Raw genomic sequence first — 110,578 nt, 5'->3', positions numbered from 1 at the left:
AGCGCTCAGGATACAGGGTATCGGCGGCAGCCTGGAGGAACATCGCCCGGGCCTCGCCGAAACGGCCCTGAGCATATAGGAAACTGCCGTAGTTGTTGCGGATTCGTGTGTCATCCGGGCGGATGGCCAAGGCCTTGGCGAAGTGCTCGCCGGCCAGTGCGGGCTCATCCTCGGCCTGGAACACCAGGGCCAGTGCCGCATGAGCCTCGCCGTCACGAGCGTCCAGGGCCAGGGCCTTGCCCAGCGGCGCCTTGGCGCGCTCAGTCAAACCTTGTTGCAAATACCCCAGCCCCAACTGCACGTAGGCTTGCCCCGCCGCCTCACGCCCCTGGCGGCTGGCCAGGGGGTCACCCGCGCCGCCGGACACGCAGCCGGCCAGCAGCGAAAGCGTCAGGATCGACAGCGCGGCGCGCAGGCTCATGGGGCAGGTGCTCGTCAGGGGCGCGCGGCGCTGTCTTGCGGCTCGTCGGCAGCCAGCTGGCGTACGGCGATGTAGCGCTCGCTGCGGCGGGTACGGTCGTTGACCTGACCCACCAGCTGACCGCAGGCGGCATCGATGTCGTCACCGCGGGTGGTGCGCGTGGTCACGTTGAAGCCGCCGTGGTGCAGCAGATCCTGGAAGCGACGGATGGCATTGTTGCTCGGTCGCTCGTAGCCCGAGTGCGGGAACGGGTTGAACGGGATCAGGTTGATCTTGCACGGCACATCACGCAGCAGCTCGATCATCTGCGCGGCGTGCTCGGGCTGGTCGTTGACGTCCTTGAGCAGGGTGTACTCGATGGTGAGCACGCGCTTGCCGCCGAGGGTGGACATGTAGCCCATGCACGACTCCAGCAGCATCTTCAGCGGGTACTTCTTGTTGATCGGCACCAGCTTGTTGCGCAGTTCGTCGTTCGGCGCGTGCAGCGACAGGGCCAGCGACACGTCGATATGCTTGGCCAGCTCGTCGATCATCGGCACCACGCCCGAGGTGGACAGGGTGACGCGACGCTTGGAAATGCCATAGCCCAGATCTTCCATCATGATCTTCATCGCGGCGATGACATTGTCGAAATTCAGCAGGGGTTCGCCCATGCCCATCATGACCACGTTGGTGATGGCGCGGTCGATCTTGGCCGGAACGGTCCCGAAGGATTTGTTGGCAAGCCACACCTGGCCGATCACTTCGGCGGCGGTGAGGTTGCTGTTGAAGCCTTGCTTGCCGGTGGAGCAGAAGCTGCAGTCCAGGGCGCAGCCGGCTTGCGACGACACGCACAGGGTGCCGCGATCGTCGGTAGGGATGTAGACGGTCTCGACGCAGCTGCCAGAGGCAACGCGGACCACCCACTTGCGGGTGCCGTCGGCGGAAATGTCTTCACTGACCACTTCCGGGCCCCGAATCTCGGCAACGGCCTCGAGCTTTTCGCGCAAGACCTTGCCGACATTGGTCATGGCGGCGAAATCATCGACGCCAAAATGGTGAATCCATTTCATCACCTGACCGGCACGGAAGCGCTTCTCCCCGATTGAGTCGAAGAACTGTTCCATTTCCGCCAGGGTCAGCCCCAGCAGGTTGATCTTGTCAGTCGATGTCGTCATGGATTCACCCTCACCCGTAAGCCTTCGCTTAGCGAGTGGTTACCTCGGTAGCAGCGAAGAAGTAAGCGATTTCGCGAGCAGCGGCGGCTTCGGAGTCCGAACCGTGAACGGCGTTGGCGTCGATCGACTCGGCGAAGTCGGCGCGGATGGTGCCGGCAGCAGCTTCTTTAGGGTTGGTGGCGCCCATCAGCTCACGGTTGGCCAGAATGGCGTTTTCGCCTTCCAGAACCTGTACAACGACTGGGCCGGAAGTCATGAAGGCAACCAGGTCACCAAAGAAGCCACGCTCTTTGTGCTCGGCGTAGAAGCCTTCGGCTTCGGCTTTGGACAGCTGCTTCATTTTCGAAGCGACGACGCGCAGGCCGGCTTTCTCGAAGCGAGTGGTGATCTCGCCGATGACGTTCTTGGCAACGGCGTCAGGCTTGATGATGGAGAAAGTACGTTGAACAGCCATGGAAAACTCCAGAATATTGAGTGTTGCGAAAAATTAAACCCGCGAATTATACGCGGGTTCCAGGGGATTGCCTAACCTGCAGCGTGCGCTCAGTCGGCTTCTTCGATCCAGGCCGCCTGGATGGCCTCGAGAACCTTCTCGCCGCAACGCGACGGATCGTCATCGAAGTCCGGCAGCGCCATGACCCAGGCGCGCAGATCGACGAAATTCACGTAATGAGGATCGACCTCGGGCTTGCTTTCCGCAAGCTGGATGGCGATCTCAAGTACATCAACCCATTTCAGACTCATGTACAGGCCCTCAGTGCGGCGCTTCGGCGGCGTGGTTGAGCGAATACTTGGGGATCTCGATGGTGAGGTCCTCATCGCCGACAACCACCTGGCAACCCAGGCGCGACTGCGCCTCCAGGCCCCAGGCCTTGTCCAGCATGTCCTCTTCGAGCTCGTCGGCTTCTTCAAGCGAGTCGAAGCCCTTGCGGATGATGCAGTGGCAAGTGGTGCAGGCCTTGACGCCGCCGCAGGCGCTTTCCATCTCGATGTGATGGTCGTGGGCCAGCTCCAGGATATTGGTCCCGGTCGGCACTTCCACGGTCAAGCCCTCGGGGCAGAACTTCTCGTGCGGCAGGAATGTCACCAGCGGCATCGGTTACTCCTCGATCTCATTCAGGTTGCGCCCGGCCAGTGCGGCTTTGACCGTCGAATCAAGGCGACGGGCGGCAAATGCATCGGTCACCTGCGACAGACGCTTGGTCTGTTGCTCGATGGCGGCGCCATCGGTGCCGGTCAGCAAATCACGTAGTTCCTGCATCTGGAATTCGATCGCGTCGCGCTCGTCACTGCTGAGCAGGCGCTCGCCATCGGCGTCCAGGGCGCCCTGCACCGCCTCGAGCAGGCGCTCGGCGTCGACCTGGTGCTCGCGCAGCTGGCGTGCATGCTTGTCGGAGCCGGCGTGCTCGAAGGAGTCCTTGAGCATGCGGGCGATCTCGCCGTCGGTCAGGCCGTAGGACGGCTTGACCTGGATACTCGATTCCACGCCCGAACCCAGTTCGCGGGCCGCGACGCTGAGCAGGCCGTCGGCGTCGACCTGGAAGGTCACGCGGATCTTCGCCGCGCCCGCGACCATGGCCGGGATGCCACGCAGCTCGAAGCGCGCCAGGGAACGGCAGTCGCTGATCAGCTCGCGCTCACCCTGCAGCACGTGGATCATCATGGCCGACTGGCCATCTTTGTACGTGGTGAATTCCTGGGCGCGAGCCACCGGAATGGTGGTGTTGCGCGGGATCACCTTCTCCATCAGCCCGCCCATGGTCTCAAGCCCCAGGGACAGCGGGATGACGTCGAGCAGCAGCAGCTCGCCGCCTTCGCGGCGGTTGCCGGCGAGGGTATCGGCCTGGATCGCGGCACCGATGGCCACCACCTGGTCCGGGTCGATCGAGGTCAGGGGGGTACGACCGAACAGCGCGCCGACCGCCTCGCGCACACGCGGCACACGGGTCGAACCGCCGACCATGACCACCGCGCCGACCTCTTCCAGCTCGATGCCGCTGTCGCGCACGGCGCGGCGGCAGGCCTTGAGACTGCGGGCGATCATCGGTTCGATCATGGCTTCGAACGCGGCACGGGTCAGCTCGCCCTGCCAGGCGCCATGCTGGACGCTGACCGCATCGCTGTCGGTCAAGGCTTCCTTGGCCGCGCAAGCGGTCTGCAGCAGCAGGCGCTGGGTGGCCGGATCGAGGTCGGCGGACAAGCCAGCCTGCTCTATGATCCAGCCGGCGATCGCATGGTCGAAGTCATCGCCACCCAGGGCGGTGTCGCCACCGGTGGCCAGCACTTCGAAGACACCGGCAGTCAGGCGCAGGATGGAGATATCGAAGGTACCGCCGCCCAGGTCGAAAATCGCCACGACGCCTTCGGCATCCTGGTCCAGGCCATAGGCCACGGCAGCCGCGGTCGGTTCGTTGAGCAAGCGCAGGACATTGAGGCCGGCCAGCTTGGCGGCGTCCTTGGTGGCCTGGCGCTGGGCGTCGTCGAAATAGGCCGGGACGGTGATCACCGCGCCGACCAGCTCGCCACCGAGGGTTTCCTCGGCACGCTGGCGCAGCACCTTGAGAATATCGGCCGACACTTCCACCGGGCTTTTCGGCCCCTGGACGGTGTCGATGAACGGCATGTGCGATTCACCGCCGACAAAACGGTACGGCAGTTGCTCGCCCAGCTGCTTGACGTCCGCCAGGCCACGCCCCATCAGGCGTTTCACCGACAGGATGCTGTTGAGCGGGTCGCTGGGGGCAGCCTCGCGCGCGGCCAGGCCGACTTCGACGGCGTTGTCGAGATAACGCACGGCGGATGGCAGGATGACACTGCCCTGGGCATCGGGCAGCGGTTCGCTGCGCCCGCTGCGCACGGCGGCGACGAGAGAATTGGTGGTGCCCAGGTCGATGCCCACCGCCAGGCGGCGCTGGTGCGGCTGGGGGCTCTGACCGGGTTCGGCGATCTGCAGTAGGGCCATGCTTATCTGAGTACCTTAGGCGTCATCACGGGCAACGCCGGGGTTAATCGTCGAGGCGCTCTTCGAGTTGGCGCACTTCTTGGGCGAGCTTGTCGAGGAACTGCATGCGGCGCATCAGGCGCTCGGCCTGCTCACGCTCTGCAGCAATATCCCAGCAGGCGGCGAAATCCTCGTTCAGCGTGTCCTGGGCGACCTTGAGGCGCTTCTTGAACACGGCGACACCGTCGAGATCGGCTTCGTCCTGCAGGTCTTCGAGTTCTTCGCGCCACTGCATCTGCTGCAGCAGGAAGTCCGGGTCGTGCACCGTGACTTCCTGAGGCACCTCATGGCCGCCGATGGCCAGCAGGTAGCGGGCCCGGCGCGGCGCGCTGCGCAAGGTCTGGTAGGCGTCGTTGAGGGCCGCCGACTTTTCCAGCGCTACGCGCTGCTCGCGCTCGGAAGCGTCGGCGAAACGGTCCGGATGGACCTCGCGGGCCAGCTCGCGGTAGCGAACGGCCAATTTGTCGAGGTCCAGACGAAAACCAGGCTGCAGGTCAAACAGGGCGAAATGACAAGGAGTACCCACGGCCAGCCTCAAACGTTGAAGCTTTCGCCGCAGCCACACTCACCGCGCACGTTGGGGTTGTTGAACTTGAAGCCTTCGTTCAACCCTTCCTTGACGAAGTCCAGCTCGGTGCCGTCGAGATAGACCAGGCTTTTCGGGTCGATGATGACCTTCACGCCATGGTTCTCGAACACCTGGTCTTCGGCGGCGAGCTCGTCGACGAACTCCAGCACGTAGGCCAGGCCCGAGCAGCCGGTGGTGCGCACGCCCAGGCGAATGCCCTCACCCTTGCCGCGCCCGTCGAGGGAGCGGCGAATGTGGTTGGCGGCGGCTTCTGTCATGCTGATAGCCATCGGAACTCCTTACCTCGCGACAGTCGACTTAGATCAAGCCTTTCTTCTGCTTGTAATCGCGAACAGCTGCCTTGATGGCATCTTCGGCGAGCACGGAGCAGTGGATCTTGACCGGCGGCAGTGCCAGCTCTTCAGCCAGCTGGGTGTTCTTGATGGTTTCGGCCTCGTCCAGGGTCTTGCCCTTCATCCACTCGGTGGCGAGGGAGCTGGAGGCGATGGCCGAACCGCAACCGTAGGTCTTGAACTTGGCGTCTTCGATGACGCCCTGCTCGTTGACCTTGATCTGCAGGCGCATCACGTCGCCGCAGGCCGGGGCGCCAACCATGCCGGTGCCGACATCCGGATCGTCGGCGTTCATCTTGCCGACGTTGCGCGGGTTTTCGTAGTGGTCGATGACCTTTTCACTGTATGCCATGGTGCAATTCCTTCCTCATCAGGGAGCCGCTCTTGCCGGCGACTGCTTAGTGGGCGGCCCACTCGATCTTGGAGATGTCGACGCCGTCTTTGTACATGTCCCACAGCGGCGACAATTCACGCAGCTTGTTCACGGCTTCGCAGACTTTCTGCGCGGCGTAGTCGACTTCTTCCTCGGTGGTGAAGCGACCGAAGGAGAAGCGGATCGAGCTGTGCGCCAGTTCGTCATTGCGGCCCAGGGCGCGCAGGACGTAGGACGGCTCGAGCGAAGCGGAGGTGCAGGCCGAACCGGACGAAACGGCGATGTCCTTCAGCGACATCAGCAGCGACTCGCCCTCGACGTAGTTGAAGCTCAGGTTCAGGTTGTGCGGCACGCGCTGGGTCTGGCTGCCGTTGACGTACAGCTCTTCGAGGTCCGAGACCTGCTTGAAGAAGCGGTCGCTCAGGGCCTTGATGCGCACGTTTTCAGCGGCCATTTCCTGCTTGGCGATGGCGAAGGCTTCGCCCATGCCGACGATCTGGTGGGTCGGCAGGGTGCCCGAACGCATGCCGCGCTCATGGCCACCGCCGTGGATGATGGCTTCCAGGCGCACACGCGGCTTGCGGCTGACGTACAGCGCGCCGATACCTTTCGGGCCATACACCTTGTGCGCGGAGAACGACATCAGGTCGACCTTGAGCTTCTGCAGGTCGATCTCGACACGGCCGGCCGATTGGGCGGCATCGACGTGGAACAAGACGCCGCGCGAGCGGGTCAGTTCACCGATGGCGGCGATGTCGTTGATCGAGCCGACTTCGTTGTTCACGTGCATCAGCGAGACCAGGATGGTGTCGTCGCGCAGCACGGCCTCGACCATGGCCGGGGTGACGATGCCGTCTTCGCCAGGCTCGAGGTAGGTGACTTCGAAACCTTCACGCTCGAGCTGGCGAGCGGTGTCCAGGACCGCCTTGTGCTCGATCTTGGAGGTGATGATGTGCTTGCCCTTGGTCTGATAGAAGTGCGCCACGCCTTTCAGGGCGAGGTTGTCGGACTCGGTGGCACCGCTGGTCCAGACGATCTCGCGCGGGTCGGCGTTGATCAGTTCGGCGACCTGGCGGCGGCCGTTCTCGACTGCTTCCTCGGCCTTCCAGCCGAACACGTGGGAGCGCGAGGCCGGGTTGCCGAAGTTCCCGTCAACCAGCAGGCACTCGGCCATCTTCTGGGCGACACGGGGATCGACCGGCGTGGTCGCGGAGTAATCGAGGTAGATCGGCAACTTCATTGAGTATCTCCTATCAGGCGGTGGCGTCGCTCGTCGCTGTGGTTTCAGTCGACGGCGGACGTCTCAATCTTGTCCAACTGGGCAACTCGGCCTGCGACACGGCGCAGGTCCTGGCGCTGGGCGACTTCCTGCACCTCGCGGCGCATGACGAGGTCGGCCAGGCTGATGCCACTGAGGAATTCATGGATCTGCTGGCTCAGGTCGCACCACAGGTGGTGAGTCAGGCAGGTATCACCGGCGTGGCAGTCCCCCAGCCCCTGGCAACGGGTGGCATCGACCGATTCGTTGACCGCGTCGATGACCTGGGCCACCTGGATGGTTTCCATGCCCCGCGACAGCTGGTAGCCGCCGCCCGGACCGCGAACGCTGGATACCAGGCTGCTGCGGCGCAGCTTGGCGAACAGCTGTTCCAGATAAGAGAGGGAAATGCCCTGGCGCTCGGAAATGTCGGCCAAAGACACCGGCCCCTGCTGCGCGTGCAACGCCAGGTCGAGCATGGCGGTCACGGCGTATCGGCCTTTGGTAGTCAGTCGCATGGCGTATGGGTACCACGGGAGTTACAGGATGTGTGCGAGTATGCGATTCCCGAGCATTTAAGTCAACTATTAGACCTAGTGCTTTAGTCGGGTATGCATGCGGGAGGCGGGCGCGAGTGTAGCAGACAAGGGGCGCAAGCACACGCCCCTTGTGTCGGTCCGGCGCAATCAATGCGACTGAGTGTCGCCCTGCTTGAGTTCGGCGCAGGCCGCGGCGAAGTCGTCGTCGGGCAGCGCCGGCAGCTCCTTGGCACAGTAGTCACTGCCCATCCGGGTCAGCGCGCCGCACATGCCCTCCAGGCGCTCGTCTACGGCCTGCAGGTGGTCGAGCATCTGGCCGATGGCGCGGGCCACCGGGTCCGGCATGTCGCCGCTGACACCGTAGGCATCGAAGCCGATCTTCTCGGCCATGGCCTTGCGCTTGGCCTCGACGGCGTCATCCTCGGTCTTGACGATGATCCGCCCCGGAATGCCCACCGCCGTGGCGCCCGCCGGCACTGCCTTGGTGACCACGGCGTTGGAGCCGATCTTGGCCCCGGCGCCGACGGTGAACGGGCCCAGCACCTTGGCCCCGGCACCGACCACCACGCCGTTTTCCAGGGTCGGGTGACGCTTGCCCTTGTTCCAGCTGGTGCCGCCGAGGGTGACACCCTGGTACAGGGTCACGTCGTCGCCGATCTCGGCGGTCTCGCCGATGACGATGCCCATGCCGTGGTCGATGAAGAAGCGCCGGCCAATGGTCGCACCTGGGTGGATCTCGATGCCGGTCATCCAGCGACCGAAGTTCGACACCAGCCGCGCCAGCCACTTGAAGTCGCGCCGCCACAGGGCATTGCCCAGCCGATGCAGCCAGATGGCGTGCATCCCCGGGTAGCAGGTCAGGACCTCGAAGGCGTTGCGCGCCGCCGGGTCACGATGGAAAACGCTCTGGATATCTTCACGCAGACGTTCGAACATCTGTCAGTCCTTCCGTTTATGCGGCTCGCCCCGTGCGACCTTCTGGGTCTCGGTAAGGATGCCGCGCAAAATGCTCATTTCCGGACGCTCGACCGAGCTTCGCCCATACAGCCGGCGCAGGCGCGCCATCAGGTGCTTGGGTTTCTCGGGATCGAGGAAGCCGATGTCCACCAGGGTCTTTTCCAGGTGGTCGTAGAACAGCTCCATTTCGTCCATGGTCGCCAGCTCGCTGGCGTCGACCTTCTCGACCTTCGCCGCACTGCCCTGCCCTGCCAGCCAGGCCATGCGCACCTCATAGGAGAGCACCTGGACGGCGGCGGCCAGATTCAGCGAGCTGAAGTCGGGGTTCGAGGGAATGTGCACGTGGAAGTGACATCGCTGCAGTTCTTCGTTGGTCAGGCCGGCGTGCTCGCGCCCGAACACCAGGGCGATCTCTTCGCCGCCCATGGCCTGGGCCACGGCCTTGGCCCCGCACTCGCGCGGGTCGATCAGCGGCCAGGGGATGCTGCGCTCACGGGCGCTGGTACCCATGACCAGGCTGCAGCCGACCAGCGCCTGCTCGAGGCTGTCGACCACCTGGGCGTTGTCCAGCACGTCGTCGGCGCCCGAGGCGCGGGCACTGGCGTCCGCGGCCGGAAACTCTTTTGGCTGCACCAGCACCAGACGCGACAAGCCCATGTTTTTCATGGCTCGCGCAGCGCCGCCGATGTTGCCGGGGTGGCTGGTATTGACCAGAACAACACGAATATTTTGCAGCAAGGTGTCGTGCTCTCGGATGCGGAAACAGGAGGGTTCGATCTTACAGAACCGACCAGCGTAACGCCATGAAAGCAAATGTGACACTTCTGTCGTGAAAGATTTCTGCTAGAATGATCGGCTTTCCTCTTTAACATCTCCAGGTGACCTTCCCATGCAGCCTATGCTGAATATCGCCCTGCGCGCCGCTCGCAGCGCCAGTGAACTGATTTTCCGCTCCATCGAACGCCTGGATAGCATCAAAGTCGACGAAAAGCAGGCCAAGGACTACGTATCCGAGGTTGACCGCGCCGCCGAGAAGGTCATCGTCGAGGCCCTGCGCAAGGCCTACCCGAACCACTCGATCCAGGGCGAAGAGACTGGCCTGCACGCCGGCACCGGCGAAGAAGGCAAGGATTACCTGTGGATCATCGATCCGCTGGACGGCACCACCAACTTCCTGCGTGGCGTTCCGCACTTCGCCGTCAGCATCGCCTGCAAATACCGCGGCCGCCTCGAGCACGCCGTGATCGTCGACCCGGTTCGCCAGGAAGAATTCACCGCCAGCCGTGGCCGTGGCGCCCAGCTCAATGGCCGCCGCCTGCGCGTCAGCTCGCGCACCAGCCTGGAAGGCGCACTGCTGGGCACCGGCTTCCCGTTCCGTGACAACCAGATGGCCGACCTGGACAACTACCTGGGCATGTTCCGCGCCCTGACCGGCCAGACCGCCGGCATTCGCCGCGCCGGCTCCGCCAGCCTGGACCTGGCCTACGTCGCCGCCGGCCGCTTCGACGCCTTCTGGGAGTCGGGCCTGTCCGAGTGGGACATGGCCGCGGGCGTGCTGCTGATCCAGGAAGCCGGTGGCCTGGTGAGCGACTTCAACGGTGGCCACGACTTCCTCGAGAAGGGCCACATCGTCGCGGGCAACATCAAGTGCTTCAAGGCCGTGCTGACCGCCATCCAGCCGCACCTGCCAGAGCACATGAAGCGCTAAGCGCTGATTGCGAGCACAAAAAAGCACCCCTCGGGGTGCTTTTTTTGTATCTGCGATCGACGCCTTCTGTGGGAGCGGCCTGCGAAAGGTTTACTGACCTGGCTGGTTCTGGCTCAAGACCAGCTTGCCATTCTTGTCCAGCGGGATGGTCGAGCCCGGCTCGTGGTCCATCTTCACCTTGCCCACCTGGTCGCCGATGGAATAGGTCACGTTGTAGCCAACCACCTTCTCGCTGATGTCGTTGACCGTGTTGCAACGGGTTTGCGTGGTGGTGTAGGTATCACGCTCCTGCATGCCTTCCTGCACCTTGTTGCCGGCATAGCCGCCACCGACCGCACCGGCCACGGTGGCAATCTTCTTGCCGGTACCGCCACCGATCTGGTTGCCCAGCAGGCCACCGGCGATGGCACCGACCACCGTACCGGCAATCTGGTGCTGATCCTTGACCGGCGCCTGGCGCGTCACGGTGACATCCTTGCAGACCTCACGCGGCGTTTTCACTTGCTGCTTGATCGGCTGCACGTCGGTGACCTGGGCGTACTCAGGCCCCTTGTTCACCAAGCTGTAGGTCGCCACAGCACCTCCGGCAGTCACACCGACAGCACCCAGAACCGCACCCACCAGCATTGACTTGTTCACGTGAACCTCCTGATCGTACCCGCGGACTCCGGCCCGCCTTCTCCCTGCCTTGGAGCAAAAAAAAAGGCGCGAGTTCAACACTCGCGCCTCTCTTTGCGCCGAATGGCGCGGAACAAGCGTTACGGACGGTCGTCCACACCCTCGGTCTTGACCGGCGGGATCAGGTCTTCGCTGCTCAGGTTCAGCCAGATCAGCACCACGTTGGCGATGTAGATCGACGAGTAGGTACCCGCCATGACACCGATGAACAGCGCCAGGGAGAAGCCGAACAGGTTGTCGCCGCCGAAGAACAGCAGCGCGGCGATGGCCAGCAAGGTCGACACCGAGGTGGCGATGGTGCGCAGCAGGGTCTGGGTAGTAGAAACGTTGATGTTCTCGATCAGCGAGGCCTTGCGCATCACCCGGAAGTTCTCGCGCACCCGGTCGAACACGACGATGGTGTCGTTGAGCGAGTAGCCGATGATCGCCAGTACCGCCGCCAGCACCGTCAGGTCGAAGGTGATCTGGAAGAACGACAGGATGCCCAGGGTGACCACCACGTCGTGCACCAGCGAAACGATGGCGCCCACGGCGAATTTCCACTGGAAGCGGAAGGCCAGGTAGATGAGGATACCGCCCAGTGCCAGGAGCATGCCCATGCCACCCTGGTCACGCAGCTCCTCGCCTACCTGCGGACCGACGAACTCGACGCGCTTGATCGTGGCCGGGTTGTCGCCGCCGGCCTTCTGCAGGGCCGCCGCGACCTTGTTGCCCAGCTGTGGGTCATCGCCCGGCATACGCACCAGCAGGTCGGTGGTGGCGCCAAAGCTTTGCACCACAGCCTCGTGGAAGCCGGAGTCGACCAGCTCGGCACGCACTGCCTTGAGGTCGGCCGGGCGCTCGTAGGTAAGCTCGATCAGCGTACCGCCGGTAAAGTCCAGGCCGAAGTTCAGGCCCTTCTGCCACCAGCTGAACAGCGCCAGCACGGTGAGGAGCACGGTAATGGCGAACGCGACATTGCGCACGCCCATGAAGTTGATGGTTTTCATCGCAGCTCCCTCAAACCCACAGCTTCTTGATGTCACGCCCGCCGCAGGTCAGGTTGACCATGGCACGGGTCACCATGACGGCGGTGAACATCGAGGTGAATATCCCGAGGGACATGGTGACCGCGAAGCCCTTGACCGGGCCGGTACCCATGGCGAACAGGATACCGCCGACCAGCAGGCTGGTCAGGTTGGCGTCGATGATCGCGGTGTAGGCGCGGTTGAAGCCTTCGTGAATGGCGCGCTGCACCGACATGCCGGCTTTGAGCTCTTCACGGATACGCGAGAAGATCAGCACGTTGGCGTCCACCGCCATACCCATGGTCAGCACGATACCGGCGATACCCGGCAGAGTCAGCGTGGCGCCCAGCAGCGACATCAGCGCCAGCAGCAGGACCATGTTGCCCGCCAGGGCGACGGTGGCGATCACGCCGAAGCCGCGGTAGATGGCGATAATGAACAGCGAGACGAACAGCATGCCCCACAGGGACGCATCGATACCCTTGGTGATGTTGTCGGCGCCCAGGCTCGGACCAATGGTGCGCTCTTCGGCGAAGTACATCGGCGCGGCCAGGCCACCCGCACGCAGCAGCAGGGCCAGCTCGGAGGACTCGCCCTGGCCGTTCAGGCCGGTGATGCGGAACTGGCTGCCCAGCGGCGACTGGATGGTCGCCAGGCTGATGATCTTCTTCTCTTCCTGGAAGGTCTGCACCGCGACTTCTTTCTCGACGCCGTCGACCACCTGCTTCTGGTAGCGGGTGACCGGCTTCTGCTCGATGAAGATCACCGCCATGCTGCGCCCGACGTTGGTGCGGGTGGCGCGGCTCATCAGCTCGCCACCGTGGCCGTCTAGGCGAATGTTCACCTGCGGGCGACCGTGCTCGTCGAAGCTGGCCTGGGCGTCGGTGACCTGGTCACCGGTGATGATCAGGCCGCGCTCTACAGGGGCGGAGCGGCCGCCTTCGCGGAACTCGAACACCTCGGTGGTGGCCTTGGACGCGCCCGGCTCGGCACCGAAGCGGAACTCCAGGTTGGCGGTCTTGCCGAGGATACGCTTGGCTTCGGCGGTGTCCTGCACACCCGGCAGCTCGACCACGATGCGGTTGGCGCCCTGGCGCTGGACCAGCGGCTCGGCCACGCCCAGCTCGTTGACCCGATTGCGCACGGTGGTCAGGTTCTGCTTGATCGAGTATTCGCGGATCTCGGCGACTTTCGCCTGGGTCAGCGCCAGACGCAGCACGGCGAGCTCGTTGCGCTCGGTGGTGGTCAGGTCGAAATCATTGAAATTCTTGCGGATCAGGCTGCGGGCCTGTTCGCGGGTAGCATCGTCGGCGAAGCCCAGCATGATGCCGCCGTCCTGCTGGGGCAGGCTGCGGTAGCGGACGCGCTCTTTACGCAGCAAGGTCTTGACCTCGCCTTCGTAGACTTTCATGCGAGCGGTCATGGCCTTGTCCATGTCCACTTCCAGCAGGAAGTGCACACCACCGGACAGGTCCAGGCCCAGCTTCATCGGGCTGGCACCCAGGTTGCGCAGCCACTGCGGGGTGGTCTGGGCCAGGTTCAGGGCCACGACGTAGTCGTCGCCGAGGGCCTTGCGCGCCACATCCTTGGCCGGCAGCTGGTCTTCCTGATTGGTCAGGCGTACCAGGGCACTGCCCTTCTCGCCCAGGCTGCCGCCTTTGACGGTGATGCCGGCATCGGTCAGCGCCTTGGTCACGCGATCGAGATCGGCCTGGCTGACATGCAGGGCGGAGCTGGCGCCGCTGATCTGCACCGCCGGATCATCCGGATAGAGGTTGGGTGCGGAATAAATGAAGCCGATCGCCAGTACCACCACGATCAGCAGGTATTTCCACAGAGGGTATTTGTTCAGCATCACGCCGCCCGTTCAAGACGCGGGGCGCTTTGCGCGCCCCGACTGGAAAAGAAAACCGGTAACTCAGATAGCCTTGAGCGTACCTTTCGGCAGGGTCGCCGCCACGGCACCCTTCTGGAACTTCAGCTCGACGTTGTCGGACACTTCCAGGACCACGAAGTCGTCGGCAACCTTGACGATCTTGCCGGCGATGCCACCGGTGGTGACTACTTCGTCACCTTTTTGCAGGTTGCTCAGCAGGTTTTTCTGTTCTTTGGCACGCTTGGCCTGCGGGCGCCAGATCATCAGGTAGAAGATGACCAGGAAACCAACCAGGAAGATCCACTCGAAGCCGGTACCGGCTGGGCCGGCGGCTGGTGCTGCAGCGTCCGCGTAGGCGGCGGGAATCAAGAAGCTCATTGGGCACTCCTAATGAATATTTTCTAATAATGGATGCGAACAGTCAGTCCAAGGGCGGCACAGGCAGCCCGCGCTTGGCGTAGAAGGCGTCGACAAAGGCGGCCAATTTACCCTGTTGAATAGCCTCGCGTAAACCGGCCATCAAGCGCTGGTAATGGCGCAAGTTGTGGATGGTATTCAGCATGCTGCTCAACATTTCGCCGCACTTGTCCAAGTGGTGCAGATAGGCGCGGGAGAAGTTGGTGCAGGTATAGCAATCGCAGGTCGGATCCAGCGGCGATTCATCATGGCGATGGAACGCGTTGCGGATCTTGATCACCCCGGTATCGACGAACAGATGGCCGTTGCGCGCATTGCGCGTGGGCATCACGCAGTCGAACATGTCGACGCCGCGGCGCACACCCTCTACAAGATCTTCCGGCTTGCCTACCCCCATAAGGTAACGAGGTTTGTCAGCCGGCATCTGCGCGGGCAGGTAGTCCAGCACCTTGATCATCTCGTGCTTGGGCTCGCCCACCGACAGGCCGCCGATGGCCAGGCCATCGAAGTCGATGTTGACCAGTGCTTCCAGCGAGCGCATGCGCAGGTCCTGGTACATGCCACCCTGGACGATGCCGAACAGCGCCGCGGTGTTGTCGCCGTGGGCGTTCTTCGAGCGCTGGGCCCAGCGCAGCGACAGCTCCATGGAGGTGCGCGCCACGTCGTGCTCGGCCGGGTACGGCGTGCACTCGTCGAAGATCATCACGATGTCCGAACCCAGGTCGCGCTGGACCTGCATGGACTCCTCGGGACCCATGAACACCTTGGAACCGTCCACTGGCGACGCGAAGGTCACGCCTTCCTCCTTGATCTTGCGCATCGCGCCCAGGCTGAACACCTGGAAACCACCGGAATCAGTGAGGATAGGGCCTTTCCATTGCATGAAATCGTGCAGGCCGTTGTGTTTCTTGATGACCTCGGTGCCCGGGCGCAGCCACAGGTGGAAGGTATTGCCGAGGATGATCTCGGCGCCGATGGCCTCGATGTCACGCGGCAGCATGCCCTTGACCGTGCCGTAGGTGCCCACCGGCATGAAGGCCGGGGTCTCGACGGTGCCACGGGGGAAGGTCAGCCGGCCACGACGGGCCTTGCCGTCGGTGGCCAGCAGTTCGAACGACATTCGACAGGTGCGACTCATGCTTGATCCTCTGGGCCGCGTGGCGCCGGATTGCGGGTGATGAACATGGCATCACCGTAACTGAAGAAGCGGTACCCGTTCTCGACCGCCGCCGCGTAGGCGGCCATGGTCTCGGGGTAACCGGCGAAGGCCGAGACCAGCATCAGCAGCGTGGACTCCGGCAGGTGGAAGTTGGTGACCAGGCAATCGACCACATGGAACGGCCGGCCCGGGAAGATGAAGATGTCGGTGTCGCCACTGAAGGCCTTGAGCTCGCCATCGCGCGCCGCGCTCTCCAGCGAACGCACGCTGGTGGTGCCCACGGCGATCACCCGGCCGCCCCGGGCGCGGCACGCGGCGACGGCGTCGACCACGTCCTGGCTCACTTCGAGCCACTCTTTATGCATGGTGTGGTCTTCGATCTTGTCGACCCGCACCGGCTGGAAGGTGCCGGCACCCACATGCAGGGTGACGAAGGCGCGCTCGACGCCCTTGGCGGCGATCTTCGCCAGCAGCTCTTCGTCGAAATGCAGGCCGGCGGTGGGCGCGGCCACGGCGCCGGCGCGCTCGGCGTAGACGGTCTGGTAGCGCTCGCGGTCGGCGCCCTCGTCGGGACGGTCGATGTACGGCGGCAGCGGCATGTGACCGACGCGCTCGAGCAGCGCCAGCACCTCTTCGCTGAAGCGCAGTTCGAACAGCGTGTCGTGGCGCGCGACCATCTCGGCCTCGCCACCGCCGTCGATGAGGATCTGCGTGCCTTCTTTCGGCGCCTTGCTGGCGCGCACGTGGGCCAGCACGCGGTGGCTGTCGAGCACGCGCTCGACCAGCACTTCCAGCTTGCCGCCGGAGGCTTTCTGGCCGAACAGGCGCGCCGGGATCACCCGGGTGTTGTTGAACACCATCAGGTCGCCGGGGCGCAGGTAGTCGAGCAGGTCGGTGAACTGCTTGTGGGCCAGTTCGCCGCTGGGGCCATCGAGCACCAGCAGGCGGCTGCCATGACGCTCGGCCAGTGGATGGCGGGCGATCAAGGAATCGGGGAGTTCGAAAGAAAAATCGGCGACGCGCATGATGATGTTCGGGTTCGACAGGGCCGGGAAGTTTAGCCCAATGCGTGAAAATTGACCATGAAAGCCGATTGACCGCCTTTGGCGACCTCTCTATACTGCGGCGCCACAAGCCCTGATGGCGGAATTGGTAGACGCGGCGGATTCAAAATCCGTTTTCGAAAGGAGTGGGAGTTCGAGTCTCCCTCGGGGCACCAAGATCCAGAAAAAACCGACCTTATGGTCGGTTTTTTTGTGCCTGTCGATTAGTCCATGCATCGATCCCTGTAGGAGCGGCCTTGTGCCGCGAATGGGCTGCGCAGCAGCCCCGGCGATTCCAGCGACATGATCAGGATCCTGGGGCCGCGCTGCGGCCCTTTCGCGACACAAGGCCGCTCCTACGAAAAACGTGCAAGCCTGGCGACTTCGAGCTCGTTTCAAGCCCAGTACTTTAAGGCTTTTCCCACTCCCAGCAGTCCATTTCCCAGACCTAGCCAAGCCTTTGGCGACACTCCTGACTGCACAGAAAATCACACTTATTGCAATTTACTGTAGAGCCACAGCATTGACTTCATGTCACCGGCCGCACAGGGTAAGTAGCTTCTAGCCTCATCGGAACATTCCCCGTGCCACTAAGCCATCGCCCTGTCCAACCTGCCGACATCGCCACGCTCTGTAGCTTCCCTCAAAGCGCGGACGAACTCTTCTATATGTTCCCCAAAGCCACTTACCCGCTCACATCCGCGCAACTGAGCGAAGCCATCGCCCAGCGCAGCGGTTCGACGGTGATCGAGGCTGATGGGGCGATCGTTGGCTTCGCCAATTTCTATAAGGCTGAATATGACGGCGTCTGTGCGCTGGGTAATGTGGTGGTGGCCTCGACCGCGCGAGGCCAGGGTGTGGCGCGCTACCTTGTGCAATGCATGATCGCTCTGGCTCGCGAAGATTTCGCGGCACGGGAGGTCTGGGTGTCGTGTTTCAATCACAACACCGCAGGGTTGCTGCTTTATCCACAGCTCGGTTTTGTGCCGTTCGGGATCGAGGAGCGGCGGGCGCCGGATGGGTCCCGGGTAGCGCTGGTACAGATGAAGCAGGTGTTGGGCTGAGGCTGAGGCGGTTTACGGGTGTGCGGTGTGGCCTGGATTAGGGCTGCGTTGCAGCCCATCGCGGGGCAAGCCCGCTCCCACGCTGGCGATGCTTGCAACTCTGCTCATCGTGCGACAGCCCAGCACAAAGCGCTGGGTGACAGGGTTCTGGCTGGACTAGCCTTCTGTATTACGCAAGCGCGCTGCCTGGACATGGGACTGTGCTCGAATGATTTCATCAGCGTCACCTTCGGCCGCTACCTGTGCCAGGTATTCCTGAATCGCTGCCTCGGAATCCAGTAAATCCGCAATCTTGAATGGCGTCAGTTCACTGGCCATGCTCGACTACCTCGCAATGTGAATGTCTGACGAGCCTAAACCATAGCCCTGAGGGAAGCTTTACCGCTTGCTGTAGACCTCTTCTTTACTACCGACCAGAAAAACCACGTAACACCCTGCGTCAAATCCCACCGAACCTTGCCCCTCCCGCGACGTCGGAACCTGCATCCCCCGCATCGAGGTTCTCCCCACGTGAACGCCCTCCTCGCCCGCAAATACCGCCTGGTGGTCAAGACCTTCGGCTACATCGGCTGGTCGCTGTTCTGGCTGTTGATCTGGGACGTGCTGGTCACCATCGACTTCATGCTGTTCTTCAACAGCAAGTTCAGCCTGCCGCTGATCCCGCTCACCCTGCTGGGCTCGGCGCTGGTGGTGCTGGTGAGCTTTCGCAACAGCAGCGCCTACAACCGCTGGTGGGAGGCGCGCACGCTATGGGGGGCGCTGGTGAACAGCTCGCGCAGCTTCGCCCGGCAGGTGCTGACGCTGGTCGATGATCCGGTCGATGGGCCGAACCCGGTCAAGGCGACCTTGCTGCGCCGGCATATCGCCTACGTGAACTGCCTGGCGGCGCACCTCAAGGGCGAAAAATGCCCGGATGAGCTGATGGCCTTCATACCGCCCGGCGAGTTCGAGCGGCGCAATCGTTCGAACAATTTCGCCAATGATATCCTCGGCGGCTCGGCGGCCTTGCTGGCCCAGGAGTACCAGGCCGGTCGGCTGGACAGCATTCGCCTGGCGCGGCTGGAATCGACCCTGGTGGACATGTCCAACGCCCAGGGCGGGATGGAGCGGATCGCCAATACGCCGCTGCCCTACCCTTATGTGTACTTCCCGCGGCTGTTCATCACTCTGTTCTGCCTGATCGTGCCGGTGGGGCTGGTGGAGTCGCTAGGCTGGTTCACGCCGCTGGCCTCGACGGTGGTCGGCTTCATGCTGCTGGCCATCGAGCGGATCGGTACGGACCTGCAGAGCCCGTTCCGCTTCAGCGAGCACCAGATCCCGATGGACACGATCTGCGAGACGATCGAACGGAACCTGGAGTCGATGCAACGGGAGGCGCAATGCGGCGCCTTGGCGCACTGATCCGCCCGCTCTCCTTTATTCCCGCCGGGCGTATTCCCGGCAATCCTCCCAGCCGATTCCGCTCTGGGCCGTGTGCTGCAGCAACCACTCCAGCGCCGGCTGCGCCTTGGGCTGGTTGTCGCGGAACTGGATCACGCCCTTGCGCCACAGCAGCATCAGCGTCAGCACCCGCTGTGCCGAGGCCTCGGCGGTCAGCGGCCCGTCATCCTGGGCATCGATGTCCCACAACGATACCCGCAACTGCTGGCTGTCCATGAACGCCTCGCCATCGGCGCGGCGCTGGCCGTAGGGCGGGCGGAACAAGGGCACGTACTGCTCCGCCAGGTCGGCCTGGACCCGTGCCTGGCTGCGTCGTAGCGAATCCTGCCAGTCCTGCCACTGGGCGTGGGAGCGGTACTCCCAACCCTGGATACCCACGCACTGGCCAGCATACAGTTCATCCACCGGGCCGACGTCGCGACGTTGCTGCAGACGATTGCCGAGCACGAAGAAAATCCCGTCGAGCTTCTGCCGCCGCAGGTAGTCGGCCACCGCATCGGTGCTGCCGCCCTGCGGCCCCGGGCCGCCGACGAAGGTCAGGAGGAACATTCGGTCGTTGAGTGCCTCGCCATTGCGCTCGCGGCTGGATAGCTTGGCCACCTCGCTGGTGGTCTGCGGGAACAGCGCGGCCTTGCGCAACTGCTCATCCAGGTACCGCGTGTGGAACTGGTGACTAGGTTCGACCCATCCGGCATAGAACGTGCCGACATCCTCAGCGAAAATGGCGGACTGCGTGCGCAGGTCGGCCATGGACTCGACCGGGTAGCAGAACGAGGCATCCTGCTCGCAACTCTTCTGCGCCTGTTGATAATTTGTCCACAGGCGCTGCCACAGACGTGCCCTTACGGCCCGCACGACGGTCAGGTTGACCTGGCGCAGGCCGAGCCGGGTCGTCAACGCCTGCTCGTCGAGCATCTCGCTTTCGTGCAGCACCCGGGCGAACGACAGGATCTCCGCCCGCGATGCCACGTCGAACAACGTCGGGCTGTCCAACTGCTCGGGCCACAGCGCTCGATCGAAACTGACGAAATCCGCCGGGGCCGCCTGCGCACCCAGGCTGAGCAGCCCGGCGAACAGGGCAAACGCGATACGCACGATGAGCAATCTCCTTGAAGGCATGGCGCGCACTATAGCGCGACCGCCCGCCGTTTAATGTGGCGATGTTCGGTAACTATCGTCGCCATAGTTTGGCGTTGTGCCAGCGGCCCCGTAGAATTCGCCCGACGATTCCAGGAGCCGATCCGATGCTGACGGTGATATCCCCCGCCAAGACCCTCGACTACGACACCCCGCCGGTAACCCAGCGCCACACCCTGCCCCAGTACCTGGACGATTCCCAGGAACTGATCGGGCAACTGCGCGAACTGGCGCCGGCGCAGATCGCCGAGCTGATGCACCTCTCCGACAAGCTCGCCGGCCTCAACGCCGCCCGCTTCGGCAGTTGGACCCCGGACTTCACCCCGGCCAACGCCAAGCAGGCACTGCTGGCGTTCAAGGGCGACGTGTACACCGGGCTCGACGCCGAAAGCCTTAGCGAGGATGACTTCAGCTACGCCCAGGACCACCTGCGCATGCTCTCGGGCCTGTACGGCCTGCTGCGCCCGCTGGACCTGATGCAGCCCTACCGCCTGGAAATGGGTACCAAGCTGGCCAATGCCCGTGGCAAGGACCTGTACGCCTTCTGGGGCACGCGCATCAGCGAGTGGCTGAACCAGGCCCTGGCCGACCAGGGTGACGACGTGCTGCTGAACCTGGCCAGCAACGAGTACTTCAGCGCGGTGAAGAAGAGCGCGCTCAAGGCGCGGGTGATCGATGTCGACTTCAAGGACCTGAAGAACGGCCAGTACAAGATCATCAGCTTCTACGCCAAGAAAGCCCGCGGAATGATGAGCCGCTTCGTGATCCAGGAGCGGATCAACGATCCGGAGCAGCTCAAGCGCTTTGATGTGCAGGGGTACTACTACAGCGCCGAGCAGTCGAAGCCGGATCATCTGGTGTTCCTGCGCGATCACGCTGAGGGTTGATGGCCCCGGGGGCTGCTTCGCAGCCCCACCACCCTTGCCCTGCAACGGGGCACGCGTTCACCCATGAATTCGCCAAATAACAGACGCCAAAAAACCACCAGCCCTATCCTTATCGCAAAACGCCATAAGACCGTTCGTAGTTTTTTGACGAAAATTGAAAAAATTTTTCGCATGCTGGCCTAAAACCATCCCCCTGCGATTTCGCCCTTTATATACGGGGACGAAACTGCCGCGTGCTATCAGATTGAAAGTATTTCCCTCTGAAAAAATATTTAGAAATCTTTCATCGTGACGAAACCGCCCCCGGAACTTCTGCCAAGGGAGATGGCTCATAGCACCCGTAACGAGTTTCAAGCGCCCGGCGTGAGAGATGACTTACAGATGACAAACGGCCGCCATTCTCAACCGGCCCGAAAACTTCAACGGCGGTACAGGAAGTGCCAAAAGCCATGATCCATGCAGGAGACAAGCGCCCCTAAAATTCGTCCTAGTGGTTGATTTCAAAGGATTTATCCACTTGAAAAAACAAGCACAGCACTTCGCCAACGGTGAATTGCAATAACGACGGCTGCATTTCAGGGCACGCCATTTTTAATACTGGCCTTTGACTGCCAACTTTGAGTGCATAACTTTCTGCGCTCCGGATTTATTCATGCCTGCGTTCGGTGAAGTGTCAATTCGCCATGGATCCGTGCGCCCGAAAACTGCTGGTCAATCAACCCAGTCGGCTCTTCGCTGAAGGGCTGACGTGATAAACACATGAGGTGAATGCGATGCGTATCAGCATCTTTGGTTTGGGTTATGTGGGTGCAGTCTGTGCAGGTTGCCTGTCGGCACGAGGCCATGACGTGATTGGTGTGGACGTTTCCAGCACCAAGATCGACCTGATCAACCAGGGCAAGTCGCCCATCGTCGAACCGGGCCTCGAAGAACTGCTGCAACAGGGCATCGCCAACGGCCGCCTGCGCGGCACCACCGACTTCGCCGAAGCCATCCGCGCCAGCGACGTGTCGATGATCTGCGTGGGCACGCCGAGCAAGAAGAACGGCGACCTGGGCCTGGAATACATCGAGTCGGTATGCCGCGAGATCGGCTACGTGCTGCGCGACAAGGCCAGCCGTCACACCGTGGTGGTGCGCAGCACCGTGCTGCCGGGCACCGTGAAGAACGTGGTCATCCCGATTCTGGAAGACTGCTCGGGCAAGAAGGCCGGCGTCGACTTCGGCGTCGCGGTCAACCCAGAGTTCCTGCGCGAAAGTACCGCGATCAAGGACTACGACCAGCCGCCGATGACCGTCATCGGCGAACTGGACAGCGCCAGCGGCGACGTGCTGCAGGCCCTGTACGAAGAGCTCGACGCGCCGATCATCCGCAAGCCGGTCGAAGTGGCCGAGATGATCAAGTACACCTGCAACGTCTGGCACGCGACCAAGGTCACCTTCGCCAACGAGATCGGCAACATCGCCAAGGCCGTCGGCGTCGATGGCCGCGAGGTGATGGACGTGGTCTGCCAGGACAAGGCGCTGAACCTGTCGCAGTACTACATGCGCCCAGGCTTCGCCTTCGGCGGCTCGTGCCTGCCCAAGGACGTGCGCGCCCTCACCTACCGCGCCGCCAGCCTCGACGTGCGCGCCCCGCTGCTCGACTCGCTGATGCGCAGCAACGAATCCCAGGTGCAGAACGCCTTTGACATCATCGAGAGCCACGACAAGCGCAAGGTCGCCCTGCTCGGCCTTTCGTTCAAGGCCGGCACCGACGACCTGCGCGAAAGCCCGCTGGTGGAGCTGGCCGAACGCCTGATCGGCAAGGGCTACCAGCTCGACATCTACGACCAGAACGTCGAGTACGCCCGTGTCCACGGCGCCAACAAGGACTACATCGAGTCGAAGATCCCCCACGTTTCCTCCTTGCTCAACGCCAACTTCGAGCAGGTGGTGGACAACGCCGAGATCATCATCCTGGGCAACCGTGACGAGCAGTTCCGCGCCCTGGCCCAGCAGGCACCGGAAGGCAAGCAGGTGATCGACCTGGTCGGTTTCATGAGCAAGCCGACCTGCGCCACCAGCCGCACCGAAGGTATCTGCTGGTAAACCCGGCCGGGCGGCGCGTCCCTCCCCAGCGCGCCGCCCGCCCTCCCCCGAATTCTCGACGGATGCCGAACATGCAAAGGTTCCAGACCATGCTGCTGCAATGCGCCGGCTGGCTGCTCTACATGAGCCTGCTCATGCTGATCGCCCTGGCCCTGCCCAGCGATATCTTCGACTCGCAGTCGAAGCACTTCATCTTCCTGGTCGGTGCCGTCGGCATCTGGCGTTACTCCATGGGCGCCACCCATTTCATCCGCGGCATGATCTTCCTGTACATCGTGTACCCCTACCTGCGCCGCAAGGTGCGCAAGCTGGGCCAGGCGGCCGACCCGTCGCACGTGTACCTGATGGTCACCAGCTTTCGTATCGAGGCCCTGACCACCGCCCAGGTGTACAGCTCGGTGATCCGCGAGGCCATCGACTGCGGCTTCCCCACCACCGTGGTCTGCTCGCTGGTGGAGAAGTCCGACGAGCTGCTGGTGAAAAGCCTGTGGGCCAAGTACAACCCGCCGTCCCACGTGACCCTGGACATCGTGCGCATCGCCGGCACCGGCAAGCGTGACGGCCTGGCCTATGGTTTCCGCGCCATCTCGCGGATGCTGCCGGACGAAAACGCCGTGGTGGCGGTGATCGACGGCGACACCGTGCTGGCCGAGGGCGTGGTGCGCAAGACCGTGCCATGGTTCGGCCTGTACCCCAACGTCGGTGGCCTGACCACCAACGAGTTCTGCGAAGTGCGCGGCGGCTACATCATGAGCGAGTGGCACAAGCTGCGCTTCGCCCAGCGCCACATCAACATGTGCTCCATGGCACTGAGCAAGCGCGTGCTGACCATGACCGGGCGCATGTCGATGTTCCGCGCAAGCGTGGTGACCAACCCCGAGTTCATCGCCGACGTCGAGAGCGACTCGCTGATGCACTGGCGCCTGGGCCGCTTCAAGTTCCTCACCGGCGACGACAAGTCCAGCTGGTTCAGCCTGATGCGCCTGGGCTACGACACCTTCTACGTGCCCGATGCCGCGATCAACACGGTCGAGCACCCGCCGGAAAAAAGCTTCATCAAGGCCAGCCGCAAGCTGATGTACCGCTGGTACGGCAACAACCTGCGGCAGAACTCCCGCGCCCTGGGCCTGGGCGTCAAGCGCCTGGGGCTGTTCACCAGCATCGTGCTGCTCGACCAGCGCGTGTCGATGTGGACCAGCCTGCTGGGCCTGACCGTGGCGGTGATCGCCAGCTTCAAGTTCGGCCTGCAGTTCCTGCTGGTGTACCTGCTGTGGATCGGCATCACCCGGCTGATCCTCACCGTCATGCTGCTGTGCTCGGGCCACAACGTCGGCCCGGCCTACCCGCTGATCCTCTATTACAACCAGATCGTCGGCGCGGTGATGAAGATCTACGTGTTCTTCCGCCTCGACAAGCAGTCCTGGACCCGCCAGCCCACTGCCCTCAAGCGCGACCTCGCAAGTTTTCAACAATGGTTCAACACCTGGTCCTCGCGGACCATGACCTTCTCGGCCGCGAGCATCTTCGTCGCCGTGCTGTTCATGGTCGTGTGAGCCCCCGGATCGGACAACAGGAACGAATATCGCCATGAATACCGCCGTGAACGTCAATGTCGTGCATGAATCCGAAGCGCAGCGCCAGCACGCCCGGGTGCGCATCCCCGCCAAGCTGCGCTACCTGGATGGCAACCGCGAAGCGCAGGAGGTGAAGGTTGACGACCTGTCCGCCGGAGGCCTGTCCTTCCACGCGAAGAAACCACTGCCGGAAGGCGAAGTGCTGCGCGGTCGCCTGCAGTTCGTGGTCGACAACCTCGGCCTGTCGATGGACGTCGAACTGCTGGTGCGTACCAGCAGCCGCGAGACCGGCCGCACCGGTACCGAGTTCCAGAACCTCGAGCCGCGCGACATCGCCACCCTGCGCCACATCATCACCAGCCACCTGTCCGGCGAGCTGATCAGCGTCGGCGATGTGCTCAGTACCCTGCAGCGCGACAACTTCACCAAGGCGCGCAAGCAGAAGGACGGTGGCTCCGGTCTTTCCGCCTTCGGCCGCCTGCGCGCGGTCACCGTGACCGCCGGGGTGTTCGTGGTCGGCCTGGTGGCCTTCGGCTTCGTCGCCAAGTCGCTGTACGGCCTGTACTTCGTCAGCCATGCCGAGGCCGGCGTGGTCGCGGTGCCCACCACCAACGTCACCATGCCCCGCGACGGCAGTCTGCAAAGCCTGGTGGAGAACGGCGCGACCGTGGCCAAGGGCGCGCCGCTGGCGACCTTCAACACCAGCATGCTCGACCTGCTCAAGGGCCACCTGGACGACGCTCAGCTGGAGCCGGCCAAGGTCGAGGAACTGTTCGGCAAGCAGCTCTCCGGCACCCTCACCAGCCCATGCGACTGCGTGGTCTCGCGCCAGCTGGTGGATGACGGCCAGTACGCCAGCAAGGGCCAGCCGGTGTTCGCGCTGATCCCGCGCACCAGCGTCCCGACCATCGAGGCGCGCTTCAGCTATCGCCAGTTCGACGAAGTGAAGCCGGGTACCCAGGTCAACTTCCAGATCGCCGGCGAGGACGAAGTGCGCACCGGGCGGATCACCGGTAGCTCCAGCCTGGACACCGACAACCTGGCCTCCGACATCCGCGTGCAGATCAAGCCCGACGGCGGCCTGCCGGCCGAGCTCGCCGGGCGCCCGGCCGCGGTCAACAGCGACCGTGGCCCGTCGCTGAACTGGCTGATCGACAAGGCCGTGGCCCGTGGGCTGTAAGAGGATCATGCCGATGACCAGCAGACACCCCGGCTCCCACAGTGAGGCCTTCAGCCTCGGGTTATGCACCCTGGCCCTGGCCATCACCCTGGCCGGCTGCGCCGGCCTGCCCGACCAGCGCCTGGCCAATGAAGCGCTCAAACGCGGCGACACCGCCACCGCCGAGCGCAACTACAAGGCTCTGGCCGAGCTCGGCTACAGCGATGCCCAAGTAGGCCTGGCCGATATCCAGGTCGCCACCCGCGACCCGGCGAAACTCAAGGAGGCCGAAGCCACCTACCGCGCCGCCGCCGCCACCTCGCCCCGTGCCCAGGCGCGTCTCGGCCGCCTGCTGGTGGCCAAGCCCGACAGCACCCAGGCCGAGCGTGAAGAAGCCGAGTCGCTGCTCAAACTCGCCGCGCAACAGGGCGAAGGCAACACCCTGATCCCCCTGGCGATGCTCTACCTGCAGTACCCGCAGAGCTTCCCCAAGGTCAACGCCCAGCAGCAGATCGACCAGTGGCGCGCCGCCGGCAACCCCGAGGCGGGCCTGGCCCAAGTCCTGCTGTACCGCACCCAGGGCACCTACGACCAGCACCTGGACGATGTGGAGAAGATCTGCAAGGCGGCACTGGCCAGCACCGACATCTGCTATGTCGAACTGGCCACCGTCTACCAGAAACGCGCCCAGCCCGACCAGCAGGCTGCTCTGCTCGAACAACTCAAAGCCGCTCATGCCCGTGGCGCCGTGCCGGCCACCCGGGTCGACAGCGTCGCCCGGGTACTGGCCGACCGCAGCCTCGGCCAGACCGACGAGAAGACTGCCAAGGACCTGCTCGAGCAGGTCGCACCGGCCAACCCGGCATCCTGGGTGAGCCTGGCGCAACTGCTCTACGACTTCCCCGAGTTGGGCGACACCGACCAGCTGATGGCCTACATCGACAAGGGCCGCGAGGCCGAGCAGCCCCGCGCCGAACTGCTGCTGGGCCGGCTCTACTACGAAGGCAAGACCGTGCCCGCCGACGCGCAGAAGGCCCAGGAGCACCTGCAGGCCGCCGCCGATGCCGGCGAGGTGAGCGCCGACTACTACCTTGGCCAGCTCTACCGCCGTGGCTACCTGGGCCAGGTCGAACCACAGAAAGCCGTGGACCACCTGCTCGCCGCCGCCCGCGGTGGCCAGAACAGCGCCGACTACGCCTTGGCCCAGCTGTTCAGCGAAGGCCACGGCATCCGCCCGGCGCCGACCAATGCCTGGGTATTCGCCCAGCTCTCACAGGTCAACCCGACCCCGCAGTCGACCGAACTGCTGCAACAGCTCGACCAGCAGCTCACGCCCGACCAGCGCAACCAGGCGCAGAACCTGCTGGCGCAGGAGAAGCGGGCGCGCGGCAGCATGGCCCAGGGCGCCAACAGCACCCTGGCCATCGAAGCGCTGCAGGACGAGAAAGACGACGTAGACGCCGAGGATTCGCTATGACGCTCAACCCCTTCGTGAAAGCCGGCATCGGCCTGGGCTTCGCCCTGCTGTGGTCGATGCCGACCCTGGCGGCCGAAACCGCGCAGAAGAACTTCGGCCTCGACGTGAAGATCACCGGCCAGTCCGAGGACGACCGCGACCTGGGCACCCGCTCCGGCGGCGACGTCAACGGCCTGGGCCTGGACCTGCGGCCCTGGGTGTACGGCGAGCGCGGCCACTGGAGCGCCTTCGCCATGGGCCAGGCGGTGGCCGCCACCGACATCATCGAGACCGACACCCTGCGCCAGAACGACGACGGCACCACCATCGACAACGGCGACGACAGCCGCAAGCCGGACAAGAGCTACCTGGCCATGCGCGAGTTCTGGATCGGCTACAGCGGCCTGACCCCCTACCCCGGCGAGCAGCTGCGCTTCGGTCGCCAGCGCCTGCGCAGCGACGACGGCATGTGGCGCGACACCAACATCGAGGCGCTGAACTGGACCTTCGACACCACCCTGCTCAAGGCCGACCTGGGCGTGGCCCAGCGCTTCAGCGAATACCGCACCGACCTCACCGAGCTGGCCCCGGAGGACAAGGACCGCACCCACGTCTACGGCAACGTCGCCACGCAGTGGACACCCGGCCACTGGGTCGGCCTGCGCGCCCACCACACTCATGACGGCGGCAGCCTGAAAAGCCCCGGCGAAACCGTCGACGCCCTCGACAAGACCCGCACGGGCGACCTGACCTGGCTGGGCCTGGAAGCCAACAGCGACGCCTACAACTGGCGCAACGACCACACCGTCAACTACTGGGGCAGCGTCACCTGGCTGACCGGCGATCGCGACACCCTCAGCAGCCAGGCAGTGGGCAACGACCAGGTCGCCACCGGCAAGCAGAGCGGCGACGTCAACGCCTGGGCCACCGACCTCGGCATCCGCCTGCGCCTGGACCCGCAATGGCAGGTCGGCGCGGCCTACGCCCGGGGCAGCGGTGGTGGCGGCAGCGACGGTTCGAACAACTTCGAGCAGACCGGCCTTGAGAGCAACCGCTCCAACTTCACCGGCACCCGCTCGCGCGTGCACCGCTTCGGCGAAGCGTTCCGCGGCGAGCTGGGCAACCTGCAGGCGGCCACCCTGTTCGCCTCCTGGCAACTGCGCGACGACTACGACGCCAGCTTCATCTACCACAAGTTCTGGCGCGTCGACGGCAAGCAGAACATCGGCTCCAGCGGCATCAACGCGGTGGTCGACGACGGCGGCATCAGCCGCCCGCTGGTGCAGGGCGAGAAAGACCTGGGCCAGGAGATGGACGTGGTCGTCACCAAGTACTTCAAGCAAGGCCTGCTGCCGGCCTCGATCAGCCAGTCGATCGACGAACCGTCGGCCCTGGTACGCCTGCGCGCCGGTGTGTTCAAGCCAGGCGACGCCTATGGCAAAGAGGCCGACTCGTACATGCACCGCGCCTTCGTCGACGTGATCTGGCGCTACTGAGGCCGGGAGAGGAAATCCATGAACCTGCACCCGAACCTTCGCCACAGCCTGCTCGCCAGCGCCCTGCTGCTGGCCGGCGGCCTTGCCCAGGCCGCCGAGCCCGAGATGGCCAAGGGGCTGCAACAGGCCAAGACCTACACCGTGTCCAGCGCGCCAATCGAGCCGCTGAAGATGGCCCCGCCCAAGCTGCCTGACCTGTCCGGCTATACCGCCGAGGCCGTGCAGAAGAAGATCGACCGCCGCCACAAGGGCAAGGTCAGCGTGCGCCGCATGCTCCAGGAGGACACCCTCAAGGAGTTCATCGGCGGCGACAACAAGGGCGCCGAGTGGGTGCGTCGCCAGCACGGCATTCCCCAGGCGATCTTCGTCGACGACGGGCATGTCGACCTGGTGGAGCTGAGCAAAAAGGTGCCCGGCCAGTACCTGCGCGAGACCGCGCCAGGTGTCTACCTCGCCCGCCTGCCGATCGTGGTCGGGCGCAAGGGCGTGCTGGAGATCGACGGCAAGGTCAAGGAGCTGCGCCTGTCCGAAGAAGGTGGGTCGTTCATCGTCAACGACGGCAAGCTGTTTGTCAGCGATACCCAGGTGACCGGCTGGCGCGAGCAGGCCAATGGCCCGGCGACCTTCCGCAAGCCCGATGAATTCCGCCCGTTCCTGCTCAGCTGGGGCGGCACCGAGACCTATATCGTCAACAGCAAGATGGCCAGCTTCGGCTACGCCAAGTCCAAGTCGTACGGGGTGAGCATCTCGCAGTACACGCCGAACATGGCCAAGCAGATGGGCCGCCCGGAACCCACCGGCTGGATCATCGGCTCCGAGTTCAGCGACATGTGGTACGGCTTCTACTGCTACGAGACCCAGGACTTCGTGATCAAGGACTCGACCTACCGCGACAACATCGTCTACGGCATCGACCCCCACGACCGTTCGCACCGCCTGATCATCGCCGGCAACACCGTGTACGGCACCAAGAAGAAGCACGGGATCATCGTTTCGCGCGAGGTCAACGACAGCTGGATCATCAACAACAAGAGCTACGACAACAAGCTCTCGGGGGTGGTGATCGACCGCAACAGCGTCAACAACCTGATCGCCTACAACGAGATCTACCGCAACCACACCGACGGCATCACCCTGTACGAGAGCGGCGACAACCTGATCTGGGGCAACAAGCTGATCAACAACCGTCGCCACGGCATCCGCGTGCGCAACAGCGTGAACATCCGCCTGTACGAGAACGTCGCCATGGCCAACGGCCTGGTGGGCGTGTACGGGCACATCAAGGACCTCTCCGACACCGACCGCGACATCGCCCTCGACCCGTTCGACACCAAGGTGTCGCTGATCGTGGTCGGCGGCGAGCTGGCGGCCAACGGCTCTGGCCCGCTGTCGATCGACTCGCCCCTGTCGGTGGAGCTGTACAAGGTGTCGATGCTGATGCCGCGCAAGGCCAACGGCATCAGCTTCAACGGCGTGCTCGGCGAGCGCCAGGACGAAATCCTCGACCTGCTGGTGCGCCAGCAGAAGGCCGTGCTGATCGACCCGGTCGAACGCCAGACCGAAATGATCGACTAAGGAAGCCCAGACCATGACTCCACACCTGATGAAACTGCTGGGCCTGTCCGCCGCCCTCCTGGCCATCAGCCAGGGCGTGCGCGCCGATGAGGTCAAGGCGCCGACCTTCAGCGCCGAGCCCTGCTGCCAGCTGTGCCCCGAGGCCCACGACGCCAGCCGCTACACCACGCGCTACCAGCAGAACTTCACCACCCTGGTGCAGGCCCAGGGCGACTGGCTGTTCCGTACCCGCGAAGACCTGCGCACCGAGTTCGACACCACCCCGGGCGGCTACAAGCGCCTGCAGCAGGTGCACGACGCCTTCAAGAAGCGCGGCGTCGAGCTGGTGGTGGTGTACCAGCCGACCCGGGGCCTGGTGAACCGCAACATGCTCAACCCCGAGGAGAAGGCCGCCTTCGATTACCAGAAGGCTCTGCGCAACTACCAGGCCATGCTCCAGCGCTTCGCCAAGATGGGCTACAACGTGCCCGACCTGTCGCCGCTGACCAACGAGCAGCTGGCCGCGGCCGACCAGGGCAAGGACTTCTACTTCCGCGGCGACCAGCACTGGACGCCCTACGGCGCCGAGCGCGCGGCGAAGATCGTCGCCGATACCGTGCACCGGATGCCGGCCTTCGAAGGCATCCCGCGCAAGGAATTCGAGACCAAAAAATCCGGACGCATGGGCAAGACCGGCACCCTGCACAACGTCGCCGGCCAGCTGTGCGGCACCAGCTATGCGGTGCAGTACATGGACCAGTTCGCCACCGAGCCCAAGGGCGGCGCCAGCGGCGGCGACGACCTGTTCGGCGATTCGGGCAACGCGCAGATCACCCTGGTCGGCACCAGCCACAGCGGCAAGAACTACAACTTCTCGGGCTTCCTCGAGCAGTACATCGGTGCCGATGTGCTCAACGTCGCCTTCCCCGGCGGCGGCCTGGAAGGTTCGATGATCCAGTACCTGGGCAGCGAGGAGTTCCAGAACAACCCGCCGAAGATCCTGATCTGGGAGTTCTCCCCGCTCTACCGCCTGGACCAGGAAACCATCTGGCGGCAGATCCTCGGCCTGCTCGACGACGGCTGCGACGACCGTCCGGCCCAGATGAGCGCCAGCGCCACCCTCAAGCCCGGCAAGAACGAGCTGATGGTCAACGGCAAGAACGGCGTGATCAAGGACCTGGTCAACCGCAACCACCAGCTCGACATCAAGTTCGAGGACACCTCGGTGAAAGTGCTGCAGGCCACCCTGTGGTACCTCAACGGCCGCCACGAGGACATCAAGATCGAGAAGCCCGAGACCTCCGACACCGATGGGCGCTTCGTCTTCCAGATGCGCGAGGACGAAGACTGGGCAGGCCAGAACCTGCTAGCCCTGGAGGTCCAGGGGCCGGAAAGCGGCACGCAGAAAGTCGAAGCCAAACTCTGCAAACGCAACAACTTCGCCAGCCCCGCGCAGCACACCGCGCAAGCTGGCCAGTGAGGCGACCATGACCACCATCAGCAGCAAGACCGCTCCCGCCCTGCTCGCCCTCGCCCTGTTCGGCGGCGCGGCGCAGGCCGCGCTGGTACCGCCCCAGGGTTACTACGAGGGCATCGAAAAGCTCAAGACAGGCGACGGCAATTTCCGCTGCGAAGCCGCGCCCAAGCCCTATACCGGCGCGCTGCAGTTTCGCAGCAAGTACGAAGGTTCGGACAAGGCCCGGGCGACGCTCAATGTCGCCTCGGAAAAAGCCTTCCGCAAATCCACCGAGGACATCACCACCCTCGAGAAAGGCGTCAGCAAGATGGTAGGCCAGTACATGCGCGACGGCCGCCCGGCACAACTGGACTGCGCCTTGACCTGGCTCGACACCTGGGCACGCGCCGATGCGCTGATGTCCACCGATTACAACCATACCGGCAAGTCCATGCGCAAATGGGCCCTGGGCAGCATGAGCGGCTCGTGGCTGCGCCTGAAGTTCTCCAACTCGCAGCCACTGGCGGCGCACCGCGCCGAAGCCGAGCAGATCGAGAAATGGTTCGTGCGCCTGGCGCGCCAGACCGTGCGCGACTGGAGCGACCTGCCGCTGGACAAGATCAACAACCACAGTTACTGGGCGGCCTGGTCGGTGATGGCCACCGCCGTCGCCACCGACCAGCAGGATCTGTTCGACTGGGCGGTGAAGGAATACAAGGTCGGTGTCAACCAGATCGACGAGCAGGGCTTCTTGCCCAACGAGGTCAAGCGCAAGCAACGCGCCCTGGCCTACCACAACTACGCCCTGCCGCCGCTGGCGATGATCGCCAGCTTCGCCCAGGCCAACGGCGTGGACCTGCGCAAGGAAAACAATTTCGCCCTGCAACGGCTTGGCGAAGGCGTGCTGGCCGGTGCCCGCGACCCTGTTCATTTCAACACCCGCGCCGGCGTGAAGCAGGACCTCAAGGACCTGAAGATCGACAGCAAGTACGCCTGGCTCGAGCCGTGGTGCGCGCTGTACCAGTGCGTCGGCGACACCCTCGAGCGCAAGCATGACATGCAGCCGTTCAACAGTTTCAGGCTGGGGGGCGATGTGACGCGGGTCTATGACCCGGGCGCAGAAAAGAAGTAAGGCCAGGGGCCGCTTTGCGGCCCATCAATGGTTTAGGCAACAAAGGTTTCCCCTGCATTTTCGCGGGGGGTTTGGGGGGCGCCGTGCCCCAGGTGCTGTGCATAACTAGGAGAACCGGGATGGTCTTCTCGTCCAACGTGTTCCTGTTCCTGTTCCTGCCGGTTTTCCTCGGCTTGTACTACGTGAGCGGGAACCGCTATCGCAACCTGCTGCTGCTGGTTGCCAGCTACATTTTCTACGCCTGGTGGCGGGTGGACTTCCTCGCCCTGTTCGCCGGGGTCACCCTGTGGAACTACTGGATCGGCCTGAAGGTCGGCGCCGCCGGCGTGCGCACCAAGCCCGCGCAGCGCTGGCTGCTGCTGGGCGTGGGCGTCGACCTGTGCATCCTCGGCTACTTCAAGTACGCCAACTTCGGCGTCGACAGCCTCAACGCGATCATGACCTCGATGGGGCTGGAGCCGTTCATCCTCACCCACGTGCTGCTGCCGATCGGCATCTCGTTCTACATCTTCGAGTCGATCAGCTACATCATCGACGTGTACCGCGGCGACACCCCGGCCACCCGCAACCTGATCGACTTCGCCGCCTTCGTGGCGATCTTCCCGCACCTGATCGCCGGCCCCGTGCTGCGCTTCAAGGACCTGGTCGACCAGTTCAACAACCGCACCCATACCCTGGACAAGTTCTCCGAAGGCTGCACCCGCTTCATGCAGGGCTTCATCAAGAAAGTGTTCATCGCCGACACCCTGGCGGTGGTCGCCGACCACTGCTTCGCCCTCGAGAACCCCACCACCGGTGACGCCTGGCTCGGCGCGCTGGCCTACACCGCGCAGCTGTACTTCGACTTCTCCGGCTACAGCGACATGGCCATCGGCCTGGGCCTGATGATGGGCTTTCGCTTCATGGAGAACTTCAAGCAGCCCTACATCAGCCAGTCGATCACCGAGTTCTGGCGGCGCTGGCACATCAGCCTGTCGACCTGGCTGCGCGACTACCTGTACATCACCCTGGGCGGCAACCGCAAAGGCACCTTCAACACCTACCGCAACCTGTTCCTGACCATGCTGCTGGGCGGGCTGTGGCACGGCGCCAACTTCACCTACATCATCTGGGGCGCCTGGCACGGCCTGTGGCTGGCCATCGAGCGCGCACTGGGGCTGGACACCAACCCGCAGCGCTTCAACCCGGTGAAATGGGCCTTCACCTTCCTCCTGGTGGTGGTCGGCTGGGTGATCTTCCGCGCCGAGAACCTGCACGTGGCGGCGCGCATGTACGGCGCCATGTTCAGCTTCGGCGACTGGCAGCTGTCGGAACTCAACCGCGCCAACCTCACCGGCCTGCAGGTGGCCACGCTGATCGTCGCCTACCTGAGCCTGGCGTTTTTCGGCCTGCGCGACTTCTACCGCAATGCAACGCCCGCGCCCAAGGCCACCCCGGTGCAGATCAACGCCGACGGCTCGGTGGGCCTGGACTGGACGCGGATCATGACCCGCGCCCTGGTCCTGCTGCTGTTCGCCGCCTCGGTGCTCAAGCTCTCGGCGCAGAGCTACTCACCGTTCCTGTACTTCCAGTTCTGAGGCCTGAATCATGAACCGGACACTTCGCATCACCTATTCGCTGACGTTCATGGGCCTGCTGGTCGGGCTGGGCGCATGGTCGGTCGGCGGGCTGGAAAGTTTCAACCGCACAGGGCAGATGACCCTGCTCGACGGCAAGCTCGCCAAGGCTGCCGAAACCCACTACGACGAGCAGTTCCCGATCAAGCGCGTCGGCACCAACCTGTGGGCCGCGCTGGACTTCAAACTGTTCAACGAAGGCCGCCCCGGCGTGGTGCTGGGCCGCGACCAGTGGCTGTTCACCGACGAGGAGTTCAAGCCCACCGCCGGCGCGCAGCAACAGATACAGGACAACCTGGCACTGGTGCGTGGAGTGCGTGACGCACTGCAACGCCAGGGCGTGCAACTGGTGCTGGCGATCGTCCCGGCCAAGGCCCGCCTCTATTCCGAATACATCGGCAAGGAGGCGCCGGCCAGCCTGCACGACGAGCTGTTCAACCAGTTCCACGCCCAGGCGCGCCAGGCCAATGTGTTCGCCCCCGACCTGCTGGCGCCGCTGGAGCAGGCCAAGGCCCGCGGCCAGGTGTTCCTGCGTACCGACACCCACTGGACGCCGATGGGCGCCGAAGTGGTCGCGCAATCGCTGGCCGAAGCCGTCGATCGCCAGCAGCTGCTCACCGGCGAGCCCCAGGCGTACATAACCGAGGCCGGCGCCAGCGCGCCGTACAAGGGCGACCTGACCAACTTCCTGCCGCTGGATCCACTGTTCAGCAACCTGCTGCCCACCCCCGACACCCTGCAACAACGCAAGACCCACCCGGTGCAGGCCGAAGGCGACGATGCGCTGTTCGCCGACAGCCGGATCCCGGTGGCGCTGGTGGGCACCAGCTACAGCGCCAACCCGCACTGGAACTTCCTCGGCGCCCTGCAGCAGGCGTTGCACAGCGACGTCGCCAATTACGCCGAGGACGGCCACGGCCCGCTGCTGCCGATGCTCAAGTACCTGCAGAGCGATGCATTCAAGAACGCCCCGCCACAGGTCGTGGTGTGGGAATTCCCCGAACGGTATCTGCCAATGAAGAACGACCTCAGCGCCTTCGATCCGCAGTGGATCGCGCAGCTGAAGAACTCCCGTCAATCCGAAGAAAACCTGGCCCTGTCGTCCAACCGGACGGACCACTGAAGATAGAGAGGAATACGCACATGACCACCAAGACTTCCATTGCCAAAGCCCTCACCCTCGCCGCCGGCCTGTCCCTGGCCTCGCTGCAGGCCTTCGCCGGCGCCGATGCCGCCCTCTATGGCCCGAGCGCGCCGAAAGGCTCGACCTTCGTGCGCCTGTACAACGCCGCCAGCAGCCCCGCCGCCGCGTCGGTCGGCAACACCCAGATCAAGCAGGTCGGCGCCCAGGCCAGCAGCGACTTCAGCTTCCTGCCCGGCGGTGACTACACCGCCCAGGTCGGCGGCAAGAGCGTCCCGGTGAAGCTCGCCGCCGACAAGTACTACACCCTGGTCAACAGCAGCAGCGGCAACCCGCAGCTTATCGAAGAGCCGCCGTTCAAGAACAAGCAGAAGGCCCTGGTGCGGGTGCAGAACCTCAGCGACCAGTCGCTGACCCTGAAGACCGCCGACGGCAAGACCGAAGTGGTCAGCCCGGTGGCCGCCAAGGGCCGTGGCGAGCGCGAGATCAACCCGGTCAAGGTCAACCTGGCCCTGTATCAAGGCGACAAGAAAGTCGGCGACGTCAAACCCGTCGCCCTGGCGCGCGGCGAAGCCGCCGTGCTGTATGTCACCGGTTCCGGCAATAGCCTGTCGCCGGTATGGGTCACTCGCCCCGTGGCTAGCAACTGATTCCCCTGCCTCTAAACGACTATTGGAGAAACATGATGATCCCGGTAATTCTTTCTGGTGGTAGCGGTTCGCGTCTGTGGCCTCTGTCGCGCAAGCAGTTCCCCAAGCAGTTCCTGGCCCTGACCGGCGAACACACCCTGTTCCAGCAGACCATCGAACGCCTGGTGTTCGATGGCATGGACACGCCTATCGTGGTCTGCAACAAGGACCACAAGTTCATCGTCCAGGAGCAGTTGAACGCACTGCAACTGCAAACCCAGGCCATCCTCATGGAGCCGTTCGGCCGCAACACCGCGCCGGCGGTGGCCATGACCGCGATGAAACTGGTCAACGAAGGCCGTGACGAGCTGATGCTGGTGCTGCCGGCCGACCACGTGATCGAGGACCAGAAGGCCCTGCAACGCGCCCTGGCCCTGGCCACCGTGGCCGCCGAGCGCGGCGAGATGGTGCTGTTCGGCGTACCGGCGACCAAGCCCGAGACCGGCTACGGCTACATCCGCTCGAGCCAGGACGCGCTGCTGCCCGAGGGCGTGGCGCGGGTCGCGCAGTTCGTCGAGAAACCCGACGAGAAGCGCGCCAACGAGTTCGTCCGCGCCGGCGGCTACTTCTGGAACAGCGGCATGTTCCTGTTCCGCGCCAGCCGCTTCCTCGAAGAGCTGAAAAAGCACGACCCGGACATCTACGACACCTGCCTGCTGGCCCTGGAGCGCAGCCAGGAGGACACCGATGCGCTGAGCATCGACGAAGCCACCTTCGCCTGCTGCCCGGACAACTCCATCGACTACGCGGTAATGGAGAAGACCCAGCGCGCCTGCGTGGTGCCGCTGTCGGCCGGCTGGAGCGACGTCGGTTGCTGGTCGTCGCTGTGGGACGTGCACGAGAAGGATGCCGACGGCAACGTCACCAAGGGCGACGTGGTGGTGCAGGACAGCCGCAACTGCATGATTCACGGCAACGGCAAGCTGGTGTCGGTGATTGGCCTTGAGAACATCGTGGTGGTCGAGACCAAGGACGCCATGATGATCGCCCACAAGGACAAGGTTCAGGGGGTCAAGCAGCTGGTCAACACCCTCGACGCCCAGGGCCGCACGGAAACCCAGAACCACCTGGAGGTGTACCGCCCGTGGGGCTCGTACGATTCGGTGGACATGGGCGGGCGCTTCCAGGTCAAGCACATCACCGTCAAACCCGGCGCCAGCCTGTCGCTGCAGATGCACCACCACCGCGCCGAGCACTGGATCGTGGTGTCCGGCACCGCCGAGGTAACCTGCGACGAGAACGTGTTCCTGCTCACCGAGAACCAGTCGACCTACATCCCCATTGCCTCGGTGCACCGCCTGCGCAACCCGGGCAAGATCCCGCTGGAAATCATCGAGGTGCAGTCCGGTAGTTACCTGGGCGAGGATGATATCGAACGCTTCGAGGATGTGTATGGGCGGACTTCGACGCCGGTGGAGCGTGGGGTTTCGGTGAAGACCATCGCGCAGTAAGCCTGGGGCATCTTCGCGGGGCAAGCCCGCTCCCACGCTGTGAACTCCCCCCGGGGAAATGCAGTACACAGCGTGGGAGCGGGCTTGCCCCGCGATTGCGTTTTTGAGGCCTGCACAATTTGCGGCTAGGATGGTCGAACCCTCGCCACCAAGGCTTGCCCCACCATGATCATCGGCGCCCTGCTCGTTCTCACCTGGCTGGTCCTGCTGCTGCGCTACCCGGCCAAGGCCCTGCCGATTTCCATGGCTGGCGTCTTTGGCCTGGGGCTGGTGGCGCTGTACGTGGTCTGGCAGGACACCCGCGAAGCCTCGCAACTGGCCCGCCTCGATATCCGCCTGGCCTACGCCCCCGACCAGTGCCCCGCCGACCGCGCCCTGCAGGTGCGCATGAAGAACGGCAACAAAGTCCCGCTCAGTGAACTGCGCTGGCGCGTCGGCGCCTATGCGCCGGGCGATACCGTGAACCTGGCCGAAAACACCTACGCCGCACCGCGCTATCGTGGCCCCGGGGAACTGCAACCGGGCGCCGAATGGAGCGATTGCCTGCCATTGCCACCGCTGCGCTCGGGCTATCGGCCACAAACACTGGAGTTCCGTGCCGAGCACCTGCAAGGTACATTCGCCAACTGAATCCTCCCTACCGAACACAGGCCCGCCCCATGCCCACCGTCCTGATCACCGGTTGTTCCAGCGGCATTGGCCGCGCCCTGGCCGACGCCTTCCGCGATGCTGGCCATGAAGTCTGGGCCACCGCCCGCAAGGCAAAGGATGTCGAACAACTGGCCGCCGCCGGTTTCAATGCCCGTCAACTGGACGTGAACGACGCCGATGCCCTCGCCCGCCTGGCAGAGGAGCTGCAAAGCCTCGACATCCTGATCAACAACGCCGGCTACGGCGCCATGGGCCCGCTGCTCGACGGCGGCGTCGAGGCCATGCGCCAGCAGTTCGAGACCAATGTCTTCGCCCTGGTCAGCGTGACCCGGGCACTGTTCCCGCTGCTACGCCGTTCCCGGGGGCTGGTGGTGAACATCGGCAGCGTGTCCGGTGTGCTGGTGACGCCCTTCGCCGGTGCCTATTGTGCGTCCAAGGCCGCCGTGCACGGACTGAGCGATGCCCTGCGCCTGGAGCTGGCGCCGTTTGGCATCCGTGTGATGGAAGTGCAGCCGGGGGCGATTGCCTCGCAGTTCGCCAGCAATGCGCAACAGCAGGCCGAGCAGGTGCTGGCGAGTGGTTCGCCGTGGTGGCCGCTGCGTGAGCAAGTACAGGCCCGGGCGAGGGCCTCGCAGGATCGGCCGACACCGGCGGCGGTGTTTGCCCAGGGATTGTTGGCGGCGACCCGCAAGTCGCCGGTGCCTGCGCTGGTGCGTATCGGCAATGGCAGCACGGCCTTGCCGTTGATGGCCCGGCTGTTGCCGCAGCGCCTGCTGGATTGGGTGTTGCGCAAGCGCTTCGGATTGTTGCGACCACTCTGACGTTATCGCGGGGCAAGTCGCATCGGCGCACCGCCGCTCCTACGCATGCCTGGGAGCCCCCGCGATACTGCTCAGACCTGATCGAACGCCTGCCAGCCTCCACCCAGCGCCTTGTACAGCCCCACCAGCGCCTGCGATACCGCCGCCGAACTGTCGGTCCACTGCTCCTCGCTGGCCAGCAACGCCGACTGCACCGTCAGCACGTTGAGAAAATCCACCGCCCCTTCCACGTACTGGCGCTGCGCGGTCTCCAGGGCGATGCGGTTCTGCCGCACCGCCTCGGCCAGGTGATCACGGCGCAACTGGCTGGCGTTGTACAGACGCAGCACATCGTCGATCTCATGCCAGGCGCCAAGCACCACCTTGCGGTAATTCAGCGCCGCCTCCTGCTGCTGGGCCTCGCGCAGCTCCAGCTGGCCCTTGAGCCGACCGCCCTCGAAGATCGGCAACGACAGCTGCGGCCCGAAGGCGAACCGGCGCGAGTCCCAGGCCCCGAGATCGGACAGTTGCATGGCCTGGAAACCGACACTCCCGGACAGGCGGATGCTTGGATAGAAATCGGCCTTGGCCACGCCGATGCTGGCGGTGGCCGCATGCAACCGGGCCTCGGCCTGGCGGATATCCGGGCGGCGCTCGGCCAGCTCCGACGGCACGCCGATGGCGAAACGCTGCTGCGGCGCGGGCAGCTCACCGCCCTGCAGCAGCTGGGCCTGCAAACTGCGCGGCGGTTCGGCGGCGAGCAGGCTCAGGGCATTGATCAGGTCGTCGCGACGCGCCTCCAGAGTCGGCAGGCGCGCCTCGATCGATGCCACCTGGGCGCTGGCCTGGGCGACATCGAGCCGGGTGGCGACACCTTCGGCCTGGCGGCCTTCGGACAGTTTCAGACTGTGCCGGGCGACCTTGAGGTTGTCCTGGGTGATATCCAGGGTGTGCTGCACGGCCCGCAGCTGGATGTAGTTGCCGGCAGTCTCCGACAACAGCGCCAACAGCACGCCTCGGCGGTCGTTTTCGGCCACCGCCACGCTCGCGTCGGCGGCCTCGACCTGGCGGCGCACGCGCCCCCACAGGTCCAGTTCCCAACCGGCGACCAAGTCACCCTGCCACAAGTTGTACGCCGACTTGCCGGCCTTGCCGGAGGGGTCGTTCAACCCTTCGGCGCTGTTGCGCGCCCGGCTGTAACCTGCGTTTGCATCCACCGTGGGCGTCTCGTCAGCCGCCACGGTGCTGCGCAAGGCGCGGCTCTGCAGCAGGCGGGCACTGGCCATCTGCAGGTCGAGGTTGCGCTCGGTGACTTTCTGGATCAGCGCGCTCAACTGGGCGTCGTGGAAACTGTCCCACCAGCGCAGTTCCATTGGCTCGGCGACCGGCTGGCTGGCCGCGGCCTCACCTTGCAACGAGGCCCAATCCTGAGGCGCTTCGCTGGCCGGGCTCTGGAAGTCCGGTCCGAGGGTGCAGCCGGCAAGCAACATGGCCAGCAGCAAAGGACTCAAGCGTGATGCCGCTTTCATCGCGCAGTCACCTCTTTACCGGCCAGCTTGTCACCCTGGGTGTCGATGACCGCCTCCACCGACATGCCCACCCGCAGACGCTCCAGCAACGGCTGGCCGTCATCGAAGACAATCTTCACCGGAATGCGCTGCACCACCTTGGTGAAGTTGCCGGTGGCGTTGTCCGGCTTCACAGCGGCGAAGGTCACGCCCGTTGCAGGGGCGATGCTCTCGACGCGGCCGTGGAGTTTCTCGCCGGAGAAGGTATCGACGCTGATGCTCACCGGCTGGCCCGGCTGCACGTGGGTCAACTGGGTCTCCTGGAAGTTGCCGACGATGTAGGCGCGCGCCAGCGGCACCACCGACAACAGCCGCGCGCCCGGGTTTACGTAGGCGCCTACACGCAGGGCGCGCTCGCCGACCATGCCGTCCACCGGCGCGGTGATGCGGGTGTAGGACAGATCCAGTCGGGCTTTCTCCAGGCCGGCCTCGGCCCGTTTCAGCTGGCCATCGGCACTGGCCACCTGGGCGCCGAGGATATCCACCTGCTTGCGCGTCGCCACCAGCGCCGCCTGGGTGTTGGCCAGCCGGGCGCGGGCCTGGTCAACGCCACTGCGCGCCTGCTGGGCATTCTGCACAGTGCCGGCGCCCTGCTCGGCCAGGCGGCTGTAGCGGGTCACCTCATGATCGGCGAAGGCCGCTTCGGCCTGGGCCGCCTTCACCGCGGCCTCGGCCTGGGCGATCAGCGAGGCCTGGCGCTCGAGGGTGGCGCGGGCATCCAGGCTCTGCGCCCTGGCCACCAGCAACTGGGCCTGGGCCGCGTCGAGGGCGGCCTGGTAGTCGCGCGGGTCGATGGTCGCCAGCAACTGGCCGGCCTTCACCTGCTGGTTGTCCTCCACCAGCACCTCCTTGATAAAGCCCGCCACCTTCGGCGCGACCACGGTGTAGTCGGCGGTTACATAGGCATCGTTGGTGCTCTGGCGATGGTCACTGCCGAACATCCAGGGGCCGACGATGGCGGCCAGCACGGCCACGGCGAGCACCGAGCCGATAAGGATTGTCTTGCGCTTGTTGGTCATTTCAAGGTCTCGGATTCATCCACGGATCAGGCCACCGCACGCGGCGGGAAAATCCGGGTAGGCACGAAGGGAATCAGGCAGATCAGGGCGACGGCGATACCCGCCATCACCAGGTACAGGTCGGCCGAGGTCAGCACCAGGGCCTGTTCATGGACGCGCTTGGCCAGGCCAGCGGCGTTGTCGTCGATCAGCGGGGCATTGCCCAGGCTGTCGACCAGGTGGTTGGAATGAAAATGCCGGCGCACGGTGCCCAGGGCGTCGAGCAAACCGCCGGCGATCACCGCCGACAGGCCCTTGACCGTGTTGAACCAGGCAGAGGCGAAGGGGCCTTCCTGCGGGGTCATGCCATTGGTGGACAGCATCAGCAGCGGCAGCACCGCCATGGGCTGACCGAACACCTGCAGCAGGTAGAACGGGTAGAAGTCGCCGCGGATCCACTGCGAGGTCAGCAGGCTGCTGCCCACGCACGAGGCCGCCAGCATGGCCAGGCCCATCGCCAACACCCAGCGGCAGTCCACCGCACGGATGTTGCACAACGCCGCGGTCAACGGCAGGGCGATCAGTTGAGGCATGGCCACCAGCATCATCAGCGGGCTGGTCTGCGCCGGGCGGTAGCCCTGGATCTGCGCCAGGTAGGCGGACGGAATGCTGCCCACGCCCGAGAGCACGACCAGCACCCCGGCCAGGGTCACCAGGGCGAAGCTCAGGTTGCGTCGCGTGAGCATGCGCAACTGGAAGAACGGCAGCGGCTCGGACCATTCGTTGAACATGAACAGCACCAGCAGCAACACGCCAACGCCGAGCAGCCAGCAAATCAGCGGCGAGTCGAACCAGCCCCAACGGTCGCCCAGCGACAGCCCGAGGACGATGCAACTGATCGCTGGCAGACCGAGCAACACGCCGCGCCAGTCCAGTTGCCTGAAGCGCTCGAGGCGCAGCGGATCCTGGGGCAGGCCCCAGCCGACGCAGGCGATCGCCAGCAGCGAGGGCAGGATGATCTGCCAGAACGCCCACTGCCAGCCGACGTACTCGGTCCACAGGCCCGCCAACGGCGTGCCGAGGTTCGGCCCGAAGGTGGCGGTCAGGGCGTAGCAGGCCAGGCCGTAGACCTTGATGCCCGGCGGCAGGAAACGCAGCGCCACGCTCATCAGCATCGGCGGCAAGGCGCCCGAGGCGAAGCCCTGCAGCACGCGCAGCAGCATCAGGCTGTGCAGGTTGGGGGCGAAGGGTTGGATCAGGCCAAGCACGGCGAACACGCCGACGGCGCTCATGGTGAAGCGGCGCAACGAAAAGGTGGTGGCCAGCCAGGGTGCGAAGGCCATGGCCGAGACCGAGGCGGCGGCATACACCGCCAACAGCCAGGCACCTTCGTCGGCGCCGATGCCCATGGCGCCACGAATGTCGCTCAGGGAAATCTTGGTCACCGCCTCGTTTAGCCCGGCGCACAGCACCGCCAGCAACACGCCGAACAGCCCGACCACTACCCGCAGGCCGAACGCCGTCTGCGCGGGGGCGGCCGGTGCGGGAGCGGCGGCCAGCGCGGCGCAGGGCGCGGTCAGGGAACTCATGGATAGACATCTCCAGCAACAAATTCAGGACTGGAGCAAGTCTAAGTAGGTCGAATACTGACGAAAACTGACTTGTTGGCAGGTTTATGTTGCGTCAGACGCAATCCATGAAGATTGCGCATCCTCTGTAGGAGACTGCCCAGCCCCTCGGGCACACTGTCGCGCAGGGAACTGTCCCCCTGTGGGAGCGGCCTTGTGTCGCGAAAGGGCTGCGCAGCAGCCCCAGGATTTCAGCGTTCATGCAAAGATCGTCGGGGCCGCTCTGCGGCCCTTTCGCGACACAAAGGCCGCTCCTACAGGGAACGCGCAGGGCTTGAAGCTGGCGTGGGCTCGCCCGCGCAGCAGGCGCGCATGGTCTGGCGCAACCAGCGATGCGCCGGGTCGTTGTCGAAACGCGGATGCCAGGCCTGCATCACCCGCACCCGCTCCAGCGGCACCGGGATCTCGAACGAGCGCAGCGGCAGGCCGAACTTGGTCACGCTGCCGAGGATGTTCGCCGGCATCGGCAGGATCAGGTCCGACTCCGGCAACGAGAACATCGCCGAATGGAAGCTCGGCGTGATCAGCGCCACCCTGCGCTGCACGCCATGGGTGCCCAGCTCCACGTCGATGGGGCCGTTGGCCCGTCCGCGTCGTGACACGCTGATCTGCGGATAGCGGGCAAAGCGCTCTGGGGTGATCCCGGCGTCGAAGATCGGGTGGTCGGCCCGCGCCAGCCCGACGAACCAGGTGTCGAACAGGCTCTGCACCTTGATCTCCGGCCCCATGTCGATACTCGAACTGACCACCAGGTCGATCTGCCCGTGGCGCAGCACCAGGTCATCGTCGCCCTGGTGCTCCGGGACGAAGCGCAGCACGGTGTTCGGCGCCTGCTCGAGCATCATGTGCAGCAGGCGCGCGCCATACAAGGCGATGAACAGGTCGTTGGTGCGGATGTTGAAGGCCCGGTCGAGGTTCGGCAGGTCGACCTCGTCGCCACTGCGAAACACCAGCCCGGCCTGCTCCACCAGCGCCCGGACCTGGTCGCGCAGGGCCAGTGCCCGTGGTGTCGGCACCAGACCACGGCCAGCGCGTACCAGGATCGGGTCGCCCATGGCCTCGCGGATCCGCCCCAGCGTGCGGCTCATGGCCGCCGGGCTCAGGTTCATGCGCTGGGCGGCGCCGACCACGCTGCCTTCGTCGAGCAGGGCATCGAGGGCGACGAGCAGGTTCATGTCCGGGAGTTGCATGGCCGTTTTCCGTGACAGCTGTGGGAAACGCGATGGTATCAGGTTGGTGGATTGCGTCAGGCGCAATGGCACCGTGCGTGAGGGGCCATTTATCCATGTGGGCGAATGAACAGAGAATGGTGTGGCCTCATCGCCGGCAAGCCGGCTCCCACTGGCAGCGCATCTCCCTGTGGGAGCCGGCTTGCCGGCGATCAGGCCAACACTGCCATCCATTCTCCAAAGGATTGCCCATGCCCCACCCGGTCCTGATCGCCATCGACGCCTCCCCCGCCAGCCACGCCCTGCTCGACCTAGCCCGCCGCTACTGCCGCCCGGGCGAACACACCCTGCACGTGCTGCTGGCCATCGACTCGACCTTCGCCGTACACGATCACCGGACGGCCTACACCGAGGAGGAGCTGGAGGAGTACCCCGCCGCCTGCGACGAACAGCAATTGGCCGAGCACGCCGTGAACAGCGCCGTGGGCATCCTGTGCGAAGCCGGCTTCGAAAGCCTGGGCTGCATGGTCGCCGGCCAGCCGGTTGAGGCGATCATCACCAAGGCCCGGGAGCTTGAATGCGAGCTGATCATCATCGGCCACCGCCACCTGTCGCGGGTCGGAAGGCTGCTGGATCCGTCGATCAGTGCCAAGGTGATTGATCGGGCACATGTACCCGTTCTGGTAGGCGTGCCGACTGACGTTGGCTGAAGTCTCGCGATAAGCTCACCGCCACCATCGCTTGGCAAGCCCGCTCCCAGAGCACCCTCATACTCGTGGGAGCGGGCTTGCCCCGCGATGGTCTGCTTGGATCACTCCGCGCTCGCCTTGACCACCACCGTGCACGTGGTCCCCGCCGCCAGCAGGAACCCTTCCGGCACTTCATCGATATGGATCCGCACCGGCACCCGCTGCGCCAGCCGCACCCAGTTGAAGGTCGGGTTCACGTCGGCGATCAGCTCACGGCTCTGCGGGTTGTCGCGGTCGTAGATGCCACGGGCGATGCTTTCCACATGCCCCTTGATGCGCTCGCCACTCATCATCTGCAGCTCGGCCACATCGCCCACCTTCACATGGGGCAGCTTGGTCTCCTCGAAGAAGCCGTACACCCAGAACGACTGCTCATCCACCACCGCCATCACCGCCTCGCCGGTGCGGGCATAGTCACCCTTGTGGATGTTCAGGTTGGTCACGTAGCCATCGACGGTGGCGACGATCTGCGTGCGCTTGAGGTTCAGCTCGGCAGCGGCGAGCTGGGCCTGGGCGTGCTGGTAGTCGGCCAGTGCCGAGCTGGCGATGTTGCTGGCGTCGTCGCGGTTCTCTTTCGAGATCACCAGGTTGTCCAGGTCGGCGCGGCGCTTGGCATTCACCTTGCGCATCTCCCAGGTGGCCTTGCGCGAGGCCACCAGCGCCTTGGCCTGGTCCACCGCCAGCTGGTAGTGCTCGGGGTCGATGCGGATCAGCACGTCGCCCTTCTTCACCCGCTGGTTGTCCTTGACCGGCACGTCCACCACATAGCCCGGCACATCGGCGGCGACGTTGATGATGTCGGCGCGCACCCGGCCGTCGCGGGTCCATGGCGTAGTCATGTAGTGCAGCCACAACTGGCGGCCGATCGCCACGGCAGCGGCCAGCACCAGCAGGGTGGCGATCAGGCTGAAGAACTTTTTCATTGCAGGATTCTCACCAGTAGAGCGACAGCGCCAGGGCGCCGAACAGGCAGACGAACAGCGACAGGCGCAACAGCGCCGGGTGCCAGAAGAAGCGATAGCCATCAACGCTTGCGATGAACCGGTCCAGCCCCCAGGCCAGGCCCAGGGCGAACAGGAACATCAAGGTCATGGTGGGCATGTACACGCCATGGAAGGCGATCTCACGGGGCATGGTGCATTCCTTTCGCCGGTGCCAGCGGCGACTGTGGGTCGAGCAGGGAGGATCGGATGAAGTGCAGGTAGCTCTGCGCCCGGCGCAGCACCGAGGTGTCGAAGTGCCGGGCGAAGGGTTCGTCGGTGGCCTGCACGCGGCTGATGGCGTGGTCCACCGCCACCAGGGCGCGCTCGTGGTTGCTGGCGCTGGGTTGCAGGAACAGCCGCGCCAAGGCCCGGCCCATCACGCGGATGGCCTGGCGCCAGGGCTGCGATTCGGCGTAGGCCGGGTGGATCGGCGCGCGATCCTGCTCCTTGCGCAGCTCGATGATGGCGTGGCCGATCTCCAGCACGGTGAACATCCAGCCCATCAACTCGCTCTGCACCTGCGGCTTGCCGGCGGCCAGGCCATAGGCCTGGTGCAGCAGGTCGCGGGTGCGGCTCTCGAACGCCGAGCCCAAACCGCGCAGGCGCCCGCCGATGGCGAACAGCACCTGCTCGCGCAGTTCCTGTTCCAGGCGGCTCCACAGCCAGCGGCTGTTGGGCGGCAGGATGATCGCCCCGGCCGCGGCGCAGACGAACATGCCGATGACCATGCCGATGTAGTCATTGATGAAGGTGTAGGGGTCGTAGATCGTCAGGTTGTTCGGCACCGAACCGATGGCGAAGAACACCAGCAGGCCCAGGCCGTAACCGGCATAGGCCGGGCGCGAAGCGAGGAACGCCCCAAGCACGAACACCGGCGCCAGCACCATGCACAGCAGCGCAAAACCGTCGATCCAGGGAAACACGAAGAACGTCTCGAAGAACCCGACGAAGGCGCCGATCGCCGTGCCACAGGCCATCTGGAACGACATGCGCTTGGGGTTCGGCGAGGCCGCAGACAGGCCCACGGTGACCGTGGCGATCAGGGTCATCATGGCGCCGCTGGGCCAGTCGCTGAGCAGCCAGTAGCTGCCCAGCAGAAGCAGCACCGCCGAGGCGCGCACGCCAGCGGCCAGCGATACCAGCCAGCTGGTCTGGGCCACGTAGGGCTCGTCCCACTGCTCGCGTTCGTGCTTGTGCACGGCCAGCGAGGCATGGGTCTCGGCATAGCTGTACATCTCGTCGACGAAGCGATAGAGCAGCTCGAAGGCGGTGTGGAAATCGAGCAGATCGGACTCGCTGGGGTTGGTCTGCAGGTACTCGGCGCGCAGGCCGCGCACCTGGGCCTGCAGGCCTTCCTTGTAGGTGCCCAGCTCCAGTGCCAGGCGCAAGGCATCAGCGTCGGTCAGAGCCCGACCGACATAAGGCTGCAGCAGCTCGGCCAGGGTGTCCAGGCCGGGCTCGATGGCGCCGACGATCTGCAGCGGGCCACGGGCGCGCAGGCGCTCGAGCAACCGGTGCAGGGCGTTGAAGCGCGTGGTGATGGCCATGAACTCGCTGTTCATCCGCACCAGGCGGCCGGAGCGTCGGCGCATGTGCGGATCTTCAAAGGCAGTGACGTTGCGCAGGCTCTCCAGGCCCACCGCCTCGGCGACAAAGCGCACGTTGCTGGTCTCGAAGCGGTCGCGCTGGCTGTCGCCGCGCAGCGCCTCGACCACCACCCCGGCGAACACGCCGAAGCGCTGGTACAGGGCGTTGCGCATGGCGGCACTGGCCGACTGCGGCAGGATCGCGGCGCTGACGAAGGTCGAGACGAGAATCCCCAGGGCGATCTCCAACACGCGCCACACCGCCGCCATGAACGCCTGGTCAGGGTGCTGCAACACCGGCAGGCCGATCATCGCCGCCGTATAACCGGCCAGCACGAAGCCATAGGCGCGGAAGGTGCGGTAGCGCATGGCCCCCGCCGAGCACAGGCCGACCCACAGTGCCAGGCTGGGCAGGAACAGCTCGGTGTTCTGCGGGAAGATCGCCATCAGCGCGACCATCATCGCCGAACCGGCCAGGGTGCCGAGCACCCGGTAGAAGCTCTTGGCAAACACATGACCGCTCTGCGGCTGCATGACGATGAACACGGTGATCATCGCCGTGCGCGGCTGCGGCAGCTCCAGGCGCATGGCCAACCACAGGGTGATGAACGCGGCGGCCAGCACCTTGAAGATGTAGACCCAGGTGACCCCGTCGGTGCGCGCCCAGGCGAAGAAACCCCGGCGCCATTCCAGGCTCCGCAGCCAGCGCAGGGGCAAGCTCGATGTCCTCATTCGGCGTGGTCCGGCTGATCGAAAATGGCCAGGGTGGCCGGGGTTTTCGGTGCGGCCTGACGCTGCTCATCCGGCACGTCCTTGCCCGCCTCCAGGCCGCCGCCCAGGGCGGTGACCAGCTCGGCGTGGGCGGCCAGGCGCGCGGCCTGCACCTGCTGCTGCAGCTGTTGCTGACGGAACAGCAGGGTCTGGGCGTTGAGCACGTTGAGGTAATCGGTCAGGCCACGCTGGAAGGCGACGGTGGCGATGTCGTAGGTCTTCTGCGCCGCGGCCACCGATTCGGCGGCGAAGTGCGCCTGCTCCTTCATCGACTCGCGGCGGATCAACTGGTCGGAGATGTTCTTCAACGCCCCGATCACCGTCTGGTTGTAGCGTGCCACGGCCACGTCATAGCCCGCCGAGGCCACGCCCAGCTGCGAGCGCAGGCGGCCGCCGTCGAAGATCGGCAGGCTGATGGCCGGCCCCACGTTGTAGTTGAACTTGCGCCCGGTGAGGAACTCCAGCGGGCCGCCGCCGGTGGCCATGAAGCCAAGGCCGCCGACCAGGTCGACATTGGGGAAGAAGCCGGCGTGGGCCACGTCGATGCCACGGGCCTGGGCCGCCACCTGCCAACGGCTGGCGACCACGTCGGGACGCTGGCCGACCAGTTCGGCGGGCAGGTTCGACGGCAGTTTCAGCGGCGCGCCGAGGGTCAGGGTCGGGCGTTGCAGCTTGGCACCCTCCCCCGGCCCCTTGCCGGCCAGGGCGGCCAGCTGGTTGCGGGTCAGGGCGATCTCCTCGTTGAGGCTGTCGATCTGGCGGTGGGTTTCCGGCAGCGGCGCCTCGGCCTGGCTGACCTCGAAATGGGTACCGATGCCGCCGTCCAGGCGACGCTTGGCCAGGGCGACGATCTGCTCCTGCTGCGCAAGTTCGGCCTGGACGATATCGCGCCGGGCGTAATGCAGGCTGAGCTGGATATAGGCGCGCACCACGTTGTTCTCAAGCTCCAACTGGGCCTGGCGCGCCTCGGCGACGCTCATGTGCGCCTGGTCCACGGCCTGCTCGCTGGCATTGCGCTCGCGGCCCCACAGGTCCAGGGCGTAGCTGAAGCCGATGGCGGCGTTGTTGTCCCAGGTGTTGGCGCCGGACAGCGCGCCCGGGCCGTAGAACTGATCCTCGGGCCAGTTGTGGCGCTTGAGCGTGGCGTTGCCGTTGGCCTGCAATTTTTCCGCCGACTCGACCACGCCGGCCAGCGCCTTGGCTTCCCGCACCCGCGCGGCGGCCATGGCCATGCTCGGGCTGCCGGCCAGCGCCTGGGCGATCCAGGCGTCCAGCTGCGGGTCGCCATAGTCGCGCCACCACTGCTGGGCCGGCCAGTGGGCGTCGCGCGCGGCCTCGCGGATCGCGGCGTCGGTGGTCAGTTGGTTGGCTTGGAGGGTCTTGCTTTGCGGGGCGATGCCCCAGGTTCCGATACAGCCGCTCAAGGTGAGACAAAGGGCACAGGCACTGAACGCATGGAGCGCTCTGATGTGGCGACGCGGCACAGCTGCGATTTCCCGAGGAAGAGGTGAAGGGGCCGGGCAATTCTAGGGGCGGGTTTCATTGGCGATAAGCGCAGATTCCTGCGAATCTTTGTTACCAAAACAGCGATAATCCGGCTTTAGTCGGAAGCGGAATTCCGCAACTTCATGTCACAATTTTGTCCTCTAAACCGAGAGTGACCCATGGACACCCTGCAAAACATGCGTGCTTTCAGTTGCGTGGCCCAGCTCGGCAGCTTCACCGCTGCCGCGGCGCAACTGGATACGACCACCGCGAACGTGTCGCGGGCGGTCTCCAACCTGGAAGCCCATCTGCAAACCCGCCTGCTCAACCGCACCACCCGGCGCATCGCGCTGACCGAGGCCGGCAAGCGCTACCTGATGCGCTGCGAACAGATTCTTACCTACGTGGAAGAAGCCGAGGCCGAGGCCAGCGACGCCCACGCTCGTCCTGCCGGGCAACTGAAGGTGCATTCGATGACCGGCGTCGGCCAGCACTTCGTGGTCGATGCCATCGCCCGCTACCGCGAGTCGCACCCGGACGTCACCTTCGACCTGACCATGGCCAACCGCGTGCCCGACCTGCTGGACGAGGGCTACGACGTGTCCATCGTGCTGGCCAGCGAGTTGCCCGACTCGGGCTTCGTCTCGCAGCGCCTGGGCATCACCTACAGCATCGTCTGCGCCTCGCCCGAGTACGTGGCCCGCCACGGCAGCGCGCACAAGCCGGCCGACCTGCTCAAGCATGCCTGCCTGCGCATGGTCAGCCCGGTGATCCCGCTGGAGAAGTGGCTGTTCGACGGGCCGGAAGGCCAGGAGATGGTCAACATCACCACCTCGCCGTTCCAGGTCAACTCGGCGGACGCGATGAAGACCGCGATCCGCAGCGGCATGGGTGTGGGCGTGCTGCCGATCTATTCGGCCATCGACGGCCTGCGCGACGGCAGCCTGGTGCGGATCATGCCGGAGTACCGCCTGCAGGAGCTGAACCTGTACGCGATCTACCCGTCGCGCCAGTACCTGGATGCCAAGATCAAGACCTGGGTCGAGTACCTGCGCAATTCGCTGCCGGAGATTCTTGCCGCCCATGAGGCCGACCTGAAGACCCATGAGCTGCTGATCGCCAACTGAAAAAGCTGCTGCATTACAACGGGCGGCAATGGTAGGTTGCTAAGCAATGACCCCGTCATCGCGGGGCAAGCCCGCTCCCACGAGTGCTCCACGGCATGCCTGGGAGCGGGCTTGCCCCGCGATGAGGCAGTCCTCACCCGACTTGCAGAGAAGCAGCCCGATGAAAAAGACCGTCCTGGCCTTCAGCCGCATCACGCCAGCCATGGCCGAACGCCTGCAACAAGACTTCAACGTGATCGTGCCGAATCCGAAACTCGGCGACATCAGTGCCCAGTTCAACGAAGCGCTGCCCGAGGCCCACGGCCTGATCGGCGTCGGTCGCAAGCTCGGCCGCGCGCAGCTCGAAGGCGCGGGCAAGCTGGAGGTGGTGTCCAGCGTCTCGGTCGGCTACGACAACTACGACCTGGACTACTTCAACGAGCGCGGCATCGCCCTGACCAACACCCCCGACGTGCTCACCGAAAGCACCGCCGACCTGGGCTTCGCCCTGATCATGGGCTGCGCACGGCGCACCGCCGAGCTGGATGCCTGGACCAAGGCCGGCCACTGGCAGGCCACCGTGGGGCCGGCGCAGTTCGGCTGCGATGTGCACGGCAAGAAACTGGGCATCGTCGGCATGGGCAACATCGGCGCGGCCATCGCCCGCCGTGGCCGCTTCGGTTTCAACATGCAGGTGCTGTACACCGGCAACAGCCGCAAGACCGCGCTGGAACAGGAACTAGGCGCGCAGTTCCGCAGCCTGGAGGCACTGCTGGGCGAAGCCGATTTCGTCTGCCTGGTGGTACCGCTGTCCGAGGCCACCCGCAAACTGATCGGCGCCCGCGAGCTGCAACTGATGAAGCCCAACGCGTTCCTGATCAATATTGCCCGCGGACCTGTAGTGGACGAGGCGGCGCTGGTCGAGGCCCTGCAGAACGGCACGATCCGCGGTGCCGGGCTCGATGTGTACGAGAAGGAACCGCTTGGCGACTCACCGCTGTTCAAGCTGCCCAACGCCCTGACCCTGCCGCACATCGGCTCGGCCACCGCCGAAACCCGTGAGGCCATGGCCAACCGGGCGCTGGACAACCTGCGGGCGGCGCTGCTGGGCGAGCGGCCGCGGGACCTGGTGAATCCGCAGGTGTGGAAGGGCTGATACGTTCAGCCCGACGTACCGGCCCTGTCGCGGGGCTCCGCGACAGGGCCGTGGTTACTTGACGGCCAGCATCCCTTCGACTGGCTTGGACTTCGGTTTACGAAACACCAGCACATTCCCCGCCATCACCGCCACCAGCCCGAGCAACGCCGGCGCCGTCCATTGGTAGCCCTCGGCGAATGCCGACACATTCAACGCCACCAGCGGGAACAGTACGGTGCAATAGGCTGCCCGCTCCGGCCCCATGCGTCCGACCAGGGTCAGGTAGGCGGTGAAGGCGATCACCGAACCCGGGATCACCAGGTACAGCAGCGAGCCGATGTAGCGGGCGCTCCATTCCATATCGAAGGGAATGCCCTTGACCAGGCAGTACGCCGCCAGCATCGAGGCGCCATAGAGCATGCCCCAGGCATTGGTGGTCATGGGCTTGAGCCCGGCCTTCTGCTGCACGCTGGAGAGCATGTTGCCGGCCGAGAAGCACAGTGTGCCGAGCAGGCCCAGCCCCAGGCCATACAAGGTCTCGCGGCTGGCAGCGTGGTGCGAGAGCTCCGGCCAGAACAGCAGACCCAGGCCGAGCAGGCCCAGGGCCCCGCCACCGAGCACATTGGCGGCGATCTTCTGGCCGAAGAAGATCCGCGCGTTGATGGCGTTCCACAACGTGGCGGTAGAGAACACCACGGCGATCAGGCCGGTGGCGACCCACTGGCTGGCAGTGAGGAAGCACATGAAGTTGACGCAGAACAGGCACAAGCCCTGGGCCAGGCACACCAGGTGAGCACGCCGGTTCATCGGCTGCAGGCGGCGGGTGAGCAGCAGGAAGGCGAACAGGATCAGCCCGGCCAGGGCGAAGCGGTAGACGATCGACACCGGGATGGCGACTTCGCCCAGCTGCAGTTTCAGGGCGATCCAGGTGGTGCCCCAGATCAGGACGGTGAGCAGGTAGAGCGACAGGTTCATGATGGACTTCCTCGACAGGTATCAGGCCTATCGCGGGGCAAGCCCGCTCCCACAGGGCCCATGCGACCTCGGTGGGAGCGGGCTTGCCCCGCGATGAAAACCCCATGAGCCCAGTTTCTTGCGCCATTGCTGTTCGGCGCTTGCATAAACTTGCGCTTTTCCTCCCCTGCTAGCTGCCATCCCGACGCCAGCGCAGTACGATGGCCAGCAGAGGAACCGCCCATGCCCCCACTCGATCACCTGCAGGTCTTCAACGTCCTGAACGCCTCGCCCCACGCCCGGCTGGAGCTGAGCGCGCACCTGGGCGACGGGCTGGCGGCGGCCTTGTGGAGCAACCGCGACGATGCCCGCGACTACCAGGCGCCCAGCCATCACACGCTGTCGTGCTACATCGCCGACGGCACCGGCACCTTCCGCCGCCAGCGCCCCAGTGATCGCGGCGCGCCGGACAAGCTGTGCGTGATGCCCGCCGGCCATGAGTCGAACTGGATAATCAACGGCTCGATCCGCCTGGCCCACCTGTATATCAGCGAGGAACAGTTCGCCCTCGGCTGCACCCGCCTGCTGGACCGCGAGCCGCGGGAGATGCAATTGCACGAGGCGACCTTCCTCGACGACCCGCAGCAGGCCCGACGCTTTCGCGAGCTGATCAGCCTGGACTGGGCCGAGCCCGGCGAGCGCCTGCTGGCCAGCAGCCTGGCCCACGACATCATCGACCACGCCGTGCTCAACCAGGTCGGCCTACGCCAGGGGCTGAAACTCAAGGGCGGGTTGGCACCGCACCAGCGCCGGCAACTGGCGGACTATATCGAGGCCAACCTCGACCAGCCGCTGACACTGGGGGAGCTGGCGCTGCGCTGCAACCTGTCCGAGTACCACTTCGCGCGGATGTTCCGGGCGAGTTTCGGCCTGCCGCCGCATCAGTACCTGCTGGCTCGACGGCTGCAGCGGGCGTGCCGGTTGCTGCGCCTGGGCACCTTGCCCCTGGGCGAGGTGGCGTTGTTGTGCGGGTTTGCCAGTGCCAGCCATTTCAGCAACCGGTTCAGGCAGGCGCTGGGGGCGACGCCGGGGGCGTATCGGGCTGCGTTCGCCAGTTGAATCCTGGGGCCGCGCTGCGGCCCATTCGCGACACAAGGCCGCTCCCACAGGAGAATGCTGTCCCCTGTGGGAGCAACTGTCTTCTTTGTGGAAGCTGACCCGGCCATGCCGGGCATCGCCAGCAAAGCTGGCTCCTACAGGTTTGGAGTGAAGCTCAGGCTTGGCGCGGTCCATGTGGGAGCGGCCTTGTATCGCGAAAGGACCGCAAAGCGGTCCCGGCGATTTAAAACTCTAAGGTACTCGACAAGCTCACCTGCCGCGCATCCCCAATCGCGACGAAATACCGGTTCACCGCCGAGCTGTAATACACCTTGTCGAACAGGTTCTTCACGTTCAACTGCAACCGCACCTTGTGCTCGTCCAATTTGGTTTCGTAGCTGGCAAAGGCATCCGCCACGGTATAAGCCGGCAGGTCGAAGTCATTGGTGGCGTTCCCCGCACGCTCCCCCACATAGCGCGCACCGGCCCCAAGTCTCAGGCGATCACCGCCGAACAGGCTGCCATAGTCATACACCGCCGACAGCGAACCACTGTGCCGGGCGACGTTCTGCAGTCGATTGCCCTTGAGCTGCGGATCCTTGGTCACCTCGGCGTCGGTGAAGGCGTAGGCGCCGATCAAGCTCCAGCGCTCGCTGAGCTGGCCGGTCAGGTCCAGCTCGACGCCACGTGAGCGCACTTCGCCTGCATTGCTGTAGAGAATGGTGCCCGGCTGGGTGTCACCATCGGCCACCAGCACGTTGCGCTTGGTGATGTCGAACAACGCCAGGGTACCGGTCAACGCCCCCGGCACATCGAGCTTGGCCCCCAGTTCCCACGACTTGCCCTCCTCCGGCGCTATACCTGAGTCCAGGGTCAGGGTGCGGCCACCGCCGAGGCTCAACGGGGCGATGGTCGAGTTGGGCTTGAACGACTCGCTGTAGCTGCCATAGAACGACAGCTGGTCATCGACCTTGTACACCACGCCCGCATGGGGCACCCAGGTCTGGTCGCTGGTGTCGGTGTTGACGTTGAACGGGCGGCCGCGACCGGCGTACTGGTCGTACTGCTGGAAGCGCCCACCGGCCACCAGGATCCAGTGCTCGTCCAGGTGCCAGGCGTCCTGCAGGAACAGCGAGTCGGTGCGCAGCTTGTCGGTCTGGTCGCTGTCGCTGGCGCGCACGTTGGTGCCTTCCACTTCGCGGCCATAGACCGGATTCAGGTAGCTGAAGCTCGAGCGGCTGGTCTGGCGGATCAGGTCGGCGCGGTAGACCTTGCGGTCCTCGTGATCGACACCGACCACCAGGTCGTGACGCATGCCCGCCAGTTCGACGCTGCCGTTGAGGCTGAGGGTGGCGAACTGATCACGGCTCAGGGCGCCCTGGGTGCCGTCGATGCTGCGCGACAGCGTGCCCTTGCTTTCATCCACGCCGGTCACGCGGACCTGGCTGGCATCGTAGGTCTCGCGGTTGAAGCTGTAGCCGAAGTGCAGCTTCCAGTCATCGTCCAGGCGATGATCGACCTCCAGGCGGTACAGGTCGGAGCGGCCCTCCATGTCGTTGAACGGCTCGTCGAGGCGGCGGGTGGCGGGAATGTTCAACGGGTGGCCGTCGCTGCCGAAGGCGGTGCCGCGGTCGAACGGGTAGAGAAACTCGCGGTGCTCATAGGCCAGCACCACCTGGGTGTCCTCGCCGTACCAGGCCAGCGACGGGGCCACCAGCGACTCGCGGTGCACGCCGTAGTTGCGCCAGTAGTCTTCGTCCTCGTGATCGACGATCAGACGGTAGGCGAGGTTGCTGTCACCCAGCGCCCCGGTGCTGTCCAGGCCGCCGCCGCTGCCGTTCTTGCCGCTGCCATAGGTCGAGCCGCGCAGGGTCAGGGCGTTGTACTGCTGCAGTTGCGGGCGCTTGCTGACCACATTGATCACCCCGCCCGGGTCCTGGATGCCATACAGCAGCGAGGCCGGCCCCTTGAGCACCTCGACCCGCTCGGTGCTGGCGTTGAGGGCGCGGCCCTGCACGATCGGCATGCCGTCGCGCATGATCGAGCCATCGCGGTTGTCGCCGAAGCCGCGCTTCATCACGGTGTCGGCGGTGCCGCCGAAATTGTTGCCCTGGGTGATGCCACTGACGTTGTACAGCGCATCATCCAGGTTGCGCGGCGCCTGATCGCGGATCACCTGGGCCGGGACCACGTTGACGGCCTGGGGGATGTCCAGCGTCGCGCCTTGGCCGCGCATGATCGCGGCGCTGGCCGGCGGCTGGTAGCTGTAGTCGTCCAGCTGCGAGTTGATGGTGGTGGCCTGCAGGTTCAGCGCGCCGGAGCTGTCGACCGGCTCCAGGGTCAGGGTGCGGACGTCGAGGCGGCGCCAGGCCAGGCCCGAGTTGCCGAGCAGCTGCTGCAGCGCCTGGTCGGCGTCGAAGGTGCCGTTGAGTGCCGGGGCCTGCACATCCGGCAGGGCCAGGGTGTAGACCACGCTCTGCCCGGTGGCGCGGCTGAAGGCGTTGAGTGCCTGGGCCAGCGGCTGGCTTGGCTGGGCGAAGCTGTAGACCTGGCTCTGCTGCGCGGCCAGGGCCTGGGGCACGATGGCGATAGCGGGCAGGGAGCAGAGGCCGAACCAGAGCGGGACGCAACGCGGGGTGAACTTCATGGACGCGGACCTGTGAGAGGGATGAACGTTTGCGAATGAATCGCACTTCCACTCACTACACGGATGCCGTGGCGGGATACCTCATCACCTGATCGAAAAAATTTTGCGGCACTGGCGCACAGTTCAACGCAAGACGGTCAACCGCCCCAGCACTGTCTGCCGCGAGAAGCCCATCACCTTGCCCAGCGAATCCAGTGCGGCCAGCGGCTGCGCCACCGGGAAACTGCCACTGACCCTGCGTTGCCCCAGCTCCCCGTCGAGCAACAGGATCCGCCCGGGGTAGTAACGCCCAAGGTCCTCGATCACCTGCGCCAACGGCACCTGGTAATAGTTCAGCCAGCCCTGGCGCCAGGCCAGGCGGCTGTCGCTGTCCACCGCCTCGACCTCGCCGGCCACGCCGCCGGCATAGGCCAGTTGCTGATTGGCCGTCAGCTCGCGGGCAACCTGTCCTTCGGCCGTCGCCACCGCCACCCGCCCGCTGCGCACGGTGACCTGGGCACCCTCGCCCTGCTCGCGCACCTCGAACTGGGTTCCCAGCACCCGCACTTCCCCGCCCTGGGCATCCACCAGGAATGGCTCGCCAGTATGGGTCACCTCGAAGAACGCGGCGCCGCGCAGCAAGCGCACGCGCCGCTCGCCCTGGGCGAAATACACCGCCACGGCCGTGCCGGCATCCAGGGTCAGGCGCGAACGGTCGGCCAGGGTCACCTGGCGCACTTGCGCGCCGCTGGAGTAGTCGGCACGCAGGTCCTGCAGCCAGAACTGCGGCTGCCAGCCCGCCGCGTAGCCGAGCGCCAGCACAAGGCTTGCCGCCACCGCCAGGCCGCGCCAAGGCCGCCTGCGCGCGGGCCGGCGCATGGCGTCGAGGTACTGTTGCAGACTCGATTGCTCCTCGGCCGCCAGCCGCGCCGCCGGCGCCTCGCTCAAGCGCCACAGCGCCTGGGCCTCGGCGTAGGCCTGGCGATGGGCCGGGCTCTCCAGCAGCCAGCGCTTGAACGCCGCGCCCTCGGCCTGCGCCGGCTGCTGCTGGATGCGCCCGAGCCAGCGCAGGGCGGCTTGGGACTGTGCGGCAGTGATCGGCTGTTCAAGACTCATCGACGGGCGCTCCCTGGCCGGCGTAGTGGGGACGCGGGTTCGGCGACGCTCGCCTTGCACGCTTCGAGGGCGCGCATCATATGCTTTTCCACCGCGCTCTGGGACAACTGCATGGCCTTGGCGATCTCGCCGTAGGTGCAGCCGTGGATGCGGTTGAGCAGGAAGATCTGCCGGGTGCGCTCGGGCAACGCCCGCAGGGCCGCCTCGATACGCTGCAGGTCATGGTCGACCTCCAGGGCCTGCTCGGGGAGCTGGCTGCCCTGCGGCTCGTCGAGGTCGTGCAGGCCTTCGGCGGCGCGGTCGCGGCTGCCTTCGCTGCGCAGGTAATCGATGGCCAGGTTGCTGGCGCTGCGCAGCAGGTAGGTGTCGAGCGCCTCGACCTTCACCTCGGGGCGCCGCCAGAAACGCAGGAACAGGTCCTGGACCAGGTCCGACGCCGTGGCGCGGCAGCCGACGCGCCGGCTGACCAGCGCCTCCATGCGCGCGCGCTGGGCCAGGAACACCTGGAGAAAACGCGCCCGACCGCCGCCGGCTTCGGAGTCGCTCAAGGACCTAGACCGCCAGCATGGCCAACAGCGGCCCGAGCACCAGACTGGCGAGCGCCGCCCCCAGCAGCAGGCGCGGCTGGTAAGGCAGGCCGAACACCCACAGGGTCACGCCGGCCATCAGCACGGCGATCCACTCCACCAGGCCCAGGGCCCAGCCGCGCCCGTGCACGGCGAGGACCAACGACAACAGCAACAACACCCAGCCCGCGACTTTCAGGGCTCGCAGTTGCCGACTCGTGGGCTTGCGCCCGAGCAGGTCGTTGAAGTGCTTTTCCATGGCCAGGCACAGGCCGGCGAAACCGGCGAAGCCCATCAGCGCGACCCCCAGCATCAGTTCGCCTCCACGGTCGTGGCGGTGCGTGGTGCACGCTTGGCGACCGGCTTGGGCGCACGCAGCATCTTGCCGGCAGCCCAGGCCAGGAACACGCCGGTGGCCAGCGCCGTCAGGTCGAAACCGGCCATCGCCCAGTCACCCGCGGCGATGGAGTGATCCAACCCCTTGTCAGTGGTCAACGCGTTGAGCACCGGTAGCGAGGCGAACGCCAGTGCCCCCAGGGTCAGTTGCTCGCCCCAGGCGCGGCGCCCGCTGCGCAGCATGGCGTGGAGCAATGACGCGCCCCAGGCCAGGAAGAAGGCATTGATCTCCCAGTCGGCCCGTCCGGCCATGGCCGTCGGCAGCAGGCGATTGGCCCAGAAGAACGCCGCCACGCCCAGCAACAGGCCGCTCATGCTGGCGATATTCAGCACTTCCACCAGGCGCAGCTCGCCGGGCATGCGCTCGCTCTTGGCATGCTTGAGCTGGCGCTTGCCCAACCACATCACCAGGCCCGTGCCGATCACCGCCGTGCCGGCCACGCCGAAGGCGAAGTACAACCAGCGCAGCCAGGGCCCGGCGAAGTTGCCCATGTGCAGGCCGACAAAGGTAAAGGAGGTGGCCATCGCCACGCTTTCCGGCGCGCCGCGTCGCAGCAGCTCGCCACTGACGCCATCGAAGGTCCAGGTGGCGCTGCGCTGGTAGGCGACGCTGTCGGCCGAGGCGCGGGTGAAGGTGACCCGGGCGTTGCGGTCGCCTGGGTTGTGCACCTGGATGTAGCCCATCCGCGCGCCCGGCGCCTGTTCCTGGACCTTGGCGTACAGTTCGGTCAACGGCGCCAGCGGCGCGGCCTGGGCCACCGCCTCGGGCACCTCGTCGCGGCCGAACACATCGTTGAAGTAGCCACTGCTGTCGCCATAGCTGGCCAGGATACTGGCCGGCATGACCATGTACATGAAGATCACCAGGCTGCTATAGCTGATCATCAGGTGGAACGGCAGCACCAGCACGCCGATGGCGTTGTGGCCATCGAGCCAGGAACGCTGGCCCTTGCCCGGGCGGAAGGTGAAGAACTCCTTGAAGATCTTCTTGTGGGTGATGATCCCGGTGACCAGCCCCAGCAGCATGATGAAAGCGCAGAAGGTCGACAGCCAGCGGCCCCAGGGGTGGGGCATCTGCAGCTGGAAGTGGAAGCGGTAGAAGAACTCGCCGCCACGGCTGTCACGGGCCTCGACCGCCTCGCCGGTGCGGGCGTCGAGTTCCTTGTCGGTGAAACCCCGGCGCCCACCGCCGTTCGGGTCGCGCCAGCTGACACTCAGCGCCGCCTCGCGCTCGCTGGGCAGGCGGACGAACCAGGTGCTGGCGTGACCGGCATTGGCTTCCAGGTAACGCTGGGCCAGGCCGAGGCTGCGTACCGGGTCGAGCGGATGGCTCTGCACCTCGGGCCGGGTCCAGTGGCTGATCTCCTCCTTGAAGTACGACAGCGTTCCGGTAAGGAAGATGGCGAACAGCAGCCAGCCGAAGATCAGGCCGGTCCAGGTGTGCAGCCAGGCCATGGCCTGGCGGAAGCCTTCTTTCATGGCAGGTTCATCCAGTAGGCCAGCACGTTGATCAGCCCCAGGGCCAGGCTTGGCAGCAGCACGCCCAGCCAGGCGCGCCAGGCGCTGCGGCAGGCGAAGCACCCGATGAAGGCGATCAGGTAGAAGACGAACGACAGCATCATCCCGGTCATCGTCGCGTCGGCCTGGGTCATCGGCGCAAGCAGGGTGATGCAGACACTGGCCATCGACGCCAGCAGGTAGCCACCCAGCAGCGCGGCCAGGCTGCGTGAGGTCACGGCCAGGCGGTAGCTCAGGGGAAGGCCGGCGGCTTTGCTCTTCATGGCGAGGGTCCGGGGATTGGGAGTGCAATACTAATGATTTCAATTCTCATAAGCAAAGCATGCAGGCACCAGCGGTACGCATGCCTTGCGGCGGCAGTGATTGCCGAACACCGGCGGCATGAATACAATGCGAACAATTCTTACTTCCAGTTGCGCCTTCTGGCGCCGGAGTCGTATCGGTGTCCAGTGCCCTCTCTTCCACCGTCGAAGGCCTCTACCACGCCCATCACAGTTGGCTGACCGGATGGCTGCGACGACGCCTGGGCTGCCCGCAGAGCGCCGCCGACCTGGCCCAGGACACCTACCTGCGCCTGCTCCAGGCCCGCGAGGCGCCGCAGCTGATCGAGCCCCGTGCCTTCCTCACCACCGTGGCCAAGCGCGTGCTGTGCAACCACTTCCGCCGCCAGGAACTGGAACGCGCCTACCTCCAGGCCCTGGCCCAGCAGCCCGAGCAGGTGGCGCCCAGCGAGGAAGACAAAGCCCTCATCCTGGACACGCTGCTCGAACTCGACCGCCTGCTCGATAGCCTGCCGCCGCTGGTCAAGCGCACCTTCCTGCTGGCCCAGGTCGATGGCCTGGGCCAGGGCGAGATCGCCCGCGAGCTGGGCATTTCCCTGGCGACGGTCAAGCGTTACCTGCACAAGGCGGCCTTGCGCTGTTATTTCACCCTGTGAATCCTACCTTTCGAGGTTTTGCGATCTTTTGGATATGAACGCTCCAATTCAAGATTGCTGGGGCTGCTTTGCAGCCCTTTCCAACCGGTCCGACGCATCGGCAAGGCCCGTTCCTTCAAGGAGCGCGGTCGCCTGTAGGAGTGGCCTTGTGTCGCGAAAGGGTCGCAAAGCGACCCCGGCAAATCCAAGCCGGACGCCAATTCTCAATACGCTCAAAGGGCTGGCCCCGTGAACGCAGCCTTTTCCTCGCAAATCGCCGAACAGGCGGTGCACTGGCTGATCGAGTCGCAAAGCGACGACTTCGACCAGCACCAGGCCCTGGAGCGCTGGCTGCAGGCCGACAGCGAACACCAACGAGCCTGGGCCCATATCCAGCAGGTCAACCAGCGTCTGCGCGGCGTCGCCGCCCCGGTGGTCCACGCCACGCTGCAGGCGCCGCCTTCTCCGGCCAGGCGTCGCGCCCTCAAGGCGCTGCTGCTGGCAGGGGTGGCCAGTGCAGCCGGGCTCGGCCTGCAACAACACAATCCGCTACCTGGACTGATGGCCGACTACCGCAGTCCGATCGGCCAGCGCCGCCGCCTGGCCCTCGACGACGGCAGCCTGTTGCACCTGAACACCCGCAGCGCCGCCGATGTGCGCTTCGACGGCCGGCAGCGCCTGGTGCGCTTGCAGGAAGGCGAGCTGCTGCTGGAGGTGATCAACGATCCACGGCCACTGCGCCTGGCCACGGCCCAGGGCGAGCTGCATCTGCACAGCGGACGCTTCGACGTCCGTCAGTTCGACGGTTTCAGCCTGGTGTCGGTGTTCAGCGGCAGCGCCAGCGTGGCCGGCACACCTTTGTTGGCCGGGAATCAGGCGCGTTTCGCCCAAGGCGGCTGGCAGGCGGTTGCACCGCTGGACCCCAACCGGGCGGCGTGGGTGGAAGGCATGTTGGTGGTGTCACAGATGCGCCTGGGTGACTTTCTCGCCGAACTGTCGCGGTATCGACTCGGGCAGTTGGGATGCAGCGAGCGGGTGGCCGATCTACGGATTTCCGGATCGTATCCGCTGGCAGACAGTGAACGGATCCTGGAGATGCTGGAAGTGACGCTGCCGGTGAAGGTGCGGCGATTCACCCGGTACTGGGTGTCGCTCGAGGCGGCGTCAACGGGCTGAGAGGCAAGCCCGCTCCCACTAATCCCGACTGCAACCCGAATTTATTTCATTTCTGTTGAGCCATTTCCCGAACCTCGCGTGACAGAGAAGACAGAACCCCTTGTCACAGGACCTCCGTCACATGCCCCTGCGCCTCAGCCCCCTCGCCTACGCCCTGCTCCTCGCCACCCCGCTCGCCCTGGCCGGCGAATCCCGCGACTACCACATCGCCCCCGGCACATTGGAACAGGCACTGAACCAGTTCGGTCGCGAAAGCGGCGCGCTGATCTCGTTCAGCCCAGGCCTGACCCAGGGCCTGAGCAGCCCCGGCCTGGAGGGCCAGTACGAGGTCGGCCAGGGGCTCGATGCCCTGCTGCGCGGCAGCGGCCTGCAGGCACGCCAGGAGACCGACAACGCCTACAGCCTGCAACCGCTGCCGGCCACGGTCGGCAACGCCCCGGTCGAGCTGGGCGCTTCGACCGTGGTCGGCGACTGGCTGGCCGAGGCCCGCCAAGACAACGTCTTCGAACACCCCGGCGCCCGCGACGTGGTGCGCCGCGAGGCATTCGAACGCAGCGGCGCCAGCAGTGCCCGCGAAGTGCTCAACCGCATCCCCGGCGTCAATGCCCCGGAAAACAACGGCACCGGCAGCCACGACCTGGCGCTGAACTTCGGCATCCGTGGCTTGAACCCGCGCCTGGCCTCGCGCTCCACCGTGCTGATGGACGGCATCCCGGTGCCCTTCGCGCCCTATGGCCAGCCGCAGCTGTCGCTGGCGCCGATCAGCCTGGGCAACATGGACGCCGTGGACGTGGTGCGCGGCGGCGGCGCGGTGCGCTACGGGCCGCAGAACGTCGGCGGCATCGTCAACTTCGTCACCCGCGCCATTCCCGAAGAAGCCACTTTCAAGGCGGCGATGCAGAACCAGATCAGCCCGTCGTCCAGCCAGGATGGCCTGAAGAACAGCGCCAACCTGCTGGTCGGCGGCAGCAACGCCAACGGCCTGGGCGGCGCCCTGCTCTACTCCGGCACCCGGGGCAGCGACTGGCGCGAACACAGCGACACGCAGATCGACGACCTGATGCTCAAGGGCAAGTTGCAGCTCGATGAAGCCAACAGCCTGCATGCCATGGCCCAGTACTACGAGGGCGAAGCCGAAATGCCCGGCGGCCTGAGCACTGCCGACTTCGACGCCGACCCGTACCAGTCGACCCGCCTGAAGGACAAGTTCTGGGGCCGCCGCACCCTGTTCAACCTGGGCTACGACTACAAGCAGGACGACCGCCAGTTCAGCGTCAACAGCTTCTTCACCAAGACCCTGCGCAGCGGCTACCTCGACCAGGGCAGCTTCGTCTCGCTGTCGCCGCGCGAGTACTGGGTGCGTGGCATCGAGACCCGCTTCTCGCAGGGCGTGGCCCTGGGCGACAGCTGGCACGAACTGGGCATCGGCTACCGCTACGTCAACGAGGCCGGCCACGAACTGCGCTATCGCGAGCCGGTCAACGGCGCCCTGCCGACCACCGCCAGCCGCAACGACCGCGACACCCGCGGCAGCACTGAAGCCCATGCCATCTACCTGGACGACCGCATCGACATCGGCCGCTGGACCATCACCCCGGGCATCCGCTACGAGATGATCGACTCCGAGCAGAGCAACAAGCTCAACGGCCAGCAGTACCAGGGCAGCTACAATACCGCCCTGCCGGCCCTGAACGTGATGTACCACCTCACCGACAACTGGAACCTCTACGCCAACACCGAAGGCTCGTTCGGCAGCGTGCAGTACAGCCAGATGCCCAACCGGGTCAGCAGCGGCGAGGTGAAACCGGAGAAGGCGCGCACCTGGGAAGTCGGCACCCGCTACGACAATGGCGACCTGCAGGCCGAGATCGGCGCCTTCCTGATCAACTTCGACAACCAGTACGAAAGCAACCAGACCAACGACTCGGTGATCGCCCGCGGCGAGACCCGCCACCAGGGCATCGAGACCAGCGTGCGCTACGCCCTCGACGGCTTGAGCCCGGTCTTGGCCGGTTTCGACGTGCACGCCGGCTACGCCTTCGTCGATGCCACCATCCGCGAAGACGGCCCGAACAAGGGCAACCAGGTACCGTTCTCGTCCCGTCACAAGGGCACGCTGGGGATCGGCTACACCGAAGGCCCGTGGCAGTTGAATTTGGACAGCAGCTTCCAGAGCAGCCAGTACGCCGACAATGCCAACACTGGCAGCGAGAGCGCCGACGGCAGCACCGGGCGCATCCCCGGCTACATGCTGGTCAGCACCCGCGCCGGCTATGACTTCGGCCCGCAGCTTTCTAACCTGAAGGTAGCGGTGGGAGTGAAGAACCTGTTCAACCGCGAGTACTACACCCGCTCGTTCGACGACAACAACAAGGGCAAGTACGTGGGTGAGCCGCGAACGTTGTATGTGCAGACGTCGGTAGCGTTCTGACAGACCGGGGCGGGAAATCGCGACTTTCGCCGTCCCCTGTATAAGCGGCCTTGCCGCTCATACAGGGGATGTGGTGTGGCCTGAAGAGCGTGTATTCGGCAAATAGCGCAAATCAGGCCAGCGCCTTCTCGATCGCCTGCACCACGGTCGGATCATCCGGGGCGGTACGCGGGGCGAAACGCGCCAATACACGGCCATCCTTGCCAACCAGGAACTTCTCGAAGTTCCAGGTGATATCGCCGGGGAACTCGGCCCCTTCACCCGCCAGCAGGCGGTACAGCGAATGACGCTGCGGCCCGTTGACCTCGAGCTTGGCGCCCAGCGGGAAGCTCACCCCATAGTTGAGGCTGCAGAACGACTGGATCTCCTCCTCGCTGCCAGGTTCCTGGCCGGCGAACTGGTTGCACGGCAGACCCAGCACATTGAAGCCCTTGTCCCTGTAGTCCTGATAAAGGTTCTCCAGGGCCTTGTACTGCGGGGTCAACCCGCACTTGGAGGCGACATTGACCACCAGCACCACTTGGCCCTTGAACGGGGCCAGCGGCAGGTCCTCGCCGTTCAACGCCTTCAACGTCAGGTCGTGAAATGCACTCATGATGAAATCCCCTCTCAGGTTCCCGATTGCCGCTGGGGCGAATCTCGCCCACTAAAAAGGCGCGCGGCCAAACCGTCCACCCTCCTGAGGAGGGCAAGTCCGGCTTGCCCGAGCGCCTGGCGACTCTCTGAGCTTAGCGCAGAAAATCAGTGGTGATGGCCACCTTCGCCGTGGATGTGGCGGTGAGCGATTTCTTCTTCGCTGGCCTCACGCACGTCGACAACCTTGACCTTGAAGTTCAGGCGCTGGCCAGCCAGCGGGTGGTTGCCGTCTACGGTCACGTCGTCGCCGTCGATGTCGCGGATGGTGACGATCTGCATCTGGCCGTCCGGCGCCGAGGCGTGGAACTGCATGCCGACTTCCAGCTGGTCGACGCCTTCGAACATGCTGCGGTTCAGGGTGCTGACCAGTTCGGCCGAGTACTCGCCGTAGGCGTCTTCCGGTTCGATGGCAACGGTCAGCTCGTCACCGGCCTGCTTGCCTTCCAGGGCTTTTTCCAGGCCCGGGATGATGTTGGCGGCACCGTGCAGGTAGACCAGCGGCGCACCACCGGCGGAGCTGTCGATGACCTCACCTGCGTCGTTGGTGAGGGTATAGTCGATGGAGACAGCCTTGTTGGCGGCGATCAGCATGGGGCAAGACCTTTTGCAAAAGAATGTAGAACGGACAAGTGTAACCAACGCATCGACCGATTGCGAACGCGACTCGGACCAAGGGCCGCCCATCAGTCGGATCACCGGCTTCCACCTCGACGAAGAGGGTCATTGGGTGGTCGAGCTGTCCTGCGGCCACACCCAGCACCTGCGCCACCAGCCGCCGTGGCAGGCCCGGCCCTGGGTGCTCGATGCCGACGAGCGCGCCCGGCGCATCGGCCAGGTATTCGCCTGCGGCTGGTGCGCGCAGGGGGCGGTTAGCGATACCCTTGGCCGCTGAATTCCTTGCACCGCTTATTTCGAGAAGCACGCATGCAGACATTTTTCATCGCGCCGACCGACTTCGGCGTCGGCCTGACCTCCATCAGCCTGGGCCTGGTGCGCACCCTGGAGCGCGCGGGGCTCAAGGTCGGCTTCTTCAAGCCGATCGCCCAGCCGCACCCAGGCGACACCGGGCCGGAGCGTTCCAGCGAACTGGTGGCCCGCACCCACGGCATCAAGCCGCCCACGCCCCTGAGCCTGGGGCATGTCGAGCGCATGCTCGGTGACGGCCAGCTCGACGAGCTGCTCGAGGAGATCATCCGCCTCTACCAGCAGGCCTGCGTCGGCAAGGACGTGGTGGTGGTCGAGGGCATGGTGCCGACCCGCCATGCCAGCTATGCCGCCCGGGTCAACCTGCACCTGGCCAAGAGCCTGGACGCCGAGGTGATCCTGGTGTCGGCACCGGAGAACGAGGTATTGAGCGAGCTGTCCGGCCGCGTCGAGCTGCAGGCCCAGCTGTTTGGCGGCCCGCGGGACCCGAAGGTGCTCGGTGTGATCCTCAACAAGGTGCGCACCGACGAAAGCATGGCCGACTTCGCCACGCGCCTGCGCGAGCATTCGCCGCTGCTGCGCGGCAACGACTTCCGCCTGCTCGGCTGCATCCCGTACCAGGCCGAGCTCAACGCCCCGCGAACCCGCGACGTGGCCGAGCTGCTCGGCGCCCAGGTACTCAACGCCGGCGACTACGACCAGCGGCGCATGAGCAAGATCATCATCTGCGCCCGCACCGTGGCCAACACCGTGCCACTGCTGACCTCCGGCACCCTGGTAGTGACCCCGGGCGACCGTGACGACATCATCCTCGCCGTGTGCATGGCCGCGATCAACGGCGTGCCCCTGGCCGGCCTGCTGCTGACCAGCGACAGCAAGCCCGACCCACGCATCCTCGAGCTGTGCCGCGGCGCCCTGCAGGCCGGCCTGCCGATCCTCTCGGTGAGCACCGGCTCCTACGACACCGCCAACCAGCTCAACTCGCTGAACCGCGAGATCCCGGTGGACGACCGCGAGCGCGCCGAGTTCATCACCGACTTCGTCGCCAGCCAGTTGGACGCGGCCTGGCTGCACCAGCGTTGCGGCACGCCACGGGAACTGCGCCTGTCACCGGCAGTGTTCCGCTACCAGTTGATCCAGCGCGCCCAGCAGGCCAACAAGCGCATCGTCCTGCCCGAGGGCGCCGAGCCCCTGCTGGTGCAGGCCGCCGCCCTGTGCCAGGCCCGTGGCATTGCCCGCTGCGTGCTGCTGGCCAAGCCCGAGGACGTGCAGGCCGTGGCCCGCGCCCAGGGCATCAGCCTGCCGCCGGACCTGGAGGTGCTCGACCCCGAGCTGATCCGTGGCCGCTATGTCGAACCGATGGTCGAGCTGCGCAAGAGCAAGAACCTCAACGCGCCGATGGCCGAGCAGCAGCTGGAAGACCCGGTGGTGATCGGCACCATGATGCTGGCCCTCGGCGAAGTGGACGGCCTGGTCTCCGGCCTGGTGCACTCCACGGCCAACACCATCCGCCCGGCCTTGCAGCTGATCAAGACGGCGCCGGGCAGCAGCCTGGTGTCGTCGGTGTTCTTCATGCTGTTCCCCGACCAGGTGCTGGTGTATGGCGACTGCGTGATGAACCCGCATCCCAGCGCCGCCGAGCTGGCCGAAATCGCCCGGCAGAGCGCCGAGTCCGCCGAATCGTTCGGCATCGCGCCACGGGTGGCGATGCTCAGCTATTCCAGCGATTCGGCGGCCAGCGACGAGGAGGTGGAAAAGGTACGCGAAGCCACGCGCCTGGCGCAGCAGGCCGAGCACGACTTGCTGATCGACGGGCCGTTGCAGTACGACGCCGCCGCCAACCCCGAGATCGCCCGGCAACTGGCGCCGTCGAGCCCGGTGGCCGGACGTGCCACGGTGTTCGTGTTCCCCGACCTGAACACCGGCAACACCACCCACAAGGCGGTGCAGCGCAGCGCCGACTGCGTCAGCCTCGGGCCGATGCTGCAAGGTCTGCGCAAGCCGGTCAACGACCTGCCCCGTGGGGCGCAGGTGGACGATATCGTGCATACCATCGCGTTGACGGCGATTCAGGCCAGTACCGAACGCTAGAAAGCATCGCGGGGCAAGTCGCATCGGCGCACCGCCGCTCCCACGCCATGAGTGGATGGCGTGGGAGCGGCGGTGCGCCGATGCGACTTGCCCCGCGATCGGTTGCAGCCAGGCGACTTATGGATACTGTTGCACAGTCCCCTGCTGGTCATACTGCTGACCCGGGATCGGCTTCAGGTTGACCTCGACGCGGCGGTTCTGCGCACGGCCATTGGCATCGGCGTTGCTGGCGATCGGCTGGTCCGGCCCCATGCCACGCACGCTGACCCGCGACGAATCCACGCCCTGGGAGGTCAGGTAGGTGCTGACCGCCTGGGCACGACGCTGGGACAGGTCCATGTTGTGCTGGCGGCTGCCAGTGCTGTCGGTGAAGCCCACCACCTCGATGGTGTTCTGGTTGAACTGCTTGAACGAGTTGGCCAGGTTGTTCAGCGGCGAGTAGAAGCTTGGGGAAATGTTCGCCGAATCGGTGGCGAAGGTGATATTGCCCGGCATGATCAGCTTGATCTGGTCGCCCTGGCGCTGCACCTCGACGCCGGTGTTGGCCATCTTGGCGCGCAGCTCGGCTTCCTGCTTGTCGGCGTAGTAGCCGTAGCCGGCGGCGGCGGCGCCCACCGCAGCGGCGCCGATCAGCGCGCCTTTGCCACGGTTGTTGTGATCGATGGCGGCACCGGCAATGGCACCGGCCAGCGCGCCCAGGCCACCGTACTTGGCGGTCTTGCTCATCCCTGTGGAGCCCTGCGCCTGTCCCTGGTTGTCATACGGGTTGGGGCTGGCACAACCGGACATCAGGGCGGCGGCGGTAGCGACGATAATCAGACGACGCATGGTGAACATGGACAAGCTCCTACTGAAATTCAAAAGTGCAGCGGATCACCTACGGATCTATGCCAGCCTTGGATTGCAGCGCGGCGGAAAAATTCCATGAAACCTCAGGCGCGCACGAACGGATTCTCGCGCATCTCGTCGCCGAGGCGGGTGTCCGGGCCATGGCCGGTCACCACGATGGCGTCCTCATCCAGGCGGTACAGCCGTTCCTTGATGGAACGCACGATAGCCCGCTGATCGCCACCCCACAAATCGGTGCGCCCGACACCGCGACGGAACAGGGTATCGCCGGCGATCAGCAGCTTGTGTTCGGCGAACCAGAAACTCATCGAGCCCGGCGTATGCCCTGGAGTATGCAACGCCACACCGCAGCCACAGGCCAGCTCTTCGTCGTCGCTCAGCCAGCGGTCCGGCGACGGCACCGGCGTGTAGGGCATGCCGAACATCTGGCACTGCATCTCCAGGTTTTCCCACAGCGACTGGTCGGCCTTGTGCAAGTGCAGCGTGGCACCGGTCAGTTCCTTGAGCTTGCCCGAGGCGAGGAAATGGTCGAAGTGGGCATGGGTGTGGATGATGCTCACCAGGGTCAGGCCATGATGCTGCAGGCGGGCGAGGATCTTCTGCTCGTCCCCGCCCGGGTCGACGACGATGGCCTTTTTGCTGAGCGGGTCGCCGATCAGGGTGCAGTTGCACTGCAGCGGGCCGACGGGGAAGGTTTCGCGGATGAGGGTTGAAGGTAGAGCGTTCATTGTTGGCCTGGAGAAATCACGGATGTCCGACAAGACTATCGCCAGGCCTGCGGTATGCCAACTCGTGATCAAAGCCTCTGAAAGACCTGACGAACGCGGCAGATCTCAAGGCAGGTACAACCGGAACAACCCGCCCCCCAGTGTCCCGCCATTGGCAATCTCGATCCGCCCGCGAACCCCGTTGCGCTCGTGCAGCGCGGCAATTCGCGCGGCGAAGTACAACCCCAGCCCGGTGCTGCCGCTCTGCGAGTCGATGCCCTGCACATAGTCGTGCTGGCGTTCGAGCATGCGCTGTGGATAACCGGCGCCGTCGTCGTTGACGCTGATCACCAGTTGCTCGCCCTCTTCCTCGATGCTGATCAGCAGGGCATGGCCGGCATAGCGGATGGCGTTGGTGAGCACATTGGCCACCACCGAGGCGACCAGTTCGCGGTCGAAGAAGCCCAGCGGGCTCTCGGTCTCGATGCGCCAGGTGGCAAGGATGTCGCGGTGTTTGATCACCTCTTCCTGGGCCGCCAGCTGGGCCTCGAGGAAGTCGTCCAGCTCGTGGTAGTCCGGGCAGATGGGCAACTGGTTGACGCCCAGCTTGTACAGCCCCAGCAACTGCACGAGCATCCCGTTCAGGTGGCTGAGCTCATGCTCCACCACGCCTTGCTCGGTGCCGCCGCGCAGCGCTTCGGGCAGGCGCGCCAACCATTGGCTGTGGGCATGGGTGAGCGCCGAAAGGGAGTTTTTCAGGTCGTGCACGGTGGAGGCGATCACCGTGGAGAAGTCCAGCCCCTGGTTGTCCTGGTTCATGCGCCGAAGACCCGGATGTGCAGTTTGCGGTAGCGGTCATAGCGACTGTCGCTGGCGGGAATGCCGGCCACGCTGGTGAGGCAGTCGCGGCACTCCTGCATCAGTGCCGGCGGTGGCGTCTCGCCGCCGATACGCAGCAGGGCCTGGGCGGTGTTCAGGGCAATGCTGATGTTCTTCGGCTGCAGCGACAATGCCTTGCGGAACATGCCCAGCGCTTCGTTGAGCTGACCGCCCTGGTAGCTGCGCACACCCTGGCGGTTGAGGTCCACGGCTTCGGTCACCGCCCCCAGCACCAGCGGATCGTCGGTGAGCTTGGCGACACTCTGCATGACCTTGGGGTCGTCGCCGTAGGTTTCCACACACCCCTTGAGGATCGAGGTACCCGCCGCGTCCTGGCCAAGTTGCTGCAGCTGCCTGGCCACCGTCAGCGCCGCCTCCACGGAGAAGAACTGGTCCATCTTCTCCAGACGCTGCATGGCCTGCTCAGTGAGCTTGGCGGCGGTTTCTGGATCGCCTGCCTGCTGCAGGCTGGCGGCCTTCATCAACCGCGCACGCACCTGCAGGCCCTGGTCCTCGACGTTCTCCTTGGCCACCTCGCTGAGCACGGTGTTGATCTCGACCCGGGTACGGGCATCGAGACCGTTGCCGCTGTTCTTGTTCATCAACGCCTGGACCAGCCCCAGGTTGCTCTCGGCGTCCTTGTAGCGCGAACTCTGCCCCTGGTTCACCGCATGGCGATAGGCCTTGGAGGCGCTTTCGAAGTCGGCGTTGTCCAGTGCCAACTTGCCCAGCGCGGCCTGGCGGCGCACGGCGAGCGGCGACAGGCGCACCGCCTCCTCGAGCATGTGCTGGGCACGCCGGGTCTCACCCTGGGCCACCAGCACCTCGGCCATGCCATCGTACAGGTTGGGCATGATCGGGAAGGCCTTGAGGGCCTGCTCGTAGACACCCTGGGCCTGGGCGTTCTGCCCGCGCTTGTGCAGCAGGCTGCCGAGCGCCGCGTAGACCCAGGGCTGCGGACGACTGGCGAGGATGTTCTTGAGAAACTTCTCCAGCTCCTCGAAACGATTGAGATCGCGCAATGCGTCAGCGCGGTAGCGCAGGCACAGCGGGGCGAAGCGCGGGTCTTTCTTGCACAACTCGGCACAGGCGGCGAGCACTTCGGCCGGACGGCTGCGGTCGAGGGCCTGGAGAATCGGCTTGAGCAGCGTCTTGCGCTGGGTCAGCTTCTCCAGGCGCTGGGCCAGGCCGACCCGGTTGAAAGGCTTGGTCAGGTAGGCATCGGGCTCGTGCTCGATGGCGCTGAGCACGATGGACTGGCTGCTTTCGGCGGTGACCATGATGAACACGCATTCATGGCTGATCAGCTTGTCGAGGATCAAGTCCTCGAGCACCTGCTGGCCGTTCTTCTTGCCGTCACCCAGGTGGAAGTCCTGGAGGATGAAGTCATAGCGCTTCTGCCCGCACATGCGCAGCGCCTGTTCGCCACTGTCGGCGGTGTCGACGTCGCGCACGCCCAGCTCGCGAAGCATCGAACGGGTCGAGGTGCGGAAGTCGGTGAAGTCGTCGACGATCAGAAAGCTTTTTTGCCCATACTGCAGCATCAACACGACCTGTATTGAAAGAAGTGGAAAGTGGCGCGTGGCGATGCATACCGCCGAGATCTGTATCGGCAGTGGGTCGGGAAAGATGAGCCCGGAAAGATGATGCCGCAAGATGGCCTTGTGCCGCTATCTTAGCGGCCAAGCCCGTCCCAGGCCACTAGACCAGCAAGCCGAGAGACTTGGCCCTTGCCACCGCCTGAGTGCGACGCTCCACCCCAAGCTTGCTGTTGATGTGACTGGCGTGGGTCTTGACCGTGTGCAGGGAGATGAACAGGCGCTCGCTGATCTGCTGGTTGGAACAGCCCTGGGCGATCAGCTCCAGCACGGCGAACTCGCGACTGCTCAAGGTCTCGGTAGCGCCGCCCCCAGCGATCTGGGCCTGCGGCAGATGGGTCAGCAAATCGCTCTGGACCGGGCAGGCCGCACGCCCTGCCAACTGCTCCCGCAGCCAGTGCGAATGTTCTTCGATCAAGCGCTGGAAGGCCTGCAGGGCGCCCCCCTGTGCCGCCTCCAGTGCCTGCGTCAACAGCCTGCTCGCTTCGGCTTCGCGCCCTTCGGCCAGCAGCAAGGCGATCAATTGGCACTGCGCGCTCACAACCAGCGTCATGCCACCGCTGGCCTGCCCCCGTTCAACCAACGTGCGCAGCCGTGCTTCGGCATCGCTGGGGCGAGCCAGGACCCGTTCCAGCAAGGCCTGCTGCAACTCGATATGCAATGCCAGCAGCGGGTGGAACTCCGGTGCTGCCGCCGGCTGCTCGCCACCGTAGGTCTGCCCCAGACGCAGCAGCCAGGACTCGGCCAGGTCCGTGCGCCCCTGGGCCAGCCAGAGCTCACACTTCACCAAGGTGATCATGGCCAGGTAGAAGATCGGCGGCACGTCCCAGATATGCATCAGCCGCTCCGCCTCGGCCAGTTCCGAGAACGCCTCGGCAAAACGCCCTTCGCGACCGTCCAGCGAGGCGATCACGCAATGTCCGATCAGCACGCTGATGTCGCGACAACTACGCGCCTCACTGAGTCCGGCGCGCAAGCGCGCACGGCCTTGGGCACAATGCAGGCGGGCTGCCAGCAGATACCCCTCGTACAAGGTCAGGCGCGCGCGCACGGCATACAGGCGCTGCCCCGAAAGGCCCTGCAACCGCTGCAATCCCTCGCGCACTTCATCAAGGGCGCGTAATACCTCGCCGCGGGCGTGCAGCACCCGCGCCCGGTCGTAATGGGCCAGGGCCTCGAACAGCGGGTTGCCGACACGTTGCGCCAGTTCAAGCGCCTCGCGGTTCCAGCCCCGCGCCCGCCAGAAATCGCCATCGGCGATGGCCAGGTTCGACAGGGTCGACAGGCACACCAGCCGCTGGCCGTAGCGCTTGTTCGGCAGGCTCTGCAGCGCCTCGCCGCAGTAGGCAATTGTCCGCTCGCGATCGCCGCGACCACGGGCGATGACCCCGCTCAGGGCCAGCCACTGGGCCAGCATCGACTTCTGGGCGGTGGCCGATGGCGCAGGCAGGAAGCGGCTCAGGTAGGCCGCCAGTTCCTCGGCGGCGTCCAGCTGGCAGGCAAGGCCCAGGGCCCAGCTGTACAGGACAATCAGCCTGGGCGTGCTGATCAACAGGCTATCGGGCAGGTCCATTTTCCAGCGCAGCAACATGCCGACATTCTGCTCCGCCAGCAGTTGCTCCTCGGACAGGCTCTGCACCAGGTCAGCCGCAACATCCAGGAGGCCGGCACGCAGAGCTTGCTCGACCGCCTCATCCAGCAGGCCCTGCCCTTCGAACCAGCGGCAGGCACGCAGGTGCAGCCCCGCCAATGGCTCAGTGGCCTGGCGGCTGCGCAGCAGGTCGGAAAACAGGTGATGATAGCGGAACCACAGCCCGTGCTCGTCGAGCGGTACCAAAAACACCTGGTGGGCCTGCAGGAAGCTCAGGATCTCGCCGCTGTCATGGCGCTCGCGCAGGGCGTCACATAATTCGGCGCAGAAACGCTCCTGGCAGGCAGTCTCGTAGAGAAACGCCTGCACGGGGGCCGGCAGGATGTCGATGACTTCCTCCAGCAGGTAGTCGCGGATAAGCCCTTCGCCGCCATGCAGCGCCTGGGGCAAGGCGTGGTCCTCGCCGGACTCGCTGGCCGCCAGTTGCCAGAAACGCAGCCCTGCCACCCAACCGTCGCTGCGCTGGATCAGGTTGTCCAGGGCTTGGCCGCGCAAACCGGTGGGTTGGCGGCCGATCACGGCCAGCGCTTCATCGGGGGTCAGGCGCAGGTCCTGCTCGTTGAGTTCGACCAGTTGGCGCGACAGGCGCAGGCGCGCCAGGTGCCAGTCGGGCCGCTGGCGGCTGGTGACCAGCAGGACCAACCCGGCCGGCAGGTGGTTGAGGAAGAACTGCAGGCAACGATCGAGCACCGGCCCCTGGGCCAGGTGGTAGTCGTCCAGCACCAGCAGCAACGGCGTGTCCGGTTGCAGGTAGAGCGCGAGTTCATCAAGCAGGCCGTCGAGCCACTCTTCGAAGGCGAAGGGTTGATGCCTCTGGCGCATCTTCAAAAGCCCCAGGGCCTGGCCGCCAAGTGCCGGGCAGAACTGCTGCAAGCCTTCTAGCAAGCGTTCGAGAAAACGCCCCGGATCAGCATCGCGCTGGCTCAAGCCAAGCCAGAGGCTGCGCCAGTGGCTGGGCAGCGCCTGGCAGAACTCGATGGCCAACGAACTCTTGCCAAACCCCGCCGGTGCATTCACCAGTAACAGACGCCCCCCCAGGCCACTTTGCAGGCGCTGGCACAGGCGTGCTCTGGGGACGTGCGCTTCCGGCAGCGGCGGCCGGAAGAAACGCCCATCCAGCAGGCCCAAGGCCTGGCTGGCGACTCCGTGGGTACGGGACAGGTCTGTCATGGCCGGCTCGTTCTGATTGGAATAGGGCGGCGTTAGGGTTTGTTGCGAGACTAGCGGCAAACGCTGCGCATTTGAAGATGATGCAGGCGCTTTGCCCTAAAAAGACTACGACAAAAAGAAACAGCAGCGACAGGCCGCTCGACTTCACGCCCGCACAAACAGAAACGCCCCGGCTAGCCGGGGCGTTCTGGGAGATCAAACGGAGTTGCGACGACTGTCAGCTCAACGCACACCCGCCTGACGCAGGGCTGCCGGCTGGAAATCGGCCTTGCTGGCGCTGAAGCCGAAGTTGTAGGCGCTCTTCTCTTCGTTCTTCATGCCCAGGGCCAGGTAGCGGCCCGACTGCAGGTCGTAGATGGCCTCCAGGGTGTACCAGGGTACCTGCACGTTGTAGTACGGCTGGGCGTGGGCCTCGGAAACGCGCCACAACTGGTTGCGACCGTCGTACTGGTCGATCACCGCAGCCTGCCAGGTGTCCTCGTCGATGTAGAAGTCACGCTTGGCATAGATGTGGCGCTGACCCGGCTTGAGGGTGGCAACCACGTGCCAGACGCGGCGCAGCTCGTAACGCGACAAGTCCTGGTTGATGTGCCCGGCCTTGATGATGTCGCTGTACTTGAGCTTCGGATCGTCCAGCTTGTAGGCGTTGGAGGCGATGTACATCTCCTTCTTGCCTTCGAGCTTCCAGTCATAACGGTCCGGCGCGCCGTTGTACATGTCCAGGTTGTCGGAGGTGCGCAGGCCGTCGGCGGCAGTACCCGGGCCGTCGTACGACACTTGCGGCGCCTGGCGCACACGGCGCTGGCCGGCGTTGTAGATCCAAGCCTTGCGCGGCTCCTTGACCTGGTCGAGGGTCTCGTGGACCAGCAGTACGGTCCCGGCCAGGCGCGCCGGGGCGGTCACTTCCTGCTTGAAGTAGAACAGAATGTTGCCCGGGTTGGCCGGATCGTAGTCCTTCATCTTGTCGCGGAACACGAACTGGTCCTGGAAATACACCAGGCTGTACGAGCCGTTCTGCTGCGGAGTGGCCTGGGTGACCAGGCGGGTCACGCTGCCACCACGGTAGCGGGTGATGTGGTTCCAGATCACCTCCAGGCCATCCTTGGGAATCGGGAACGGCACGGCGGTGCGGAAGTTCTCCAGGCCGTTGCCGCCGGCGACCAGGGTGGTCTTGGTGGCGTTTTCCTTGATCGCGGCGAACACATCGTCCGGTACCGTGGAGCCGCGGTGGGTCTTGTACACCGGGATCTTGTAGGTGTCCGGGTAGCGCTTGAGCATCGCCAGCTGGCCAGGCGAGAGCTTGTCCTTGTATTGGTCGGCGTTCTGCGCGGTGATGGTGAACAGCGGTTTCTCACTGGCGAAGGGGTCGGACAGGAAGCCCTTGGCGTCGGCACTGCCGGCGCTCTTGGACAGCGGCTCCCACGGGCCGATCGAGCCATCGGCGTTACCGGCCTTCTCCGCGCCCATCGGTGTCAGAGTGGAGCCCAGCTTGGCCGCTTCGGTGGCGGAAACCGCAGCCATGACGCTGGTTGCCAGCAGGGACATGCCCAGTACACCGGCTTGCAGCAGACGTGTGGTCATTTTCATTGTGTGTCGTCCTGGATCAGGTTTCTTAGAAGTTCACGCCGAAGCTGAGGGCGACGAAGTCGCGGTCATCCACGGTGGTGTACTTGCCATCGAAGAAGTTGGTGTACGACAGGCTCGCCGTGTAGGTGTTCTGGTACTCGGCGTCCAGGCCCAGACTGATAGCCTTGCGGCCTTCCTCGAAGTTGCCGCCGGGACCCGGGGAGTATCCGTCGACGTCATGGGACCAGGCCACGCTCGGGCGCAGGTTCACACCGGCGAAGACGTTGTTGTAGTCCCAGATGGCGCGAACGCGATAACCCCAGGAGTCAGAGGTGGTGAAGCCTTCGTTTTCGCAGTAGCGCGACAGGTTGTTCTGCTCGACGCCTGCCAGCGTGGTGGCGTTGAGGCTCTGGCAGCGGCCATTGGGCAGCGGGCCGGGGCCATAGACCGGGTCGCGGCCATAGCGCGCCTTCGAAGTACTTTCCAGGCCACCGACATGCGTCCAGCCGACTTCACCCACCATGGTCAGACGCTCGGCGCCCATGACCTGGTCGAAGAAGTGGGTGAAGGTGGTCTGCAGCTGGGTGATTTCCTTGCGACGATAGCCTGGCTGGTCGGTGTTCGGCGTGCCTTTCAGGACCGATGCGTTCGGATCGAGTGGCGTCAGGCCGGAATACAGGATGTCGGTGGTGTTCAGTTGCACCGGCGCGTTCGGGCGATAGCTGATCTCGCCGCTCCAGGCCGTACCGGTTGGCAAGGTGGTGGAGAAGCTCAGGCCGTAGAGGCGGATGTCCTCGGGATACTCCACGTGGTAGCTGGAGTTGCCCGCCACATACAGCGGCATGAGCTGCTGGAGCAACGCAGGGCTGATTGCGCCACCCGGTACGCCAGCCCGCGCCAGCGCGGCGGCGAGGTTGGCCGGGTTGTAGAATCGGGCATCGGCACCGCGACCGCTGAAGATCGGCGCACGGCTGTGGTAGTTCATGAAGTAACCACCGAACTCGGTGTTCAACGGCTCGTACATGTAACGCAAAGCGAGGCCGAACTGACCGCTATCACGGGCGTCACGGTCAGCCCCGCGGCGCACGATCACACCTTCGTCAGGCGAACCCCAGGAGACACCCTGGGCGGCAAGGGCACGCATGGTCGGCGCGGCAATTGGCCCCAGCCGTCCCGCCACGTTTGCCTGCTTGGCCAGCACCGCCAGGTTGTTGTTGCAGCCGTCGGCGATCACGTCAGGCTGGGAGAAGAAAGTGCCGCAGTTGTCGACAACGGTCTGGTCCCACTCGATCTGGTAGAAGCCTTCGGCGGTCAGGTTGTCGGTCACGCTCTGCGACAGGTAGAACATGTTGACCGGGATCAGGCCTTCCTTGATCTCCGCGCCCGGACGGCGGAACGCCGAGACGTCGATGGGGTTGATGGAGTTTATACCGCCACCGATGAAGGTACTTTCACCCCAGCTCACCACCTGCTTGCCCAGGCGTACGGTGCCCGGCAGATCGGCGATGCTGTAGTTGTGATAGACGAAGGCGTCGAGCAGTTCCGCGCCCGAAGACTTGGCGCCCTCCTTGCGGTTGGAATCGCTGATGTCCTTGAACTCGCGGTTTTCATCCTTGAGCTCGAAGTCGTACCAGTACTTGCCGCGGACGAACACGCCGGTGTCGCCGTACTTGAGTTCCAGGTCGTGGATGCCCTTGAAGATCTTCGAGAAGGTCTCGCCCTTCTTGAAGTTCAGGTGGCCATCGTCGGAGGTCTGCGACAACCCCCTGCCGCCGTTGTTGGCCCCGATGAGGTTCTTGTTGGGGTTGGCAGTCGACCAGCTGGCGCCAACGGAGAGCGAGGAGTCGAACTGGCCTTCGATTTCACCGATGTTGAAGCTGACAGCGAAAGCAGGACTTGCGAGCGTGGAAGCGAGGCTGACGGCCAGGGGCAGTTTCGCCCGGCGCCAGAACAGGTTTGCAGATGTCATCGACGCTACTCCATGTACTTTTTTGTTATGGCAGTGAGTCCTTTCAGAAACGGCTCGAGCGCCTGGTGAAGCAGGCTCCTGCCCGTGGCGCCGCGCGTTGCCGCGTGGTGCCCTCCCCCATTCCTGAAAATCCCCTGACCCGACTATAGCCAGCGGTCACAGGTGCTTGATCCCTCTAAAGTGTGATTTGCGCGTCCTGCTTGCGGCCCACCCCGATCGGCCGGCCTGCGCGCTGGCAGTGCTCAAGCATGGCTCAATTCTGCCGTTTGACAAGGCGGAATCCTGTCTAGCCTGCGGGGTCGCGCCTGAAAAAGCGCGACCCGCGCCCGGGTTACAGGGTGGAAAGGAAAGCGCTGTTACTGGCCTGCCACTGGCTGATGTCCACGCGGATGCGCTTCTTGTCGAGCTTGCCAACGCTGGTCTTGGGAATTTCAGTAACAAGGGCGATCTGGCTGGGAATCGCCCACTTGTTGATGTGCCCTTGTTCGACGAAAGGCTTGAGGTGTTCCTTGAGCGCACGGGCATCGATGCTCTGCCCCTCGCGCACCACCAGCAGCGCGAACGGGCGCTCGCCCCACTGAGGGTCGGGCACCCCGACTACCGCCACCTCACGCACCGACGGGTGCCGGCTGACCAGATCCTCGAGGTCGAGCGAAGAGATCCATTCGCCACCGGTCTTGATCACATCCTTGATGCGGTCGCGGATGTCGATGAAGCCCATGCCGTCCAGGGTGGCGACATCGCCGGTATGCAGCCAGCCACCCTGCCAGAGCTCCTCGCCCTTCTCCGGCTCGCGGAAGTAGCCCATGGTCAGCCAGGGCGCGCGCAGCACCAGTTCGCCCTGGGTTTCGCCATCGGCGGGCAGGAAGTTGCCATTGCCATCGACGATGGCGGCCTCGACCAATGGCACCGGCACGCCAGCCTTGATCCGGTAGCTGGTGCGCTCATCCTCGCTGCCGGCCTGCAACTCGTCGTTCAGGTGCGCGGCACTTATCAGCGGGCAGGTTTCCGACATGCCGTAGGCGGCGGTGAGCTGGATGCCCCGGGCCAACGCCGCCTGGTACAGGGCGCGGTTGAGCGCGCTGCCGCCGATGATGATCTTCCAGCCACCGAAATCCTGCCCGGCCGCCGACGGGCAGTTGAGCAGCATCTGCAGGATGGTCGGCACGCAGTGGGAAAAGGTGACCTTTTCCTCGCGCCACAGCCTGATCAGCATGTCCGGCTCGTAGCGCCCCGGATAGACCTGCTTGATCCCCATCATGGTCGCCACGTAGGGAATACCCCAGGCGTGCACGTGGAACATCGGCGTGATCGGCATGTAGACGTCGTTGCTGCTCAGCAGCCTGACGCTGTCCAGGCTGCCCAGAACCGAGGTTTCGGCCAGGGTGTGCAGCACCAGCTGGCGATGGGTGAAGTACACCCCCTTGGGATTGCCGGTGGTGCCGGTGGTGTAGAAGGTGGTGGCTACCGAATTCTCGTCGAAGTCAGGGAAGTCGTACTGCGGGCTGGCCGCGGCCAGCAGTTGCTCGTACTCGCCCACCAGGTTCGGCAGGTCGGCGGTCTTGTCCGGCCCGTCGGTCAGCAGCAGGGTCTTGTCGACCGTGGTCAACTGCCCGGCAATTGCCTGGTAGAGGCCGATGAAATCGCTGTTGACCAGCACGAAGCGGTCTTCGGCGTGGTTCATGGTGTAGAGGATCTGCTCGGGCGACAGGCGCACGTTGATGGTGTGCACCACCGCGCCAATCATCGGGATGGCGAACATGCACTCCAGGTAACGGTGACTGTCCCAGTCCATCACCGCCACGGTGTCACCGGCCTTCACACCGGCCGCGGTCAACACGTTGGCCAGGCGGGCGATACGCTCGTTGAGCTGCGGGTAGGTAAGGCGGACCTGGTCGCGGTAGACGATCTCGCGGGTCTTCTCGTAGCGGCTGCCGGACATCAGCAGGCGCTTGATCAGCAACGGGTATTCGTAGGCGCCCTCGGCGGGCTTGATGATGCGAGTCTGCAACATGGGTATCCCTTTTCTTCAATACGGGCAGAACGGTTCAGTAATCCACTGTAGTTCGGTGACGCACCGGTCAAATCAGCCGAAGGAATGATTTGCGCCCGCGAGGTATGAGTGCGGACGGCACCGTTGACGAATGGCGCCGGCGGACCAGACACTGCGTTGATGCCCGCCGCCCTACCACCGGAGCCCCTGATGCCCAGCCCACGTCGCGCCGTGTTTCTCGATCACCAGTCACTGGACCTGGGTGACCTCGACCTTTCACCGCTGCAGGCGCAGTTCGATGAACTGCAGCTGTACGCCGCCACCACAGCCGATCAGGTCGCCGAACGCCTGCAAGGCGCCACGGCGGTGATCAGCAACAAGGTGATGCTCGACGCCGCCACATTGGCCGCCGCCCCTGACCTCAAGCTGATCCTGGTGGCCGCCACCGGCACCAACAATGTCGACCTGGCCGCCGCCCGAGCCCAGGGCATCAGCGTGTGCAACTGCCAGGGCTATGGCACGCCGTCAGTGGCCCAGCACACCCTGGCACTGCTGCTGGCCCTGGCCACGCGCCTGTGCGACTACAACCAGGCGGTGAAGGCCGGGCAGTGGGCCAAGGCCAGCCAGTTCTGCCTGCTGGACTTCCCCATCGTCGAGCTGGAGGGCAAGACCCTCGGCCTGCTCGGGCATGGCGAGCTGGGCGGCGCGGTGGCGCACCTGGCCGAGGCGTTCGGCATGCGCGTGCTGAGCGGGCAGATTCCCGGCCGGCCCGCCCGCGCCGATCGCCTGCCGCTGGACGAACTGCTGCCACAGGTCGATGCCCTGACCCTGCACTGCCCGCTCAACGAGCAGACCCGGCACATGATCGGCGCCAACGAACTGGCCCTGCTCAAGCCGGGGGCATTGGTGGTCAACACCGCCCGCGGCGGGCTGATCGACGAACATGCCCTGGCCGATGCCCTGCGTAGCGGCCACTTGGGCGGCGCCGCCACCGATGTGCTGAGCGTCGAGCCGCCGGCCGAGGGCAACCCGCTGCTGGCGGCGGACATCCCGCGCCTGATCATCACCCCGCACAGCGCCTGGGGCGCGGTGGAATCGCGCCAGCGCATCGTCAGCCAGTTGGCCGAGAACGCCCAGGCCTACTTCGCCGGCCAACCGCGGCGAATGGTCGGCTGATCCGCCGACGCCTCTGCTACACTGCGCCACTTTTTTTCAGGAGGCGTCGTCCATGGACCCGCGCAGTGAAGTGTTGCTCCGCCAGGCAGAGCTGTTCCAAGGCCCGCTGCTGATCGCCGGCGCCCAGGCCGACGGCCTGCTCGGCCAACTGCCCGGCGCCCATGGCTGGACCTGGCATGCCGGCGACCAGGCGCTGCTCGAGAGCCGCTTCCCCGGGCGTAGCCACTATGGTGTCGAAGTGCCCGAGGTGGCCTTCGATTCCGCCGTGCTGTTCCTGCCCAAGTCCCGCGAGCTGGCCGCCTACCTGCTCAATGCCCTGGCCTCGCGCCTGGGCGGTCGCCAGCTGTACCTGGTGGGGGAAAAGCGCGGCGGCATCGAAGGCGCGGCCAAGCAGCTGCAGGTGTTCGGCAAACCGCGCAAGCTCGACAGCGCCAGGCACTGCCAGTTGTGGCAGGTAACCGTGGACAACACCCCTGGGGCCACGCCGCTGGAAAGCCTGGCCGAACGCTTCGAACTGCCGCTGGCCGATGGTCCGCTGCAAGTCATCAGCCTGCCCGGAGTGTTCAGCCATGGGCGCCTGGACAAGGGCACCGCACTGCTGCTGGAACACCTCGACGGCCTGCCCAACGGCCATGTCCTGGACTTCGGCTGCGGCGCCGGCGTGCTCGGCGCCACGATCAAGCGCCGTTATCCGCAGAGCCGGGTCACCTTGCTCGATGTCGATGCCTTCGCGGTCGCGGCCAGCCGCCTGACCCTGGCGGCCAATGGCCTGGAAGGCGAGGTGATCAGCGGCGACGGCATCGATGCCGCGCCGTCGGATCTGGACCTGATCCTGAGCAATCCGCCGTTCCACACCGGTGTGCACACCGACTACCAGGCATCGGAAAACCTGCTGAAAAAATCAGGCGAACATCTGCGAAAAGGCGGAGAAATGCGGTTGGTAGCCAACAGTTTCCTGCGCTATCAACCCCTCATCGAAGGCGCCCTGGGCAATTGTGAAATCCGAGCCGAGGCACAAGGCTTTCGCATCTACCGGGCGACGCGCGAATAAAAACAGGGCTTGCCGAAAGCGTTTCGCCTAGGCAGAATCCGCTCCGTCCTAGGGGAGTAGTCTCCCGCGAGCCCCCTGCTCGCCCGGTACGCGTCAACACACTTGGCCCACAGGCCATGGCGCGTGCGACCCACGATCTGCGCAGACAGGTCCAGGGTTTGACAAGACCTATGACACGCACACCTTACCCGGGGCGGGGAGGCTGTACGTGTCATAGCCGTGTCGACCCGCCCCCGTAGGAATCCTGATGCTGGAATCGTTGCTCGTCCCCACCGCCATCGTTGCCCTCGCCGAAATCGGCGACAAGACGCAATTGCTCGCGCTCATCCTCGCCGCACGCTTTCGCAAGCCCTGGCCAATCATTGCCGGGATCATCGCCGCGACCCTGGCCAACCATGCCGCCGCCGGTGCCGTGGGCGCCTGGGTCAGCGGTTTCTTCAGCGAGTCGGTGCTGCACTGGATTCTTGCCGCGAGCTTTACCGCCACCGCGCTGTGGACGCTGGTACCGGACAAGATGGACGATGACGAAACCAGCAACGCGCGCCGCTTCGGGCCGTTCGTCACCACGCTGATCGCGTTCTTCCTCGCCGAGATCGGCGACAAGACCCAGGTGGCCACGGTGATGCTGGCCGCCCAGTATCCGCACCTGATCATGGTGATCATCGGCACCACCCTGGGCATGCTGATCGCCAACGTGCCGGTGGTCCTGGCGGGCAACTTCGCGGCGGAGAAACTGCCGCTGACGCTGATCCGTCGCCTGGCGGCGACCGCGTTCATCGTGCTGGCCATCGTCGCGGTGTATTCGGCGATGAAGACCAGTGGCTGGGTTGGCTGATCGCGCAGGAGGCTTTACCCCTTGTGGGAGCGGCGGTGCGCCGCTCCCACGTTTTGCATGCAACCCCGGCGGCTTACTTCTTGGCCGCTTGATACAACGGCATCACCTTCGGAATCGCCGCCTGCAGCGAAGCGATCCGGCTGCTCGACGCCGGGTGGGTGCTCATGAACTCCGGCGGCGCCCCCTCGGACGCCTTGCTCATCTTGTTCCACAAGGTGATCGCGGCGTTCGGGTCGTAGCCGGCGCGGGCCGACAGTTCGAGGCCGATCAGGTCGGCTTCGTTCTCGTTGGCCCGGCTGTTGGGCAGGGTCATGGCGTAGTTCACCACGGTATCGGCCATGGCCATGCTGTCCTGGCCCAGGCCGAAGATCGCGCCGGCGCCCTGGCGGGCCATTTCCACGCCATAGGCCTTGGACATCGCTTCACGGCTGTGCTCACGCAGGGCGTGGGCGATCTCGTGGCCCACCACCGCGGCAATCTCGGCGTCGGTCAGCTTGAGCTGGTCGATCAGGCCGGTGTAGACGATGATCTTGCCGCCCGGGCCGCAGTTGGCGTTGAGCTCGTCGCTCTTGATCACGTTGACTTCCCAATTCCACTGCGCGGCATCCGGCCGGAACTGTGGTGCCTGGGCAATCAGGCGCTTGGCAATGGCCTGCACGCGCTTGGCATCATTGCTTGTTTTGTCCAGCACGCCCTTGCTCGACGCCTCGCCGAGGGTCTGCTGGTAGGACTGGGCGTACATCTGGTTGACCTCATCGGTCGAGAGCATGCTGAACATGTACTGCTGGCGCTGGACGCCCACGGCACCGCCACTGGTGGTATTGACCGCCTGGCAACCGCCGAGCAGGACGCTGGCCGTCAGCATGCTGACAACGAATGACTTACGCATGAAAACACTCCCTATTTACGTGCCGCGTATCCTAGGCCCAGACGTCCGCGCCTGCCAGAGCCACAGGTAAGATTTCTGATAATCCCCTCATGCTTTGGTATTAGCCCGCCGATAACATTCGGTAACGACCTCCTTGCGCGCGGAGCTTTGCCATGAAGTTCAAGTCGATCCAGTTTTCCGTGGCCGCCCTGGCCGGTGCCATCGTGCTGAGCATTGTCGCGGCCCTGGTGCTGTACGCCGTGTATTCGGGGCAGCGGACCCAGACGCTGGTACAACAGCGCACGCAGCAGCAGTTCGAGACGGTCATCGAACAGCGCCTCTCGGCCCTGGCCCGCACCCAGGTCAGCGAGATCCAGCGCGGCCTGGAAGCGCCCCTGGCGATCGCCCGCGGCCTGGCCACCGGCAATGCCATGCTCGGCATGCAGGGCGCCGACGGCCAGCCACTGATGCGCGTCGATCGCGAACACCTGATCAACCAGCTCAAGCGCACCGTGGAGGTCAACCCAAGCGTGCTGGGCGCCTACCTGGGCTGGGAACCGAACGCCCTCGACCATGCCGATGGCCGCTACGTCGGCAGCCACCTGGTGGGTATCGACAGCGCCAGCGGGCGCTTCCTGCCCTGGTGGTTCCGCAATGGCGACGGTAGCCTCGGCCAGGACAAGCTGGCCGATGTCGACGACCGCACGGTGCTCGCCACCGGCGTGCGCGCCAGCGAGTACTACCTGTGCCCCAAGGAGTCGAAAAAGGCCTGCGTGATCGATCCCGCGCCCTATAAAGTGGGCGACAAGATGGTCATGCTCGCCTCCTTCGTCGAGCCGATCATGATCGACGGCCAGTTCCAGGGCATGGCCGGCGCCGACCTGTCGGTGAACTTCATCCAGGACCTGCTCAATGCCGCCGACCGCCAGCTCTACGACGGTGCCGGCGAACTGGCGCTGGTCTCCAGCAACGGGCGCCTGGTGGCCTACACCCGCGATCCGGCCAAGTTCGGTGAAAAGGCCGGCGACGTGCTGGACAGCGACGAAGCCAATACCCTCAAGAACCTGAGCGGCGAGGCGCTGCACTATGAAGTGGATGCCGCCAAGGACCGCATCGAACTGTACCTGCCATTCAAGATCGCCGGCACCGACGCACGCTGGACTTTACTGCTGGAGCTGCCGCTGAGCACGGTCATGGCCGACGTCAACCGCCTGCAGCAGGACCTGGCCGAACAGCGCCGCACCGATATCGCCGGCATGACCGTGGTCGGCCTGGGCATCGCCGCCCTCGGCCTGCTGGTGATCTGGCTGCTGGCCCTGGGCATTGCCCGCCCGCTCAAGCAGATGGTGAGCATGCTCGACGACATCGCCCAGGGCGAAGGCGACCTGACCCGGCGCCTGCAGAGCGACCGGGCCGACGAACTGGGCGCCATCGCCAAGGGCTTCAACACTTTCCTGGCCAAGTTGCAGGCGATGATCAGCCAGGTGGTCAGTTCGGTGCAGAAAGTCAGCGACTCGTCGGAACACACCGCCGACATTGCCATTCGCACCAACCAAGGCGTGCACAAACAGATGGCCGAGATCGACCAGGTGGCCACCGCCGTACACGAAATGACCGCCACTGCCCAGGACGTGGCGCGCAATGCCACGCAGGCGGCACAGGCCGCGAGTGAAGCTGACCGCGCCGCCAACCAGGGCCTGGACATCGTCCGCGATACCTCGCACTCGATCAGCGAACTGGCCACCGAGATCGGTCGCGCCGTGACCGTGGTCCAGGACCTGGCCCGCGACAGCGAGAACATCAACGCCATTTTGGTGACCATCCGCGCCATCGCCGAGCAGACCAACCTGCTGGCGCTCAACGCCGCCATCGAGGCGGCCCGGGCCGGCGAGCAGGGCCGCGGTTTCGCGGTGGTCGCCGACGAGGTGCGCAACCTGGCGCAGAAGACCCAGCAGGCCACCCAGGAAATCCAGCAGATGATCCAGCAACTGCAGCTGGGTACCCGCGAAGTGGTCAAGGTGATGGAAGACAGCCAGGGCAAGACCGACATCAGTGTGCAGCAGGCCAGCCGCGCGGCCGAGTCGCTGGCCAGCATCACCCAGGCGGTGTCGGTGATCAACGACATGAACACGCAGATCGCCAGCGCCGCCGAGGAACAGAGCGCCGTGGCCGAGGACATCAACCGCAACGTGATCAACATCGGCCAGGTGGCCGGCGAAGTGGCGGGTGGCGCCGACGAGTCGAGCCAGGCCAGCGCCGAGCTGACCAAGTTGGCCGAGCAGCAGCGGCGGTTGATCAATCAGTTCAGGGTTTGATCCCAGGGCGCGCCGCCACCTAGGCCGGGGTCAGGCACTCCGGCCCATTGAGCTTCGGATCGTTGACGAAATTCGCCAGCGCCCGCTCACGCAACACCGTTGGCGGCTTGGCCAGCAACTCGTGCAGCCTCGCCATCGGTGTTTCGGGGTCCAGCCACAGCGCCTGCTCGGCCTCGTCCAGAATCAGCGGCCGGCGCTGGTTCATCGCCGCTTGCGTCACCACCGCGCAACTCAGCCATGCCTGCTCCTGCACGGGGTAAACCTCCCATAGCGCGGCGAAGAACAGCGATGCACCTTCCCCCGGCGTTACCCAGTACGGGCGCTTGCGCGCCGTGCCGCGCCATTCGTAGAAACCGTTGGCCGGCATCAGGCAGCGCCGCTGACGCAACGGCTCGCGAAACATCGGCTGTTCGGCGAGGGTCTCGGCACGGGCCTGGGCCGGGGTGCGGGACAGGTCGGTGAGCCAGGCCGGAGTCAGTCCCCAGCGCGCACCGGCCAGTTGCAACTGGCCGTCGAGCTGGCGCTGGATCAGCACCGTGGCACCGGGCGAGATGTTCCATTGGGCCTGCTGGCCCGCAGGGAAGCCCGGCAAGCCGGCGAAGCTCTGGGACCAGCGAAACAGGGCGTAGCGTCCACACATGGGCGAAATCAAAACCTAGCAGATCAGGGTTCCGGGGTAACTCTCCGGTTCGTCGCCGGCAAGCGGCTGGGCGGCATTGTACGCATCGATCAACTGCCGTGCGTACCCGGCCTGCTCGTCCGGTACCGCCAGCCCCAGCAAACCGTGCATCGGCAACTCGCCCACGGCGCCCATCAGGTCGCGCCCGACCAGGTGCACGTCGATGCCCTCGCTGGCCAGCATACCCACCAGCATCTGCGCCTCCAGCAGGCTTTCGGGTTCATAGATCCGTTGCATCAATCGTTCTCGCCATAGACATCGAGCATCCACTCCTCGCCATGCACCTGCAGCACGAAGCGGATAGGCTTGCAGCACACCTGGCAGTCCTCGATGTATTCCTGGTCGCCGCCGGACAGGTCCACCGTGGTTTCGACTTCTTCGCCACAATAAGGGCAATCGTAGATCGCAGTTTCCAGCATCGCGGCCTCCGGAGTGACTTGTGCGTATAATTGCCGGTCTGTTTACAGGGCCAGTGTGCGTCCGAGCCGTTTTTCGGAGCCCGCCCCTACCTAATTACCCTAGCCGTTTCCAACAAGAGAGCATGATGGGCGAATTCGATGCCATCCGACCGTACGACGACGCTGAGGTCCCTGCCGTTCTGGCACGCCTGCTCAGCGACCCGGCATTCCTCGATATCCTCACCCACTTCCGCTTCCCGCGCGCCGCGGGCGCCTTCGGCTGGCTGCTCAAACCGCTGATCGCCCGGCGCCTGCGCAAGGAATTCGCCGGCGTAAGCTGCGTGTCCACGCTGCAGGACAAGGTCGAGTACTACGTCGACCGCACCATCGACCGCGCCACCGATGGCGTCACCTACACCGGCGTCGAACAGCTCAAGTCGGGTACCGCCTACCTGTTCCTGGCCAACCACCGCGACATCGTCATGGATCCGGCCTTCGTCAACTACGCGGTGTACCACGCCGGCCTGCCGACGCCGCGCATCGCCATCGGCGACAACCTGCTGCAAAAGCCATTCGTCAGCGACATGATGCGCCTGAACAAGAGCTTCATCGTGCACCGCTCGATCAGTGGCCGCCGCGAGAAGCTGGCCGCCTACCAGTTGCTCTCGGCCTACATCAACCACTCGATCCGCAACGATTGCGTGTCGATCTGGATCGCCCAGGCCGAAGGCCGCGCCAAGGACGGTGACGACCGTACCGATTCGGCGATCCTCAAGATGTTCCACATGAGCCGCAAGGACGAGCCGTTCGGCGCGGTGATCCAGGGCCTGAACCTGATCCCGGTGTCGATCAGCTACGAATACGACCCCTGCGACCAGGCCAAGGCCCGCGAGCTGTACATCCGCGCCACCACCGGCAGCTACACCAAGGCGCCGGGCGAGGACGACAACAGCATCGCCCAGGGCATCACCGGCTACAAAGGTCGGGTACACATCAACTTCGCCCCACCGGTGAGCGACTATCACGAGGACACCAAGCAACTGGCCCAGGCCATCGACCGGCAGATCCTCGGCGGCTACCGGCTGTTCCCGGTGCACTACCTGGCCTATGCGATGTGGGCGCAGAAGGACGAGACGCTCGAGGTGCCGAGCGCGGAAAAAATCTTCCCGGCCGACGAGCTGGCCAAGGCGAAGGAAGAATGGCAGCGTCGGCTGGACGCATGCCCCGTGGAGCATCAGCCGTACCTGGTACAGCAGTATGCGACGCCGGTACGTAACCAGTATCAGGTGAAGCGTCAGCCGGCATCGGCCTGACAATATGTTTTGTCGAAGCGGGCGTGCCCGCTCCGACAAATCAGATCCAGGTACTGAACCAGGACAGCAGCAAGGCCATCGCCAGGCAGCAAAAACCCAGGATGTAGTAATAGCGCGGCACCCGCTGTTCGAGGCCTTCAACCACGCCTTCATCCACCGCCAGACGCTCCCGGCTCAGCGCCTCGCGACGCCGGGCGCTGTGCAGCAGCAGCCCGCCAGGGCAGGTAATGAGCAGAGCCAGCAGGTTGATCAGCTTGGCCGGATGGGCGGCCAGGAAGCCCCAGAGCATTTGCAACGACATTGCGCGACCTCGGCATCACGTACGGCAAAGCCCGGCATTCTACTCAAGCCCGGGATCGGTGCCGCCACTTTACGACCAGCTGTCATTTAATTTCATCTGTCACACGCTCGTCATGAGGGCAGGCCACCCTGTCGGCCTCTACCGAACCGGAGCTTGTCATGCTGCACGCCGAAAACCAGGACCGCCTCTACCTTGTCGCCCAGAGCGACGAGCAGCAGGCGCTGATCGACGGTTTCGCCATCAATGTCCAGGACCGCCAGTGGCTGGTGTATTGCGCGCTGGGCGGGCATGCCCATCAGGACTTGCCAGAGGTCGACCCGCATACCGGGATCAGCCTGCTGGACTTCAATGTACAGGCTGCCTGAGCCGCGAAGGCAATAAAAAACCCGCCGCCTGGATGACCGGGCGGCGGGTTTTGTTCATTCCAGAAGCCTTACTCGCCCAGCACCTGGCCGACGGTCGGGTCCTTGAACAGACGGGTCAGGGCATCGCTGAGCACATCGCTCACCAGCTTGGTATTGGTTTCCTGGTTCGGCGCCATGCCGAAGCGCTGGTCCAGCGAAGCACCGTAGCGGCCGCTGTAGCGGCGGTTGGCATTGGACACGTCGGCACGGAAGGTGGCGCCGATTGTCGCCTCGGTCACGTACATCTTGTCCTTGGGCGACTGGTACTTGAGCTCGGCCAGGGTCACGGTCAACTGCGGCGCGTTGTAGGCGTTGGGCGTCGGGGTGAAGCCGAGCAGGCGCACCGCCGCCTCGGCCTGGGCCTGCAGCTTGGGCACGACATCGTTGCCATTGACGGTGATGGTGCTGGTCTCGGGGTACATGCCACCGCGAGTGCCGAGCGACTGCGAGGCGCGCCCGTCGACGACCTTGACCACCACCGGCTGGCCGTGGCCGACCGGGGCCAGTTGCTGGGTAAGCTTGGGTTGCGGGCTGAGTTGCTGCGGGCTGTGGGCACAACCGGCCAGGCTCAGGCTGGCCACCGCGAACAAACCGACCAACAGACGTTGCAACATGCGCGTTTCTCCAGAAAAAGCGGCAAAGGCCCACAGTATACCTAGCGGCAAGCTTCCAGCGGCAAGCGACAAGCAAAAGCACTTGCGCTTTTCCTCGTAGCTTGCCCCTGGAAGCTTGCAACCGCCCTTCTGTCACAATCGTTTCATGCCCCCCGGCTATTCTGGCGCCAGCCCTCACACACAGGACTGACCGCCATGGCCTCGCTCTGGACCCTGCTCTTCCACCGCCCGCGCCACGCCACCTACGCCCGCCTCGACAGCGAAGGCATCTGCCTCGGGTTCAAGCACTGTGTCACGCCACCGGGCAACGCCGGCTGGGTGCAGGTGAACGAGGCGCAACTGGCCTGGCTCGGCCGTCCGCTGCCAGCCAACGCCCGGGTTTGCGCCCGTGCAACACAGCATTGGCGGCAACGCACCCTGTCGGCCTGACAAACGCTGCAATAAAAACCCAACAAGTACGCCCTTTCCGCCCGCGACATCGTTATAATCTCCCCCCGATTATAAGGACGTCTCCTGATCGGGCCCCGCATTCGCCGCTTGACCCCGGCACCCTCGACGCTTCGCCCACAGAGAGCCTTCCACTCAGGTCTTGCATTGGCTGTCGTGCCTGCTGTTTCCGGCCTTCTGCTTCGCATGAACCTGCGGGTTGCCATCGCGCAGTCCACTTTTGAGGTTCACGACTCCAAAAGAGCGTGAAAAAACGGTTTTTCACAACTTCACGAGAGTGTGGCGAGCAAATGAACAGTCTGGCATGTGCAAGAGCGGCAGATGTGTCCCGAACAGCCCTGAACAGACGGCAAAAACGCTCATCCCCGATGAGCCTCTGAGGCCGGTCCATAACGCACGACGGAGCACTTGACCATAAGTCGAATTGCCGCACCCGTGGCAAAGGGCGTTCAATAGCCGAACACCCAAGACTGATTGGCGGTGTCCGCGGAAGTTGCAAGAACTGCGAAGAGTCGGACATGGCGATCCTGGCCACCCCAGGGATCCTATGCTGTCAATTAGGTGCTGTAGATTGTGGAGACGCGTTAATGGCGCAGAACGAATCGGTTGATGTGGTACTGGTAGGCGCGGGCATCATGAGTGCCACCCTGGCCGTACTGCTCAAGGAGCTCGACCCGACCCTGAAGCTTGAGGTCATCGAGGCGATGGACTCCGGGGCCGCAGAGAGTTCCAACCCTTGGAACAACGCCGGTACCGGCCATGCCGGCCTGTGCGAGCTGAATTACACCCCGCAGGCTGCCGATGGCAGCATCGACATCAAGAAAGCCGTGCACATCAATACCCAGTTCGAGGTTTCGCGCCAGTTCTGGGCGTACCTGAGCAGGAAGGGCAACTTCGGCTCGCCACGTGCCTTCATCAACCCGGTTCCGCACCTGAGCTACGTCGAGGGTGACAAGGGTATCGACTTCCTCAAGAAGCGCTTCGAGCTGCTCAAGCAGCACCACGCCTTCTCGGAGATGGAATACACCGAAGACAAGGCCGTGATGAATGACTGGATGCCGCTGATGATGCCGGGCCGTCCGGCGGACCAACGCATCGCCGCGACCCGCGTGATGAAGGGTACCGACGTCAACTTCGGCGCCCTGACCAACAAGCTGCTCAAGCAACTGGGCAACAGCCCGGACGCCCAGGTCAAGTACAGCAAGAAGGTCGTCGGCCTGCGTCGCAACGGCAGCGGCTGGACCGTGAGCATCAAGGACGTCAACAGCGGCGGCAGCCGCGAAGTCGACGCCCGTTTCGTCTTCCTCGGCGCCGGCGGCGCGGCCCTGCCGTTGCTGCAGATGTCCGGCATCCCGGAGAGCAAAGGTTTCGGTGGCTTCCCGGTCAGCGGCCAGTGGCTGCGCTGCGACAACCCGGAAATCGTCAAGCAGCACCAGGCCAAGGTCTACAGCCAGGCCGCAGTAGGCGCCCCGCCGATGTCGGTCCCGCACCTGGACACCCGCGTGGTCGATGGCAAGAAATCGCTGCTGTTCGGCCCATACGCCGGCTTCACCACCAAGTTCCTCAAGCACGGTTCGCTCATGGACCTGCCACTGTCGGTGCGCATGGGCAACATCGGCCCGATGCTGGCGGTGGCCCGCGACAACATGGACCTGACCAAGTACCTGGTGAGCGAAGTGATGCAGTCGATGGAACAACGCCTGGAATCGCTGCGCCGCTTCTACCCCGAGGCCAAGGCCGAGGACTGGCGCCTGGAAGTGGCCGGTCAGCGTGTGCAGATCATCAAGAAGGATCCGAAGAAAGGCGGCATCCTGCAGTTCGGCACCGAGCTGGTCTCGGCCCAGGACGGCAGCCTGGCCGCACTGCTCGGCGCCTCCCCGGGCGCCTCGGTGACCGTGTCGATCATGCTCGAGCTGATCGAGCGCTGCTTCCCCGAGCAGGCCAAGGGTGCCTGGGCCGCCAAGCTCAAGGAGATCTTCCCGGCCCGCGAGAAGGTCCTGGCCAGCGACGCCGCCCTGTACCACAAGATCAGCGCCGACAACGACGAGGCACTGGAACTGGTGGAAAGCAGCCCGGCCAAGCATTACGCCTGATCCGGCCAAAACGAAAAAACGCCCCTCGGGGCGTTTTTTTGTGCCTGGACCTCTATCAGCTCCGGGCGTTGTCGATGATCTCGATGTACTCCGGCGCATTGCGCTGGTCGGCGATCACCTCGACGAAGGTCTTGCCGTGCTCGTCCTTGCCGTCCAGGTCATAACCAGCCGCGACGAAGAAGCCCACATAGCGCTCGAAATCATCGATGCGCAGGCCACGATAACCCTTGATCAGCTTGTGATGCGACGGCGAGGTCAGGCCATCGGCCGGCTCGAACTGCAGGAACGTCTTGATGTACTCGTCGCTGATCTCGTCACCAATCACTTGTTTCTTGTCTTTACGCATCGCCGACTCCAACTGGACCATCACGGACATTTTCGAAGGCCGGCAGTTTACCCCCCGAAACCTGCGGCCCTCAACGCGTACGTACGGTACCGGTGTGCAGGTCGGCCCAGATGTGGCCATTGGCGTAGGTGAGGAACTGCACGTACAGGGTTTCGTTGCGCAGCAAGTCCATGATCACCCGGTAGTCGGCCATCGGGTAGTTGAGGGTCAGGGTCCGGCTCTTGTCGTCATAGGCCGGCTTTTTCAAGCTCTTGCCGCCTTCGCCGTCGAAGTTGAGCAACACCTGAGCGATGGTAGAACCCTTGCTCAACGGCTTGCCCTTCAGGCGCATGTGCAAGGACGAAGTGATCGGAATCGGTTGCTGGTCGGACTGGCGCTGGGTGCCCACAACCACGCTGTAGTCGGTGACCTGCAGCAGTTGCTGGCTGGCCGGAGCCTCCTGGCGCAGGGAGAGGTCGTCGGGCGGGAGGAACTGGCTGTGCAGCGGCGCAGCGGAAAGCGGCAGGCTCACCGCCAGCAGGAGGGGGACGATCGCACGCATGTGGGGCTCCTTGGCATGAGCAGGCACTCTACGCACAGGCCCTGTCGCGGGGCAAGTCGCAGCGGCGAACCGCCGCTCCCGCGATGAGAGAGCGAGCTCAATCGAACTGGGCGCGCATCCAGGCGTGATACTCGGTAACACCCGCTTCGCCTTCACGCGGCGCCCAGTGAGCGTGCTCTCCCTCGCCCACAGGCCGGTACGGCCCGGCCTTGCACTCGAACATCACGCTGTCTGCCTCGAGCACCACCAAACCGTGGTAGGTCCCGGGCGCCAGGTCGACCCCCAGGCACTCGCCGCCCGCCAGCAGTACACGCTTGTCGATCACCTCACCCTGATCATCAAAGATCAACAGCCCCAGGCACCCTTTGAGCACGATCAGAGCCTCGGCCTTGTCATCACTCAGGTGCCGGTGCGGCGGAATGTAGGTGTGCGGCTGCAATCCCACTGCCATGCGATGGCAAGGTTCATCCATCTGGTGGAAGTTGTGGTGTTGACGCCCACGCGGCCCTTCGCTGGCCTTCTGCGCCAGCCCGTCGAACAACGACTGATCGAGGAACGCAGGCTGGCGCATGATCACAGCCCCTTGACCGCGAAGATACCGTTGGCGTTGCGCCAGTACCCCTTGTAGTCCATGCCGTAGCCGAAGATGTAGCGGTCGATGCATGGCAGGCCGGTGTAGGTGGCCTTCAGGTCCGGACTGGCCTTGCGGTCGTGGTCCTTGTCGATCAGCACGGCGGTATGCACCGCACGGGCGCCGGCGTGCTTGCAGAACTCGATGATGGCGCTGAGGGTGTGGCCCTCGTCGAGGATGTCGTCGACGATCAGCACGTCGCGGTCGATGAACGACACTTCCGGCTTGGCCTTCCAGAACAGCTCGCCGCCGCTGGTGGTGTTGCGGTAGCGGGTGGCATGCAGGTACGAGGCTTCCAGCGGGAACTGCAGGTGGGTCAGCAGCTTGCCAGAGAAGATCAGGCCGCCGTTCATCACGCAGAAGACCACCGGGTTCTTGTCGTGCAGGTCCTGGCAGATCTGCTTGCCGACCTCGGCGATGGCGGCCTCGACCTCGGCTTCGTTGTACAGGCAATCAGCCTCGCGCATCACTTGACGGATATGCTCGAGATCGGCGGACATGGCGCTCTCCAGGGGGTGCGTTTTGGAAAAGCGGGCAAAGGTACGCATCCGCTCGTCCCAGATCAAGCCTTTATGGACTAACGTGCACAATGACTGCACGACATCAAGGAATGAATAGATTAATCTAGCGCGGTTTTTTTGCCCGCCTCCCGGAGCCCTCCCCCTATGCCTACTCGTGAGATCCGCCATCCGCTGATCCGCCACAAGCTCGGCCTGATGCGCCGTGCCGATATCAGCACCAAGAATTTTCGCGAACTCGCCCAGGAAGTCGGTGCACTGCTGACCTATGAAGCCACCCAGGACCTGCCGCTCGAAACCTACGAGATCGACGGCTGGTGCGGCAAGGTGCAAGTCGAGAAAATCGCCGGCAAGAAGATCACCGTCGTGCCGATCCTGCGCGCCGGCATCGGCATGCTCGACGGCGTGCTCAGCCTGGTCCCTGGGGCCAAGGTGAGTGCCGTGGGCGTTGCCCGCAACGAGGAAACCCTCGAAGCCCACACCTACCTCGAGAAACTCGCGCCGGACATCAACCAGCGCCTGGCCCTGATCATCGACCCGATGCTGGCCACCGGCGGCTCGATGGTCGCCACCATCGACCTGCTGAAAAAGGCCGGCTGCAAGGAAATCCGTGCCATGGTCCTGGTCGCGGCCCCCGAAGGCATCGCCGTGGTGGAGAAAGCCCACCCCGACGTGCAGATCTACACCGCCTCGATCGACCAACGCCTGAACGAACACGGCTACATCGTCCCAGGCCTGGGTGATGCCGGCGACAAGATCTTCGGCACCAAGCAGAAGGACGCCTGATCATGCAGGACGGCTTCAACGACCCGCTCTGGCGTCAGGTCGTCTCGGGCGCGCAGATGCTCTTCGTGGCATTCGGCGCGCTGGTGCTGATGCCGCTGATCACCGGCCTCGATCCGAACGTGGCGCTGTTCACCGCCGGCATCGGCACCCTGCTGTTCCAGATGGTCACGGGCCGCCAGGTCCCGGTGTTCCTGGCCTCGAGCTTCGCCTTCATCACTCCGATCATCCTCGCCAAGGGCCAGTTCGGCCTGGCCGAGACCATGGGCGGCGTGATGGCGGCAGGCTTCGTGTACACCTTCATGGGCCTGATGGTGAAGATCAAGGGCACCGGTTTCATCGACCGCATGCTGCCGCCGGTGGTGATCGGCCCGGTGATCATCTCCATCGGCCTGGCCATGGCGCCGATCGCCGCCAACATGGCGATGGGCAAGGCCGGCGACGGCAGCGTGCTGCTGCCGTACAAGACTGCCATGATGATCTCCATGCCGGCGCTGTTGACCACCCTGATCGTGGCCGTGTTCGGCAAGGGCATCTTCCGCCTGGTGCCGATCATCGCCGGCGTGCTGGTGGGCTTCGCCCTGTCGTTCGCCTTCGGCGTGGTCGACACCGCCAAGATCGCTGCGGCCCCCTGGCTGGAGCTGCCCAACTTCACCGCGCCGGCCTTCAACTGGCAGGCCATCCTGTTCATCGTCCCAGTGGCCCTGGCCCCGGCGATCGAACACATTGGCGGTGTGATCGCGGTGGGCAGCGTGACCGGCCGCGACTACCTGAAAAAGCCCGGCCTGCACCGCACGCTGCTGGGTGACGGCCTGGCCACCACCGCCGCCGGCCTGTTCGGCGGCCCGCCCAACACCACCTACGCCGAAGTGACCGGCGCGGTGATGCTGACCAAGAACTACAACCCGAAGATCATGACCTGGGCGGCGGTATTCGCCATCACCCTGGCCTTCATTGGCAAGTTCGGCGCGCTGCTGCAGAGCATTCCGGTACCGGTGATGGGCGGCATTCTCTGCCTGCTGTTCGGCTCGATCGCGGCGGTGGGCATGAACACCATGATCCGCCACAAGATCGACCTGGCCGAGGCGCGCAACCTGGTGATCGTTTCGGTGACCCTGGTGTTCGGCATCGGCGGCGTGCTGATCGGCAGCGGCGACGGCCCGGACGATTGGGGCCTGAAGGGCATCGCCTTGTGCGCCGTGGTGGCCATTGCCCTGAACCTGATCCTGCCGGGCAACGATGGCTGGAAGAACAAGAAACTGGATGACCAGTTGCCTTGAGTTTTTCTTGAAATCCTGGGGCTGCTTTGCAGTCCCAGGATTCAAAGCCAGGCGAGTTTCTCAGGCCTTTTCGCACATCCCCGCCAACACCCTCACCCACTCCGGGTGATCATTCAGGCACGGCACCAGCACCAGCTCCTTCCCGCCCGCCTCGATGAACTGCTCCTTGCCCCGATCGCCAATTTCCTCCAGCGTCTCGATGCAATCGGCGACGAACGCCGGGCACATAACCAGCAGCTTCTTCACACCCGCCTTGCCCAGCTCATCCAGGCGCGTCTCGGTGTAGGGCTCGATCCACTTTGCCCGGCCCAGGCGCGACTGGAACGACACCGACCACTTGCCTTCCGGGATGCCCATCTTCTGCGCGAACGCCCTGGCCGTGGCCAGGCACTGGCCGCGATAGCACACCGCACGCATCTCGGCGCTGGCGTCCTTGCAGCAGTCGGCGGCCTGGAAGTCGTGGTTGCCGGTGGGATCGAGCTTCTTCAAGTGCCGCTCGGGCAAACCGTGGAAGCTCAGCAGCAGGTGATCATAATCCTGTTCCAGGTACGGGCGGGCACTGGCCACCAGGGCATCGATGTAGTCCGGGTGGTCGTAGAACGGCTGCAGAATGCGGGTCTGCAGGGGCAGCTTGCGCTCGGCGATGGTCTGCTTCGCCAACTCCACGACCGTGGTCACGGTGCTGTCGGCGAACTGTGGATAAAGCGGCGCCAGCGTCACCTTGCGCACACCTTGCGCGGCCAGGCGCTCCAGGACCTCCGGCAGCGCCGGTTGTCCGTAGCGCATGGCGATCTCCACCGGCCCATGGGGCCAATGGGCGATCATCGCCTGCTGCAGACGGCGGGTCAGCACCACCAGCGGCGAGCCCTCGTCCCACCAGATCGAGGCGTAGGCATGGGCCGACTGCTCGGGGCGCTTGATCAGGATCAGCGACACCAGCAACCGCCGCACCAGCCAGGGCAGATCGATCACGTACGGGTCCATGAGGAACTGGTTGAGGTAACGGCGCACGTCGGCCACCGAGGTGGAGGCCGGCGAACCCAGGTTGACCAGCAGCAGGGCGTGATCAGTCATGCAGCGTCCTATGTCAGAGGCGGCTGGACAGGTTGTCCAGGGCCGATTGCAGATCGTTGAAACGGAACGTGAAGCCCGCCGCCAGCAAACGCACCGGACGGGCGCGCTGGCCCCCGAGCAGCAGCGTCGACAGCTCGCCGAGCCCGGCCTTGAGCAACAGTGCAGGCATCGGCATGAACGCTGGGCGATGCAGGGTGCGCCCCAGGCGCTTGGCAAACTCGCGGTTGCGCACCGGCTCCGGCGCGCAGGCATTATAGGGACCGCTGGCTTCGTTGTGCTGCAAGAGAAAATCAATCAGGCCGATTTGGTCGTCGATATGCACCCAGGGCATCCACTGCCGACCATCGCCCAGCGGCCCGCCCAGGCCCAGTTTGTATGGCAGGCGCAGGCGCGACAAAAAGCCGCCATCGGCGGCCAGTACCAGGCCGGTGCGTACCAGCACCACGCGGATGCCCAGGGCCTCGGCACGCTGGGCGGTTTCCTCCCAGGCGATGCACAGCTGGCTGGCGAAGTCCTCTTTCACCGGCGGCGAAGCCTCGGTGAGCTCACGCTCGCCACCGTCACCGTACCAGCCCACCGCCGAGCCGGAGATCAGCACCTGCGGGCGACGCTCACGGCGCTCCAGCCAGGCCAGCAACTGCTCGGTGAGGGTCACCCGGCTGGCCCAGAGCAGATTGCGCCGTGCAGCGGTCCAGGGCCGGTCAGCGATCGGCGCGCCGGCCAGGTTGACCAGCGCGTCGACCTCGTCGTCATCGGCAATGTCCTCCAGCCGGGCGATGCCGCGCACGCCGGTGCCACAGATTTTCGCCACCTGTTCAGGGCGCCGGCTCCAGACCGTCAGGCGATGCCCTTGCTGGCGCCACACCTGGCACAGGTGTTGGCCGATCAGGCCGGTACCGCCGGTCAGCAATATATGCATGGCTGTGTCCTCACACTGGGCGGCCGTGGTCTATTTTTAAGATCAAGGCACTTTTTTGACCGAACGCTCTCGGATAAACATAGGCCAACCTGCCCATCGAGCGGAATAACCTTATACAAACATTGTGCATTGTACAGGTTTGTCTGGCAGCGTAGGCTGCGTATAGCGAGGTTCGAAGAGGCCATCATGACAGTACCTATTGCCATCATCGGTGCCGGAATCGCCGGCTTGTCCGCCGCCCAGGCCCTGCAAAAGGCCGGACAGACCGTTCATTTGTTCGACAAGGGCCACGGCAGCGGCGGACGCATGGCCAGCAAGCGCAGCGATGCCGGCGCCCTTGACCTCGGCGCCCAGTACTTCACCGCCCGCGACCGGCGATTCGTCGAGCAGGTCCAGCAATGGGTGGCCAATGGCTGGGCTGCGCAGTGGAAACCGCAGCTGTACAACTACCGCGATGGCGAACTGACCCCCTCCCCCGACGAACAAACCCGCTGGGTCGGCGTGCCGCGCATGAGCGCCATCACTCGCGGCCTGCTCAAGGATGTCACGGTGAACTTCGGCTGCCGCATCGCCGAGGTGTTCCGCGGCAAGCAATACTGGCACTTGCAGGACACCGAAGGCTGCAGCCATGGGCCGTTCAGCCAGGTGGTGATCGCCGTGCCGGCGCCCCAGGCCACCCCGTTGCTGGCCGCCGCCCCCAAACTCGCGGCGGTTGCCGCCGGGGTGCAGATGGAACCGACCTGGGCCATTGCCCTGGGCTTCCAGACACCCCTGGAAACCCCCATGCAGGGCTGCTTCGTGCAAGACAGCCCACTCGACTGGCTGGCGCGCAACCGCAGTAAACCGGGCCGTGACGAGCACCTCGACACCTGGGTGCTGCATGCCACCTCCAACTGGAGCAAACAGCACATCGACCTGCCCAGGGAAGAAGTGATCGAGCAGTTGTGGGGAGAATTTGCCGAGCTGGTCGGCTGCGTCGTCCCCGCACCGACCTTTGCGCTTGCCCACCGCTGGCTGTACGCCCGCCCTGCCGTCAATCATGAGTGGGGCACGCTGGCCGATGCCGACCTGGGCCTGTATGCCTGTGGCGACTGGTGCCTGTCCGGTCGGGTCGAAGGGGCGTGGCTCAGCGGCCAGGAAGCCGCCCGACGCCTGCTGGAGCATCTGGAATAATCGGCAGGAAATTTATACAAAAAAATATTCTTGTATAAGTTTTCATCTGTGCTGGAATAGACTTGTACAAACCGTGCAGCCTGTACAAGTCATTCCGGAGACCGCGATGAACGCTTTCCCGCCCAGCGGCAAGCCACGACTGGCCATCAGCGCCTGCCTGACCGGCCTGAACGTACGCTACAATGCCGGCCACAAAGCCTCCAGCCTCTGTCTCGAAGTGCTCGACCAGCATTTCGACTGGGTCCCACTTTGCCCCGAGGTCGCCATTGGCCTGGGCACGCCCCGGGAACCCATTCGCCTGGTGGGCGATCCCGAGCACCCGGCTGTCACCGGTACGCGCAACAACGTCACCGATTTCGCCGGCCCGTTGCGTGCCTACGGCGCGCAGATGGCCGACGAACTCGACGATATCTGCGGCTACATCTTCATGCAAAAGTCACCGTCCTGCGGCCTTGAACGGGTCAAGGTCTACCAGGAGGACGGTCGCCCGGCCCACCAGAGTGGCCGGGGCGCCTACGCCGCGGCATTCTGCGAGCGGCGCCCGGACCTGCCGGTCGAAGAGGAAGGACGGCTGCACGATCCGGTGCTGCGGGAAAACTTCATCGCCCGCGTCTACGCCTACGCCGACTGGCGCCAACTGCTGCGCCAGGGCCTGAGTCGCGGCGCGCTGATCCGTTTCCATGCCCGCTACAAGTACCTGCTGATGGCGCACAATCCCCAGGCGTACCGCGGCCTTGGGCGCCTGCTCGGCAGCATGAGCCGCGACGATGATCCGGCGCAGCTCGGTCCGCGCTACTTCAGCCAGCTGATGCAGGCGCTTCGCCGCTGCGCAAGCCGCGGCACCCACGGCAACGTGCTTCAGCACCTGAGCGGCTACCTGCGCAACGACCTCGGCCAGGCGGACAAGGCCGAGCTGCAACAGGTCATCGGCCAGTACCAGAAAGGCGTGGTGCCTCTGGTGGTGCCCTTGACCCTGCTCAAGCACCACCTGCGCCGTCATCCCGATCCCTACCTGCTGCAACAGGCCTACCTGCAACCCCATCCGGAAGACCTCGGACTGCGCAATGCCATCTGACCCCTTGCTGCCCATCGGCGAAGTGGCCCGCCTGACCGGCGTCAACCCGGTCACCCTGCGCGCCTGGGAACGCCGCTACGGCTTGATCACGCCGCAGCGCACACCCAAGGGGCATCGTCTTTATCCACAGGATCAGGTGCAGCGCGTCCAGGCCGTGCTGCGCTGGCTGGAGCGTGGCGCCGCCGTGAGCCAGGTGCGCGAGTTGCTGGACAATGCCGCGCATGCCAGCGCACCGATCCAAGGCGAATGGGGCGAACGCATCGAACGGCTGATCGCTGCCATCGCCCGGCTTGCCCAACGCCCACTGGACCAGTTGATCAACGAGGTGATGGCGCTCTATCCCGCCGTGACCATCTGCGAACGCCTGCTGCTGCCTCTGCTCGAAACCCTCGACCAGCGCTGGCAAACGCATTTCGACGCCCGACTGGAACAGGTGTTCTTTCACGGTTGGCTACGTAGCAAGCTGGGGGCGAGGGTCTATCACGACAACCACTCGCTCGCCGGTCCCTGTGTGTTGCTCGCCCGATGTGAAGACTCCCCCTTCGATGCCGAGTTCTGGCTTTGCGCGTGGCTGCTGAGCAGCAATGGCTACCCACTGGAGATCCTCGAGTGGTCGGTCGAGCCTGGTCAACTGCGCCTGGCCGCGGAGCAACTGCAGCCAAGCGCGCTGCTGCTGCACCTGGGCCGTCGCCCCGACCTCGCCGGGTTGGGCCGAGCGTTGCAGGACGTCAACACGATGAAACTCCTGGGTGGTAGCACAGCCCCTCTCCATGAGGCGCAATTGCACGCACTGTCGTTGACTGACCTGCACCTGTTCGACAGCCCGCAATCCGCCTTGCGCCGCCTTCAGCAACCCCGACCGTGAGTCTGCAACCCATGCAACTGATCTGGCTGCGCAGCGACCTGCGCATAGACGACAACACCGCCCTCGCAGCCGCCTGCCAGCGTGGCCCGACCCTGGCACTCTGGATTGCCAGCCCCAGCCAGTGGCTGGCCCACGACGACGCGCCGTGCAAGGTCGATTTCTGGCTGCGCAACCTGCGGTTGCTGCAACAATCACTGGCGGCGCTGAACATTCCGCTGCTGATTCGCACCACCGACACCTGGGCGGATGTCCCCGAATGCGTGCTCGAGGTCTGCTGCCAACACGGCATCGAGACCGTACACTGGAACGACGAATACGGCCTCAACGAGGCCCGCCGGGACCAGGCCACCCGTGAAACCTTGCAGCAAGCCGGAATCACCGCCATCGGCCACCTCGACCAACTGCTGTTCAGGCCCGGCAGCGTGCTGACCCGCACCGGCCAGTACTTCCAGGTATTCAGCCAGTTCAAGCGTGTCTGCCTGGAGCATCTGCACCGCGGCCTCCCGCCGCTGGCTCAACCGGTACAAGCACAGCAGGCCCTCGGGATCTCCAGCGACGCCATCCCTCTGCAGATCGAAGGTTTCGAGCCTCCTTCCGATACCCTGCGCCAGCACTGGCCGGCAGGCGAGGATGAGGGCAGGCGGCGGCTACAGCGCTTTGTCGATGAAACCATCGACGACTACGCACAACTGCGCGACCTGCCTGCCAAGGCTGGCACCAGCCGGCTGTCTCCCTACCTTGCCGCCGGCGTAGTCTCGCCGCGCCAGTGCCTGCACGCGGCACTGGCCAGCAACCGAGGGGAATTCGACAGCGGCAGCGTCGGCGTACAGACCTGGGTCAACGAGCTGCTGTGGCGCGAGTTCTACAAGCACACCCTGGTGGGCTACCCCCGGGTCTCCCGGCACCGCGCCTTCCGCCCGCAGACAGAAGCATTGCCCTGGCGCGACGCACCCGCCGACCTGCAGGCCTGGAAAGAGGGTCGAACCGGTTTCCCCCTCATCGATGCCGCCATGCGCCAGCTGCTGCACACTGGCTGGATGCACAACCGCCTGCGCATGATCGTCGCCATGTTCCTCAGCAAGAACCTGCTGATCGACTGGCGACATGGCGAGCGGCATTTCATGCGCCACCTGATAGACGGTGACTTGGCCGCCAACAACGGTGGCTGGCAATGGAGCGCCTCGACCGGTACCGATGCGGTACCCTATTTCCGAATCTTCAACCCCGTTACCCAATCGCAGCGTTTCGACCCCAAGGGAACCTTCATACGTCATTGGTTGCCTGAGTTGGAAGAAAAAGATGATCGATCGATCCATCAACCGGTAAAATCCACGGATCTATTTGCTACTAGTTACTTGAGCCCGATAGTCGACCTCGATAGCAGTCGCCAAAGAGCACTGGAAGCCTTCAAAGGCTTGTCAAACTGGCAGGATCAGAGGGCATAACGCATGACACGTCGTTTCTGGGTCACAGGAGCCAGCCACGGAGTTGGGCTGGCGTTGGTGGGACAGTTGCTCGCATCGGGGCATCAGGTTGCCGCCAGTGGCAGGGATAGCCAGGAACTGGACACACTGGGCCGACAGCACGGCGCACGCCTGCTGCGACTTCCCGCTCCCTTGCCGGAAGCCAGCCAACGGCTTCTGGCGAAATGGGGCGCACTCGACAGCCTGATCATCAACGCCGGCACCTGCGACTACCTGCCAGATGCTGTAGCGGATGGGGAGGTGTTCGAGCAGATCATCAGCAGCAACCTGCTGGCCACGCAGGAGTGCCTGGCCGGTGCCCTGCCGCTGCTGGTCAAGGGCGTGAAACCACAGGTCATGGCCATCCTCAGCCGCTACTCGGCGTTGCAGCTGTTCGAGCCGAACCAGCCGCTCAGTGGCGGCAACAGCCTGCCGAAGTGGTTGAGCGAGCAACGCAACACCTTGCACGCGCTGGGCATCGACCTGACCGTGGTGGCGCCTCAATCGCTGAAAAACCCGGTGAGCTCGGTGCAGGCCATTCCGGAGCCCTGGACGGCGCAAAGCGCGGCGCAGGAGTTGCTGGCACGCCTGGATCAGCGCCAACCCGAGCTGGTACTGGAGGTGCTCAACCCAGGCGAACTGTGGCCACTGCCGAAGAGCAGCTGACTGCAGGCTTCAAGGCAGGAAGCGCTGCACGCTGGCGGACTGGTTCCACAACAGCGGCAGGACTTTCTGCAGGTTGCCTGGCTCGCCACTGCTCCAGAACGCCGTCGGCTGCGCCGGCCCGTCGCCGAGCAGCCCGCGAGCATCCAGCAGACGTTGCAGTTGGCGCGCCACGGCAGCACCGGTGTCGATGATCGCCACATCCGCCGGCACCATCTCGGCCAGCATGGGCCGCAGGAACGGATAGTGGGTGCAACCCAGGATCAGGGTGTCGCAGCCGGCCGCCAGCAACGGCCTCACATAGCCCGACAGCAACTGGCGCAGTTGCTCGCTGACCAGGTCCCCCGCCTCGATACGCTCGACCAGCCCAGGGCAAGGTTGGGTGATCACCCGCACGTCATTGGCGAAGCGATCGAGCAAGGCGGCGAACTTGGCGCTTTGCAGGGTACCGGTGGTGGCCAGCACGCCGACCACGCCGGAACGGGTTGCCGCGGCCGCCGGCTTGACCGCCGGCTCCATCCCCACCAACGGCCAGTCCGGGTAAAGCTCGCGCAGGTCAGCCACCGCCGCCACCGTGGCCGTGTTGCAGGCCAGGACCAATGCCTTGGCGCCCTGCTCATGGTAGAACCTGGCGATCAGCCGCAGACGCTGGCGGATGTAGTCCGGGGACTTCTCGCCATAGGGCACATGGCCGCTGTCGGCCAGGTAGAGCAGCGACTCGTTGGGCAGCAGGCGCTGGATCTCGGCCAGTACCGACAACCCGCCGACACCGGAATCCATCACGCCCACCGGCGCCGAACGCTCAGCCATGGCGACTGCCACACACGGCACAGGCGGGGTCGCGCTTGACCCGCAATTCGCGCATTCGGGTGCTCAGGGCGTCGATCAGCAGCAGGCGGCCGATCAGCGGCTCGCCGAAACCGGCCAGCAACTTCAGCGCTTCCAGTGCCTGCAGGCTGCCGACCAGCCCCACCAGCGGGCCGATTACCCCGGCCTCGCTGCAGGTCAGCTCGGCCTCGCTGCCATGGCCATACAGGCAGTGGTAGCAGGGGCTGGTGTCGCGGCGGGTGTCGAACACCGACAACTGGCCCTCGAGGCGGATCGCCGCGCCGCTGACCAACGGTTTGCCCGCAACCACGCAGGCAGCGTTGACCGCCTCGCGGGTGCCGAAGTTGTCGGAGCAGTCGAGCACCACATCGACCGCCACCACTGCAGCGGCCAGCAAATCCTCATCCAATGCCTGGCGATGGGCGACCAGGCTGATTTCCGGGTTGATCGCCTGCAAACGCTTGATGGCCGAATCGACCTTGCTCATGCCGACACTGTCGCTGTCGTGGATCACCTGGCGTTGCAGGTTGGTCAGGTCGACGGTGTCGAAATCGGCCAGATGCAGCCCGCCGACACCTGCCGCGGCAAGGTACAGCGCCACCGGCGAGCCCAGCCCGCCGAGGCCGATGACCAGGGCCTTGCCGTGTTTCAGGCGCAACTGGCCGTCGATATCCACCTGCGACAGGAGGATCTGTCGGCTGTAACGCAACAGCTCCTGGTCGCTCAGCATGGCCGGCGCCCCAGGCTGATACGTTCGTGACCGCCCAGGTCGACACGGCTGGCGACATCGATGAAGCCCGCCGCTGCCAACAGGTCGCGTACAGCAGGCGCCTGGTCATAGCCGTGCTCGAGCAGCAGCCAACCACCGGGCTGCAGGTGTGCCGGGGCCTGGGCGACGATCACCCGCAGGTCGTCCAGCCCGTCTTCGCCGGCCACCAGGGCACTGCTGGGTTCGAAACGCACGTCGCCAGCCACCAGGTGCGGATCGGCGGCGCGGATATAGGGCGGGTTGCTGAGAATCATGTCGAAACGCTCACCCACAAGGGCATCGAACCAGTGGCTGGCGCGCACCTGGACATTGCCCAGGCCCAGGCGCTCGCGGTTGCGCTCGGCCAAGGCCACGGCCTCGTCGATGCGGTCCACCGCCGTGACCTGCCACCCTGGGCACTCATTGGCCAGGGCCAGGGCGATGGCCCCGGTGCCGGTGCCCAGGTCGAGGACCCGGGCAGGCGTGGGCGGCACGAGTTCGAGCGCGGTTTCCACCAGCAGCTCGGTGTCCGGGCGCGGAATCAGCGTGTGTGGCGCGACTTCCAGGTCCAGTTTCCAGAACCCCTGTTGGCCGAGGATATAGGCCACCGGCTCACCGGCGCGACGCCGCTCGAGGTAGTCGGCGAACACCTGCGCCGCCTCGCTGCTGACAATGCGCTCGGGCCAGGTGTGCAGGAAGCTGCGCGACTTGCCCATGGCCGCGGCGAGGAGCAACTCGGCGTCCAGCCGCTCGGTCGGCGAGTCCGGCAACTGCGCGTTGCGCAGCAGGCTGGCGATGATGGTCATTCAATCCCCCAGGGCGGCCAGTTGATCGGCCTGGTATTCGGCCAGCAACGGCTCGATCACGGCCTCCACGCCACCGGCGAGGATATCGTCCAGGGAATAGAGAGTAAGGTTGATACGGTGGTCGGTGACCCGGCCCTGTGGATAGTTGTAGGTGCGGATGCGCTCGGAGCGGTCACCCGAACCCACCAGCAGCTTGCGCTCGCTGGCGATGGCGTTCTGCGCGGCGCTGGTCTGCATGTCGTTCAGCTTGGCCGACAGCCAGGACATGGCGCGGGCACGGTTCTTGTGCTGCGAACGCTCTTCCTGGCACTCGACCACGATGCCGGTGGGCAAGTGGGTGATGCGGATCGCCGAGTCGGTCTTGTTGACGTGCTGGCCGCCGGCGCCAGAGGCGCGGTAGGTGTCCACGCGCAGATCGGCGGGGTTGATCTCGATGGCCACCTGCTCGTCTGGCTCGGGCAGTACCGCCACGGTGCAGGCCGAGGTGTGGATACGACCCTGGGATTCGGTCTCGGGCACGCGCTGCACGCGGTGCGCGCCGGACTCGAACTTCAGCTTGCCATACACGCTGTCGCCTTCGACCCGGGCGATGATCTCCTTGTAGCCGCCGTGCTCGCCTTCGTTCTCGGAGAGGATCTCCAGGCGCCAGCCGCGTTTCTCGGCGTAGCGCGAGTACATGCGGAACAGGTCGCCGGAGAAGATCGCCGCCTCGTCGCCGCCGGTGCCGGCGCGGATCTCGAGGAACACGTTGCGCCCGTCGTTGGGGTCCTTGGGCAGTAGCATGCGCTGTAGTTGCGACTCCAGGCCCACCAGTTGCTCTTTCGCTTCCCGCACTTCTTCGACCGCCATCTCGCGCAGATCGGGGTCGGCGTCCTTGAGCAGCGCCTGGGCGCCTTCGAGGTCGTCCTGGACCTTGCGCCAGCCTTGATAGCAGGCGATCACCGGCTCGACTTCGGCGTACTCGCGGGAGTAGGCGCGAAAACGCGTCTGGTCGGAAATGACTTCGGCGTCACCGAGCAGCGCGGTGAGTTCCTCGAAGCGATCCTGGAGCGTGTCCAGTTTGTTCAGCAGCGACGCTTTCATTGCGGGGATTTGTCCGTCGAGCCCTCGTGGAGGGCGAAGAGTTCCTGGGCCATGGCCAGCGCATCGAGGCGGCCTTCGGCAGAGAGCTTTTTCAACTGCACGCTGGGGGCGTGCAGGAGTTTGTTGGTCAGGCCCCGGGCCAGCTGCATGAGCACGTCCTCGGGGTTGCCGCCGTTGCCGAGCAGGCGCAGGGCCTTTTGCAGTTCTTCGTCGCGCAGGCGCTCGCTCTGCTGGCGGTAGGCCTTGAGCACATCCACCGCCGCCAGCTCGCGCAGGCGCACCATGAAGTCGTCGGCACCGGCCGAGACCAGCTCTTCGGCGGCCTGGGCCGCGCCCTGGCGGCTCTTGAGGTTTTCCGCGACCACTTCGTGCAGGTCGTCGACGGTATAGAGGTAGACGTCGTCCAACTCGCCCACCTGCGGCTCGATGTCACGCGGCACGGCGATGTCGACCATGAAGATCGGCTTGTGCCGGCGCTGCTTCAGCGCGCTTTCCACCGCGCCCTTGCCGAGAATCGGCAACTGGCTGGCGGTGGAACTGATGACGATGTCGCTGTTGGCCAGTTCCTGCGGGATATCCGAGAGCAGCACGGCATGGGCGCCGAACTGCTCGGCGAGAATGCTGGCGCGCTCGAGGGTGCGGTTGGCCACGACGATGCGACGCACGCCCTGCTCGTGCAGGTGGCGGGCGACCAGGGTGATGGTCTCACCGGCGCCGATCAGCAGCGCCTGGCTGCGGCCCAGGTCGGAAAAGATCTGCCTGGCCAGACTGACCGCGGCGAACGCCACCGAGACCGGGTTCTCGCCGATGGCGGTGTCGGTGCGCACCTGCTTGGCGGCGCTGAAGGTGGCCTGGAACAGGCGACCCAGCAGCGGCCCGACGGTGCCGGCCTCACGGGCCACGGCGTAGGCCGACTTCATCTGACCGAGGATCTGCGGTTCACCGAGTACCAGCGAGTCGAGGCCGGAGGCCACGCGCATCATGTGCCGGACCGCATCGTGCTCTTCATGGACGTAGGCGCTGGCGCGCAGTTCGTCGAGGCTCAGCTGGTGATAGTCGGCCAACCATTGCAGCACGGCGTCGGCGGCGAGGTGGTCCTGCTCTATATAGAGTTCGCTGCGGTTGCAGGTGGACAGGATCGCCGCCTCGCGGCTGGCGGTCAGTCGGCAGAGCTGCTGCAGGGCGTCGACCAGTTGCTCGGGCGTAAACGCCACGCGCTCGCGTACGTCTACCGAGGCAGTCTTATGGTTGATACCAAGTGCAAGAAAGGCCATGCAAGGTCGCTGGTTGGGACGTGAAGCCGATAATTGTCCTACTTCGCAGGTTTTAGAACAACCACCGTTCGCTATTGTGGCGATGCGGCGTGCCTATCGCCCCGCACCGCGCCCCATCCGTGCCGTTGCCGTTGCCGTTGCCGTTGCCGTTGCCGTTGCCGTTGCCGTTGCCGTTGCCGTTGCCGATCAAGAGTCTAGCGCCATACCCAGCTAGCGACAGCTGCGCCAGTTCAGGCGCCGCCCGTACCTTCGCGACTTCAGGAGGCCGAACGCAGGCCTTGCGCAGGGAGGTGACGGGCATGGAGCCCGTCAAGCGCTGGGGCCCAGGATGGGCCCTGCAGCTCGGTCCTCCCGGGAGCAAGGCCGGAGTGAGGGAACCCGGAGCGCAGCGGAGGGCCGGATGAATGGAGCGCCACGGCTTTGGTTACTTTGGCCACGACCAAAGTAACCCGCCGTAAGGGCGGAAAGGTGACTATGCGTCGCCACAGCGAATGAATGCGCATACAGCTTTCAATACACACGCTCTAAAAAGCCAAAGCCAAAGCGTTTTGGAGCGGGTTTTTATAGGTGTAAGCGCATTCATTTGCTATGTCGACGCACAGTCACCTTTCCGCCCTTACGGCGGGTCCCTTTTTGAAGGATCAAAAAGGAACCAAAAAATCCTCGCTCCATTCATCCGGCCCCTACGCTTCGCT

General features: G+C 64.9%; 106 protein-coding genes, 1 tRNA gene, 1 pseudogene and 1 riboswitch (1 of these 109 cut by a window edge). Of the genes and pseudogenes, 44 read left to right on the top strand and 64 right to left on the bottom strand.

Features of this window, described 5'->3' with window-relative positions; genetic code table 11:
- The 13 genes from pilW to trmJ form a co-directional block, all read right to left on the bottom strand.
- Positions 1 to 421, bottom strand: the 5' portion of a protein-coding gene (gene pilW / locus ACVWZ5_RS06020; RefSeq protein ID WP_096048660.1) for a type IV pilus biogenesis/stability protein PilW. Its footprint begins 341 nt before the window's first position; only the first 421 of its 762 coding nucleotides appear in the window; the start codon lies at positions 419 to 421; the stop codon falls past the left edge of the window.
- 14 nt (positions 422 to 435) lie between these two features.
- Entirely contained in the window at positions 436 to 1,578 is a 1,143-nt protein-coding gene (rlmN, locus tag ACVWZ5_RS06015) for a 23S rRNA (adenine(2503)-C(2))-methyltransferase RlmN (protein ID WP_028689594.1), read from the bottom strand.
- A gap of 28 nt (positions 1,579 to 1,606) precedes the next feature.
- On the bottom strand, positions 1,607 to 2,032 hold the full coding sequence (gene ndk / locus ACVWZ5_RS06010; protein ID WP_023630072.1) for a nucleoside-diphosphate kinase: 426 nt from the start codon (positions 2,030 to 2,032) through the stop codon (positions 1,607 to 1,609).
- 89 nt (positions 2,033 to 2,121) lie between these two features.
- On the bottom strand, positions 2,122 to 2,322 hold the full coding sequence (gene iscX, locus ACVWZ5_RS06005; protein ID WP_028689593.1) for a Fe-S cluster assembly protein IscX: 201 nt from the start codon (positions 2,320 to 2,322) through the stop codon (positions 2,122 to 2,124).
- A gap of 10 nt (positions 2,323 to 2,332) precedes the next feature.
- Complete coding sequence (gene fdx, locus ACVWZ5_RS06000) at positions 2,333 to 2,674, bottom strand: ISC system 2Fe-2S type ferredoxin (protein ID WP_028689592.1); 342 nt, start codon at positions 2,672 to 2,674, stop codon at positions 2,333 to 2,335.
- 3 nt (positions 2,675 to 2,677) lie between these two features.
- Positions 2,678 to 4,540 carry a Fe-S protein assembly chaperone HscA gene (hscA, locus tag ACVWZ5_RS05995; protein ID WP_062572868.1) on the bottom strand — a complete coding sequence of 621 codons (1,863 nt, stop codon included), beginning with the start codon at positions 4,538 to 4,540 and terminating at the stop codon, positions 2,678 to 2,680.
- 43 nt (positions 4,541 to 4,583) lie between these two features.
- Positions 4,584 to 5,105 carry a co-chaperone HscB gene (hscB, locus tag ACVWZ5_RS05990; RefSeq protein ID WP_062575680.1) on the bottom strand — a complete coding sequence of 174 codons (522 nt, stop codon included), beginning with the start codon at positions 5,103 to 5,105 and terminating at the stop codon, positions 4,584 to 4,586.
- A gap of 8 nt (positions 5,106 to 5,113) precedes the next feature.
- Positions 5,114 to 5,437 carry an iron-sulfur cluster assembly protein IscA gene (iscA, locus tag ACVWZ5_RS05985; RefSeq protein ID WP_023630636.1) on the bottom strand — a complete coding sequence of 108 codons (324 nt, stop codon included), beginning with the start codon at positions 5,435 to 5,437 and terminating at the stop codon, positions 5,114 to 5,116.
- 28 nt (positions 5,438 to 5,465) lie between these two features.
- The gene (gene iscU / locus ACVWZ5_RS05980; RefSeq protein WP_011532337.1) at positions 5,466 to 5,852 is read right to left on the bottom strand and encodes a Fe-S cluster assembly scaffold IscU; all 387 of its coding nucleotides are present in this window, start codon (positions 5,850 to 5,852) and stop codon (positions 5,466 to 5,468) included.
- A 46-nt stretch (positions 5,853 to 5,898) separates the two neighbouring features.
- Entirely contained in the window at positions 5,899 to 7,113 is a 1,215-nt protein-coding gene (locus ACVWZ5_RS05975) for an IscS subfamily cysteine desulfurase (protein ID WP_046854251.1), read from the bottom strand.
- Positions 7,114 to 7,157: 44 nt separating this feature from the next.
- Positions 7,158 to 7,649, bottom strand: a complete 492-nt coding sequence (gene iscR, locus ACVWZ5_RS05970) for a Fe-S cluster assembly transcriptional regulator IscR (RefSeq protein WP_028689588.1) — start codon at positions 7,647 to 7,649, stop codon at positions 7,158 to 7,160.
- A 168-nt stretch (positions 7,650 to 7,817) separates the two neighbouring features.
- Positions 7,818 to 8,606, bottom strand: a complete 789-nt coding sequence (gene cysE / locus ACVWZ5_RS05965; protein ID WP_028689587.1) for a serine O-acetyltransferase — start codon at positions 8,604 to 8,606, stop codon at positions 7,818 to 7,820.
- 3 nt (positions 8,607 to 8,609) lie between these two features.
- On the bottom strand, positions 8,610 to 9,365 hold the full coding sequence (trmJ, locus tag ACVWZ5_RS05960; protein WP_062364557.1) for a tRNA (cytosine(32)/uridine(32)-2'-O)-methyltransferase TrmJ: 756 nt from the start codon (positions 9,363 to 9,365) through the stop codon (positions 8,610 to 8,612).
- 151 nt (positions 9,366 to 9,516) lie between these two features.
- Here trmJ and suhB point away from each other — a divergent pair, with 151 nt between their 5' ends.
- Positions 9,517 to 10,335, top strand: a complete 819-nt coding sequence (gene suhB, locus ACVWZ5_RS05955) for a type III secretion system regulator SuhB (RefSeq protein ID WP_028689585.1) — start codon at positions 9,517 to 9,519, stop codon at positions 10,333 to 10,335.
- Positions 10,336 to 10,425: 90 nt separating this feature from the next.
- Here suhB and ACVWZ5_RS05950 read toward each other — a convergent pair whose 3' ends face one another.
- From ACVWZ5_RS05950 to queA, 6 genes are all read right to left on the bottom strand, one after another.
- Positions 10,426 to 10,974, bottom strand: coding sequence for a glycine zipper 2TM domain-containing protein (locus ACVWZ5_RS05950; protein WP_028689584.1), 549 nt, complete (start codon positions 10,972 to 10,974; stop codon positions 10,426 to 10,428).
- Positions 10,975 to 11,093: 119 nt separating this feature from the next.
- Entirely contained in the window at positions 11,094 to 12,002 is a 909-nt protein-coding gene (gene secF / locus ACVWZ5_RS05945; protein WP_062364559.1) for a protein translocase subunit SecF, read from the bottom strand.
- Between the two features lie 10 nt (positions 12,003 to 12,012).
- A complete protein-coding gene (gene secD, locus ACVWZ5_RS05940; protein ID WP_062364561.1) occupies positions 12,013 to 13,875 on the bottom strand; it encodes a protein translocase subunit SecD in 1,863 nt (620 codons plus the stop codon).
- Positions 13,876 to 13,938: 63 nt separating this feature from the next.
- Complete coding sequence (gene yajC, locus ACVWZ5_RS05935) at positions 13,939 to 14,274, bottom strand: preprotein translocase subunit YajC (RefSeq protein ID WP_050704350.1); 336 nt, start codon at positions 14,272 to 14,274, stop codon at positions 13,939 to 13,941.
- 43 nt (positions 14,275 to 14,317) lie between these two features.
- Positions 14,318 to 15,433: a tRNA guanosine(34) transglycosylase Tgt gene (gene tgt / locus ACVWZ5_RS05930; protein WP_023629281.1), complete on the bottom strand. Its 1,116-nt coding sequence runs from the start codon at positions 15,431 to 15,433 to the stop codon at positions 14,318 to 14,320.
- A 14-nt stretch (positions 15,434 to 15,447) separates the two neighbouring features.
- On the bottom strand, positions 15,448 to 16,497 hold the full coding sequence (gene queA / locus ACVWZ5_RS05925; protein WP_062572867.1) for a tRNA preQ1(34) S-adenosylmethionine ribosyltransferase-isomerase QueA: 1,050 nt from the start codon (positions 16,495 to 16,497) through the stop codon (positions 15,448 to 15,450).
- A 109-nt stretch (positions 16,498 to 16,606) separates the two neighbouring features.
- Between queA and ACVWZ5_RS05920 the strand changes: the two genes are divergently transcribed.
- A tRNA-Leu gene (locus ACVWZ5_RS05920) sits at positions 16,607 to 16,691 on the top strand.
- Between the two features lie 408 nt (positions 16,692 to 17,099).
- The gene (locus ACVWZ5_RS05915) at positions 17,100 to 17,579 is read left to right on the top strand and encodes a GNAT family N-acetyltransferase (protein WP_062572866.1); all 480 of its coding nucleotides are present in this window, start codon (positions 17,100 to 17,102) and stop codon (positions 17,577 to 17,579) included.
- Between the two features lie 156 nt (positions 17,580 to 17,735).
- On the opposite strand, the gene ACVWZ5_RS05910 is transcribed toward ACVWZ5_RS05915, so the two are convergent.
- The gene (locus tag ACVWZ5_RS05910; protein ID WP_155721630.1) at positions 17,736 to 17,897 is read right to left on the bottom strand and encodes a helix-turn-helix domain-containing protein; all 162 of its coding nucleotides are present in this window, start codon (positions 17,895 to 17,897) and stop codon (positions 17,736 to 17,738) included.
- A 192-nt stretch (positions 17,898 to 18,089) separates the two neighbouring features.
- On the opposite strand from ACVWZ5_RS05910, the gene ACVWZ5_RS05905 reads away from it, so the two are divergent.
- On the top strand, positions 18,090 to 18,980 hold the full coding sequence (locus ACVWZ5_RS05905; RefSeq protein WP_096048665.1) for a bestrophin family protein: 891 nt from the start codon (positions 18,090 to 18,092) through the stop codon (positions 18,978 to 18,980).
- A 15-nt stretch (positions 18,981 to 18,995) separates the two neighbouring features.
- On the opposite strand, the gene ACVWZ5_RS05900 is transcribed toward ACVWZ5_RS05905, so the two are convergent.
- On the bottom strand, positions 18,996 to 20,114 hold the full coding sequence (locus tag ACVWZ5_RS05900) for a polysaccharide deacetylase family protein (protein WP_084941986.1): 1,119 nt from the start codon (positions 20,112 to 20,114) through the stop codon (positions 18,996 to 18,998).
- 149 nt (positions 20,115 to 20,263) lie between these two features.
- On the opposite strand from ACVWZ5_RS05900, the gene yaaA reads away from it, so the two are divergent.
- The 15 genes from yaaA to ACVWZ5_RS05825 all read left to right on the top strand — a co-directional run bounded on the left by yaaA (position 20,264) and on the right by ACVWZ5_RS05825 (position 39,329).
- Positions 20,264 to 21,043 (top strand): peroxide stress protein YaaA, encoded by a 780-nt coding sequence (yaaA, locus tag ACVWZ5_RS05895; protein ID WP_028689572.1) that lies wholly within the window; start codon positions 20,264 to 20,266, stop codon positions 21,041 to 21,043.
- A gap of 773 nt (positions 21,044 to 21,816) precedes the next feature.
- The gene (locus ACVWZ5_RS05890; RefSeq protein ID WP_028689571.1) at positions 21,817 to 23,133 is read left to right on the top strand and encodes a nucleotide sugar dehydrogenase; all 1,317 of its coding nucleotides are present in this window, start codon (positions 21,817 to 21,819) and stop codon (positions 23,131 to 23,133) included.
- 71 nt (positions 23,134 to 23,204) lie between these two features.
- Positions 23,205 to 24,686: a glycosyltransferase family 2 protein gene (locus ACVWZ5_RS05885; protein ID WP_084941974.1), complete on the top strand. Its 1,482-nt coding sequence runs from the start codon at positions 23,205 to 23,207 to the stop codon at positions 24,684 to 24,686.
- A 34-nt stretch (positions 24,687 to 24,720) separates the two neighbouring features.
- Positions 24,721 to 25,887 carry an alginate biosynthesis protein Alg44 gene (locus ACVWZ5_RS05880; protein ID WP_062572864.1) on the top strand — a complete coding sequence of 389 codons (1,167 nt, stop codon included), beginning with the start codon at positions 24,721 to 24,723 and terminating at the stop codon, positions 25,885 to 25,887.
- A gap of 7 nt (positions 25,888 to 25,894) precedes the next feature.
- On the top strand, positions 25,895 to 27,343 hold the full coding sequence (algK, locus tag ACVWZ5_RS05875) for an alginate biosynthesis TPR repeat lipoprotein AlgK (RefSeq protein WP_084941975.1): 1,449 nt from the start codon (positions 25,895 to 25,897) through the stop codon (positions 27,341 to 27,343).
- On the top strand, positions 27,340 to 28,818 hold the full coding sequence (locus tag ACVWZ5_RS05870) for an alginate export family protein (protein ID WP_084941976.1): 1,479 nt from the start codon (positions 27,340 to 27,342) through the stop codon (positions 28,816 to 28,818). The genes algK and ACVWZ5_RS05870 overlap by 4 nt, the downstream gene beginning before the upstream one ends.
- A gap of 18 nt (positions 28,819 to 28,836) precedes the next feature.
- Positions 28,837 to 30,393 carry a mannuronan 5-epimerase AlgG gene (algG, locus tag ACVWZ5_RS05865; protein ID WP_062572862.1) on the top strand — a complete coding sequence of 519 codons (1,557 nt, stop codon included), beginning with the start codon at positions 28,837 to 28,839 and terminating at the stop codon, positions 30,391 to 30,393.
- Between the two features lie 13 nt (positions 30,394 to 30,406).
- Complete coding sequence (locus tag ACVWZ5_RS05860) at positions 30,407 to 31,852, top strand: alginate O-acetyltransferase (protein ID WP_084941977.1); 1,446 nt, start codon at positions 30,407 to 30,409, stop codon at positions 31,850 to 31,852.
- A gap of 7 nt (positions 31,853 to 31,859) precedes the next feature.
- The gene (locus ACVWZ5_RS05855) at positions 31,860 to 32,960 is read left to right on the top strand and encodes a mannuronate-specific alginate lyase (RefSeq protein WP_062364580.1); all 1,101 of its coding nucleotides are present in this window, start codon (positions 31,860 to 31,862) and stop codon (positions 32,958 to 32,960) included.
- A 119-nt stretch (positions 32,961 to 33,079) separates the two neighbouring features.
- Entirely contained in the window at positions 33,080 to 34,537 is a 1,458-nt protein-coding gene (locus ACVWZ5_RS05850; protein WP_062364582.1) for an MBOAT family O-acyltransferase, read from the top strand.
- Positions 34,538 to 34,547: 10 nt separating this feature from the next.
- The gene (locus tag ACVWZ5_RS05845) at positions 34,548 to 35,699 is read left to right on the top strand and encodes an alginate O-acetyltransferase (protein WP_069015824.1); all 1,152 of its coding nucleotides are present in this window, start codon (positions 34,548 to 34,550) and stop codon (positions 35,697 to 35,699) included.
- A 20-nt stretch (positions 35,700 to 35,719) separates the two neighbouring features.
- Positions 35,720 to 36,367 (top strand): alginate O-acetyltransferase AlgF, encoded by a 648-nt coding sequence (locus tag ACVWZ5_RS05840; protein ID WP_280093235.1) that lies wholly within the window; start codon positions 35,720 to 35,722, stop codon positions 36,365 to 36,367.
- A 35-nt stretch (positions 36,368 to 36,402) separates the two neighbouring features.
- Entirely contained in the window at positions 36,403 to 37,857 is a 1,455-nt protein-coding gene (locus ACVWZ5_RS05835; protein WP_028689560.1) for a mannose-1-phosphate guanylyltransferase/mannose-6-phosphate isomerase, read from the top strand.
- 165 nt (positions 37,858 to 38,022) lie between these two features.
- Positions 38,023 to 38,487, top strand: coding sequence for a multidrug transporter (locus ACVWZ5_RS05830; RefSeq protein WP_446847134.1), 465 nt, complete (start codon positions 38,023 to 38,025; stop codon positions 38,485 to 38,487).
- 29 nt (positions 38,488 to 38,516) lie between these two features.
- Entirely contained in the window at positions 38,517 to 39,329 is an 813-nt protein-coding gene (locus ACVWZ5_RS05825; RefSeq protein WP_457340466.1) for an SDR family oxidoreductase, read from the top strand.
- 71 nt (positions 39,330 to 39,400) lie between these two features.
- Here ACVWZ5_RS05825 and ACVWZ5_RS05820 read toward each other — a convergent pair whose 3' ends face one another.
- The 4 genes from ACVWZ5_RS05820 to ACVWZ5_RS05805 all read right to left on the bottom strand — a co-directional run bounded on the left by ACVWZ5_RS05820 (position 39,401) and on the right by ACVWZ5_RS05805 (position 44,692).
- Complete coding sequence (locus ACVWZ5_RS05820) at positions 39,401 to 40,837, bottom strand: efflux transporter outer membrane subunit (RefSeq protein WP_186599296.1); 1,437 nt, start codon at positions 40,835 to 40,837, stop codon at positions 39,401 to 39,403.
- Entirely contained in the window at positions 40,834 to 41,895 is a 1,062-nt protein-coding gene (locus ACVWZ5_RS05815; RefSeq protein ID WP_062572855.1) for an HlyD family secretion protein, read from the bottom strand. Before ACVWZ5_RS05815 ends, ACVWZ5_RS05820 begins: the two co-directional genes overlap by 4 nt.
- A gap of 26 nt (positions 41,896 to 41,921) precedes the next feature.
- Entirely contained in the window at positions 41,922 to 43,463 is a 1,542-nt protein-coding gene (locus ACVWZ5_RS05810; RefSeq protein WP_062572854.1) for an MFS transporter, read from the bottom strand.
- A gap of 293 nt (positions 43,464 to 43,756) precedes the next feature.
- On the bottom strand, positions 43,757 to 44,692 hold the full coding sequence (locus ACVWZ5_RS05805) for a LysR family transcriptional regulator (protein WP_062572853.1): 936 nt from the start codon (positions 44,690 to 44,692) through the stop codon (positions 43,757 to 43,759).
- Positions 44,693 to 44,922: 230 nt separating this feature from the next.
- On the opposite strand from ACVWZ5_RS05805, the gene ACVWZ5_RS05800 reads away from it, so the two are divergent.
- Complete coding sequence (locus ACVWZ5_RS05800) at positions 44,923 to 45,381, top strand: universal stress protein (protein WP_028689553.1); 459 nt, start codon at positions 44,923 to 44,925, stop codon at positions 45,379 to 45,381.
- A gap of 101 nt (positions 45,382 to 45,482) precedes the next feature.
- On the opposite strand, the gene ACVWZ5_RS05795 is transcribed toward ACVWZ5_RS05800, so the two are convergent.
- The 4 genes from ACVWZ5_RS05795 to ACVWZ5_RS05780 are packed head-to-tail and all read right to left on the bottom strand — an operon-like array spanning position 45,483 to position 50,244.
- The gene (locus ACVWZ5_RS05795; protein WP_062572852.1) at positions 45,483 to 46,343 is read right to left on the bottom strand and encodes an efflux RND transporter periplasmic adaptor subunit; all 861 of its coding nucleotides are present in this window, start codon (positions 46,341 to 46,343) and stop codon (positions 45,483 to 45,485) included.
- A 10-nt stretch (positions 46,344 to 46,353) separates the two neighbouring features.
- Positions 46,354 to 46,554: a DUF1656 domain-containing protein gene (locus ACVWZ5_RS05790; protein ID WP_028689551.1), complete on the bottom strand. Its 201-nt coding sequence runs from the start codon at positions 46,552 to 46,554 to the stop codon at positions 46,354 to 46,356.
- Positions 46,544 to 48,721 (bottom strand): FUSC family protein, encoded by a 2,178-nt coding sequence (locus ACVWZ5_RS05785; protein WP_084941980.1) that lies wholly within the window; start codon positions 48,719 to 48,721, stop codon positions 46,544 to 46,546. The genes ACVWZ5_RS05790 and ACVWZ5_RS05785 overlap by 11 nt, the downstream gene beginning before the upstream one ends.
- The gene (locus ACVWZ5_RS05780) at positions 48,718 to 50,244 is read right to left on the bottom strand and encodes an efflux transporter outer membrane subunit (protein ID WP_186599292.1); all 1,527 of its coding nucleotides are present in this window, start codon (positions 50,242 to 50,244) and stop codon (positions 48,718 to 48,720) included. Before ACVWZ5_RS05780 ends, ACVWZ5_RS05785 begins: the two co-directional genes overlap by 4 nt.
- Positions 50,245 to 50,424: 180 nt before the next feature.
- Between ACVWZ5_RS05780 and ACVWZ5_RS05775 the strand changes: the two genes are divergently transcribed.
- Both ACVWZ5_RS05775 and ACVWZ5_RS05770 read left to right on the top strand, forming a co-directional pair.
- On the top strand, positions 50,425 to 51,372 hold the full coding sequence (locus ACVWZ5_RS05775; protein WP_028689548.1) for a LysR family transcriptional regulator: 948 nt from the start codon (positions 50,425 to 50,427) through the stop codon (positions 51,370 to 51,372).
- Positions 51,373 to 51,532: 160 nt separating this feature from the next.
- On the top strand, positions 51,533 to 52,507 hold the full coding sequence (locus ACVWZ5_RS05770) for a 2-hydroxyacid dehydrogenase (RefSeq protein ID WP_062572849.1): 975 nt from the start codon (positions 51,533 to 51,535) through the stop codon (positions 52,505 to 52,507).
- A 54-nt stretch (positions 52,508 to 52,561) separates the two neighbouring features.
- Here the strand turns inward: ACVWZ5_RS05770 and ACVWZ5_RS05765 are convergent, their stop codons facing one another.
- On the bottom strand, positions 52,562 to 53,464 hold the full coding sequence (locus tag ACVWZ5_RS05765; protein WP_062572848.1) for a DMT family transporter: 903 nt from the start codon (positions 53,462 to 53,464) through the stop codon (positions 52,562 to 52,564).
- 222 nt (positions 53,465 to 53,686) lie between these two features.
- Here ACVWZ5_RS05765 and ACVWZ5_RS05760 point away from each other — a divergent pair, with 222 nt between their 5' ends.
- On the top strand, positions 53,687 to 54,562 hold the full coding sequence (locus ACVWZ5_RS05760) for an AraC family transcriptional regulator (RefSeq protein ID WP_062572847.1): 876 nt from the start codon (positions 53,687 to 53,689) through the stop codon (positions 54,560 to 54,562).
- A gap of 223 nt (positions 54,563 to 54,785) precedes the next feature.
- Here the strand turns inward: ACVWZ5_RS05760 and ACVWZ5_RS05755 are convergent, their stop codons facing one another.
- The 6 genes from ACVWZ5_RS05755 to ACVWZ5_RS05730 all read right to left on the bottom strand — a co-directional run bounded on the left by ACVWZ5_RS05755 (position 54,786) and on the right by ACVWZ5_RS05730 (position 61,026).
- Positions 54,786 to 57,188 (bottom strand): TonB-dependent siderophore receptor, encoded by a 2,403-nt coding sequence (locus ACVWZ5_RS05755; RefSeq protein ID WP_084942959.1) that lies wholly within the window; start codon positions 57,186 to 57,188, stop codon positions 54,786 to 54,788.
- Positions 57,189 to 57,311: 123 nt separating this feature from the next.
- Positions 57,312 to 58,283, bottom strand: a complete 972-nt coding sequence (locus ACVWZ5_RS05750; RefSeq protein WP_457340465.1) for a FecR family protein — start codon at positions 58,281 to 58,283, stop codon at positions 57,312 to 57,314.
- Positions 58,280 to 58,831 carry an RNA polymerase sigma factor gene (locus tag ACVWZ5_RS05745; RefSeq protein ID WP_028689541.1) on the bottom strand — a complete coding sequence of 184 codons (552 nt, stop codon included), beginning with the start codon at positions 58,829 to 58,831 and terminating at the stop codon, positions 58,280 to 58,282. Before ACVWZ5_RS05745 ends, ACVWZ5_RS05750 begins: the two co-directional genes overlap by 4 nt.
- A gap of 4 nt (positions 58,832 to 58,835) precedes the next feature.
- A complete protein-coding gene (locus tag ACVWZ5_RS05740) occupies positions 58,836 to 59,162 on the bottom strand; it encodes a DUF3325 domain-containing protein (RefSeq protein WP_062572843.1) in 327 nt (108 codons plus the stop codon).
- A complete protein-coding gene (locus ACVWZ5_RS05735; protein ID WP_457340464.1) occupies positions 59,162 to 60,724 on the bottom strand; it encodes a PepSY-associated TM helix domain-containing protein in 1,563 nt (520 codons plus the stop codon). Before ACVWZ5_RS05735 ends, ACVWZ5_RS05740 begins: the two co-directional genes overlap by 1 nt.
- Positions 60,721 to 61,026 (bottom strand): DUF3649 domain-containing protein, encoded by a 306-nt coding sequence (locus ACVWZ5_RS05730; RefSeq protein WP_028689538.1) that lies wholly within the window; start codon positions 61,024 to 61,026, stop codon positions 60,721 to 60,723. Before ACVWZ5_RS05730 ends, ACVWZ5_RS05735 begins: the two co-directional genes overlap by 4 nt.
- A 179-nt stretch (positions 61,027 to 61,205) precedes the next feature.
- On the opposite strand from ACVWZ5_RS05730, the gene ACVWZ5_RS05725 reads away from it, so the two are divergent.
- The 3 genes from ACVWZ5_RS05725 to fecA all read left to right on the top strand — a co-directional run bounded on the left by ACVWZ5_RS05725 (position 61,206) and on the right by fecA (position 65,286).
- The gene (locus ACVWZ5_RS05725; protein WP_084942951.1) at positions 61,206 to 61,700 is read left to right on the top strand and encodes a sigma-70 family RNA polymerase sigma factor; all 495 of its coding nucleotides are present in this window, start codon (positions 61,206 to 61,208) and stop codon (positions 61,698 to 61,700) included.
- 228 nt (positions 61,701 to 61,928) lie between these two features.
- Positions 61,929 to 62,855, top strand: coding sequence for a FecR domain-containing protein (locus tag ACVWZ5_RS05720; protein WP_062572840.1), 927 nt, complete (start codon positions 61,929 to 61,931; stop codon positions 62,853 to 62,855).
- A gap of 121 nt (positions 62,856 to 62,976) precedes the next feature.
- Positions 62,977 to 65,286, top strand: a complete 2,310-nt coding sequence (gene fecA, locus ACVWZ5_RS05715; RefSeq protein WP_186599287.1) for a TonB-dependent Fe(3+) dicitrate receptor FecA — start codon at positions 62,977 to 62,979, stop codon at positions 65,284 to 65,286.
- Positions 65,287 to 65,398: 112 nt separating this feature from the next.
- On the opposite strand, the gene ACVWZ5_RS05710 is transcribed toward fecA, so the two are convergent.
- Both ACVWZ5_RS05710 and ACVWZ5_RS05705 read right to left on the bottom strand, forming a co-directional pair.
- Positions 65,399 to 65,881: a glutathione peroxidase gene (locus tag ACVWZ5_RS05710; RefSeq protein WP_062572838.1), complete on the bottom strand. Its 483-nt coding sequence runs from the start codon at positions 65,879 to 65,881 to the stop codon at positions 65,399 to 65,401.
- A gap of 146 nt (positions 65,882 to 66,027) precedes the next feature.
- Positions 66,028 to 66,513 (bottom strand): FKBP-type peptidyl-prolyl cis-trans isomerase, encoded by a 486-nt coding sequence (locus tag ACVWZ5_RS05705; protein ID WP_028689533.1) that lies wholly within the window; start codon positions 66,511 to 66,513, stop codon positions 66,028 to 66,030.
- On the opposite strand from ACVWZ5_RS05705, the gene ACVWZ5_RS05700 reads away from it, so the two are divergent.
- Together ACVWZ5_RS05700 and pta are read left to right on the top strand one after the other, a co-directional pair.
- The gene (locus ACVWZ5_RS05700; protein WP_062572837.1) at positions 66,512 to 66,814 is read left to right on the top strand and encodes a DUF3565 domain-containing protein; all 303 of its coding nucleotides are present in this window, start codon (positions 66,512 to 66,514) and stop codon (positions 66,812 to 66,814) included. The two genes, ACVWZ5_RS05705 and ACVWZ5_RS05700, sit on opposite strands and share 2 nt — an antisense overlap.
- 32 nt (positions 66,815 to 66,846) lie before the next feature.
- Positions 66,847 to 68,937 (top strand): phosphate acetyltransferase, encoded by a 2,091-nt coding sequence (gene pta / locus ACVWZ5_RS05695; RefSeq protein WP_062364613.1) that lies wholly within the window; start codon positions 66,847 to 66,849, stop codon positions 68,935 to 68,937.
- A gap of 117 nt (positions 68,938 to 69,054) precedes the next feature.
- Here the strand turns inward: pta and ACVWZ5_RS05690 are convergent, their stop codons facing one another.
- The 8 genes from ACVWZ5_RS05690 to ACVWZ5_RS05655 form a co-directional block, all read right to left on the bottom strand.
- Positions 69,055 to 69,774, bottom strand: a complete 720-nt coding sequence (locus ACVWZ5_RS05690) for an OmpA family protein (protein WP_028689530.1) — start codon at positions 69,772 to 69,774, stop codon at positions 69,055 to 69,057.
- 95 nt (positions 69,775 to 69,869) lie between these two features.
- Complete coding sequence (locus ACVWZ5_RS05685) at positions 69,870 to 70,514, bottom strand: MBL fold metallo-hydrolase (protein ID WP_457340463.1); 645 nt, start codon at positions 70,512 to 70,514, stop codon at positions 69,870 to 69,872.
- A 105-nt stretch (positions 70,515 to 70,619) separates the two neighbouring features.
- Positions 70,620 to 71,312, bottom strand: a complete 693-nt coding sequence (locus tag ACVWZ5_RS05680) for a sensor histidine kinase (RefSeq protein ID WP_062364614.1) — start codon at positions 71,310 to 71,312, stop codon at positions 70,620 to 70,622.
- Positions 71,309 to 72,916 (bottom strand): response regulator, encoded by a 1,608-nt coding sequence (locus ACVWZ5_RS05675; RefSeq protein ID WP_028689527.1) that lies wholly within the window; start codon positions 72,914 to 72,916, stop codon positions 71,309 to 71,311. The genes ACVWZ5_RS05680 and ACVWZ5_RS05675 overlap by 4 nt, the downstream gene beginning before the upstream one ends.
- A gap of 157 nt (positions 72,917 to 73,073) precedes the next feature.
- On the bottom strand, positions 73,074 to 75,791 hold the full coding sequence (locus ACVWZ5_RS05670; RefSeq protein ID WP_457340462.1) for a LuxR C-terminal-related transcriptional regulator: 2,718 nt from the start codon (positions 75,789 to 75,791) through the stop codon (positions 73,074 to 73,076).
- 222 nt (positions 75,792 to 76,013) lie between these two features.
- Positions 76,014 to 77,378, bottom strand: a complete 1,365-nt coding sequence (locus ACVWZ5_RS05665) for a DUF1329 domain-containing protein (RefSeq protein ID WP_069017869.1) — start codon at positions 77,376 to 77,378, stop codon at positions 76,014 to 76,016.
- Positions 77,379 to 77,403: 25 nt separating this feature from the next.
- On the bottom strand, positions 77,404 to 79,326 hold the full coding sequence (locus tag ACVWZ5_RS05660) for a DUF1302 domain-containing protein (protein ID WP_062572833.1): 1,923 nt from the start codon (positions 79,324 to 79,326) through the stop codon (positions 77,404 to 77,406).
- 331 nt (positions 79,327 to 79,657) lie between these two features.
- The gene (locus tag ACVWZ5_RS05655) at positions 79,658 to 81,340 is read right to left on the bottom strand and encodes a fatty acid--CoA ligase (protein WP_062572832.1); all 1,683 of its coding nucleotides are present in this window, start codon (positions 81,338 to 81,340) and stop codon (positions 79,658 to 79,660) included.
- A 189-nt stretch (positions 81,341 to 81,529) separates the two neighbouring features.
- Here ACVWZ5_RS05655 and ACVWZ5_RS05650 point away from each other — a divergent pair, with 189 nt between their 5' ends.
- The 3 genes from ACVWZ5_RS05650 (at position 81,530) to ACVWZ5_RS05640 (ending at position 84,381) form a co-directional block, all read left to right on the top strand.
- Complete coding sequence (locus ACVWZ5_RS05650) at positions 81,530 to 82,495, top strand: 2-hydroxyacid dehydrogenase (protein ID WP_186599284.1); 966 nt, start codon at positions 81,530 to 81,532, stop codon at positions 82,493 to 82,495.
- 52 nt (positions 82,496 to 82,547) lie between these two features.
- On the top strand, positions 82,548 to 83,546 hold the full coding sequence (locus ACVWZ5_RS05645; protein ID WP_062572830.1) for a class I SAM-dependent methyltransferase: 999 nt from the start codon (positions 82,548 to 82,550) through the stop codon (positions 83,544 to 83,546).
- A 38-nt stretch (positions 83,547 to 83,584) separates the two neighbouring features.
- A riboswitch (yybP-ykoY riboswitch) is annotated at positions 83,585 to 83,706 on the top strand.
- Between the two features lie 90 nt (positions 83,707 to 83,796).
- Complete coding sequence (locus tag ACVWZ5_RS05640) at positions 83,797 to 84,381, top strand: TMEM165/GDT1 family protein (RefSeq protein WP_172402431.1); 585 nt, start codon at positions 83,797 to 83,799, stop codon at positions 84,379 to 84,381.
- Between the two features lie 73 nt (positions 84,382 to 84,454).
- On the opposite strand, the gene ACVWZ5_RS05635 is transcribed toward ACVWZ5_RS05640, so the two are convergent.
- Positions 84,455 to 85,270 carry a M48 family metallopeptidase gene (locus ACVWZ5_RS05635; RefSeq protein ID WP_062572828.1) on the bottom strand — a complete coding sequence of 272 codons (816 nt, stop codon included), beginning with the start codon at positions 85,268 to 85,270 and terminating at the stop codon, positions 84,455 to 84,457.
- A 152-nt stretch (positions 85,271 to 85,422) separates the two neighbouring features.
- Between ACVWZ5_RS05635 and ACVWZ5_RS05630 the strand changes: the two are divergent.
- Positions 85,423 to 86,709, top strand: a pseudogene (locus tag ACVWZ5_RS05630) (HAMP domain-containing protein); the annotation flags it as partial.
- A gap of 12 nt (positions 86,710 to 86,721) precedes the next feature.
- Positions 86,722 to 87,564, top strand: a complete 843-nt coding sequence (locus tag ACVWZ5_RS05625) for a methyl-accepting chemotaxis protein (RefSeq protein WP_371916482.1) — start codon at positions 86,722 to 86,724, stop codon at positions 87,562 to 87,564.
- 19 nt (positions 87,565 to 87,583) lie between these two features.
- Here ACVWZ5_RS05625 and ACVWZ5_RS05620 read toward each other — a convergent pair whose 3' ends face one another.
- Genes ACVWZ5_RS05620 through ACVWZ5_RS05610 form a run of 3 tightly spaced genes read right to left on the bottom strand, consistent with a single transcriptional unit; the run spans position 87,584 to position 88,662 of the window.
- The gene (locus tag ACVWZ5_RS05620) at positions 87,584 to 88,204 is read right to left on the bottom strand and encodes an SOS response-associated peptidase (RefSeq protein ID WP_062364630.1); all 621 of its coding nucleotides are present in this window, start codon (positions 88,202 to 88,204) and stop codon (positions 87,584 to 87,586) included.
- 15 nt (positions 88,205 to 88,219) lie between these two features.
- Complete coding sequence (locus ACVWZ5_RS05615; RefSeq protein WP_050703751.1) at positions 88,220 to 88,480, bottom strand: putative signal transducing protein; 261 nt, start codon at positions 88,478 to 88,480, stop codon at positions 88,220 to 88,222.
- Positions 88,480 to 88,662: a CPXCG motif-containing cysteine-rich protein gene (locus ACVWZ5_RS05610; RefSeq protein WP_010225771.1), complete on the bottom strand. Its 183-nt coding sequence runs from the start codon at positions 88,660 to 88,662 to the stop codon at positions 88,480 to 88,482. Before ACVWZ5_RS05610 ends, ACVWZ5_RS05615 begins: the two co-directional genes overlap by 1 nt.
- Positions 88,663 to 88,787: 125 nt before the next feature.
- Between ACVWZ5_RS05610 and ACVWZ5_RS05605 the strand changes: the two genes are divergently transcribed.
- Complete coding sequence (locus ACVWZ5_RS05605; protein WP_172402430.1) at positions 88,788 to 89,954, top strand: 1-acyl-sn-glycerol-3-phosphate acyltransferase; 1,167 nt, start codon at positions 88,788 to 88,790, stop codon at positions 89,952 to 89,954.
- Between the two features lie 40 nt (positions 89,955 to 89,994).
- On the opposite strand, the gene ACVWZ5_RS05600 is transcribed toward ACVWZ5_RS05605, so the two are convergent.
- Positions 89,995 to 90,255: a hypothetical protein gene (locus ACVWZ5_RS05600; protein WP_028689516.1), complete on the bottom strand. Its 261-nt coding sequence runs from the start codon at positions 90,253 to 90,255 to the stop codon at positions 89,995 to 89,997.
- A gap of 158 nt (positions 90,256 to 90,413) precedes the next feature.
- Here ACVWZ5_RS05600 and ACVWZ5_RS05595 point away from each other — a divergent pair, with 158 nt between their 5' ends.
- Positions 90,414 to 90,620, top strand: coding sequence for a hypothetical protein (locus ACVWZ5_RS05595; protein ID WP_050703748.1), 207 nt, complete (start codon positions 90,414 to 90,416; stop codon positions 90,618 to 90,620).
- A gap of 68 nt (positions 90,621 to 90,688) precedes the next feature.
- Here ACVWZ5_RS05595 and ACVWZ5_RS05590 read toward each other — a convergent pair whose 3' ends face one another.
- Complete coding sequence (locus tag ACVWZ5_RS05590) at positions 90,689 to 91,273, bottom strand: YajG family lipoprotein (RefSeq protein ID WP_011532230.1); 585 nt, start codon at positions 91,271 to 91,273, stop codon at positions 90,689 to 90,691.
- A 195-nt stretch (positions 91,274 to 91,468) separates the two neighbouring features.
- Between ACVWZ5_RS05590 and ACVWZ5_RS05585 the strand changes: the two genes are divergently transcribed.
- Entirely contained in the window at positions 91,469 to 91,702 is a 234-nt protein-coding gene (locus tag ACVWZ5_RS05585) for a hypothetical protein (protein ID WP_062572824.1), read from the top strand.
- 605 nt (positions 91,703 to 92,307) lie between these two features.
- Positions 92,308 to 93,813, top strand: a complete 1,506-nt coding sequence (gene mqo / locus ACVWZ5_RS05580; RefSeq protein WP_062572823.1) for a malate dehydrogenase (quinone) — start codon at positions 92,308 to 92,310, stop codon at positions 93,811 to 93,813.
- A gap of 55 nt (positions 93,814 to 93,868) precedes the next feature.
- Here mqo and ACVWZ5_RS05575 read toward each other — a convergent pair whose 3' ends face one another.
- The 4 genes from ACVWZ5_RS05575 to ACVWZ5_RS05560 all read right to left on the bottom strand — a co-directional run bounded on the left by ACVWZ5_RS05575 (position 93,869) and on the right by ACVWZ5_RS05560 (position 95,831).
- Positions 93,869 to 94,159, bottom strand: coding sequence for a PA4642 family protein (locus tag ACVWZ5_RS05575; RefSeq protein ID WP_062572822.1), 291 nt, complete (start codon positions 94,157 to 94,159; stop codon positions 93,869 to 93,871).
- Positions 94,160 to 94,229: 70 nt separating this feature from the next.
- Entirely contained in the window at positions 94,230 to 94,700 is a 471-nt protein-coding gene (locus ACVWZ5_RS05570; protein WP_062572821.1) for a hypothetical protein, read from the bottom strand.
- Between the two features lie 97 nt (positions 94,701 to 94,797).
- Complete coding sequence (locus ACVWZ5_RS05565) at positions 94,798 to 95,271, bottom strand: WbuC family cupin fold metalloprotein (protein WP_062572820.1); 474 nt, start codon at positions 95,269 to 95,271, stop codon at positions 94,798 to 94,800.
- 2 nt (positions 95,272 to 95,273) lie between these two features.
- Positions 95,274 to 95,831 carry a hypoxanthine-guanine phosphoribosyltransferase gene (locus ACVWZ5_RS05560; RefSeq protein WP_062364638.1) on the bottom strand — a complete coding sequence of 186 codons (558 nt, stop codon included), beginning with the start codon at positions 95,829 to 95,831 and terminating at the stop codon, positions 95,274 to 95,276.
- 165 nt (positions 95,832 to 95,996) lie between these two features.
- Between ACVWZ5_RS05560 and upp the strand changes: the two genes are divergently transcribed.
- Positions 95,997 to 96,635, top strand: coding sequence for a uracil phosphoribosyltransferase (gene upp, locus ACVWZ5_RS05555; RefSeq protein WP_028691132.1), 639 nt, complete (start codon positions 95,997 to 95,999; stop codon positions 96,633 to 96,635).
- A gap of 2 nt (positions 96,636 to 96,637) precedes the next feature.
- A complete protein-coding gene (locus ACVWZ5_RS05550) occupies positions 96,638 to 97,912 on the top strand; it encodes a uracil-xanthine permease family protein (RefSeq protein ID WP_457340461.1) in 1,275 nt (424 codons plus the stop codon).
- A gap of 60 nt (positions 97,913 to 97,972) precedes the next feature.
- Here ACVWZ5_RS05550 and hemH read toward each other — a convergent pair whose 3' ends face one another.
- Together hemH and ACVWZ5_RS05540 are read right to left on the bottom strand one after the other, a co-directional pair.
- Positions 97,973 to 98,986, bottom strand: a complete 1,014-nt coding sequence (hemH, locus tag ACVWZ5_RS05545; RefSeq protein ID WP_457340460.1) for a ferrochelatase — start codon at positions 98,984 to 98,986, stop codon at positions 97,973 to 97,975.
- Between the two features lie 13 nt (positions 98,987 to 98,999).
- Positions 99,000 to 99,905, bottom strand: coding sequence for a TIGR01777 family oxidoreductase (locus ACVWZ5_RS05540; RefSeq protein ID WP_062572818.1), 906 nt, complete (start codon positions 99,903 to 99,905; stop codon positions 99,000 to 99,002).
- Between the two features lie 186 nt (positions 99,906 to 100,091).
- Between ACVWZ5_RS05540 and ACVWZ5_RS05535 the strand changes: the two genes are divergently transcribed.
- From ACVWZ5_RS05535 to ACVWZ5_RS05515, 5 genes are all read left to right on the top strand, one after another.
- Complete coding sequence (locus ACVWZ5_RS05535; RefSeq protein WP_062572817.1) at positions 100,092 to 101,078, top strand: NAD(P)/FAD-dependent oxidoreductase; 987 nt, start codon at positions 100,092 to 100,094, stop codon at positions 101,076 to 101,078.
- 106 nt (positions 101,079 to 101,184) lie between these two features.
- Positions 101,185 to 102,153: a DUF523 and DUF1722 domain-containing protein gene (locus ACVWZ5_RS05530; RefSeq protein WP_062572816.1), complete on the top strand. Its 969-nt coding sequence runs from the start codon at positions 101,185 to 101,187 to the stop codon at positions 102,151 to 102,153.
- A complete protein-coding gene (locus ACVWZ5_RS05525; RefSeq protein ID WP_062572815.1) occupies positions 102,143 to 103,018 on the top strand; it encodes a MerR family transcriptional regulator in 876 nt (291 codons plus the stop codon). Before ACVWZ5_RS05530 ends, ACVWZ5_RS05525 begins: the two co-directional genes overlap by 11 nt.
- Before the next feature lie 11 nt (positions 103,019 to 103,029).
- Positions 103,030 to 104,463 carry a deoxyribodipyrimidine photo-lyase gene (phrB, locus tag ACVWZ5_RS05520; protein WP_062572814.1) on the top strand — a complete coding sequence of 478 codons (1,434 nt, stop codon included), beginning with the start codon at positions 103,030 to 103,032 and terminating at the stop codon, positions 104,461 to 104,463.
- Between the two features lie 3 nt (positions 104,464 to 104,466).
- Positions 104,467 to 105,147 (top strand): SDR family NAD(P)-dependent oxidoreductase, encoded by a 681-nt coding sequence (locus ACVWZ5_RS05515; protein WP_186599277.1) that lies wholly within the window; start codon positions 104,467 to 104,469, stop codon positions 105,145 to 105,147.
- Positions 105,148 to 105,156: 9 nt separating this feature from the next.
- Here ACVWZ5_RS05515 and murI read toward each other — a convergent pair whose 3' ends face one another.
- Genes murI through ACVWZ5_RS05485 form a run of 6 tightly spaced genes read right to left on the bottom strand, consistent with a single transcriptional unit; the run spans position 105,157 to position 110,184 of the window.
- Positions 105,157 to 105,954, bottom strand: a complete 798-nt coding sequence (gene murI / locus ACVWZ5_RS05510; protein ID WP_062572812.1) for a glutamate racemase — start codon at positions 105,952 to 105,954, stop codon at positions 105,157 to 105,159.
- Entirely contained in the window at positions 105,947 to 106,702 is a 756-nt protein-coding gene (locus ACVWZ5_RS05505; protein WP_084942936.1) for a molybdopterin-synthase adenylyltransferase MoeB, read from the bottom strand. The genes murI and ACVWZ5_RS05505 overlap by 8 nt, the downstream gene beginning before the upstream one ends.
- Positions 106,696 to 107,526 (bottom strand): peptide chain release factor N(5)-glutamine methyltransferase, encoded by an 831-nt coding sequence (gene prmC, locus ACVWZ5_RS05500; protein ID WP_301142956.1) that lies wholly within the window; start codon positions 107,524 to 107,526, stop codon positions 106,696 to 106,698. The genes ACVWZ5_RS05505 and prmC overlap by 7 nt, the downstream gene beginning before the upstream one ends.
- On the bottom strand, positions 107,527 to 108,609 hold the full coding sequence (gene prfA / locus ACVWZ5_RS05495) for a peptide chain release factor 1 (RefSeq protein WP_028691144.1): 1,083 nt from the start codon (positions 108,607 to 108,609) through the stop codon (positions 107,527 to 107,529).
- Complete coding sequence (hemA, locus tag ACVWZ5_RS05490) at positions 108,606 to 109,883, bottom strand: glutamyl-tRNA reductase (RefSeq protein ID WP_062572808.1); 1,278 nt, start codon at positions 109,881 to 109,883, stop codon at positions 108,606 to 108,608. Before hemA ends, prfA begins: the two co-directional genes overlap by 4 nt.
- A gap of 52 nt (positions 109,884 to 109,935) precedes the next feature.
- The gene (locus tag ACVWZ5_RS05485) at positions 109,936 to 110,184 is read right to left on the bottom strand and encodes a hypothetical protein (protein WP_457340459.1); all 249 of its coding nucleotides are present in this window, start codon (positions 110,182 to 110,184) and stop codon (positions 109,936 to 109,938) included.
- Positions 110,185 to 110,578: the final 394 nt, after the last annotated feature.

The sequence above is a fragment of the Pseudomonas sp. TE6283 genome, from assembly GCF_054060555.1.
This window is presented reverse-complemented; position numbering and strand designations above follow the sequence as displayed.

What these genes read in the sequence shown, in the direction of transcription:
- ACVWZ5_RS05620 (WP_062364630.1), bottom strand. Translation starts at nt 88,204, where the DNA reads ATGTGTGGACGCTACGCCCTGTTTCGCTGGTCCCAGAGCTTCGCCGGC.
- ACVWZ5_RS05530 (WP_062572816.1), top strand. Translation starts at nt 101,185, where the DNA reads ATGAACGCTTTCCCGCCCAGCGGCAAGCCACGACTGGCCATCAGCGCC.
- ACVWZ5_RS05595 (WP_050703748.1), top strand. Translation starts at nt 90,414, where the DNA reads ATGCTGCACGCCGAAAACCAGGACCGCCTCTACCTTGTCGCCCAGAGC.
- cysE (WP_028689587.1), bottom strand. Translation starts at nt 8,606, where the DNA reads ATGTTCGAACGTCTGCGTGAAGATATCCAGAGCGTTTTCCATCGTGAC.
- ACVWZ5_RS05910 (WP_155721630.1), bottom strand. Translation starts at nt 17,897, where the DNA reads ATGGCCAGTGAACTGACGCCATTCAAGATTGCGGATTTACTGGATTCC.
- pta (WP_062364613.1), top strand. Translation starts at nt 66,847, where the DNA reads ATGCAGACATTTTTCATCGCGCCGACCGACTTCGGCGTCGGCCTGACC.
- fdx (WP_028689592.1), bottom strand. Translation starts at nt 2,674, where the DNA reads ATGCCGCTGGTGACATTCCTGCCGCACGAGAAGTTCTGCCCCGAGGGC.
- fecA (WP_186599287.1), top strand. Translation starts at nt 62,977, where the DNA reads ATGCCCCTGCGCCTCAGCCCCCTCGCCTACGCCCTGCTCCTCGCCACC.
- hemA (WP_062572808.1), bottom strand. Translation starts at nt 109,883, where the DNA reads ATGGCCTTTCTTGCACTTGGTATCAACCATAAGACTGCCTCGGTAGAC.
- ACVWZ5_RS05765 (WP_062572848.1), bottom strand. Translation starts at nt 53,464, where the DNA reads ATGAACCTGTCGCTCTACCTGCTCACCGTCCTGATCTGGGGCACCACC.
- rlmN (WP_028689594.1), bottom strand. Translation starts at nt 1,578, where the DNA reads ATGACGACATCGACTGACAAGATCAACCTGCTGGGGCTGACCCTGGCG.
- ACVWZ5_RS05525 (WP_062572815.1), top strand. Translation starts at nt 102,143, where the DNA reads ATGCCATCTGACCCCTTGCTGCCCATCGGCGAAGTGGCCCGCCTGACC.
- ACVWZ5_RS05550 (WP_457340461.1), top strand. Translation starts at nt 96,638, where the DNA reads ATGCAGGACGGCTTCAACGACCCGCTCTGGCGTCAGGTCGTCTCGGGC.
- ACVWZ5_RS05485 (WP_457340459.1), bottom strand. Translation starts at nt 110,184, where the DNA reads ATGCCCGTCACCTCCCTGCGCAAGGCCTGCGTTCGGCCTCCTGAAGTC.
- ACVWZ5_RS05755 (WP_084942959.1), bottom strand. Translation starts at nt 57,188, where the DNA reads ATGAAGTTCACCCCGCGTTGCGTCCCGCTCTGGTTCGGCCTCTGCTCC.
- ACVWZ5_RS05785 (WP_084941980.1), bottom strand. Translation starts at nt 48,721, where the DNA reads ATGAGGACATCGAGCTTGCCCCTGCGCTGGCTGCGGAGCCTGGAATGG.
- ACVWZ5_RS05535 (WP_062572817.1), top strand. Translation starts at nt 100,092, where the DNA reads ATGACAGTACCTATTGCCATCATCGGTGCCGGAATCGCCGGCTTGTCC.
- ACVWZ5_RS05825 (WP_457340466.1), top strand. Translation starts at nt 38,517, where the DNA reads ATGCCCACCGTCCTGATCACCGGTTGTTCCAGCGGCATTGGCCGCGCC.
- ACVWZ5_RS05515 (WP_186599277.1), top strand. Translation starts at nt 104,467, where the DNA reads ATGACACGTCGTTTCTGGGTCACAGGAGCCAGCCACGGAGTTGGGCTG.
- ACVWZ5_RS05730 (WP_028689538.1), bottom strand. Translation starts at nt 61,026, where the DNA reads ATGAAGAGCAAAGCCGCCGGCCTTCCCCTGAGCTACCGCCTGGCCGTG.
- ACVWZ5_RS05585 (WP_062572824.1), top strand. Translation starts at nt 91,469, where the DNA reads ATGGCCTCGCTCTGGACCCTGCTCTTCCACCGCCCGCGCCACGCCACC.
- iscR (WP_028689588.1), bottom strand. Translation starts at nt 7,649, where the DNA reads ATGCGACTGACTACCAAAGGCCGATACGCCGTGACCGCCATGCTCGAC.
- ACVWZ5_RS05775 (WP_028689548.1), top strand. Translation starts at nt 50,425, where the DNA reads ATGGACACCCTGCAAAACATGCGTGCTTTCAGTTGCGTGGCCCAGCTC.
- yaaA (WP_028689572.1), top strand. Translation starts at nt 20,264, where the DNA reads ATGCTGACGGTGATATCCCCCGCCAAGACCCTCGACTACGACACCCCG.
- queA (WP_062572867.1), bottom strand. Translation starts at nt 16,497, where the DNA reads ATGCGCGTCGCCGATTTTTCTTTCGAACTCCCCGATTCCTTGATCGCC.
- ndk (WP_023630072.1), bottom strand. Translation starts at nt 2,032, where the DNA reads ATGGCTGTTCAACGTACTTTCTCCATCATCAAGCCTGACGCCGTTGCC.
- ACVWZ5_RS05700 (WP_062572837.1), top strand. Translation starts at nt 66,512, where the DNA reads ATGGGGCAAGACCTTTTGCAAAAGAATGTAGAACGGACAAGTGTAACC.
- iscX (WP_028689593.1), bottom strand. Translation starts at nt 2,322, where the DNA reads ATGAGTCTGAAATGGGTTGATGTACTTGAGATCGCCATCCAGCTTGCG.
- ACVWZ5_RS05830 (WP_446847134.1), top strand. Translation starts at nt 38,023, where the DNA reads ATGATCATCGGCGCCCTGCTCGTTCTCACCTGGCTGGTCCTGCTGCTG.
- upp (WP_028691132.1), top strand. Translation starts at nt 95,997, where the DNA reads ATGCCTACTCGTGAGATCCGCCATCCGCTGATCCGCCACAAGCTCGGC.
- hscA (WP_062572868.1), bottom strand. Translation starts at nt 4,540, where the DNA reads ATGGCCCTACTGCAGATCGCCGAACCCGGTCAGAGCCCCCAGCCGCAC.
- ACVWZ5_RS05735 (WP_457340464.1), bottom strand. Translation starts at nt 60,724, where the DNA reads ATGAAAGAAGGCTTCCGCCAGGCCATGGCCTGGCTGCACACCTGGACC.
- ACVWZ5_RS05605 (WP_172402430.1), top strand. Translation starts at nt 88,788, where the DNA reads ATGGGCGAATTCGATGCCATCCGACCGTACGACGACGCTGAGGTCCCT.
- suhB (WP_028689585.1), top strand. Translation starts at nt 9,517, where the DNA reads ATGCAGCCTATGCTGAATATCGCCCTGCGCGCCGCTCGCAGCGCCAGT.
- ACVWZ5_RS05655 (WP_062572832.1), bottom strand. Translation starts at nt 81,340, where the DNA reads ATGTTGCAGACTCGCATCATCAAGCCCGCCGAGGGCGCCTACGAATAC.
- ACVWZ5_RS05645 (WP_062572830.1), top strand. Translation starts at nt 82,548, where the DNA reads ATGGACCCGCGCAGTGAAGTGTTGCTCCGCCAGGCAGAGCTGTTCCAA.
- ACVWZ5_RS05675 (WP_028689527.1), bottom strand. Translation starts at nt 72,916, where the DNA reads ATGCTGCAGTATGGGCAAAAAAGCTTTCTGATCGTCGACGACTTCACC.
- ACVWZ5_RS05885 (WP_084941974.1), top strand. Translation starts at nt 23,205, where the DNA reads ATGCAAAGGTTCCAGACCATGCTGCTGCAATGCGCCGGCTGGCTGCTC.
- algK (WP_084941975.1), top strand. Translation starts at nt 25,895, where the DNA reads ATGCCGATGACCAGCAGACACCCCGGCTCCCACAGTGAGGCCTTCAGC.
- ACVWZ5_RS05805 (WP_062572853.1), bottom strand. Translation starts at nt 44,692, where the DNA reads ATGCAACTCCCGGACATGAACCTGCTCGTCGCCCTCGATGCCCTGCTC.
- ACVWZ5_RS05890 (WP_028689571.1), top strand. Translation starts at nt 21,817, where the DNA reads ATGCGTATCAGCATCTTTGGTTTGGGTTATGTGGGTGCAGTCTGTGCA.
- ACVWZ5_RS05685 (WP_457340463.1), bottom strand. Translation starts at nt 70,514, where the DNA reads ATGAACGCTCTACCTTCAACCCTCATCCGCGAAACCTTCCCCGTCGGC.
- tgt (WP_023629281.1), bottom strand. Translation starts at nt 15,433, where the DNA reads ATGTCGTTCGAACTGCTGGCCACCGACGGCAAGGCCCGTCGTGGCCGG.
- ACVWZ5_RS05880 (WP_062572864.1), top strand. Translation starts at nt 24,721, where the DNA reads ATGAATACCGCCGTGAACGTCAATGTCGTGCATGAATCCGAAGCGCAG.
- ACVWZ5_RS05855 (WP_062364580.1), top strand. Translation starts at nt 31,860, where the DNA reads ATGACCACCATCAGCAGCAAGACCGCTCCCGCCCTGCTCGCCCTCGCC.
- ACVWZ5_RS05650 (WP_186599284.1), top strand. Translation starts at nt 81,530, where the DNA reads ATGCCCAGCCCACGTCGCGCCGTGTTTCTCGATCACCAGTCACTGGAC.
- ACVWZ5_RS05710 (WP_062572838.1), bottom strand. Translation starts at nt 65,881, where the DNA reads ATGAGTGCATTTCACGACCTGACGTTGAAGGCGTTGAACGGCGAGGAC.
- ACVWZ5_RS05540 (WP_062572818.1), bottom strand. Translation starts at nt 99,905, where the DNA reads ATGCATATATTGCTGACCGGCGGTACCGGCCTGATCGGCCAACACCTG.
- ACVWZ5_RS05850 (WP_062364582.1), top strand. Translation starts at nt 33,080, where the DNA reads ATGGTCTTCTCGTCCAACGTGTTCCTGTTCCTGTTCCTGCCGGTTTTC.
- ACVWZ5_RS05800 (WP_028689553.1), top strand. Translation starts at nt 44,923, where the DNA reads ATGCCCCACCCGGTCCTGATCGCCATCGACGCCTCCCCCGCCAGCCAC.
- ACVWZ5_RS05810 (WP_062572854.1), bottom strand. Translation starts at nt 43,463, where the DNA reads ATGAGTTCCCTGACCGCGCCCTGCGCCGCGCTGGCCGCCGCTCCCGCA.
- prfA (WP_028691144.1), bottom strand. Translation starts at nt 108,609, where the DNA reads ATGAAAGCGTCGCTGCTGAACAAACTGGACACGCTCCAGGATCGCTTC.
- ACVWZ5_RS05740 (WP_062572843.1), bottom strand. Translation starts at nt 59,162, where the DNA reads ATGCTGGGGGTCGCGCTGATGGGCTTCGCCGGTTTCGCCGGCCTGTGC.
- ACVWZ5_RS05505 (WP_084942936.1), bottom strand. Translation starts at nt 106,702, where the DNA reads ATGCTGAGCGACCAGGAGCTGTTGCGTTACAGCCGACAGATCCTCCTG.
- ACVWZ5_RS05615 (WP_050703751.1), bottom strand. Translation starts at nt 88,480, where the DNA reads ATGCAACGGATCTATGAACCCGAAAGCCTGCTGGAGGCGCAGATGCTG.
- ACVWZ5_RS05570 (WP_062572821.1), bottom strand. Translation starts at nt 94,700, where the DNA reads ATGCGTGCGATCGTCCCCCTCCTGCTGGCGGTGAGCCTGCCGCTTTCC.
- ACVWZ5_RS05670 (WP_457340462.1), bottom strand. Translation starts at nt 75,791, where the DNA reads ATGACAGACCTGTCCCGTACCCACGGAGTCGCCAGCCAGGCCTTGGGC.
- ACVWZ5_RS05690 (WP_028689530.1), bottom strand. Translation starts at nt 69,774, where the DNA reads ATGTTCACCATGCGTCGTCTGATTATCGTCGCTACCGCCGCCGCCCTG.
- ACVWZ5_RS05840 (WP_280093235.1), top strand. Translation starts at nt 35,720, where the DNA reads ATGACCACCAAGACTTCCATTGCCAAAGCCCTCACCCTCGCCGCCGGC.
- phrB (WP_062572814.1), top strand. Translation starts at nt 103,030, where the DNA reads ATGCAACTGATCTGGCTGCGCAGCGACCTGCGCATAGACGACAACACC.
- iscU (WP_011532337.1), bottom strand. Translation starts at nt 5,852, where the DNA reads ATGGCATACAGTGAAAAGGTCATCGACCACTACGAAAACCCGCGCAAC.
- ACVWZ5_RS05870 (WP_084941976.1), top strand. Translation starts at nt 27,340, where the DNA reads ATGACGCTCAACCCCTTCGTGAAAGCCGGCATCGGCCTGGGCTTCGCC.
- ACVWZ5_RS05705 (WP_028689533.1), bottom strand. Translation starts at nt 66,513, where the DNA reads ATGCTGATCGCCGCCAACAAGGCTGTCTCCATCGACTATACCCTCACC.
- ACVWZ5_RS05625 (WP_371916482.1), top strand. Translation starts at nt 86,722, where the DNA reads ATGATCAGCCAGGTGGTCAGTTCGGTGCAGAAAGTCAGCGACTCGTCG.
- ACVWZ5_RS05790 (WP_028689551.1), bottom strand. Translation starts at nt 46,554, where the DNA reads ATGCCCCGTGAGATCGCCTTCCATGGCGTGTACATGCCCACCATGACC.
- hemH (WP_457340460.1), bottom strand. Translation starts at nt 98,986, where the DNA reads ATGACTGATCACGCCCTGCTGCTGGTCAACCTGGGTTCGCCGGCCTCC.
- mqo (WP_062572823.1), top strand. Translation starts at nt 92,308, where the DNA reads ATGGCGCAGAACGAATCGGTTGATGTGGTACTGGTAGGCGCGGGCATC.
- ACVWZ5_RS05860 (WP_084941977.1), top strand. Translation starts at nt 30,407, where the DNA reads ATGACTCCACACCTGATGAAACTGCTGGGCCTGTCCGCCGCCCTCCTG.
- yajC (WP_050704350.1), bottom strand. Translation starts at nt 14,274, where the DNA reads ATGAGCTTCTTGATTCCCGCCGCCTACGCGGACGCTGCAGCACCAGCC.
- secD (WP_062364561.1), bottom strand. Translation starts at nt 13,875, where the DNA reads ATGCTGAACAAATACCCTCTGTGGAAATACCTGCTGATCGTGGTGGTA.
- ACVWZ5_RS05610 (WP_010225771.1), bottom strand. Translation starts at nt 88,662, where the DNA reads ATGCTGGAAACTGCGATCTACGATTGCCCTTATTGTGGCGAAGAAGTC.
- ACVWZ5_RS05845 (WP_069015824.1), top strand. Translation starts at nt 34,548, where the DNA reads ATGAACCGGACACTTCGCATCACCTATTCGCTGACGTTCATGGGCCTG.
- ACVWZ5_RS05835 (WP_028689560.1), top strand. Translation starts at nt 36,403, where the DNA reads ATGATCCCGGTAATTCTTTCTGGTGGTAGCGGTTCGCGTCTGTGGCCT.
- ACVWZ5_RS05795 (WP_062572852.1), bottom strand. Translation starts at nt 46,343, where the DNA reads ATGAAAAAGTTCTTCAGCCTGATCGCCACCCTGCTGGTGCTGGCCGCT.
- ACVWZ5_RS05635 (WP_062572828.1), bottom strand. Translation starts at nt 85,270, where the DNA reads ATGCGTAAGTCATTCGTTGTCAGCATGCTGACGGCCAGCGTCCTGCTC.
- prmC (WP_301142956.1), bottom strand. Translation starts at nt 107,526, where the DNA reads ATGACCATCATCGCCAGCCTGCTGCGCAACGCGCAGTTGCCGGACTCG.
- ACVWZ5_RS05600 (WP_028689516.1), bottom strand. Translation starts at nt 90,255, where the DNA reads ATGTCGTTGCAAATGCTCTGGGGCTTCCTGGCCGCCCATCCGGCCAAG.
- murI (WP_062572812.1), bottom strand. Translation starts at nt 105,954, where the DNA reads ATGGCTGAGCGTTCGGCGCCGGTGGGCGTGATGGATTCCGGTGTCGGC.
- ACVWZ5_RS05560 (WP_062364638.1), bottom strand. Translation starts at nt 95,831, where the DNA reads ATGTCCGCCGATCTCGAGCATATCCGTCAAGTGATGCGCGAGGCTGAT.
- ACVWZ5_RS05770 (WP_062572849.1), top strand. Translation starts at nt 51,533, where the DNA reads ATGAAAAAGACCGTCCTGGCCTTCAGCCGCATCACGCCAGCCATGGCC.
- iscA (WP_023630636.1), bottom strand. Translation starts at nt 5,437, where the DNA reads ATGGCTATCAGCATGACAGAAGCCGCCGCCAACCACATTCGCCGCTCC.
- algG (WP_062572862.1), top strand. Translation starts at nt 28,837, where the DNA reads ATGAACCTGCACCCGAACCTTCGCCACAGCCTGCTCGCCAGCGCCCTG.
- ACVWZ5_RS05665 (WP_069017869.1), bottom strand. Translation starts at nt 77,378, where the DNA reads ATGAAAATGACCACACGTCTGCTGCAAGCCGGTGTACTGGGCATGTCC.
- ACVWZ5_RS05680 (WP_062364614.1), bottom strand. Translation starts at nt 71,312, where the DNA reads ATGAACCAGGACAACCAGGGGCTGGACTTCTCCACGGTGATCGCCTCC.
- ACVWZ5_RS05820 (WP_186599296.1), bottom strand. Translation starts at nt 40,837, where the DNA reads ATGAAAGCGGCATCACGCTTGAGTCCTTTGCTGCTGGCCATGTTGCTT.
- ACVWZ5_RS05760 (WP_062572847.1), top strand. Translation starts at nt 53,687, where the DNA reads ATGCCCCCACTCGATCACCTGCAGGTCTTCAACGTCCTGAACGCCTCG.
- ACVWZ5_RS05590 (WP_011532230.1), bottom strand. Translation starts at nt 91,273, where the DNA reads ATGTTGCAACGTCTGTTGGTCGGTTTGTTCGCGGTGGCCAGCCTGAGC.
- ACVWZ5_RS05975 (WP_046854251.1), bottom strand. Translation starts at nt 7,113, where the DNA reads ATGAAGTTGCCGATCTACCTCGATTACTCCGCGACCACGCCGGTCGAT.
- ACVWZ5_RS05750 (WP_457340465.1), bottom strand. Translation starts at nt 58,283, where the DNA reads ATGAGTCTTGAACAGCCGATCACTGCCGCACAGTCCCAAGCCGCCCTG.
- ACVWZ5_RS05815 (WP_062572855.1), bottom strand. Translation starts at nt 41,895, where the DNA reads ATGACCAACAAGCGCAAGACAATCCTTATCGGCTCGGTGCTCGCCGTG.
- secF (WP_062364559.1), bottom strand. Translation starts at nt 12,002, where the DNA reads ATGAAAACCATCAACTTCATGGGCGTGCGCAATGTCGCGTTCGCCATT.
- ACVWZ5_RS05565 (WP_062572820.1), bottom strand. Translation starts at nt 95,271, where the DNA reads ATGCGCCAGCCTGCGTTCCTCGATCAGTCGTTGTTCGACGGGCTGGCG.
- ACVWZ5_RS05660 (WP_062572833.1), bottom strand. Translation starts at nt 79,326, where the DNA reads ATGACATCTGCAAACCTGTTCTGGCGCCGGGCGAAACTGCCCCTGGCC.
- ACVWZ5_RS05575 (WP_062572822.1), bottom strand. Translation starts at nt 94,159, where the DNA reads ATGCGTAAAGACAAGAAACAAGTGATTGGTGACGAGATCAGCGACGAG.